General features: G+C 70.0%; 68 protein-coding genes and 1 pseudogene (1 of these 69 running past the window's edge). 33 read left to right on the forward strand and 36 right to left on the reverse strand.

The window, feature by feature from the left end; genetic code table 11:
• The 7 genes from AB0B91_RS56040 to AB0B91_RS56070 form a co-directional block, all read right to left on the reverse strand.
• A protein-coding gene (locus AB0B91_RS56040; protein WP_358339917.1) for an OmpA family protein crosses the window boundary here: on the reverse strand, nt 1–420 show its 5' portion. The gene continues 138 nt to the left of window position 1, outside the view; only the first 420 of its 558 coding nucleotides appear in the window; its start codon is at nt 418–420; the stop codon falls past the left edge of the window.
• Nucleotides 404–1000 (reverse strand): hypothetical protein, encoded by a 597-nt coding sequence (locus AB0B91_RS56045; RefSeq protein ID WP_358339918.1) that lies wholly within the window; start codon nt 998–1000, stop codon nt 404–406. The genes AB0B91_RS56040 and AB0B91_RS56045 overlap by 17 nt, the downstream gene beginning before the upstream one ends.
• Nucleotides 1001–1127: 127 nt before the next feature.
• Entirely contained in the window at nt 1128–4277 is a 3150-nt protein-coding gene (locus tag AB0B91_RS56050; protein ID WP_358339919.1) for a BTAD domain-containing putative transcriptional regulator, read from the reverse strand.
• A gap of 10 nt (nt 4278–4287) precedes the next feature.
• Nucleotides 4288–6042, reverse strand: a complete 1755-nt coding sequence (locus AB0B91_RS56055) for a serine/threonine-protein kinase (RefSeq protein WP_358339920.1) — start codon at nt 6040–6042, stop codon at nt 4288–4290.
• 10 nt (nt 6043–6052) lie between these two features.
• Nucleotides 6053–9313 (reverse strand): BTAD domain-containing putative transcriptional regulator, encoded by a 3261-nt coding sequence (locus tag AB0B91_RS56060; protein ID WP_358339921.1) that lies wholly within the window; start codon nt 9311–9313, stop codon nt 6053–6055.
• A 94-nt stretch (nt 9314–9407) separates the two neighbouring features.
• Nucleotides 9408–9638: a hypothetical protein gene (locus AB0B91_RS56065; RefSeq protein ID WP_358339922.1), complete on the reverse strand. Its 231-nt coding sequence runs from the start codon at nt 9636–9638 to the stop codon at nt 9408–9410.
• Nucleotides 9639–9747: 109 nt separating this feature from the next.
• Entirely contained in the window at nt 9748–10278 is a 531-nt protein-coding gene (locus AB0B91_RS56070) for a CAP family protein (RefSeq protein ID WP_358339923.1), read from the reverse strand.
• Between the two features lie 398 nt (nt 10279–10676).
• On the opposite strand from AB0B91_RS56070, the gene fusA reads away from it, so the two are divergent.
• On the forward strand, nt 10677–12716 hold the full coding sequence (gene fusA / locus AB0B91_RS56075; protein WP_358339924.1) for an elongation factor G: 2040 nt from the start codon (nt 10677–10679) through the stop codon (nt 12714–12716).
• Nucleotides 12717–12810: 94 nt separating this feature from the next.
• Here the strand turns inward: fusA and AB0B91_RS56080 are convergent, their stop codons facing one another.
• The 3 genes from AB0B91_RS56080 to AB0B91_RS56090 are packed head-to-tail and all read right to left on the reverse strand — an operon-like array spanning nt 12811 to nt 16782.
• Nucleotides 12811–13560 carry a DUF2071 domain-containing protein gene (locus AB0B91_RS56080; protein WP_358339925.1) on the reverse strand — a complete coding sequence of 250 codons (750 nt, stop codon included), beginning with the start codon at nt 13558–13560 and terminating at the stop codon, nt 12811–12813.
• Nucleotides 13561–13582: 22 nt separating this feature from the next.
• Entirely contained in the window at nt 13583–16051 is a 2469-nt protein-coding gene (locus AB0B91_RS56085; protein WP_358339997.1) for an ABC transporter permease, read from the reverse strand.
• On the reverse strand, nt 16048–16782 hold the full coding sequence (locus AB0B91_RS56090; protein ID WP_358339926.1) for an ABC transporter ATP-binding protein: 735 nt from the start codon (nt 16780–16782) through the stop codon (nt 16048–16050). The genes AB0B91_RS56085 and AB0B91_RS56090 overlap by 4 nt, the downstream gene beginning before the upstream one ends.
• Nucleotides 16783–16880: 98 nt before the next feature.
• On the opposite strand from AB0B91_RS56090, the gene AB0B91_RS56095 reads away from it, so the two are divergent.
• Nucleotides 16881–17489 carry a response regulator transcription factor gene (locus AB0B91_RS56095; RefSeq protein WP_358339927.1) on the forward strand — a complete coding sequence of 203 codons (609 nt, stop codon included), beginning with the start codon at nt 16881–16883 and terminating at the stop codon, nt 17487–17489.
• Here the strand turns inward: AB0B91_RS56095 and AB0B91_RS56100 are convergent.
• Nucleotides 17486–19549 (reverse strand): histidine kinase, encoded by a 2064-nt coding sequence (locus tag AB0B91_RS56100; RefSeq protein WP_358339928.1) that lies wholly within the window; start codon nt 19547–19549, stop codon nt 17486–17488. The two genes, AB0B91_RS56095 and AB0B91_RS56100, sit on opposite strands and share 4 nt — an antisense overlap.
• Before the next feature lie 146 nt (nt 19550–19695).
• Between AB0B91_RS56100 and AB0B91_RS56105 the strand changes: the two genes are divergently transcribed.
• On the forward strand, nt 19696–21159 hold the full coding sequence (locus AB0B91_RS56105) for an alpha/beta fold hydrolase (RefSeq protein WP_358339929.1): 1464 nt from the start codon (nt 19696–19698) through the stop codon (nt 21157–21159).
• Here the strand turns inward: AB0B91_RS56105 and AB0B91_RS56110 are convergent.
• Nucleotides 21156–21905: an aldolase/citrate lyase family protein gene (locus AB0B91_RS56110; RefSeq protein ID WP_358339930.1), complete on the reverse strand. Its 750-nt coding sequence runs from the start codon at nt 21903–21905 to the stop codon at nt 21156–21158. The two genes, AB0B91_RS56105 and AB0B91_RS56110, sit on opposite strands and share 4 nt — an antisense overlap.
• 107 nt (nt 21906–22012) lie before the next feature.
• Nucleotides 22013–22765: an SDR family oxidoreductase gene (locus AB0B91_RS56115; protein ID WP_358339931.1), complete on the reverse strand. Its 753-nt coding sequence runs from the start codon at nt 22763–22765 to the stop codon at nt 22013–22015.
• Nucleotides 22766–22845: 80 nt separating this feature from the next.
• On the opposite strand from AB0B91_RS56115, the gene AB0B91_RS56120 reads away from it, so the two are divergent.
• A complete protein-coding gene (locus tag AB0B91_RS56120; protein ID WP_358339932.1) occupies nt 22846–23454 on the forward strand; it encodes a TetR/AcrR family transcriptional regulator in 609 nt (202 codons plus the stop codon).
• An 85-nt stretch (nt 23455–23539) separates the two neighbouring features.
• On the opposite strand, the gene AB0B91_RS56125 is transcribed toward AB0B91_RS56120, so the two are convergent.
• Complete coding sequence (locus AB0B91_RS56125; RefSeq protein WP_358339933.1) at nt 23540–24403, reverse strand: helix-turn-helix transcriptional regulator; 864 nt, start codon at nt 24401–24403, stop codon at nt 23540–23542.
• A gap of 163 nt (nt 24404–24566) precedes the next feature.
• Between AB0B91_RS56125 and AB0B91_RS56130 the strand changes: the two genes are divergently transcribed.
• Complete coding sequence (locus tag AB0B91_RS56130) at nt 24567–25646, forward strand: aldo/keto reductase (RefSeq protein WP_358339934.1); 1080 nt, start codon at nt 24567–24569, stop codon at nt 25644–25646.
• Here AB0B91_RS56130 and AB0B91_RS56135 read toward each other — a convergent pair whose 3' ends face one another.
• Together AB0B91_RS56135 and AB0B91_RS56140 are read right to left on the reverse strand one after the other, a co-directional pair.
• Nucleotides 25647–26051, reverse strand: coding sequence for a 2Fe-2S iron-sulfur cluster-binding protein (locus AB0B91_RS56135; RefSeq protein ID WP_358339999.1), 405 nt, complete (start codon nt 26049–26051; stop codon nt 25647–25649). It abuts the gene before it with no gap.
• A gap of 136 nt (nt 26052–26187) precedes the next feature.
• Nucleotides 26188–27426, reverse strand: a pseudogene (locus AB0B91_RS56140) (MOSC domain-containing protein); the annotation flags it as partial.
• Nucleotides 27427–27512: 86 nt separating this feature from the next.
• Here AB0B91_RS56140 and AB0B91_RS56145 point away from each other — a divergent pair.
• The 3 genes from AB0B91_RS56145 to AB0B91_RS56155 all read left to right on the forward strand — a co-directional run bounded on the left by AB0B91_RS56145 (nt 27513) and on the right by AB0B91_RS56155 (nt 31474).
• A complete protein-coding gene (locus AB0B91_RS56145) occupies nt 27513–27890 on the forward strand; it encodes a VOC family protein (RefSeq protein WP_358339935.1) in 378 nt (125 codons plus the stop codon).
• Nucleotides 27891–27972: 82 nt separating this feature from the next.
• A complete protein-coding gene (locus tag AB0B91_RS56150; RefSeq protein ID WP_358339936.1) occupies nt 27973–28776 on the forward strand; it encodes an N-acetylmuramoyl-L-alanine amidase in 804 nt (267 codons plus the stop codon).
• Nucleotides 28777–28798: 22 nt separating this feature from the next.
• Nucleotides 28799–31474, forward strand: coding sequence for a LuxR family transcriptional regulator (locus AB0B91_RS56155; RefSeq protein ID WP_358339937.1), 2676 nt, complete (start codon nt 28799–28801; stop codon nt 31472–31474).
• Here the strand turns inward: AB0B91_RS56155 and AB0B91_RS56160 are convergent.
• The 3 genes from AB0B91_RS56160 to AB0B91_RS56170 all read right to left on the reverse strand — a co-directional run bounded on the left by AB0B91_RS56160 (nt 31460) and on the right by AB0B91_RS56170 (nt 35389).
• A complete protein-coding gene (locus AB0B91_RS56160; RefSeq protein ID WP_358339938.1) occupies nt 31460–33862 on the reverse strand; it encodes an FtsX-like permease family protein in 2403 nt (800 codons plus the stop codon). The genes AB0B91_RS56155 and AB0B91_RS56160 overlap by 15 nt on opposite strands.
• A complete protein-coding gene (locus tag AB0B91_RS56165) occupies nt 33856–34587 on the reverse strand; it encodes an ABC transporter ATP-binding protein (RefSeq protein WP_358340001.1) in 732 nt (243 codons plus the stop codon). The genes AB0B91_RS56160 and AB0B91_RS56165 overlap by 7 nt, the downstream gene beginning before the upstream one ends.
• Before the next feature lie 82 nt (nt 34588–34669).
• Entirely contained in the window at nt 34670–35389 is a 720-nt protein-coding gene (locus tag AB0B91_RS56170; protein WP_358339939.1) for a trypsin-like peptidase domain-containing protein, read from the reverse strand.
• A 78-nt stretch (nt 35390–35467) separates the two neighbouring features.
• Here AB0B91_RS56170 and AB0B91_RS56175 point away from each other — a divergent pair, with 78 nt between their 5' ends.
• The gene (locus AB0B91_RS56175) at nt 35468–36103 is read left to right on the forward strand and encodes a DUF6069 family protein (protein ID WP_358339940.1); all 636 of its coding nucleotides are present in this window, start codon (nt 35468–35470) and stop codon (nt 36101–36103) included.
• Between the two features lie 98 nt (nt 36104–36201).
• Here the strand turns inward: AB0B91_RS56175 and AB0B91_RS56180 are convergent, their stop codons facing one another.
• The gene (locus AB0B91_RS56180; RefSeq protein ID WP_358339941.1) at nt 36202–37752 is read right to left on the reverse strand and encodes an ABC transporter permease subunit; all 1551 of its coding nucleotides are present in this window, start codon (nt 37750–37752) and stop codon (nt 36202–36204) included.
• A 6-nt stretch (nt 37753–37758) separates the two neighbouring features.
• Nucleotides 37759–38598 (reverse strand): glutamate ABC transporter substrate-binding protein, encoded by an 840-nt coding sequence (locus tag AB0B91_RS56185; RefSeq protein WP_358339942.1) that lies wholly within the window; start codon nt 38596–38598, stop codon nt 37759–37761.
• A 387-nt stretch (nt 38599–38985) separates the two neighbouring features.
• On the opposite strand from AB0B91_RS56185, the gene AB0B91_RS56190 reads away from it, so the two are divergent.
• The 5 genes from AB0B91_RS56190 to AB0B91_RS56210 all read left to right on the forward strand — a co-directional run bounded on the left by AB0B91_RS56190 (nt 38986) and on the right by AB0B91_RS56210 (nt 44681).
• Nucleotides 38986–40314, forward strand: a complete 1329-nt coding sequence (locus AB0B91_RS56190; protein ID WP_358339943.1) for a hypothetical protein — start codon at nt 38986–38988, stop codon at nt 40312–40314.
• 1 nt (nt 40315) lies between these two features.
• On the forward strand, nt 40316–41140 hold the full coding sequence (locus AB0B91_RS56195) for a phytanoyl-CoA dioxygenase family protein (RefSeq protein ID WP_358339944.1): 825 nt from the start codon (nt 40316–40318) through the stop codon (nt 41138–41140).
• Nucleotides 41141–42118: 978 nt separating this feature from the next.
• Nucleotides 42119–43468, forward strand: a complete 1350-nt coding sequence (locus tag AB0B91_RS56200) for a hypothetical protein (RefSeq protein ID WP_358339945.1) — start codon at nt 42119–42121, stop codon at nt 43466–43468.
• 20 nt (nt 43469–43488) lie between these two features.
• Complete coding sequence (locus AB0B91_RS56205) at nt 43489–44379, forward strand: transporter substrate-binding domain-containing protein (RefSeq protein ID WP_358339946.1); 891 nt, start codon at nt 43489–43491, stop codon at nt 44377–44379.
• A gap of 53 nt (nt 44380–44432) precedes the next feature.
• Nucleotides 44433–44681, forward strand: coding sequence for a hypothetical protein (locus AB0B91_RS56210; protein ID WP_358339947.1), 249 nt, complete (start codon nt 44433–44435; stop codon nt 44679–44681).
• Nucleotides 44682–44683: 2 nt separating this feature from the next.
• On the opposite strand, the gene AB0B91_RS56215 is transcribed toward AB0B91_RS56210, so the two are convergent.
• Nucleotides 44684–46612, reverse strand: coding sequence for a WD40 repeat domain-containing serine/threonine protein kinase (locus AB0B91_RS56215; protein WP_358339948.1), 1929 nt, complete (start codon nt 46610–46612; stop codon nt 44684–44686).
• 146 nt (nt 46613–46758) lie between these two features.
• Between AB0B91_RS56215 and AB0B91_RS56220 the strand changes: the two genes are divergently transcribed.
• Together AB0B91_RS56220 and AB0B91_RS56225 are read left to right on the forward strand one after the other, a co-directional pair.
• The gene (locus AB0B91_RS56220; RefSeq protein WP_358339949.1) at nt 46759–47535 is read left to right on the forward strand and encodes a hypothetical protein; all 777 of its coding nucleotides are present in this window, start codon (nt 46759–46761) and stop codon (nt 47533–47535) included.
• Nucleotides 47536–47610: 75 nt separating this feature from the next.
• Complete coding sequence (locus tag AB0B91_RS56225; RefSeq protein WP_358339950.1) at nt 47611–47739, forward strand: hypothetical protein; 129 nt, start codon at nt 47611–47613, stop codon at nt 47737–47739.
• 438 nt (nt 47740–48177) lie between these two features.
• Here AB0B91_RS56225 and AB0B91_RS56230 read toward each other — a convergent pair whose 3' ends face one another.
• Nucleotides 48178–49416 (reverse strand): transposase, encoded by a 1239-nt coding sequence (locus AB0B91_RS56230; protein ID WP_358339951.1) that lies wholly within the window; start codon nt 49414–49416, stop codon nt 48178–48180.
• A gap of 124 nt (nt 49417–49540) precedes the next feature.
• Between AB0B91_RS56230 and AB0B91_RS56235 the strand changes: the two genes are divergently transcribed.
• From AB0B91_RS56235 to AB0B91_RS56260, 6 genes are all read left to right on the forward strand, one after another.
• Nucleotides 49541–50227: a hypothetical protein gene (locus AB0B91_RS56235; RefSeq protein ID WP_358339952.1), complete on the forward strand. Its 687-nt coding sequence runs from the start codon at nt 49541–49543 to the stop codon at nt 50225–50227.
• A 106-nt stretch (nt 50228–50333) separates the two neighbouring features.
• On the forward strand, nt 50334–51341 hold the full coding sequence (locus tag AB0B91_RS56240; protein ID WP_358339953.1) for a GDSL-type esterase/lipase family protein: 1008 nt from the start codon (nt 50334–50336) through the stop codon (nt 51339–51341).
• Between the two features lie 339 nt (nt 51342–51680).
• Nucleotides 51681–51806, forward strand: coding sequence for a hypothetical protein (locus AB0B91_RS56245; RefSeq protein WP_358339954.1), 126 nt, complete (start codon nt 51681–51683; stop codon nt 51804–51806).
• 336 nt (nt 51807–52142) lie between these two features.
• Nucleotides 52143–53333 carry a serine hydrolase domain-containing protein gene (locus AB0B91_RS56250; protein ID WP_358339955.1) on the forward strand — a complete coding sequence of 397 codons (1191 nt, stop codon included), beginning with the start codon at nt 52143–52145 and terminating at the stop codon, nt 53331–53333.
• Nucleotides 53334–53335: 2 nt separating this feature from the next.
• Nucleotides 53336–54490 (forward strand): serine hydrolase domain-containing protein, encoded by a 1155-nt coding sequence (locus AB0B91_RS56255; protein ID WP_358339956.1) that lies wholly within the window; start codon nt 53336–53338, stop codon nt 54488–54490.
• A gap of 117 nt (nt 54491–54607) precedes the next feature.
• The gene (locus tag AB0B91_RS56260) at nt 54608–55195 is read left to right on the forward strand and encodes a helix-turn-helix domain-containing protein (protein WP_358339957.1); all 588 of its coding nucleotides are present in this window, start codon (nt 54608–54610) and stop codon (nt 55193–55195) included.
• A 36-nt stretch (nt 55196–55231) separates the two neighbouring features.
• On the opposite strand, the gene AB0B91_RS56265 is transcribed toward AB0B91_RS56260, so the two are convergent.
• From AB0B91_RS56265 to AB0B91_RS56290, 6 genes are read right to left on the reverse strand one after another with little or no spacing between them, the layout of a single operon-like run.
• Nucleotides 55232–55987, reverse strand: a complete 756-nt coding sequence (locus tag AB0B91_RS56265) for a GntR family transcriptional regulator (RefSeq protein ID WP_358340003.1) — start codon at nt 55985–55987, stop codon at nt 55232–55234.
• A 16-nt stretch (nt 55988–56003) separates the two neighbouring features.
• Nucleotides 56004–57170, reverse strand: a complete 1167-nt coding sequence (gene solA / locus AB0B91_RS56270; protein ID WP_358339958.1) for an N-methyl-L-tryptophan oxidase — start codon at nt 57168–57170, stop codon at nt 56004–56006.
• Nucleotides 57167–58423: an aminotransferase class III-fold pyridoxal phosphate-dependent enzyme gene (locus AB0B91_RS56275; RefSeq protein WP_358339959.1), complete on the reverse strand. Its 1257-nt coding sequence runs from the start codon at nt 58421–58423 to the stop codon at nt 57167–57169. Before AB0B91_RS56275 ends, solA begins: the two co-directional genes overlap by 4 nt.
• A 10-nt stretch (nt 58424–58433) precedes the next feature.
• A complete protein-coding gene (locus AB0B91_RS56280) occupies nt 58434–58835 on the reverse strand; it encodes a hypothetical protein (protein ID WP_358339960.1) in 402 nt (133 codons plus the stop codon).
• On the reverse strand, nt 58832–59410 hold the full coding sequence (locus tag AB0B91_RS56285) for a GNAT family N-acetyltransferase (RefSeq protein ID WP_358339961.1): 579 nt from the start codon (nt 59408–59410) through the stop codon (nt 58832–58834). Before AB0B91_RS56285 ends, AB0B91_RS56280 begins: the two co-directional genes overlap by 4 nt.
• 45 nt (nt 59411–59455) lie before the next feature.
• Nucleotides 59456–60457 carry a cation diffusion facilitator family transporter gene (locus tag AB0B91_RS56290; RefSeq protein ID WP_358339962.1) on the reverse strand — a complete coding sequence of 334 codons (1002 nt, stop codon included), beginning with the start codon at nt 60455–60457 and terminating at the stop codon, nt 59456–59458.
• 534 nt (nt 60458–60991) lie between these two features.
• Here AB0B91_RS56290 and AB0B91_RS56295 point away from each other — a divergent pair.
• The 11 genes from AB0B91_RS56295 to AB0B91_RS56345 all read left to right on the forward strand — a co-directional run bounded on the left by AB0B91_RS56295 (nt 60992) and on the right by AB0B91_RS56345 (nt 72302).
• A complete protein-coding gene (locus AB0B91_RS56295) occupies nt 60992–62536 on the forward strand; it encodes an ABC transporter substrate-binding protein (RefSeq protein WP_358339963.1) in 1545 nt (514 codons plus the stop codon).
• 13 nt (nt 62537–62549) lie between these two features.
• Nucleotides 62550–63224, forward strand: coding sequence for a haloacid dehalogenase type II (locus AB0B91_RS56300; protein ID WP_358339965.1), 675 nt, complete (start codon nt 62550–62552; stop codon nt 63222–63224).
• A gap of 20 nt (nt 63225–63244) precedes the next feature.
• Nucleotides 63245–64522 (forward strand): FAD-binding oxidoreductase, encoded by a 1278-nt coding sequence (locus AB0B91_RS56305; RefSeq protein ID WP_358339967.1) that lies wholly within the window; start codon nt 63245–63247, stop codon nt 64520–64522.
• A 51-nt stretch (nt 64523–64573) separates the two neighbouring features.
• On the forward strand, nt 64574–65509 hold the full coding sequence (locus AB0B91_RS56310) for an ABC transporter permease (protein ID WP_358339969.1): 936 nt from the start codon (nt 64574–64576) through the stop codon (nt 65507–65509).
• The gene (locus tag AB0B91_RS56315; RefSeq protein ID WP_358339971.1) at nt 65496–66389 is read left to right on the forward strand and encodes an ABC transporter permease; all 894 of its coding nucleotides are present in this window, start codon (nt 65496–65498) and stop codon (nt 66387–66389) included. Before AB0B91_RS56310 ends, AB0B91_RS56315 begins: the two co-directional genes overlap by 14 nt.
• Nucleotides 66390–66487: 98 nt before the next feature.
• On the forward strand, nt 66488–67183 hold the full coding sequence (locus AB0B91_RS56320) for a GntR family transcriptional regulator (RefSeq protein ID WP_219538204.1): 696 nt from the start codon (nt 66488–66490) through the stop codon (nt 67181–67183).
• Nucleotides 67184–67207: 24 nt separating this feature from the next.
• Nucleotides 67208–68200 carry an ABC transporter ATP-binding protein gene (locus tag AB0B91_RS56325; RefSeq protein ID WP_358339973.1) on the forward strand — a complete coding sequence of 331 codons (993 nt, stop codon included), beginning with the start codon at nt 67208–67210 and terminating at the stop codon, nt 68198–68200.
• Nucleotides 68197–69189, forward strand: a complete 993-nt coding sequence (locus tag AB0B91_RS56330) for an ABC transporter ATP-binding protein (RefSeq protein WP_358339975.1) — start codon at nt 68197–68199, stop codon at nt 69187–69189. Before AB0B91_RS56325 ends, AB0B91_RS56330 begins: the two co-directional genes overlap by 4 nt.
• Nucleotides 69190–69290: 101 nt before the next feature.
• Nucleotides 69291–70763 (forward strand): aldehyde dehydrogenase family protein, encoded by a 1473-nt coding sequence (locus AB0B91_RS56335; RefSeq protein WP_358339977.1) that lies wholly within the window; start codon nt 69291–69293, stop codon nt 70761–70763.
• 456 nt (nt 70764–71219) lie between these two features.
• Entirely contained in the window at nt 71220–71765 is a 546-nt protein-coding gene (locus AB0B91_RS56340; protein WP_358339979.1) for a hypothetical protein, read from the forward strand.
• A 378-nt stretch (nt 71766–72143) separates the two neighbouring features.
• On the forward strand, nt 72144–72302 hold the full coding sequence (locus AB0B91_RS56345) for a hypothetical protein (protein WP_358339980.1): 159 nt from the start codon (nt 72144–72146) through the stop codon (nt 72300–72302).
• A 266-nt stretch (nt 72303–72568) separates the two neighbouring features.
• On the opposite strand, the gene AB0B91_RS56350 is transcribed toward AB0B91_RS56345, so the two are convergent.
• The 7 genes from AB0B91_RS56350 to AB0B91_RS56380 all read right to left on the reverse strand — a co-directional run bounded on the left by AB0B91_RS56350 (nt 72569) and on the right by AB0B91_RS56380 (nt 80527).
• Nucleotides 72569–72715, reverse strand: a complete 147-nt coding sequence (locus AB0B91_RS56350; RefSeq protein WP_358335969.1) for a hypothetical protein — start codon at nt 72713–72715, stop codon at nt 72569–72571.
• 227 nt (nt 72716–72942) lie between these two features.
• Entirely contained in the window at nt 72943–73158 is a 216-nt protein-coding gene (locus AB0B91_RS56355; RefSeq protein WP_358339982.1) for a hypothetical protein, read from the reverse strand.
• An 8-nt stretch (nt 73159–73166) separates the two neighbouring features.
• Nucleotides 73167–75098 carry a protein kinase gene (locus AB0B91_RS56360; RefSeq protein WP_358339984.1) on the reverse strand — a complete coding sequence of 644 codons (1932 nt, stop codon included), beginning with the start codon at nt 75096–75098 and terminating at the stop codon, nt 73167–73169.
• Between the two features lie 360 nt (nt 75099–75458).
• A complete protein-coding gene (locus AB0B91_RS56365; RefSeq protein WP_358339985.1) occupies nt 75459–78089 on the reverse strand; it encodes a BTAD domain-containing putative transcriptional regulator in 2631 nt (876 codons plus the stop codon).
• A 552-nt stretch (nt 78090–78641) separates the two neighbouring features.
• Nucleotides 78642–78767, reverse strand: coding sequence for a hypothetical protein (locus tag AB0B91_RS56370; RefSeq protein WP_358339987.1), 126 nt, complete (start codon nt 78765–78767; stop codon nt 78642–78644).
• A 410-nt stretch (nt 78768–79177) separates the two neighbouring features.
• Nucleotides 79178–79369: a hypothetical protein gene (locus tag AB0B91_RS56375; RefSeq protein ID WP_358339989.1), complete on the reverse strand. Its 192-nt coding sequence runs from the start codon at nt 79367–79369 to the stop codon at nt 79178–79180.
• A 45-nt stretch (nt 79370–79414) separates the two neighbouring features.
• Complete coding sequence (locus AB0B91_RS56380) at nt 79415–80527, reverse strand: hypothetical protein (RefSeq protein ID WP_358339991.1); 1113 nt, start codon at nt 80525–80527, stop codon at nt 79415–79417.
• Nucleotides 80528–81041 lie beyond the last annotated feature (514 nt).

An 81041-nucleotide genomic window follows, 5' to 3' on the forward strand; every position in this document is an offset into this window, starting at 1 on the left:
GGTCAGCAGGCCGCGCATGGCCTGCTGTACGGCCTGCGCCCGGCGCTGTGACAGCGTGACGTTGTAGGCGTCGGTGCCCTGGTCGTCGGTGTGCCCCTCGACCTTCACGACACCCCCGGCGCCCTCCGCGTCGATCTTTCGCGCCACCTCCTGGAGCCGCTTTCTCGCCTCGGCGGTCAGCACCCACTTGTCCACCGCGAACAGCACGTCACTGGTGAGCGCCACCGTGACCTGCTTGCCGAGCTTGGTCTCGCTCTCGGTGCCGTCGAGCGACTCGACCTCGCCGATGATGTCCTCGACGGGGAGCACGAGGTCTTCCACCGGGCCGGTGGCGTTGACGGGCGGAGCCGGGCTCGGGGTCGGGGACAGGACCGTTGGGGACAGGACGAGGGCCAGCGCGACGCTAAGAGATCGGAACATCGGTGAACACGCCCATCATCGGCATCTCGACATTGATCTTCGTGACGTCCGGCGGCGGGGCGGCGAAGACCGCGTAGAGCGTGGTGGCGTCGCCGGACTCCAGGAACTGCCCCTGAGTGCCCGAGCAGACGCACTTGGCGTCCTCGCCCGTGCCGTTGCGGGCGACGCGGTAGCGCTTGGCGTTGACCGGGTCGATCAGGGAGACGGCCGACACCGTGAAGTCGAGCGTGCCGCTGCCCATGCCGTTGTGCAGGTTGACCTTGCCGTCGGTGGCGGTGACGGTCCAGTTGAGGCTGATCGTCCTGCCCTGCCGCTTGAGCGCGGTGATGTCGACGCGGGCCTTGCCGTACTGACCGCCCGACCCGACTTTGGTCTCCCGGCTCGCGATCGCCTTGGTCTCCTGCGGGGGTGCGGTCTGCTGCTGTTCGGCGGAGGCTTTGAGCTCGGTGGGCCGCGCGGTTGGCGCGGCCTCGCTGGTCTGGCCCGTCTGCTCCTCGCCGCTGCCGCCCTGCTGGCCAGGGAGCATCCCGCAGCCGGTCAACGCGACCGCCGCGACGGCCAGCGCGATCGTCTTCCGCATGTTCTGATCACCTTTGCCGGTAGGGGTGGAACTTGTGGGCCGACGGTAGCCGGGCGACCTTCAGGATCCGCATAGTCCTGCGGACTCCGACTAAATCCGCAGGCCACGGACCCCGCAGACCGCGCGCCTAGATCCGCAGGCCGCGGCGTCTGCGCAGCTCTTGCGACAGAAGCTCGACCTCGGCGCTCCGGGGCTCACCGAAGCTGTCAGACTCTCCCATAACACGCGCAAGCCCATCAACCGCAGCATCAATCTCATCAAGGTCGAGGTGCGCTTTTATGCGGATAATCAGGGCTTTTGCGGCGTTTCTCCGGTCGCCGTGAGCCGTGAACGTCGCCTCAGCCTCGCCGGCCAGCCTGGCCGCCTGCTCCGGATCACCCTCGGCGGCTGCGACGTCGGCCAGCACGAGCAGACCGGCCGCCTCCGGCAGCCGGTCACCGAGGCGCCGGTTGATCCTGATCCGCCGCTCGGCGCAGTCGCGCGCCCGGGCGTAGTGGTGGGCGCCGAGGTGCAGCCTGGCCAGGTCGAGCAGGGCTTCCGCCTCTCCGCGCGGGTCGCCCAAGTCGCCGTACGCGTCCAGGCTCCGTTCGACCAACCCCACATCGCCGCGTACGACACCCAGAGCCCGCAGCGCGTCGGCCGTGCCGCGCCGATCACCGGCCTCCTCGAACACCTGAAGACATCTGGCCAGCGCGCGTTCCGCCTCGGCCGGACGCCGCTCGACCAGACCGAGCCGCAACATGATCCGGGCCAGCTCCAGCCCCTCGACCAGCGGCTGAGCGGCCCTCAGCGCGGCCGCGGCGGACTCGGGACGACCTTCCGCCCGATGGAGATCGGCCAGCCCCCGCAACAGCAGCGCCTCACCTTCCCGATGCCCCGCCGCCCGCGCCGAGTCGAGACCGGTGGCGGCGGTGACGTGCCAGTCGTCGTGATGCGCGCCCAGCTCGAACAGCGGAGTCAGATAGAAGGCCAACCGCCAGGCCGCCTCGTGCAGCCCGGCCCGATGAAAGTCCCCTACGGCCGCCACGAGGAACCGTCGCTCAGCACTCAACCACCGAGCGTCGGCCCGCAACCGCCCCGTCTCCAACGCCCACCCACCGGTCCACCCCACGCTCCGGTCCGCCACCCACCCGAAGCTCGGCTCCCCCACCCAGCCCGAACCGGGTTCCGGAGTCCCATCACCCGACCAACGCGCCTCGCGACCCCGCGCCTCTGACCACCGCGAACCGGGCCCCAGACCCCGTACTCCCGACGATCCCGAACCGGACTCCAGCACCTGTTCCGCGGTGCGGGCCAGGGTGCGGCCTGAGCCGGGTTCGGCGGGGAGCAGGGCTGTTCTGGCTTGCCGGGTTCGGTCGAGGATCTCGCCCGCGAGCTCGGCCAGCACCGCTGCCGGGCCTCCGTCCTCGGCGGCCAGGCGTTCGGCGGCGTACAGGCGGGTCAGGTCGTGCCAGCCGTACCGCTCGCCGCCTGCCTCGTCGAGGCCGCGTGACTGGAGCAGGCCAGCCTCAGCCAGGGGCTCCAGATCGGCGCCGAGCGCCCAGGACGCGAAGTCGGGCGCGGACAGGGCGCCCAGCCTGCGCAACAGCCGCCGCTCGGAGTCGGCCAGCCCCTGGTAACCGAGCGCCAAGCTGCCGCGGACGGCCAGGTCGCCCGCGCTCAGCTCGTCCAGTCGTCGCCGCTCGTCACCCAGCCGTCCGGCCAGGTGTTCGAGGGTCCAGCCCGGTTTCCGTGCCAGGCGGGATCCGGCGATGCGCAGGGCCAGGGGCAGACCATCACAGAGCCGTACGATGCGCTCGGCGGCCGCCGGCTCGGCGTCGACCCGTTCACGGCCCACCACCTCGGCGAGCATGGCCACGGCCTCGCCGGGTTCGAAGACGCCCAGCTCGTACGCCCTGGCCGCCTCCAACCCCGCGAGCGGAGAACGGCTGGTCACCAGCGTCAGGCTGCCCGGACCGGTGGGGAGCAGCGGGCGTACCTGGGCCTCGTCCGTGGCGTCGTCGAGCACTACGAGGAGGCTGCGTTGGGCCGTTATACCGCGATAAAGGCGTACACGCTCCTCCGACGCGGCGGGCACAGCGCCGTCGGGGCAACCCAGGGATCGGAGCAGGTCTTCCAGCACGGCGCTGGGCTGCCGGTCGCGCAGCGACGCGTAGAGGCGGCCGTCGGGGAGGTCGATCATGGTGGCGGCACGCACGGCCACGGCGGATTTGCCGCATCCTGGCGGCCCGTGCACGACCAGGTGCACGGGGGCGTTCCTCTGCCCGGGCACTCCGGCGGCGATCCAGTCGAGGACGGCCACCCGCCCCGTGAAATCCGAAATATCCGGCGGTGCATCATTTATCGGCGAATGTCGCAGTCCATCGCCTACCTGCTGCCCGTCGCTTGTCGGCGGGTTCTGCGGCTCCTCGCTCGACAGCGCCCGCCGGTGTGCCTCGGCCAGTTCGGCGCCCGGCTCCAGGCCGAGCTCATCCACCAGCACGCGGCGGGCCTCCTGGTACGCCGCCAGTGCCTCCGCTCGCCGCCCGGCCTGGCGCAGCGCGTCGAGCAGCAGCGCCCACGCCCGCTCTCGCAGCGGGTACGCCCCGACGAGCGCCCGCAGCTCGCCGACGACCTCACCGCCTCTGCCCAGCAGCAGGTCCAGCTCCACACGTTCTTCGAGCGCGGTCAGGCGGAGCTCTTCCAGGGGTACGGCCCGTGTCCTGCGCAGGTAGGAGGACTCGATATCGGCCAGGGCGTCCCCTCGCCACAGCGCCAGCGCCGCCCGGAACCCCTCGACGGCCACCTCCGCCCGGCCCGCCTCCCTGGCCCGCCGAGCCTCGCTGACGAGCCGCTCGAACCGGTGGCAGTCGACCTCGTCCGGCTCGACCTCGATCAGGTAGCCGCCGGGGACGGTGGCGATCCCGTCGATGATCTTGCGCAACCCGCTGATGTAGACCCTGAGCACCGACTCCGCGGAGGCCGGCGGCCGGTCGTCCCACACCACGGCCATCAACCGCTCAATCGGCACCACCCGCCCTGCGGAGACCAGCAACGCGGCCAACACCGCCCGATGCTTCGCCGGCCCCGGCTGCAACTGCTGCCTCGGCTCCGGGTCGGCCTCCGGCCCTGGCCCGGGCTGCCGGTGCGGCTCCGACCCCGGCCCGGGCTGCCGATCCTGCTGCGCGTGCGGCTGCGACCCCGGCTGCGGCCCGCTTTCGACCCGGAGCGGTCCCAGTACCCGGAACCGGACAGGACTGTGTCCCTCCTCGTCGGGCAGCGCCGGGAATTTCGGCATTTGGGGGGGCTTAGTCCTTCGTGCGGTCGGTGGCGAACGACTCGAAGCGTACGCGCAGCGCCTCCTTGGCGTCCGGCGCCGCATAAACCCCGGCCTCACCGGACCCGAGCGGATCGCTCGCATCGGACACCTCGGCGACGAGCCGCTCGTTCACCCACATCCGCAACCCCACCTTGCCGCCGCCGCTGCCGACATCGGCGCACTCGGCGACGATCCGGTTGGTCCCGGTCGAAACCTTGGCCGCTGCCGGACCGTACAGCGGCGTGCCCTTCTGCCCGGTACGGCGCTTGACGATCGTGACCTGCCCCGAGCCGCTCACCCCGAACTCGTAGCGGTCCCCCGAGCTCGCCGAGCCGTGGCACCACACGCCGTACTCGCCGGACCCCTGTTCGCGCCGCGCCTTCGCGCTCACCACCACGCCGCCGTCCGGCTCCCTTGCGGGCGCCGACTTCCACAGGCGCCACCCCGGCTTGGCGGTCAGCACGTAGTCACTCCCGGCAACCCGCGCGTCCCCGCCGTCGGACGCCCCGGTAGCCCAGGAGTCGCCGAACCCCGCCGTGTACGGCCGCCCCTCCCACATCCGAGGCGCCACCACGGCCCCCACCACCACAGCGGCCACGGCGACGACGATCGCCGCCACCCACGGCCACCGACGCCGCGCCACCCCACCACGAGCCTGCGGGGATCCTCCGTCCGACAGCGCATTCCGGCCAGAGGCACTCGGTACAGCCGCGTCCCAGACATCACCGCTCGCGCTTGGAGCAATCTGGCCGGACGCATGTGCAGCAGGAGTGACAAGGGCGGTTCCGCTCACATCTGGCGGCCCCTGGACAGACGCGCTAATACCGTGAGCACTCCGCACGGACGCGCCGTCAACCGGTCCCGCACCCCGCAAGAACGCCCCGTCAACCGGTCCTGCCAAGCCACGAGGCCCGGTCCAGGTGCGTTCCACCACCTGAGTGGCTGTGGCCGGGGTGAGATGCGTGCCTCCCATCAGGGACGCCAGCAGTTGCTGAGCCGTTGGACGAAGACGCGGCTCCTTGGCCATCGCCCGCTCCACCACGTCCCGCAGACCCTCATCAAGGCCGTCCAGCCGCGGCCCTTCGTTGACGATCCGGTACAGCACCTCAGCCGGAGCCCCGCCCCCGAACGGCAACCGCCCGGTCCCCGCGAAAGCGATCACCCCACCCCACGCGTACACATCGGCCGCCGGCCCGAGCGGCTCCCCGCGTACCTGCTCAGGCGCCATGAACGCGGGTGTCCCCAGGATCGCCTGGCTGGCCAGGCTGTCGGCGTCGACGAGCTGCGCTATGCCGAAGTCGATCACGCGCGGACCGAGCGGCGACAGCAGCACGTTCGACGGCTTGAGGTCCCGGTGAACAACCCCCGCCCCATGGATGGCGCCGAGCGCGGTCGCGATGCCCACCGCCAGCGCCTCCAGGTCGGAGCCGGACAGCGGCCCCTGCTCCCGTACGGCCTGCGCCAGATCTGGCCCTTTAACGTATTCGGTGACGAGATAAGCGACATCTCCGTCGAGCCCGGCGTCCAGCACCGGAGCCGTACAGAACCTGGCCACCCGGCGAGCCGCGGCCACCTCGCGTTCGAACCGCCGCCGGAACGCGGGATCGCGGGCCAGCTCGGGATGGATCACCTTGACGGCGGCCAGGCCACCGGTAGGCGTGGTGGCGAGGTGCACCTCACCCATGCCGCCCCGCCCGAGCACCCGCCGCAGCGCGTACCCGCCTATGACCCGCTCACCACTCATCGCAGACACCCTAGCCAGCGCCGGACTGCGGGCTCCGGGGTGGGCCATCCGGGCTGATGATCGCCAGCAGGCCGTCGCGGTCGTAGCTGTCGCCGCGGCCGTACGCCTTCTCATAGGCCGCGTCACCCAGCCGCTCACGGGCCAGGGCCGACACGCGGGCGACGTCACGATCACCCGTGAGCGCCGTGCCCCGCCAGGTACGGGCGGCGCCCAGCAGCACGGCGGCCCGCTCGTGATCCCCTGTCAGCCCCGCCACGCCCGCGAGCCCCTCAACCGCCGACGCCACGAGGGGCCGGCTGTGCAGACCGAGCGCCCGGTCCACCGCTTCCCGCTGCAGCGCCGCCGCCCGCACCGCCTCGCCCTCCTGCACGGCGATCCAGCCCAGCGCGATCAACACCCCCACATGGCCAAGATCGGCCCCGAACGACCCCCCGGACGGCTCGTCCGGGCGCCCCAGGGCAGCCTCCGGCCCCAGGTTCGCGGACTTGTTCGGACGTCCGGTGCCGGTCCGGTGTTCGTCCGGACGTCCGGTGCCGGTCCGGTGTTCGTCCGGACGTCCGGTGCCGGTCCGGTGTTCGGTCAGCAGTTGTTCGTACGCGCGCCGCGCCCCCGCCACGTCCCCGCTCAGCCGGGCGACCTCCGCCAGCCCGTGCCGGGCCTTCCCGGCGGCCTCCAGGGCGCCGGTTCGGCGGGCCAGCTCCAGTGCCTCCTCATACGAGGCGCGGGCCGTGTCCAGGTCGCCCAGCAGGATCGTGCCCTCCCCGCGCCGGCAGAGCAGGTCGGCCCGGTCCTCGACGGCGCCGAGCTCGTCAGCCAGCCGCAACGCCTCCGCCACCAGCGCCGCGAACCGCTCGCCGTCCCCCCGCCAGCACACCAGCTCCGCGAGCTCCGAGAGCGTGGTCAGCATGCCCCAGCGCTCCCCGAGCGACCGGAAGCTCGCCAGCGCCAGCTCGAACTCGCGCTCTCCCGTCGCCACGTCACCCGCCAGCAGCTGCGCGAGCACGCCGCGGCCGAGGTGGCCGAGCCCGTCCGTCCAGGGATCGGCACCGGTCTGGATGCGTTCGGCCATGGCGTCGCGGTAGTCCGCGTCCGACGGACCGGCGAACGTGGCCCAGAAGAAGATGAGCTGAGGGCGGTGCTCGACCAGGTTCATCGAGGCCATGAGCCGTTTGGCCGTCGCCAGGTGCCGGCGTGGCTCGGCGCCGCCGCCGGGGGTGGCCCCGAGGACGCAGAGGACGTACTCGCCCGCCAGCTCGGCGGGCGGCTCGGTGCCGACTGCGGCCAGCAGCGCGCGGGCGGGACCCGCGCCCTCCGCCCGGCGGCCACGCAGCCACCAGTACGTGACCAGGTCCGCGACCAGCCGCAACCCCAGCTCGGGATCGGCCGGTACGGCCCAGCGGACGGCGGCGAGCAGGTTGTCGTGTTCGGCGTCGATGCGGGCGAGCCATTCGAGTTGTTCGGCACGGAGCAGGTGCGGCGCGGCCGTGCTCATCAGGGCCTGGAAGTGCTCGGCGTGCGCCCGCCACAGCCGCTCGGCCTCTCCCGCCTCGGCGAGCCGCTCAGCGCAGAAGGCGTGAATGGTACGCAGCATCCGATACCGATCGCCAACCACCTCGACCAGCGACTTGTCGACGAGCCCCGCCACCACCTCCACGGCGTCGGCCTCCCCGCAGACGGCCTCGATCGACTCCAGCGTGGCTCCACCCGCGAACACGCTCAGCCTCCTGGCCAGCCGCTGTTCCGGTACGTCCAGGAGCTCCCAGCTCCACTCGACCAGCGCCCGCAACGTCCGGTGCCGCGGCTGGGCCGTACGACTCCCCCGGGACAGCAGGCCGAACGCGTCGTCCAGCCGCGCGGCGACCTCGGCCACCGGCAGCGCGCGGAGCCGGGCGGCGGCCAGCTCGATGGCCAGCGGCAGCCCGTCGAGCGCCCGGCAGATCCGCAGCACGTCACCCGCGTTACCCCCATCGACGGCGAACCCGGGGCACACGGCGGCGGCACGGTCGGCGAACAGACGGATGGCGGGCGCGGACAGCGGCGGGGCGCCCTCGGCCGGCAGCGCCAGCGGGGCGACGGGGAACAGCGTCTCGCCCGTGACGCCGAGCGCCTCCCGGCTCGTGGCGAGGACCCGCAGGCCTGGACAGGCGCTGAGCAGCCGATGGGCGAGGGCCGCAGCGGCCTCGACGAGGTGTTCGCAGTTGTCGAGCACGATCAGCATCGGACGGTCCGAGAGGGCCACGACGAGCCGCTCGACGGGAGAGCGCTGTTCCTGGGCGGAACCCTGGGCGGAGAGCAGGCCGTCGCGCAGGCCGAGCGCGGCCAGTACGGCCCGCGCCACATCACCGCCCTCGGCCCGCTCTGCCCGCTCGCCCAGCTCGCCCAGCTCGCCCAGCTCGCCCAGCTCGACGAAGGCGACCTCGCCCGGATGCCGTACGGATGCCTCGATCGCCAGCCGGGTCTTACCCGCGCCACCAGGGCCGATCAGCGTGACCAGCCGGGCGGCGGTGAGGTGCTCCGCGATGGCGCCGAGATCCTCGTTCCTGCCCACAAAGCTGGTCAACTGTGACGGAGCACCCCGAGCAGCGAAATTCACCGGTGAAACGGGCAGCTCGCCCCGGAGTACGGCCAGATGGACGGCGGCCAGCTCCGGCGACGGATCCACCCCGAGCTCCTCGGCCAGCACGCTCCGGGCCGCCTCGAACGCGGAGAGCGCCTCACTCTGGCGCCCGCTCCCGTACAGGGCCCGCATGAGCTGCCCGCGCAGCCGTTCCCGCACCGGATGGGCCACGACCAGGCCCTGCAGCTCGGGTACGAGCTCGCGGTGCCGCCCCAGCGCCAGCTCCGCCTCGATCCGCTCCTCCGTGACGTCGAGCCTGAGCTCCTCCAGTCGCGTGACCTGGGCCGTAGCGAACGGCGCGTCACGTACGTCCGCCAGCGCCGGCCCGCGCCACAGCCCGAGCGCCCGGCCGAGCACGGCGGCCCGCTCCTCGGCGGACCCCGCGGCGCGGCCTTCGGCGGCCAGCCGTTCGAAGACGAGCGCGTCGACCTCGGCCGGATCGACGGCCAGCCGGTATCCCGCCGGATGGAACTCCACAGGCGCGTCCGACCCGAGCCCCCTGCGTAACCGGGAGACCTGGGACTGCAGGGCGTTCACGGCGCCGGGCTGGTCACCGTACAGGCCGTCGATCAGGCGTTCGCCGGTGACGATCCGGCCCGCGTCCAGGAGCAGCAGGGCGAGCAGCGCCCGCAGCCGTGGCCCGCCGGTCGCCATCGGGCTCCCGTCGGTACGGCATGCCGCCAAAGGACCAAGTACCCGAAACCGCACAACCTCGATTGTCGCCCACCGGCTCACCTGCCTGGCTCGCCTAGTCCTGGGCGCTGCGGCCCTCTGTTCTGGTGATGCCGATCGTGCCGGTCGTGCCGCGCAGGCCGAAGCCGTACCGGTACTGCTGCCGTGCCCGCGCCGTCGTGAGCATGTCGCCGATGGTGGCGGTGCCCATCACCCTGCCCTGGCCGCCCTCCCCGAGCACGGCCGAGATCCGGTGGTCACCGATGCGCTCCGGTTCCCGGAACTCCAGCACCCGAGGAACCGTCACCGTCCACCCCGCTACGATCAGCTGATCCCCAAAGGCCGCGCCAAGGCTAGCGTCCGGCCGCACAGCGGCGCCGGAGATTTCCGATATTTCCCGTTATCGCCCCACAGACCTACTGGTACCGCCCGACGTTCTGGGCGAACTGGCCGGTGTAGTTTCCCGGCGGGTCGTAAACGGCTACGACGTACCAGCGATCGGAGACACTGCGGGCCAAGCCGACGCCGAGTTTCTTGCTGCTCTTCCAGACCACCTGCGTGAAATTGCCCGTGGCATTGCTGAATCCGGGATTGTCGTAGTCATATTCGGCAGCCCCGTCCATCCATGCCTTGACCACCTCGGCAGCCGTCGGCTGGTTCGGCCATGACATGAAGAGATTTTCCCCATAAGGGCCATGCGAGCGGCTCAGCGCGCCGTCGGCGGCGGCCATTTTCTGCGCCCGGCGAGTGGCGTAACGCGTCAGCTCCGGGTCGAGGTCCAGGGGCTCGGCGCCGTAATGAGCGCGGTAGGCCTTGTGCTGGGCCGCCATTCCGGTGGAGAAGGAATCATTCCGCTCCGCTACAGAGCTCGCGGCAGGCACCGAGGCGGACATCGTGAGGGCGGCGGCGCCCATCAAAGCGACGACGACTTTGCCCAGATTTCGCATCTACGCTTTCCTTCTTCGGCGGCAATAACAGCGATATCCATGATGCTGTCCCGTCCGCCGGTTCCAGGGAGCGACACGCCTTTCGAGGCACACCGAGCAGCTCGGGAAGAAAAACCGATTCCCCACGTACGCCGGTTTCAGTACACTCGCCACGAACAGCGCCCGCTGCGGGCGCATTGACGAGTGAGGGGAGCCGACCGTGCGCCACAGCACCGCTTCGGTCATCCCCCCGTCACGGTACGAGGTGATCCTGGTGTCTTCGTCCGCCCGGGGTCGGCTGCGCGGCCGGCACTGGACGTCCCTGACGAACACCTGATCATTCAGCCTGCCCAAACCCAAGCTGCGTTCGTCCGGGAATCGCGCTGTCCTCTTTGGAGCGTCCCGAAGGGCCACAGGCCATGCGTACCAACCTGCACCGACATCTCCCCGACTCCCTGACCAGGGTCCGCAACCTGGGCATCCTCGCCCACGTCGATGCCGGCAAGACCACCATCACCGAGCGGATCCTCTACATCACCGGCGCCACCTACAAACGTGGCGAGGTACACGACGGGACGACCACCACCGACTTCGATTCACAGGAGCGCGACCGCGGGATCACCATCTTCGCCGCTGCCGTGAGCTGCTCCTGGGACGGCCACCGGATCAACCTGATCGACACCCCGGGCCACGTCGACTTCTCCGACGAGGTGGAGCGCTCGCTGCGGGTGCTCGACGGCGCGATCGCGGTGTTCGACGGCGTCGCGGGGGTCGAACCGCAGAGCGAGTCGGTCTGGCGGCAGGCCGACCGGTACGGGGTGCCGCGGATCGCCTTCGTCAACAAGCTGGACCGCGCGGGCGCCGACCTCGACGCGGCGGTCGAGTCGATCCGCGCGCGGCTGCACGTGGTCCCGTTGGTGGTCCAACTGCCGATCGGGCAGGAGGACGGGTTCACCGGGGTGGTGGATCTGCTGCGCCTGCGGTCATGGGTCTGGTCCGGCGACACGGTCGAGGAAGGCCCGGTGCCGGACGCCCTGCGAGAAGAGGCGCAGCGGCGCCGCCGACTGCTTGAGGAGACGGTGGCCGAGTTGCACCCGATCGCGCTGGAGGAGTTCTGCGCGGAGTCGGCGATCTCCGCGCGGACCCTCGCCGCCGCGCTACGCGACCTGACCCGTACCGGTGAGGGCGTCGTGGTGCTGTGCGGATCGGCGTACCGCAACCGCGGGATCGAGCCGCTCCTGGACGCCGCCGTGTCCTATCTGCCCTCGCCGCTGGACGTGCCCGCGGTGAGCGGCACCCACGACGGCGAGGTGCGGGAACGCGCCGCCGACCCGGCGGGGCCGTTCGCCGCGCTGGTGTTCAAGGTGCAGTCGACCGCCACCGGGCGGCTGACGTACCTGCGGGTGTATTCGGGAACGATGCGGAAGGGAGACGCGGTGCTGGACACCGGCGCGCGGCGCACCGAGCGGATCGGCCGGATCCTGCGGGTGCAGGCCGACCGGCACACCGAGGTGGACCGGGCGGCGGCCGGGGACATCGTCGCGGTGGTCGGGCTGAAGGCGGCCCGCACCGGCGCCACCCTGTGCGCACCCGAGGCGCCGCTGCTCCTCGAACCGCCGACGGTGGCCGATCCGGTGGTCTCCGTGGCGGTCGAGGCTCGCAAGAGCACCGAAGTCGACCGGTTGGCGTCGGCGCTGGCCAGGCTGGTGGAGGAGGACCCTTCGCTCGTGGTCCGCACCGACGCCGAGACCGGTCAGACGGTGCTGTCCGGGCTGGGCGAGCTGCATCTGGAGGTCGCGGCGGAGAAGATCCGCCGCGCCCACGGGCTGGATGTCGGCATCGGCCGGCCGCAGGTGGCCCATCGGGAGACGGTCGTTCGCGGGGTCTCCGGGTTGCTGTACCGGCACGTCAAGCAGGACGGAGGGGCGGGCCAGTTCGCCCACGTCGTCCTCGACGTGGATCCGCTGGACGCCGCCGACGGCGCGGTGTTCCACTCGGCCGTCGTCGGCGGCCGGGTGCCACGGGAGTACGTCCGGGCGGTGGAGGCCGGTTGCCGTGACGCCCTGGCCGATGGACCCCTCGGGGGCCACCCGGTCACCGGCCTGCGGATCACCCTGACCGACGGAGCCACCCATCCCAAGGACTCCTCGGAGCTGGCGTTCCGTACGGCCGGCCGGCTCGCGCTGCGCGAGGCACTGCGCGCCAGCCTCATGGTGTTGCTGGAACCGGTGGTCGAGGTCACGGCCACCGTGCCCGACGACGCCGCCGGCGGGGTGCTCGGCGACCTGGCGGCCCGGCGCGGCCGGATCTCGGGCTCGACCGCGCGGGCCGGCACGGTGGTGATCACCGCGATCGTGCCGCTGGCCGAGGTGTTCGGGTACGCGACCCGGCTGCGTAGCCGGACCCAGGGCCGGGGCACCTTCACCACCCGGGCCGCCGGTTACGCCCCGGTCCGGTAGAACCTGACGATGGCTCCGTCCGAACACGGACGGGGCCATCCGCCGTCGGACCGTGCTCGAACGCGGACGGGCTATCCCACGGCCGCAGCGCCGCCTATGTTTCCGGGCGGAAGCGGCGCGGCGGGGTGTGGATGTCGAAGCTCAGCCGCGGCTGGGCCAGCACCGAGTGCGGCGACGCGTCCGGCGTGATCAGGCCGAGCCGTTCGAAGAGCGGAAATCTCGCGGAGTCGGCGACGAGATACCGGGGCCGCATCGGCGGGTGCCAGATGCTGTAGACCCCCACCTTCCCGTCCCGGCGCCGGTACCAGCCCTGGGTGGGATGGGTGAGCCGTTCCAGCCAGTCCGACTCGTCGGTGAAACCGGCCAGCCGGGTGAGCGGTTCCCGGGTGAGCTCGGCCGCTTCGCAGCGGGCGTCCCCGGCCACCAGTCGCCAGCGGGCCGGGTCGGCGTCCCAGTCCGCCTCGATCGCGATGCGCTCGCGGCTCCACGGCATCCCCCACAGATGCTGCGGGATCGCGACGACCGGGTGGTCCAGGCGGGTGCCGAAGAACCAGACGCCCGGCTTGCCGTACGCCGTGACGTAGGCCCGGTAGTTGATCTGCCCGCAGTCGATCCCCACCGGCGGGAAGAACCGGAAGTGGAAGTCCCGATCGCGGAAGGCGACGGCGGACACCAGGGCTCCGGGACCATCGTCGAAGGTCATCTTCATCGGGGCGAAACCCGGTGGCAGGTGCCGGGCCAGGGCGTCGGCGTCCACCCGGTAGCTGACGATCGCGAAGTCGTCCAGCTCTGTCCGGGCGTGGAACCAGCGCGGGCGCGGCCGGGAGGTGCCGGCGAAGCTCATGCCCAGAACAGTACGACCGCCGCTAGTCACGTGCGCCGATCAGCTCGACCGGACGCCGGCTGAGGACGAGCCGGGCGGGCAGCGCCGTTGCGAGGAGGGCGAGGGCCGCGGCGGCGGCGATCACCGCGAGGTAGGTGAGCGGCGGGATGTGCGGCACGACCGAACCGGTCATGCCCGTGCTGAACGCCGCCAGGGTGATCAGCGCGATCCCCGTCCCGAGTGCCACCGCGATGGCGACCGCGACCAGGGTCTCCAGGCTCAGCATCCGCAGCACCTGCCGGCGGGTGGTGCCGACCAGGCGCAGCAGGGCGAGCTCCCGCGACCTCGACGAGGTGGACATGGCGATGGTGTTGACCACGGCGATCGCGGTGAACGCGATGATCAGGCCCATCGCCACGTAGTTCACCTCGGCGTTGGCCGCGCCCGCCTCGACCGCCTGGGCCCGGTCCAGCACGCCGACTCCCGGCGCGGCCCGTTCCAGCTCCGCCCGGGTCACGGAGGGAGCCGCGACCAGCACGGTGCCGAGCGGGTCGTCCACGTGCCCGGCCACCAGCGCGCGGGAGAGCGTGAGGTCACCGAAGCCCAGCCCGCGTGAGTAGATCGCGACGACGCGCAGCTCGGCGGGGGTGCCGTCGCCCAGCGTCAGGCGGAGCTTCGCGCCCGCCGAGACGCCGAGCCGCTCGGCCGCCGTCCGGCTGACCGCGACGGAGCCGTCATCGAGGCCGTCGAGCGAGCCGGCGACCACGCCCAGGTCCATGGTCCTGCCGAGCCCGTCGGCGGTCACGGCCTGCGCGCCGTACTTGTCCAGGCCGACCCGCACGGAGGTACGCAGCACTTCGGTGACCGCCTCGACACCCGGGAGCCCGCGCACGGCCGCCGCCATGCCGGACGGGACGTGCGGGCCGAGGACGTGCTCCGCTCTGGTGCCTGTCGTCGCCTGTTCCTGGGCGGCGTGCCCCATCGTGGTCTGGACGAACAGGATCGTGCAGGTCATCGCCACCATCAGGCTGAGCGGCGTGACGACCGAGGCCAGCCGCTTGGACGTGGCCCGCAGGCCGGCGCCGGCCAGGTATCCGGCCGTCCTGGCCGCCCGGAGCGGCACCCCGAGCAGGGCGGTCGCCGTACGGGCGATCACCGGGCCGAGCAGCGACACGGCGACCGTCCACACCAGCGCGGTGAGCAGGGTGAGCGGGCTGGAGGCCGCCTCGGTCGACAGGACCGACAGCACCAGCGTCAGCACGACGCCGCCCGCGGCGCACAGCAGACCAGCGACCATCCGGCCCGCGGGAACGCGCGCCGTCGGCAACTCGGCCTCGCCGAGTGCCTCCACCGGACGGATCCGCACGGCGCGGCGAGCCGAGAGGTGAGCCGCCGCCCAGGCCGCCAGCACGGCCGCGCCCAGCGCGGCGAGCATGGGGAACGGGCTGACCACCAGCCGCAGGTTCTCCGGCATCGCGCCCAGCGCGACGAACCTGGACCGCAACCAGAATCCCAGGCCGACACCGGCCGCCGAGCCGAGGGCCCCGGCCACCACGCCGACCAGCAGCGCCTCGCCGCCGAGCATCCCGCGCACCTGTCGGGGAGTGGCCGCGACGGCCCTGAGCAGGGCGATCTCCCGCTGGCGCTGCTGGATGGAGAGCGCGAACGTGCCGACCACCACGAGGATCGCCACCAGCAGCGCGGTCCCGCCGAGCGCGCCACCCAGGCTGATCAGCTTCACCCGCGCCTTCTCGGCGCCCAAAAACTCCGCGGCGCCGCGCTCGTCCCCGGTGTAGGCGAGCGCCCGTCCATCCGAGGCCACATCTTTCAGCGCCTCGGACACGTCCGCGTCCTTCAGCGCCCCGGACACATCCACCCGGGGGAAGACGCCGATCGCGCCGACCTGCCCCGCCCGTCCCGCCAGGCGCCGGGCCTCGGCCGGGGCGAAGAACAGCGTGTCCTGGCTGGGCAGATCCTGGGCGGTGACACCGGTCACCAGGTAGGTCCTGCTCCCGGCCGCCGTCCGCACGGGCACGCGGGCGCCCACGGAGAACCCCGACGCGGCCTCCACGACCACCTCACCCTCCGCTTTCGGCGCCCGTCCCGTACCCAACGTGTACGGCGTGAGCGCCGCCGACTCCCAGCCATGCCCCTGGAACCGGCGGCCCGCCACGTAGGCGGGGAAGCTCACCTCGGTCACCACCCGCGAGACGCCGGGGACCCGGCGCAGCCGGTCGGCCAGCGACGCGGGCACCCAGGCCTGCTCGGACAGCTGCTTGGCCTTGGTCTTGGTCTTCTCCTCCGACTTGCGGACCGTCTGGTGGACGAACTGATCCCCGGTGACGATCACCGGGGCGCCCGCGTAGCGCTCGGGGGCGACGCTTCCGCGCAGTCCTGTGTCCAGCAGCATGCCGCAGGCGCAGACCAGGGCGGCGGCGCAGAACAGCGCGACGAACGCCCCCGCGAAGGCGGCCTTGCGGTGCCGAAGCGTCTTCAGTGCCACCGAGATCATCGCACCCACGCTCCCAGCCTGGTCATCCGCTCGGCGACCCGCTCCGCGGTGGGAGCCGCCAGGGAGTCGACGATCCTGCCGTCGGCCAGGAACAGCACCGCGTCGGCGTAGGAGGCGGCCACCGGGTCGTGGGTGACCATCACCACCGTCTGTCCCGTCCCGTCCACGATCTCCCGCAGCAACGTCAGCACGTCCCGGGCGGTCATCGTGTCCAGCGCACCGGTCGGCTCGTCACCGAACACGACCTCGGGCCTGGTGACCAGCGCCCTGGCGATGGCCACCCGCTGCTGCTGGCCGCCGGACAGCTGCGCGGGCCGGTGGCCCGTCCGCCCCTCCAGGCCCACCTTGGACACGACCTCGTCAAGCCACGCGCGGTCCGTCCGCACGCCCGCCAGCCGCAGCGGCAGCGTGATGTTCTCGATCACGGTGAGCGCCGAGACCAGGTTGAACGCCTGGAACACGAAGCCGATCCGCTGCCTGCGCAGCACGGTCAGCGCGGTCTCGTCCATCCCGGCCAGTTCGGTGCCGCCGAGCCGCACCGAACCCGAGGACGGCACGTCCAGCCCCGCCGCGCAGTGCAGGAACGTGCTCTTGCCCGACCCCGAAGGGCCCATGACCGCGGTGAAGCTCCCGCGGGGAATGCCTGCTGACACTTCGCGCAGGGCCGCGACCGCGCCCTGCCCCTTCCCGTACACCTTGCTCACCGCGTCCAAGCGCAGCACGTCTGTCATGGCTTCTACCCTGCTGACCAGGGACGGCGCGGAACAGAGAGCCGATCACGCATCCACCATGACGTCATCATGATCCGGACACTGATAGACATACCACTGTGATTCGTGTGCTTCTCGCCGAGGACCAGCACGTCATCAGGGGCGCCCTGGTCGCGCTGCTCGGCCTCGAACCGGACCTGGAGATCGTGGCCGCAGTCGAGTCGGGCGACGCCGCCATCCCCTCGGCCCTGGTTCACCGGCCGGATGTCGCGGTGCTCGACATCGACATGCCCGGCACGCTCGACGGCCTGGCCGCCGCGGCCGAACTCCGCGTGAAGCTGCCGTCGTGCCGCACGCTCATGCTGACCGGGCACGGCAAGCCGGGGCACCTGCGCCGCGCGCTCGGGGCGGGGGTGGACGGGTTCCTGCTGAAGACCGCGCCGCCCGAGGACCTGGTCTCGGCGATCCGCGAGGTCGCCGCCGGCAAGCGGGTGCTCGACCCCTCGCTGGCGGTCACCGCCTGGGACCTGGCCGACAACCCGCTGACGCCTCGGGAGGCCGACGTGCTGCGCATGGCGGCGGGCGGCGCCGACGCGGCCGAGATAGCGTCCCTGCTCTTCCTGGGCGCGGGGACGGTGCGCAACTACCTGACCGCCATCGTCGCCAAGCTCAACGCCCGCAACCGCACGGACGCCGTCCGCATCGCCACCGAGGCGGGCTGGATCTAACCGACCTGCGCGATCGGCCGGTTCGAGCTGGGCGCCTGGGCCGTCAGCTCGAACCAGCCGTCCTCGCGCGCCGTGCCGAGCCGTCCGTCCAGCGCCGCCAGGCGGGTGGTCAGGTTGCCGATCCCGGCCGAACCAGGCCGCCCCTCCGCCGGACGCACGCCGTCGTTGCGTACGCGGAGCCGTACCACTCCGTCCTCCACGACCGTCGTGATCGCGCAGTGCCGGGCCGAGCTGTGCCTGAGCACGTTGGTCACCGCTTCCCTGAGCACCGTGCCCAGGACGTTCTCCACCTCCGTGGACAGCTCCCCGTGCGCGAGGTCGAGCTCCACCTGGATGCCCGCGGCGGCCAGCAGCGACCGTGCCGATGCGGCCTCGGCGGCCAGCGACATCGCCGGTTGTTCGCCGGAGATCACCCGCAGGTCCGCCTCCGCCTTCTCGGCCATGGCCAGCACGTCCGCCAGCTCGTCCCGGGCCCGCGCGGGGTCCAGGCGTCTGGCCAGCTCGCACTTGAGCAGGATCGCGGCCAGGCTGTGCCCCAGCAGGTCATGCAGGTCGCGGGCGGCGCGCAGGCGCTCCTCGACCACGGCGGAGCGGGCCAGCGCCTGTCTGGCCTCCTGCAACTCCCGTACGAGCTGAGCCAGTTCGATCAGCCCGTACATGACCAGCCCGGTCACGACCGTGCTCGCGGCGAAGTTGACCGTGACCGGGACCGGCAGGCCGAGCAGCACCGCGCTCGCCGCCACGCTCGCCGTCACGCACCCGACCAGGGGCCAGGCCACCCGCCACCGGAACGCGAGCAGGATCGGGCCGGCGAGGAACCCGGCCACCCCCACCCAGGCCCGGCCGAACACCGGAATCGGCAGGTAGACCAGCAGCGCCAGCACCGTGAGCGCGGCCATGTGCCGTCCGTTGACGTACCGGAGCTGCATGACGACGATCACCGCGAGACAGGCCGCAGCCGGCACCAGCAGGCTCGCGGGGACGAGCAGCAGCGCCTTGATCGAGAACCCGACCAGCACGGCGGCGAGCAGCGCGACGGACAGCCGGTAGGCGCCCGGGTCCTCCTCGGCCCGCACCGGCCCCTCGGGCAGCACGGCGTCGACGGTCAGCCAACCCTCGGCGGACAGGCCCGTGGTCAGGCTGCCGCCCGCCTGGCTGAGCTGCGCGGCCAGGTCGGCCAGGCTCTCGTCCTCGGCCGTGCGGGCGCCGTCGTGGGTGACGCGCAGCCGGACCGTCCCGTCGGCGGCGGTGGTCTCGATCACGCACGTTCTGGCGGTGTTCTGCCGCACGGCCTCGGTCACCACCTCGCGCAGCACCGCCGCGAGCAGCGCGCCCGCGGGACCGAGCGGCTCGGAGTGCCCGACCCGCGTCTCGGTCTTGATCAGCGCGGCCGTCAGCATCGCGCGGGCGGTCGTCATCTCGGGCGCCAGTGACGTGGCGCGGTAGTCCGCGGCGGCGTTCCTGGCGGCGGCCAGGGAGCGGCGGGCGGTGCCGACGACCTCTCCGAGCACCTCCGCGGCGCGTTCCGGCTGATCCACAACCGACCGGACGCCGGCCGCGATGGCGGCGAGGCTCCTGCCGAGGCCGTCGCTCAGCCCGGTGGCGATGCGCAGCCGCTCCTCGGCCGCCGCCGCCAGCGCCAGCGCCAGCCTGGCGGCGTAGATCTCGTCCACCCGGTCGGTGAGCCGGGTGAGGCCGTAGACCACCAGGGCGATCAGCACCATGCTGATCGCGGGGTCCGCCGGTCCGGCGACGGCGGCGCTGACCGCCACCAGCGGGGCCAGCGGCCAGGCCGGGGTCAGCAGCAGCGACCCGCCCAGGAAGCCGAGCAGCCCGACCGAGGTGCCGAAGCCGAGCGTGGCCGCGTAACCGACCAGCGCCTGTACGACCAGCAGCCACGGCCCCCTGAACCGCCGCAGGGAGCGCAGCACGTAGACGAGCTGCAGCCCGAACGCCACGATCGCGAGCGGCGAGCCCGCCAGCAGATAGACGGACGTGAACCCGGCGAGCACCACGATGACGATCCCCCGCGCCAGGCGCGGCACCGGAACCTGCGACAACTCACTCCCCCGTGTCAGACCGGGGGCAAGCCTACGGGTTGTCCGTTTCGTGAGGAGGTCATGGGTCTTCGGTGACGCGGTCTCTGGTTCGAAGATCCACGGCCCGACAGAGTCGATCACACAAGCCGAACTGAAGAGGACCCCCGATGCGAAACCTAGCGAGACTGTCCGCCACCGGAGCAACCGCCGCCCTCCTTGCCGCGAGCATCGTCGCCCCCGCGCAGGCGGCGGCCACCTCATGGAGTGCCTGCCCCGGCGGGCCCGGTGTCGACGCGCGGCAGGAATGCGCCACCCTTCAGGTCCCCCTGGACTACCAGGCGGCCGGCGGGCCGACGATCTCGCTGGCCGTGTCCCGGATCAGGACCGCCAAGCCCGCCTCACGCCGTGGCGTGCTGCTGCTCATCCCCGGCGGGCCGGGCAGCCCTGGCCTGAACCGGCCCAGCGCCCTGGTCAAGAAGCTGCCGCAGGACGTGCTCGACCGCTACGACATCATCGGGTTCGACCCGCGCGGCGTGGGCCAGAGCTCGCCGGTCTCGTGCGGGCTCGAGACCCGTGACCTCTCGCTCACCAGGCTCAAGCCGTATCCCGACGCCGACGGCGGCATCGCGGAGAACGCCGCCTGGTCGCGCCGGATCGCCGAGGCCTGCGCCCGCAACGGGGGGCCGCTCATCCGGCACATCTCCACCCGCAACGAGGCCCGGGACATCGACGGCATCCGCCGGGCGCTGGGCGAGCGGAAGATCTCCTACTGGGGCGTCTCCTACGGCACCTACGCGGGCGCCGTCTACGCCACCATGTTCCCCGAGCGCACCGACCGGGTCGTCCTGGACAGCAACGACGATCCCGATCCGAACCGGGTGGCGCGGCAGTGGCTGGCCAACTACACCGTCGGCGTGGAGGAGCGCTTCCCCGACTTCGCCGCCTGGGCCGCGGCCCGTGACGGCGAGTACGGCCTCGGCACCGACGCGGCGGCGGTCCGCCAGACCTTCCTCAAGCTCGCCGCCGACCTGGACCGCGAGCCCCTGCCGTGGCCGGGGGCCAATCCCGCGGAGCTGAACGGCAACCTCCTCCGGGAGACCATGCTCAACGCGCTCTACTCCGACGCGAACTTCCCCATGCTGGCCGGGCTCATGCGAGCCGCCCTGACCACGGGCGAACTGCCCCCGTCGAACACACCGCCGGCGGCCGCCCTGCAGAACACCGCCGCCACCGCCGGCGCCACCATGTGCAACGACGTCGAGTGGCCGGACTCGGTCGCCGCGCACCAGCGGCAGGTGGCGCGTGACCGGATCGACCACCCGCTGACCGCGGGCATGCCGGTCAACATGGGGCCGTGCGCGTACTGGCCGGTCAAGCCCGCCGAGCGGCCCGTACGGGTCGGCTCGGACGGCCCGGCCAACGTGCTGCTCATCCAGAACCTGCGTGACCCGTCGACGCCGTACAGCGGCGCGCTGAAGATGCGTCAGGCGTTCGGGCAGCGGGCCCGCATGGTCAGCGTCGACTCCGGCGGCCACGGCGTCTACCTGGCCAACGGCAACGCCTGCGGCGACCGGTCCGTGACCGACTTCCTGACCACCGGGCGTCTGCCGCTCCACGACAAGAACTGTTAGCTCTCCGCTCTGCAGGCGTGGAGGGAAGCGCGGGCCGCCTCCTCCAGGAGGGTGAGGTCACTGGCGACGGAGGCGAAGGTGAAGCCGCTCGCCAGGCGCATGGCCGCCTCCGGCCCGGAATGGCATTGGATGCCGCAGGCCATCCCAGCGGCCTTCGCCGCCGCGGTGATCCGGTCCAGCGCCTCGGCGAAGCCCTCGACCTCGGCTCCCGGCCGGGGTGCGCCGAGAGCCGGCGCGAGATCGGCCGGCCCGACGTAGACGCCGTCGAGGCCGGGGGTACGGCAGATCTCCTCGATCGCCTCCAGGCCGCCGAGAGTCTCGATCATGACGATGCAGGCGATCGCCTCGTCGGCCTCCCTGGGATCGGGCCCGATGCGCAGACTCGACCTGAACGGCCCGAAGCTGCGCCCGCCGGTCGGCGCGTAGCGGCAGGCGTGTACGGCCGCGGCGGCCTCCTCCGCCGAGTCGACCAGTGGGACGATCACCCCCTGTGCCCCCGCGTCGAGCGCGCGACCGATATGGGTGAGGTCGTTCGTGGCGACCCTGGCCACCATCACGCCCCCGCCCGCGTCGGCGGCGACGGCGCAGGCCAGGTACCCGGCGTAGTCGATCAGCCCGTGCTGCAGGTCCAGGCACAGATAGTCGTAGCCGAGCCCGGCGAGGCGCTCGGTCGCGATGGGGTTAGCGGTCACCTGCCAGAATCCGGCCAGCCGCTCCCGTTCACGCAGGCGTTGGGCGAATCTCATGACGAGCTCCTATCGGTTGCGGGGCCGATGTTGCTCTTCAGATGATCGACGCTGGAGGAGCCGAGGAGAACCCCGTTCACGACCGGGCGGCTGACCTGCCTGCCCGCTCAGGCGCCGCCCGCGCACAGTCCGCCATCGATGGTGACGATGACGCCGCTGGTGTAGGCGGAGCGGTCGGAGGCGAGGAACGCCATCATGTCGGCGATCTCCCGCGGCTTGGCCGGCCGGCCGAGCGGGAACCGCGTCGCCGCCTCCCGGAAGCGGTCGCTGGTGGCGATGAGCTTGGCGATCCGCTCGGTCTCGACCGGCCCCGGGTTGATCCCCACCACGCGGATGTTGTCACGCAGGCTGCGCCCGCCGAGCGCCCGGGTGAACGCCATGAGCGCGGCGTTACCGGCACTTCCGGCGATGTACGCGGAGTCGACCCGCTCCCCCGCGGCGCCGATGTCATTGATGATCACCCCGTGCCCGCGGGCCTTCATCTGGGCGTAGACGAGCCGCGTGAGGTTGATGTAGCCGAACACCTTCAGCTCCCACCCCTCCCGCCAGGTCCGCTCGTCCACCTCGTCCAGCGAACCGGCCGGGATGTCACCCGCGTTGTTGATCAAGATGTCGATGTCCGGGACGGCCTCGGCCAGGGAGCTGACGCCCTCGGGCCGCCGCAGGTCGACCGGATGCACGGTGACCTCGACACCGTGCGCCGCCCGCAGCCGCTCGGCCACCTCGTCCAGAGCGGCCTTGTCCCGCGCGGCCAGGTGCAGGTGACAGCCCTCCTCGGCCAGCACCTCGGCGGCCGCCGCGCCGATCCCCTTCGAGCCGCCGGTGACGAGCGCGCTCCTGCCACGTAGCCGAAGATCCATGACCAGCCCCATTCCCTGTACCTAGTGGAAACTAGGTACAGCGTTACCTAGTCTCTACTAGGTTGTCAACGGGAGGCTCCTTGACCAGGAAGAGGCTGACACCCCAGGCCCGGCGCGAGGTGATCGAGCGCGCCGCCACAGAGGTGTTCGCCGAGCGCGGCTACCACGGCGCCTCGGTCGAGGAGATCGCCAGGCGCTCGGGCATCTCGGTGCCGGTCCTGTACGACCACTTCCCCGGCAAACTGGAGCTGCACCGGCACCTGCTGCAGCGGCATTTCGCCGACCTACGGGCGATCTGGCACCGCCACCTGCCCGGCGCGGGCCCGGCCGACCAGCGCATCTCACGCACCATCGACGACTGGCTCGGCTACATCGAGCAGCACCCGTACGCCTGGCGGATGCTCTTTCGCGACACCACCGGCCAAGACGAGATCGAAGCCCTCCGCCGCCAGGTCGAGGCCGAGAGCCGGGCGCTGATCCTGCCGATGTTCGCCCGCGAGTACGACGCGGACGGCGTCGAGCTGGAGCTCGCCTGGGAAGCCTGGCGCGCCGCCATCCAAGGGCTGGCCCTGTGGTGGTACGACCACCGCGACATCCCCCGCCACCAGGTCGTCACCGCCGCGATGAACGCCCTGTGGCTCGGCCTGGACCGCCTACGACAAGGCGAGAGCTGGCACGGCGGCGGCTGAGTAGCAGAAAAAATCATCATCCGTATACGCAGGTCGCGCAGGCAACCGATCGGCCCGGTTTCGGGACGATCCCGCCACAGAGGGCTCACAGTGCGCGCAGCGTGCGCAGCCCGTTCGTGCTCTCGCGGGCGATGGCGTCCAGGGCGGCCTGCGAGGCGGCGTCGGCGGCGCGGTAGATGACGAGCCGCTGATCCGGGTCCTGCAGCGGATTGAGCACTTCGAAGTCGATGGTGAGCGGCCCCACCCGGGGGTGGCGCAGACGTTTGTGGCCGCGCCCGTTCACTTTGACGTCGCGCATCCCCCACAAGCGAACGAAGTCCTCGCTTCGTGCCGTCAACTCGGTGACCAGGCCGTCGAGGGCGGCGTCGCTGGAGTGCGCGGCCCAGGCCGCGCGCAGGTCGGCGATGCCTTCGCGCAGCACTTGCTCGCGGTCGCGGAAGAGGTCGCGGAAGTCCGGGTGGAGGAAGCAGAGCCAGAGCGAGTTGCGCTGCTCGTCCGGCAGAGCGGCGAAGTCCAGCAGCAGCCCGGCCATCTCGGCGTTCCAGGCGAGGATGTCGAACCGGTGGTTGAGCAGCATGCACGGCAGCGGTGACAGGTCGTGAACCAGCCGGGCCAGCAGACCGGGGTCCTGATCGGCCGGGCGGGGCCGGGTCACGGGTCGTTGCTGGGCCAGGTCGAACAGGTAGGCCCGCTCGTCGTCGGTCAGCCGCAGGGCCCGGGCGAGCGCCTCGAGCACCTCTGGCGAGGGGTGCAGGCCGCGCCCCTGCTCCAGCCGGACCACGTAGTCGACGCTGACTCCGGCCAGCTCCGCGACCTCTTCCCGGCGAAGGCCCGGGGTGCGGCGCGTACGTCCGCTCGCCGGGAGTGCCAACTCGTCCGGAGTCAGCCGCTCGCGGCGGGTCCGCAAGAACGCCGCCAGCTCATGAGTCACGTCCACTTCGCTGCTCACCACCTCGATCTTACCGTCGGGCTGCCTGGGAACGGCAGTCCCAGGATGGGCCTTCACTGGTTCGCCGCCTGCGGCCGCGACAACCTGTGGTGAGCGGCTCGGAACGCGGCGGCGGCCGAGCCCGCCGATGACATACGCCGCCGCCACCTGTCTGGAGGCCATCGTGGCTGGATCTGTCGCTCTCGACGTCTACCGACTATTGGGCCGCTCCGGCCTGCGGGTCTCCCCGCTGGCGCTGGGGACCATGACGTTCGGGTCGGACTGGGGCTGGGGCGCCGACAAGGACGAAGCACGCCAGATCTTCGACACGTACGTCGATCGAGGCGGCAACTTCCTTGATACGGCCAACCAGTACACCAACGGCACGGCCGAACAGTTGCTCGGCGAGTTCGCGCACGGGCGCCGCGAGCGCTTGGTGCTCGCCACCAAATACACCCTGGCCACCCGCCCCGGCGACCCGAACTCGGGCGGCAACCACCGCAAGAGCATGGTCCAGTCGGTGGAGACGAGCCTGCGCCGGTTGAACACCGACTACATAGACCTGCTCTACCTGCACGCCTGGGACGGCACCACGCCGGTCGAGGAGGTGCTGCGCGCCCTGGACGACCTCGTCCGCGCGGGCAAGGTGCTCTATGTCGGCATCTCCGACACGCCGGCGTGGCAGATCTCGCGGATGCAGGCGATCGCCGAGCTACGCGGCTGGGCCCCGCTGATCGCGCTGCAGATCGAGTACAGCCTGGTCGAACGGACCGTGGAGCGCGATCTCATCCCGATGGCGCGTGAGATGGGGCTCGGCGTGATCCCCTGGTCACCGCTGGCCAGCGGCGTACTGACCGGCAAGTACACCACCGCGGACCTCGACCACGCGGGCGCCTCGGCCGCGCCCGAGGGGACGCGCAAGAATGTCGCGGCGGCCAACGGCGCCTTGACCGAACGCGCTCTCGCCATCGCCGACGTGGTGAAGGACATCGCCTCACAGAAGGGGACGACACCCGCGCAGGTCGCGCTCGCCTGGACGCTGCTCGATTCGGCGGTCACCGCGCCGATCATCGGGGCGAGAACCCTGGCGCAGCTGGAGGACAACCTGGGTGCCCTGGACGTGCGCTTCACCGAGGACGAACTGACCGCCCTCGACGAGGCCAGCGCCGTCGAACTCGGCTTCCCCCACGAGTTCCTGACCCGGCCGATGCCGCGCCACGTCATGTTCGGCGGGGCCAAGCTGGCGATCGACCATCACGGTTGATCACAGGTCCAGGACGAGCTCGTCGCGGGGCTGAGAGCAGCAGATCAGGACGTTGTCCCGGGCCGGCACGTCGACCGGTTCTGGTGAGTAGTCGACGCTTCCGGACAGCAGGCCGCTCTCGCAGCTGTGGCAGACGCCCGTACGGCAGGACCAGCGGGTGGGCACGTCGCAGGCCTCCGCGAGTTCGAGCAGGCTCGCGTAGGCGGGATCCCAGCCCACGGTCAGGCCGCTGCGCGCGAACGAGATCCGCGGGCCCGTGCCGGGCGGACCCGCCGGCGGGTGCACCGGCCGTGCGGGGACGCTGGTCAGGCCGGGGTTCAGGGCAGGTCCCGTACCGAAGATCTCGGTGTGTACGCCGGCGGGGGCGAGGTCGGACGAGGCCAGGGCGGCGGGGAGTTCGTTCATGAACGCGGCGGGGCCGCACAGGTAGACCTGGGCGGCTCGTGGAGCGCCGACGGCGCTGAGCAGGTCGAGGGACAGCCGGCCCACGGTCTGGTAGTCGACGCCCTGGCGGTCGCCGGGCGCCGGGCGCCGGACGGCTGTAGCAGATGTGCCGGTGCGCGTTGGGGAGCCGGGCCAGCAGGTCGCGGCTCTCCTGGGCGAAGGGGTGCTCGGTGCCGTCGCGCGTTCCGTACAACCACCAGACCTCACGGGGGGAACGCGCGGCGACCAGCGCGTACAGCATGGCCAGGACGGGGGTGACGCCGATGCCCGCGGAGACCAGCAGGACCGGCGCGTCGCCGGCGTCCAGGGTGAAGGCGCCACGCGGCGCCGCGAATTCGAAGACGTCGCCCACGCGCACGTGAGCGCGGAGATAGCCGCTGGCGACCCCGTGCGGATCCTGCTTGACGCTGATGCGGTACGCGGCGGCGTCCGGGGGACCGGACAGCGAATAGCTGCGGATGAGGGGAGGGCCGCCGCCGTCCGGGCGCAGCCGTACGGTGAGGAACTGGCCGGGCAGCGCCAACGGCAGTGGCGTGCCGTCGATGCCGGCCAGTGTCAGGGAGAACACGCTCCTGCTCTCCGCGTCGATACGGGTGACCCGCAGCGGCCGGAACCCCTCCCAGGCAGGCGGCGGCCCACCGGCGGAGACAGGCACCAGCCCCGCGTTGCCGGCCGGTTCGCCGTCGGGCTGGTCGAGCAGGGCCCGGAAGGAGGCCTGCCAGCCGGGGCTGAGAGCGGGGATGCGCAGCGCGCGGGCCACTCGCTCGCGGGAGTGGCCGGGCAGGTACAGCAGGGCGTCGATCTCGGCGACGGTCATGCCTTCCGGGCCGGAGGCGATCTTGACGATCTCCTGCCCCGCCGCCACCCGGCCCTCGGTGATGACCCGGAGGTAGAAGCCGGGACGCCGGTGGGAGACGAGCAGGGCGGGCAGTCGGGGCTCGCCCATCCGCAGGCCCACCCGGTAGCAGGTGACGCGCGGCTGGGTGACCTCGAACACCGCCTCGCCGATCCGGTAGCGGTCGCCGACGCACACCTCGTCGTCGGGCAGGCCGTCAACGGTGAAGTTCTCCCCGAACTGCCCGAAGGTGAAGTCGTCGCGCCCGAACTGTTCCTGCCAGTAGCGGTAGGAGTCGATCTGGTAGACGAGCACCGCGCGCTGCTCACCGCCGTGCCCGTCGAGGTCTCCCTGGCCGTCCCCGTCGATGTTGAGCCGGCGTACCATCCGGGGCCCGGTGACAGGCCGCTTCCACACGCCGGTGTGTACGGTCCTGCCATGCCAGGAGACGTCCTGTGGCAGGCCCACGTTGATCGCCAGCAGCTTGGCGCGGCCGTTCATCGCGAAAACGAACTCCGAGAACTATCGTGACAAACCACCACAAAGACTACCAAGCCCCAGTGCTGTGACTGGGTATAAAGGGCCTCATGGCATGCCGCATCAGTGAACTCGTCCTCAACTGCCGCGACCCTGAGCGCCTCGCCGCGTTCTGGTGCGAGGTGCTCGGCTACGTGGTGCTCGACCGTGAAGAGGGCAGCATCGAGATCGGCCCGAAGGAGGGGTTCGGCGGGCTACAGCCGACCATCATCCTCAGCCCGAGCGACAACCCGAAGACGGGCCGGCTTCCGCTGCATATCGACGTGAACCCCACTGACCGGGACCAGGCCGCCGAGCTCGACCGGCTGCTGGCCATCGGCGCCAGGTTCGCCGACGTCGGGCAGACGGGTGAGGAGTCCTGGCACGTGCTGGCCGACCCCGAGGACAACGAGTTCTGCCTGCTCCGCCGGCAACTGGACGTCACGTGACCGCGTTGATCTCCACAATCAAGGACGTCAGCAGGCCGATTCCCGGCCGGCCGCCGAGATGCCGGCCGGTACGGTACGAGTCATGCGTGCCGATGAAGCGGCATCGGTGATCCTCGCCGCACTGGTGACGCTGTCCACCGCGTGCGGCGGCGCGACTCCGTCCGCACCGCACCCCACCACCCCGAGGCTCGCCGTCCCGGCGACCGAACGGGTCACACCGACGCCCGCGCTGGCCGGGAAGACGGTGGTGATCGACCCCGGCCACAACGGTGGCAACGCGGCGCACCCAGAAGTGATCAACCGGCAGGTCGACATCATCACGCAGCGCAAGCCGTGCAACACGACGGGGACCGAGACCGACGCCGGATACCCCGAGCACGCGTTCACCTGGGACGTGGCGGGCAAGCTCAAGCCGCTGCTGGAGAAGATGGGGGCGAAGGTGGTGCTGACCCGGCCCAACGACACCGGCGTCGGGCCGTGCGTCACCGAGCGGGCCGCCATCGGCAACCACGCGAAAGCGGACGCGGTCCTGTCCATCCACGGCGACGGCGCGACCGCGAGCGGGCACGGGTTCCACGTGATCCTGCCCGGCCTGGTGAAAGGGCACAACGACGCGATCATCCAGCCGTCCCGGCGGCTCGGCGTCATCATCAGGAACGCCTATCGGAGCGGCACCGGCCTCCCCTACTCCACGTACCGAGGCAGGAACGCGCTGGAGACCCGCACCGACCTGGGCGGACTGAACCTGTCGACCCGCCCGGCGGTGTTCGTCGAGTGCGGCAACATGCGCAACCGCGGCGACGCCGCCAAGATGTCGGACCCCGCTTTCCGCGAACGCATCGCCACTTCCCTGGCCGCGGGCCTCACGAAGTACCTCACCGGCTGATCGGACCCCGTACTCTTTCCGGGTGATTAAGGGCAGACGCGGAGACCAGGAGGTCATTGACGGCCTGTTGGAGAGCGCGCGTGCGGGGCGCAGCGGTGCTCTTGTGATCTACGGCGATCCGGGCATCGGCAAGAGCGCCCTGCTGCGCAGCACCGCCGAGCGGGCCGCCGATCTGCGGGTGCTCCGCAGCGTCGGGGTGGAGACCGAGGCCGAGCTCCCGTTCGCGGCGCTGCACCAGTTGCTGCGGCCGGAGCTGGCTCGCGCGGAGGCGCTGCCCGAGCGGCAGGCACTCGCGCTGAAAAGCGCGCTCGGCCTGGGCGGGGCCGCGGGCGAGGACCGTTTCCTCATCGGGCTCGCGACGCTGTCCCTGCTGTCCGAGATCGCCGAGGACGGCCCGCTGCTCTGCCTGGTGGACGACGCGCACTGGCTGGACCGGGCCTCCGCGGACGCGCTGCTGTTCGCGGCCAGGCGGCTCGACGCCGAGGGCGTCGCACTGCTCTTCGCCGCACGTGACGGGTTCAGCGCGCCGAGCCTGCCGGAGCGCCGGCTGGGCCCGCTCGACGCCGAGTCGGCGGCCGAGCTGCTGACCGAACGTGACCCGCACCTGGCGGAAGGAGTGAGAAGCCGGATCCTGGCCGAGAGCCGCGGCAACCCGCTCGCGCTGATCGAGCTGCCGCGCACCGCCGACCCGTACACCCTGATGCCGCTGCCGCGCCGGATCCAGGAGGCGTACGCGACCCGCATCGCGGAGCTGCCGGCCGGAGCCCAGCTGATGATCCTGCTCGCCGCCGTCGAGGACACCGGCGACCTGGGCACGGTGCTGCGCGCGGCCCAGCGGCTCGGGCTCGGCGCCGAGTCACTCGGTACGGCCGAGCGGGCCGGCTTCCTCGCGCCCAGCGGTGGCGGCGTCACCTTCGTACACCCGCTCATGCGGGCCGCCGCCGTCCACTCGGCCGCCTTCGACCAGCGGCTGGTCGCGCACCGGGCGCTGGCCGACGTACTGGACGACCAGGACGACAGGCGGGCCTGGCACCTGGCCGCGGTCGCGCTGGGACCCGACGAGCAGGTCGCCGTCGCGCTGGAACGGGCCGCGGACCGGGCCCGGACACGGCACGGCCACGCGGCGGCGGCGGCCGCGCTCGAACGCGCCGCCGAACTCACCACCGACCAGGGGGCGCTGGCCAGACGGCTGACGGAGGCGGCCGTGGCCGCCGCGGACGCGGGGCTGCCCGACCGAGCCCAGGCGCTCGCGGAAAGGGCCGCCCGCCTCGTCGAAGACCCGCGCTCCATCGCCAGGCTCGCCGGGCTCCGCGCCAGGGTCGCCTTCGAACGCGGCTCCGTCCACACCGCCCACGACATCCTGCTCTCCGGTGCGGACCGGGTCGCCGAGCTGGACCCGGTCGCCGCCGGTCTCATGCTCGTCGACGCGGGGCGCAACGCCTGGCAGCTCAGCGACCCACAGCGGGTCGAGGAGGCAGCCGTACGGCTCCGCCGCCTGCCCCTGCGCGAGGAGGACGGTCTGGACACCGCCGTGGACGCGGTCGCGGCGGCCGCCGAATCGCTCAACCACGGCCCGGCCAGAGCGTTGCCCGGCATGCGCCCGCTGGTGCTCGACGCGCGCGGTATCGAGCGCGGCTCCTACGGTCTGCGGGTCAACGGCGCGTTCGTGGCCGGACTGGTGGGCGAGTTCGAGTGGCAGCGGGAGATCTCGGCGGCGCTGGTCGAGGAGTGCGGCGCGCTCGGCATGACCGGCTGGCTGCCGATCGCGCACGTGACACTGGCCGCGTCCGCGGTCTATCTCGGCCGGTTCGCCGACGCCGAAGCCGATGCCACCGAAGGGCTGCGGATCGCCAGGGATTTCGGCCAGCCGCACCGGACCGGCTACCTGGAGGGCATGCTGGCCTGGATCGCCGCCGTAGAGGGCGACGACGCCCGGTGCGCGGAGCTGGCCGGGCGCTGTGCCGAGCATTTCGCCGTGACCGGCATCGCCAACGGTGTGGCCTGGTCGGAGTGGGCCCAGGCGATGCTCGATCTGAGCCGCGGCCGCCACACGCAGGCGCTGGACCGGCTGGAGTCCGCTCTCGCGGGGCCGGTGCGCCACCAGATCCAGGCCGTCTACTTCGCTCCCGACCAGGTCGAGGCGGCCGTACGAGCGGGGCTGCCGGATCGGGCGAAGGAGCCGCTCGACCGGTTGGCGGAATGGGCGGGAGCCGCGCGGCTCGACTGGGCCGACGCGATGCTGGCCCGCTGCCGCGCGCTCGTCGATCCGGGCGACGAGCTCTTCGCCGCCGCATCGCGGCCACACGGCCGGCCGATGGAGCGCGCCAGGACCGACCTGGTGTACGGCGAGTGGCTCCGCCGCGAGCGACGCAAGCGTGAGGCGCGCACCCGGCTGCGTGCCGCGCTGGAGACGTTCCAACGGCTCGGCGCCGTCCCGTGGGCCGAGCGGGCCGCCGCTGAGCTCCGCGCCGCCGGAGAGATCGTCGCCGCTCCCGCCGTCTCCGGCAAGCTGACCGAGCTGTCGCCACAGGAGCTGCAGATCGTCCGGCTGGCCGTGACGGGCCTGACGAACCGGGAGATCGGCGCCAGGCTCTTCGTCAGCCCCAAGACGGTCAGTTACCACCTCTACCGGGCCTTTCCCAAGCTCGGCGTCTCCTCCCGGGTGGAGCTGGCCCGGCTGGACCTAGGCGCGGCGTAGCGCGGGCGCCACGGCGGCGACGAGCGCGAGCACCACGCACCCGGCCGTCACCGCGCCGATCGCCGGCCAGGGCACGCTGATCGCGATCGGCCCGGCGATCCGCACCAGCGAGCTCCAGAGCCCGGCCAGACTGATCGCCGCGACGGCGGCGGCCAGCACCACGCCGATGGCCACGACCAGGAGCGCCTCGCCCGCGACGTACCTCACCACCTGGCCGCGGGTCGCGCCGAGCAGCCGCAGCGACGCCCGTTCCGCCGTCCGATCCGAGGCTGCCATCAGCAGGATGTTGACCAGCGCGATCGCGGTGTAGGCGAGGATGATGCCGAGCACCACCAGGAGCCCGAGCCGGCTGGCGGAGCCGCGCCGGTCGCCCGTCTCGCTCACCCAGGCGTCCTTGGTGAGCGCCCGCGCGTTGTGGCCTTGCGTGGACCGCCGCAGCGCGGACTCCACGTCCGGTGCCGGGGTTCCCGGCCGCAGCTTCACGTAGGCCGTGGTCACCGGCGCGGAGAAGGCGTGTGCCGTGGTGACGTAGGAGTCGGACGGCGCGTTCGGGGCGAGCAGCGCGACCACCTTGAGCGAGACCTCGCTGCCGTCGGCCCGCCACAGCTTCGCGGTCTGGCCGAGTTCGAGTTCCCACGTCTGCGAGACCGCGATGGTGCCGTCGTTCAGCTGGGCCAGAGACCCCTTGATCACCCGGACATCGAGCACGCTCCGGAGCTTGGCCGGGTCCACGGCCTCGGTCGGCCGCTTGATCAGCGCGGTCTTGCCCTCAAGGGTGTACAGGCTGGTCGGGGCCGTGGTCGCGACCTCCACGCCGTGGATGGCCCGCAGGCGCTCGACGAGTTGCCGATCCAGTCCCCCTGATCCTTCGGGGAGCACCAGGTAGTCGGCCAGCACCGGCGCCGCCTGCGTCGCGGTCTTCGCCGCGTCGGTCATCGCGGCCGCGCCGAGCAGCGCGGCGGCGAGTCCCACCGCCACCAGGACCGGTGCCGCCGTCGCCGCGGTCTGCCTGACGGAGGTGGCCGCGGCGGCGGGCACCAAGGTGGCGCCCGCACCGCGAAGGCGGCTCAGCGGTACGGCGAACAGCCTGGCGACCGGTCGCACTACTGCCGGGGCGAGCAGACCGACGCCCGCCACGAGCAGCATCAGGACCGGCATGAACGACTTGTTGTTGGCGGCGCCCTGCGGATCGGTCACGGCGTTCACCGCCATGCTGACCAGCGCGGCGCCGAACAACCCGCCGCCGACGAGCAGCCGCCCCCAGGTCATCACCCGAGGCTCGATCGCGGCCTCGCGCATGGCCTCCGCCGGGTGCACCCGGCCGGCCCGCCTGGCCGCGACGCTCACGCCGGCCAGCGCGACCACCACACTCGTGGCGAAGGCCGTGACCGCCGGCCAGGTCTGCGTGCTCGGCACCAGCCAGGCGGGTGCCATCCCGAGGCCGACCAGCCAATCCAGAATCGGCCCCGCGGCGTAGGGCCCGGCCAGCGCACCCAGCGCGGAGGCGGCCAGGGCGACGAACCCCGCCTCGCCGTACACCATGCGCCGCACCTGCCGGCGGGTCGCGCCGACGGTCCGCAGCAGCGCGAACTCGCGTCGCCGCTGCGCCACCGCGAACGCGAACGTCGACGACACCACGAAGACGGCGATGAACACGGCGAACCCGGCGGCGATGCCGACGATCGTGTTGGCGTTGTTGCGGGCCCGCTCGTCGCCCTCGCGGTTGGGGTCGATCAGCGCCCGATCCTGCCCGGTGAGCACCGGTACGCCGCTCGGTTTCGTCCACAGGGCGAGCGCGTCGATGCGCGGGGACAGCCGGGCGGCCTGCTCGTCGGTGAAGAACACCGTGGGCGGCCCGTCCGTCACACCCACCACGGTGTACGGCTTCGCCCCCGACCGCGTGATCACGCTCACCTTGTCACCCACCTGGGCCCCCGCACGCACCTTCTCACCCGCCAGGGCCGCCGCGCTCACCGCGATCTCCCGCGAGGTCCGCGGCGCCCGGCCCTCGGCCAGCCGCTGTGGCGCGGTACGGGACGCCGACCAGGGCCGGCCCACCGCGTCCTGGCCGCCCGCGACCTGGGCGGGGAAGATCCGGTCGACGACCGCGCCGGGAAAGCGGGCGGCCAGCTCGGAGGTCAGGCCGTGCCGCTCCGCCAGCGGCTGGCTCTGCCCGCCCTGCCAGGTGTCCACGTGCAGTCGTTCGTCGGGCACGACCACGTACGGCGCGGCGGCGTAACGCTGCGGGGCGCGGTCGGGAGAGTTCACGGTGGTGGCCAGCACCTGGCCCATCGCGGCGATCAGCGCGGTGCCGAGCGCGAGCGCGAGGAAGGTGCCGAGGAAGGAGACCAGGCGGGTGCGCAGGGTGCTCCACGCGATGCTCAGCACGACTCCTCCAGCATCAGCATGCGGCCCGAGACGGCCTCGGCCGTGGGGTCGAGCAGCTGACCGCAGATCCGGCCGTCCGCCAGGAACAGCACCCGGTCGGCGTACGCCGCCGCGGCCGGGTCGTGGGTCACCATCACGATCGTCTGCGCGTGCCGGTCCACCAGCGAACGCAGCAGCCGCAGCACGTCCCGGCTGGTGTTGGTGTCCAGCGCGCCGGTCGGCTCGTCGGCGAAGAGCACGGCGGGCCTGGCGGCCAGCGCCCTGGCGATGGCCACGCGCTGCTGCTGGCCGCCGGAGAGTTCGGCGGGACGGTGGCCGGCCCGCTCCGCCAGGCCGACCGCGTCCAGGCTCTGCCGTACCAGCTCCCGGTCCACCCTGCGGCCCGCCAGCTTCAGTGGCAGCGCCACGTTCTGTGCCGCGGTCAGTGAGGGCAGCAGGTTGAACGACTGGAACACGAATCCGATGCGGTCGCGGCGCAGCAGGGTCAGCTTCCGCTCCGTCAACTGGGTCAGGTCCCTGCCGTCCACCGTGATCCGGCCCGACGTGGGCTTGTCCAGGCCGGCCGCACACTGCAACAACGTGGACTTGCCCGATCCGGACGGCCCCATCACGGCGGTGAACGTGCCCCTGCCGAACCCGATGGTCACGTCGTCGAGCGCGGTGACACCGTGCGCGTAGTGCTTCGTGACCGCCGTCAGCTCGACCGCGGAGTCCAGGGCTTCCATGAGTTTCACGAGCAGAACGCTAGGGACGCCAGGTCGCCGCCGGTACCGGACAAGTGACTAGGATCCGACGCGTCAGGCGGCCCTAATCGCACTGGCGGGTCGAGACCCGCTTCGTGGTTTCACTCGCGGCGTTGGTGATGGGCAGGAGTTCCTCGGCGGGCAGCGCGAACCCGCGGTTCGGGTCACTGATCGCCTCGGCGAAGACCATCCCGGCGACCGTACCCTCCGGAACGATCAGTGGCGCGCCGCTCAATCCGGGGCTCACGTCGGCGGAGATGCTGAGGACCGTCCGAGTCACATCGTGTTCGCGGTAGATGTCCGGGCCCTCTGCCTCGACGGTCTGTTCTATCGCGGCCGGCAGTCCCACCGCCTGCTTCGCGTCCTTCGGATAGCCGATCAGATGGGCCGCGCCGCGCGTCGCTCCGTCGATGAGCAGCGGATGCGCGGGCAGATCTGGTACGTACAGGACCGCGACATCGACCTCCGGATCGAAGGCGACGACACGGGCCTCATATGCCTTGCCGTCGTGGGCGGTCACGGTGAGGGACTCGGTGACGCCGGCCACCACGTGCGCAGGCGTCACCACCCGATGGAGGGTGAAGACGAAACCCGTACCCTCGATCTGCTTGTCGCACGACGTCGCGCGTCCCGAGAGGCGCACCACGCTCTGCTTCTCACTGGCGAACTTCGCCGGGCTCACGACCTCACCGGTGGGCGCCGGGTTGAGGAAGGGCAGCGCCCAGGGCACCGCACTCGAGCACCCGGCCAGGACGAGCAGGATCGGTAACCAGAGCAGGCGCATCAGGCCATGCCTCTCTCTTGACAGCGCGTGTAGGGTTCCGTAAGCGCTTGATCACGATTCGCGACAAAGGTGATTCGCATGTCATATCCCTCCCATGACCGCCATGATCGCCACTCCGGGTCGGCCCGCTTCAGGGTCAACCCGGCGCGAGTGTGGGGAGGTGGCGTGGCCGCCGCCGTGGTGGCCGCACTGATCGTGGTGGTCGGAGTCATGATCAGCGGCCGGCTCCTGGGCATCCGCGTGCTCACTCCCGCCGGGACCTCCGCGTACGGCAGCGCGGCGACCACGGGATACGCGATCACGGCCGCCGCTGCCGCGCTTGTCGCCACACTGCTGCTGTACCTTCTCATGCTGTCGACGCCGGAGCCGACCAAGTTCTTCGCCTGGATCGCCGGGCTTTTCGCGGTGATCATCACAATCCTGCCGTTCATGTACACCGCCGACATCATCAAGCAGGTCGCCACGGCCATCATCAACCTCGTCATCGGCATCGCCATCGCCTCGCTGCTGACCTCGATCGGTCGCACGGCCATCGAGGAGATGCCGGATCCTGAGCCGTACCCGTACGAGCAGCCCCGCGGGTACGAGCAGCCTCGCGGGTATGAGCAGCGGGAATACGAGCAGCGCAGGTACGAGCGCCCGCGTGAGTACGAGCAGCGTGGATACGAGCAGCGCGGCGGATACGAGCGCCGGGACCACGACCCGTACAGCTGAGCTGCAGGAGTCAGACACCGTTCGCTCCTGCCGGTAGCCGGGAATCGCGTCCAGAACGCCGACGACGCCACCCGAGAACGCCTGGGCCGAACACCGGCTCACGCGCTGGACGCGTCCCAACGCGGTTGATCGACAGGGATGGTCACCGTGTCGCGGACCGGGCCGGCGCGACGGGTGCGGCCACGGCGTTCCAGCCAGGTCACCACCCGGCCGAGGGTCAGGTTGACCGCGATGTAGATCAGCGCCACGACGATGGCCGCGGGGATGAAGTTCTGGTAGTTCGCCGCCACCACGTCCAAGCCCTGATAAAGCAGGTCGTTGTAGGAAATGATGAAGCCGAGCGCGGTGTCCTTGAGCAGCACCACCAGCTGACCGACGATGGCGGGCATCATCGCCGTGACGGCCTGCGGCAGCAGGATCAGCCGCATCACCCCGGACGTGGACAGCCCGAGAGCGTAGCCGGCCTCCGCCTGGCCGATCGGCACCGCCCTGATGCCGGCCCGGAAGATCTCGGCGAGCACGGAGCCGTTGTAGAGGACGAGCCCGGTGGTCAGCGCGACGAACGCGGACACCGTAAAGCCGAGCTGGTAGCCGGCGAACTGGCTGAAGAAGATCAGTATCAGCAGCGGCACCGCGCGGAAGAACTCGACGACCGCCGCCGCGGGCACCCGGACCAGCCGGTACGCCGACAGCCGCGCCGCCCCGAACAGCACCCCGAACGGCAACGCGAGCACGACGGCCGTCACCGTGGCCGCCAGCGTGTTGCCCAATCCAGGCAGGATGAGATTGCCCCATACCTGGCCCGCCCCGAACGGCGCCCACAGCCGGGCGTCGAACTGCCCCGTGTCCGCCAGCCTCCGCCACAGCAGCCAACCGGCGCCGACCAGGCCGACGGTGAAGGCCACGCTCAGCGCGTTGCCGCGCAGCCGCGCGCGCGGCCCGGGTACGTCGTACATGGCGATCGGCGCTCCGGCCGCGCCGAGTTGCCGCACGGTCAGCTGTCCGGCCAACCGGCTGAACAGCAGGCCGGTCGGCAGGGTCACGGCGAGGAACGCGGCGGCGAAGGCGAGGAAGATCGGGATCACCGCGTCGCCGTGGTCGTTGAACAACTCCTTCATGATCGTGGCGGATTCCAGCACGCCGATCGCGGCGGCCACGGTGGTGTTCTTGGTGAGCGCGATCAGCAGGCCGCCGAGCGGCCCCACGACGTTGCGGACCGCCTGCGGCAGCACCACCAGGCGCACGGTCTGCGGGAACGTCAGCCCGAGCGCGCGCGCCGCCTCGGCCTGCCCGACCGGCACCGTGGCCATCCCGGCGCGCAGCACCTCACACACGAAGGCCGCGGTGTAGCCGCCCAGCCCGATCACGGTGAGCCAGTAGCTCTGCACCGACTCGTCGGCCGAGAACCGCAGGTTCAGCACGCTGCCCAGGCCGAGTCCGCAGAACAGCACGACGAGCGTCAGCGGGACGTTGCGCACCGCCCCGACGTACACCGCCCCGGCCCGGCGCAGCACCGGCAGCGGGCTGATCCGCGCGGCGGCCAGCACGATGCCGACCATGAACGCGACGACCGCGGACGCCCCCGTCAGCTTCAGGGTGAGCAGGAACGCGGCGATGATCCTTCCGTGTTCGTCCAGCAGGACCCGCATGCGAGATCAGTAGCGCTCAAGAGCCGGCGGGGTGGTGAAGTACGTGCCGAACTCGCCTAGATCGGCGTCGATGAACCGCTTCCAACTGCCGTCCTTGAACATCTGGGCGAGCGCGTCGTTGACGGCCTCGCGCCCCCGCTTGTCGTCCCGCCGCAGCCCGATGCCGTACTTCTCGGTCGAGAACGGCTTGCCCACCAGCCGGAACCGGCCAGGCGTCTGGGCGGCGAAGCCCGCCAGCACGGTCGCGTCGGTGGAGATCGCGTCGACCGTGGAGTTCTGCAACAACGGCAGGCAGGCGCCGTAGCCGTTGAGGATCTTCAGATGACCGCGCCCCCAGGCGTTGGCGACGTCCGCGACGCCGCCGAACCGCTCGGCGAGGCGCTTGGGCGAGTTGGAGCCGGACGCGCCGCAGACCACCTTGTCCCGCAGGCTGTCCACGCCGGTGATGCCGTTGTTGCCGGCGAGCACCAGAATGTCCTGGCCGGTGACCAGGTAGGGGCCGGCGAAGGACACCTTCCGCTTCCGGTCGTCGCTGATGGAGTATGTCGCCACCACCAGGTCGACCTGCCCCTGCTCGATGAACTGCTCGCGTACGTCGGAGGTGGTCTTCTTCAGGGTGACGTCCCCGTCGGCGACGCCGAGGTGGCGGGCGACGTACCTGGCGATGTCGACGTCCAGCCCGGTGAATCCGTTCGCCGTTTGAAGCCCCAAGCCCGGCAAATCCGTCTTTATCCCGATAACGAGGGACTTTTTGCCGACGATGGAATCGTCATTGCCGCCACAGGCGGTGAGCGAGGCCGCGAGCAAGGTGATGGTGAACACGAGACAGGTGGGACTTGCGCGCATGACGTCTCCCTGAGTTTCCGCGCGAAGGGAAGGTGAGGTCGAAATCGGTTCGGCGGACACGTCCACGCGTGCCAAAGGCCGGTCATCCGGAAACGATACGTCAGCGTGCCGGCTAATCGGCTGAGTGTTTCTCGATTGGGAAAATGCCGGTATCTTCGGGGGGCCGAGCGGGCTTCGGGAAAAAGCGGGAGCCTTCATTCCGGCCAGCACGCGACCCAGCACGAAGATCACATAGCGGAGCTCAGGCGCGCGGTGTCCACGTCGCGACTTCACATAACCCCGCGTATGGACAGAGACCACCACAGAACGCACACTTAGGGTCGCAAGCTCCCCCATCCCCGATCAATTCGGAAATCCATCATCTTTGTGGTGGTCGGAGGGTCTTGAATGCCGCGATCGATTGCCAAGCGACCGCCGCTACAGGGAGTATTCCGCGCTCCCGGCTCCAAACCCGAAACCCAGCGCGCCCTCATCATGGGCACGCTGGCCGACGGCCGGACCTCCCTACATTCCCCGCTCGTGTCCCGGGAGACCGAGCTCATGGCCGACGCGTGCCGGGCCCTCGGCGCCGAGATCACCCGTACCGGCGACCGGATCGACATCGTGGGCGCGGACCCGTGGCGCACGGCGAACGGCACCGGCTACGTCTGGGCGGGCGGTTCGGCGCTCATCGCGCGGGTGTGCGCCGTGATCGGATCGGCCCTGCCCGGCCGGCTGATCGTCGACGGCACCTGCTCGCTGCGCGAGCGCCCGTTCGGGCCGCTCTTCGAGGTCCTGGCCGGCAAGGGCGTCGGCTTCCTGTTCCCGGGGGCACCTGGCCGGCCGCCGTTCGCGACGCTGTCGGACAGCCTGCCCGGCGGCCGGTACGACCTGGACACCACCGTCTCCTCGCAGTTCGCCACCGCCCTGCTGATCGCCGCCCCGCTGGCCGCGGACCCACTGCGGCTGCGGCTGCGCGGCCCGCTGTACTCGATGTCCTACATCAGGCAGACCGTCGAGATGATGAGCCGCTTCGGGGTGCCGGTCCAGGAGGCACCCGGCATGCGGGAACTCACCGTCCCCGGCGGGAAGCGATACCAGGCGCGGACCTTACGGCTGACCGGCGACTACACCTCGGCCTCCTACCTCATGGGCGCCGCCGCCGTGACGCGGGGCCGCGTCACCGTCACCAACCTGGACCCGCACAGCGCGCAGGGCGAACGCACGATCGTCGGCATCCTCACCGAACTCGGCGCCCGGGTCCACCGGCTCGACGGGGACGGGAGCGTCACGATCGACTGCGGCGATCTGACCGGGGCCGCCGACGCCGACTTCGACCTGCGCGACTGCCCCAACATCCTGCCCACCGTGGCGGCCGTCGCGGCGACCGTGCCGGGCCGGATCCGGATCACGGGAGGCAGGCTCACCCAGCACCACAAATCCCCCCGTATCGCTGCGATGGCCACCGAACTCCACAGGGTCGGCATCCCTGTGGCGCTGGTGACGGACCGGGAGGGAACGGTCGACGGGCTCGACATCCGGGGCCGCGTGTCCCACGAGGGCGACGCCGACTTCTCCGACCACGGCGACCACCGCATCCTGATGGCGACGGTCCTGCTCGGCCTGGCCGGCAGGCGGCCATGCCGGATCGGCGACGCGGCCGACACCGCCGACTCCTTCCCGGCGTTCATGAACCTGCTCGACCTCGACGCCGAGGTCTTCGCCGAGGAGCGCTGACATGGCCCTTTCACCGTCCGACCTCGCCCGGTACCGGAGTCTCGGCTACCTCACCGACCTGCCCGGCCTGACCGCAGGGGAATGCGCGGAGCTGGGCGCGCGGATCGCGGCGTTCGGCCGGCGGCACGGCGTCCAGGAGCAGTTGGTGCTGCGCAACAAGGCGCATCTGAAGCTGCCGGCGCTGGCGCCGGTCGTCGCGGATCCGCGCATCGTGGACGCCGTCGAGGCGGTGCTCGGGCCGGACGTCCTGTGCTGGGGGTCCTCGCTGTTCATCAAGGAGCCGGGCAGGCCTGAGCAGGTGGCCTGGCACCAGGATTCCTACTACTGGGACATCGAGGGCGACGCCGTCTGCACCGCCTGGGTGGCGCTGATCCCGAGTACGTCCCTCAACGGCGCCATGCGGGTGATCCCCGGCAGTCACCTGCTGCCCCCTCGCCGGCACGCCGCCTCGCCGTCGGGCAGCGCCAACATGCTCTTCTCGTACGAGGAGATCTCCGGGGAGGTGGACGAGGCCCAGGCGGTCGAGCTGACGCTGAGTGCCGGCCGGTTCTCCCTGCACCACATGGCGATCGTGCACGGGTCGGCGGCCAATCACTCGGCCGGGCGGCGGATGGGCTACTCCATCACCTATCTGAATCCGGCCAAGGTCCGTCATCATGCCCGTCGTACTCATGGGCTGCTGGTGCGGGGGCGCGAATGGGGGATGTTCTCCCCCGATCCGGTGCCCGACGGTGAGATGGACCCCGCCGTCCTGGCCTTCGTCGACGAACAGTTCGGCCGGCTCGCTCCCCGATCGGGAACGGCCGGCCGGACTTCGTCACGCTGATCTCATCACGCTGATTCGTCCCGTCGATCCCGGGCCCGCCGATCCCGGCGCCAGTCTCCGATCCCGCGAAGAAGGGGGAAAACGGTGCCGATGAGCGTGCCCCACATGACCGGTACCCCGCCGATCTGATAGCCGACGGCCATCAGGGCGACGACGGGCACGGCCGTCAGGAGAGCAGTGAGCGCACCCGGCAGGAGGAACACCACCGCACGCCGGGCGGACGCGAGAAGGGCGGACGCCCTCCAGAGGATCTTTCGGAATTTGAGCGAATGAGCGGGATGTGGATTGGCCGTGGTCTGTCCGCTGACATTGTGCTTCATTGGAATCGACCTCCAGAAGCTTTGATCTGACGGAGGTTGGCCACTGAGCGGAGGGGTGCCCGATTCGGCTGGCAGCCTGGGGACACAGGCGGCACGACATCAGCCATTGGGCGCTCCCCGCTCAGGGGTGTAACATGGATTTTCCTTTCTCATCGGGACCGATCTGCTGGTATGCACCTATTTCCACAGGTCGGCAGAGAGGGGCGGGGTTCCGGTCACCCGGTCACGAGCTCACGGGGTTGATTTCGCTCCTGACCACCAACATCATCATTGACGCTATGTGACCTTGCATCTCGAGTATGGTGCGAGGTCTCCTCTGCGTCACCCCTGCGCGGCGGCTGGATACTCACGGATTCCTCCGTTTCTGGACGCCTTCATCCACCTATTGGGGGACGTCCGTACGGAGCTTTCATCGACAATCCGGAAGTTTCGCCCATTCTCGGAGCCTGCCCGCGAAGTTCGGAGCAGCTTGCTCCGTGGCGATATTCTCGGGCTTCCCCGCGACTCCACTCTTCGCCCGTGCTACCCGACTAATTCCAGTTATCCTCCTTCTTATAGAGAGCTCTTCCCGATGTCTCCCCGATCCCGGGAGCCCGGGAGACGGTGGGAGGTGCAGCAGGCAGTGGCGAGGGCGCACCGGGAGCCACGACCTTCCACCGTGGAGTTCATCGTCCTGCTCCGGGCACTCGGGATGGCGGTCGAGTCTCACGGGGTGTCCCACGCGCAGGTGGAGCGGCTGCTCTGCCTGCGCATCACCGCAGGTCGCGACGCCGAGAGGGCACTTCACGAGCAGCCGCCCGCCGGGGTGGCCGAGGGCCTGCGGCAACAGGTGGCGCGCAAGCGGGCCGTGGAGGAGAGCCGGCTGGCCCGCCTCGACGCCCGCCGGGACAAAGCGGGAGGGCAGCGCATCGGTGAATTGCTCGCCGGGAAGTCCCCGCGAGGCGCGATGCCTCCCAAGCCGCGCGTCGAGGTATGCGTGGACGTGTTCCTGGAGGTCCTGGAGGACAAGGATCCCACCGGCTACGCCGCCGGCCGCTACGGCACGCTGGAGATGTGGCTGGAGCTCTGGCGCGACGCCGACCAGGGGAACATGCCGAACCTCGGCCGGCGGGCGAGGACCGTGAGCGGCTACGTGGACATGGCCCGGCAGCAGCTGACGGCCTCAGCCCCTGCGGCCTCGGCCACTGCGGCGACGGACCCCGCGCCGATGGACCAGGCGACCGCGCCCCACCCCCACCCCCTGCCCGTGTCCGTCGCCGGAGCGGGAACGGGGGCCGGAGCCACCGCGCCTCTCGCGAACGCCGACGTGCGGCTCGGGCCCGCGCAGGAATACGGAGACGAACTCGCCCGGACCAGGGCCGAACTCGCCCAGACCAAGTCTGACCTGGCCCGGACGCTGGCCGAGCGGGACCTCGCCACCAGACCCGCGGACGGCGCCGGGAACCCCGCCGAAGTGGAGCTGGAGCGGGAAGTCGAACGCCACCGTGCCGCCACCGCGCGGTTCAAGTCGATCACCCTGCCGCTCGCCACCATCACCACAGCGGCGATCACCTGTCTCGCCACAGCCATCGTCGTCCAGGCGACCCCCGCCGGCGGGACGCACACCCCGGACGTGGTCCTGCGGTTCAACGATCGGTACGAGCTCACCCCCGGCCGCGAAGGCGTGCGGATCCCCCTCGGCCTGGTCTCTCCCGCCAGGTCCCCGGACACCGCGGACGAGGGCGAATGGACGATCACCCTGCACCTCGGCCTGGCCTCGGAGTCCCTGGCGGACGCCTGCGTTCACGACTCCCGGCTCACGTACACGCTGATCGGCGACGGCAACCAGATCGCCCACGGCCCGCTGTCCACCGGGCAGGCGAAGATCGCCACTCCGCCCATCCCGGTCGGCAACCTCGGCACGATATCCGACCTGCAACTCCACGTCGTCGTGGTGGCAGGAGAGTTCGGCAAGAGCTGCAAGTTCACTCTCGACCCATCGGACACCACGGCGCACCGGGTGCGCTGAGCCCAGCAAGGAGACCCATCGTGCGCCCATGGTGGTCGATCGTCAGCTCCGCCACGTTAGCGATTGTCTTGATCTCCTGCGGGCAGGCACCCTCCGCCGGCTCCAAGCCGCCCGCGCACAGCCGCTTCTACCAGGACTCCAGCCTGCGCATCGGCTCACACGGCGACCAGCCCGGCATCGGTCTCTACGACTTCAAGACCAACGCCTGGTCGGGCCTCGACGTCGACGTCGCCTACTACGTGATGGGCAAGCTGGGCATCACGTTCACCCGCGACAACAACCACCTCCACCCCGTGCAGACGGCGGACCGGGACGACCACCTGCTCAAGAGCATCGACAATCTGATCATCGCCAGCTACTCCATCACCGACGGCCGGATCAACAAGGGGATCACCTTCTCGGTCCCCTACCTGCTCAGTTTCCAGGACATCCTGATCCGGGAGAGCGACAAGAACAAGATCAAGTCCGTCGATGATCTGCGCGCCCACGACGTCTGCACCACGTCCCCGGCCAGCACGCCGTACCAGCATCTCGATGCGCTCAACAAGAAGTTCAGCCCCAAGATGATCCTCGACCCCCAGGCCAGCATCGCCCTGTGCGTCGACAGGCTGCTCGCCGGCGCCACCGACGCCGTCGTCACCGACAACGCGATCCTCTACGGTCACGAGGCCGCCAATTCCGGCCTGTACCTGGTGAACACCAAGGTCTGGGACAGGCCCGAGCAATACGGCATCGGCATGATCGCCAAGTCCCCCACGGACGCCACCGAGATCAACAACGCGATCAGAGACATGATCAAGGACGGGACCTGGGCCAAGTCGATCGTCGCCAACTTCTGCCCCAAGAACACTCCACCCGACCGCCCCTGCGACCTGGCGCAGACCTTTCTCCGCAACCCGCCCACCGGCTGAAAGCCGTGGCGAACGCCGTTGCCTATTGCCAAATCCTTAGTTAACTTTCCTATATGAAGCGTATCCTCGCCGCGCTCACGATGGCTGCGGCCACCCTCGTCGCCACCATCAGTCTCAGCTCGCCCGCACAAGCCGAGATACCCGGCTACGTGAAGCAGGGCACCTACGGCTGGCCCGACCAGTGCAACGGGATCGGCTACTACGGCCAGACCAACGGCACCTGGCGTTTCTACTACTGCGAGACCGTCATCCCGACCAACTGGAACGCCCCCGGCCTTTACTACCTGTGGGTGGAGTACTGACGTCAAGAACTGCTGGGAGTCGCCGTGAAATAAGGGGAGACATCCAGCTTGTCCGGCACCTCCAGCAGCCTGCGCGTCAGCTTGCCGTCGAACCCCATGACGCGGACCTCGTCATTGGCCGCGTTGTCCTGCTCCCAGCAGTAGAGCCGCGACTCGTCGTACCAGCCGAGCACCTTGTCGCAGTCGGAGGAGAACCTGCGGACCTGCTTGCCGGTGCCGGCGTCCCAGAGACAGTGGTCGCCGTCGCCGCCGCCCGGGCAGTCAGTCACGAACGTCTTACCTGACGGCGAGAAGATGTCGCGGGTCCCGGACGCCAGCCGCCCGACACCCGGTATGTCCCGTGTGGGCTTGCCGGAAGCGTCGAAGAAGCGCAATCCCTCGTCCTTGCCGTAGACGATGACCACGCCTTCTTCATCGCCGTCCCAGCCGAAGTCGCTGCCTCCGATCGAGTCGTCGGCGACATTGATCACCTTGACCTTGCCCTCGGCCACGTCGATGATCGCGAAACCCACGGTGACCCAGTCCTTCTTGATCTTCTTGTTGACGTTGAGCAGGATCTTCGAGCCGTCCTTCGACCAGGAACGGAGCGCGGCGTCCAGCGGCTTCCGTACGGTCTTCACCCGGAAACTGGAGCCCGCCGGCCTGTCGGTGATCAGGATGGAGTCGTAACCGTCCGAGGTATATCCATATGGCCTTCCCGCAAGGTAACGGCCGTTGGGGGAGACCAGTGACTCCACATTGCCCGGATACTTGTCGAACGTGCCCCGCAGCGGTTGCCGGGCATAGTCGATGTCATCATCATTTTTCTGGTCATCGACCTCGTACGCCGTCAGCGTGACCGGGTCGGACGACTGCTCGTATAGCGTGATCGAGCCGCCGGGCAGCCTGGTCTTGACGGGGGTGGCCGGAGCCGAAGACGGCGGCCGAGACGATGTGGCCACGAGTTCCGGCGAGGCCGTGGGCTTCCGCAGCCACCCGGGCACGAGGACCACCCCGGCCACCACGACGACCGCCGCGATCAGCGCCCCCGCGCCGATGAGGATCGGCTTGCGCGACGGCCTGGTGCGGTTCGCATGCGGAGCGGCCTGTCTGGTCCCCTCCACGAGGGGGTCGGCGTCGGGCTCCGCGTTCCGTAGCAGGCCCAGGATCACCTGCTTGGCCGTCGGCCGCTGAGCCGGGTCCTTGTCGAGGCACTGCCGCACCAGGTCACGTAGCCGTCCATCGAGCGAGCCCAGATCGGGCGGGTTCCTGAGCACCCTGCTCATCACGGCGTGCGTCCCGTCGCTGCCGAACGGCGCCCGCCCGCACGACGCGAAGACCATCGTGGCCGCCCAGGAGAACAGGTCGGTCGCGGGTCCGAGCCCCTGCCCCATGATCTGCTCGGGCGACATGTAGGCAGGCGTCCCGATCTGCGTGCTGCTCGTCATCGTGGTCGGGCTCAGCGTGCGCGCGATCCCGAAGTCGATCACGCGCGGCCCGCCGGCGCCCATGATGACGTTGCCGGGCTTGAAATCCCGGTGCACCACGTTGGCCTCGTGGATCGCGGCAAGCGCGGTGGCGGTGCCGATGGCGAGCCGCTCCAGGTCGCCGCCGGTGAGCGGGCCGTCGTCCCTGACGATCCGCTCCAGGGAGCGGCCCTCGACGTACTCGCTCATGATGTACGGCCGGCCCTGCTCGACGCCCGTGCTGAGCACGGTGGCGGTGCAGAACGGCGCCACCCGCCGGGCGACCTCCGCCTCGCGCAGGAAACGCTCGACGCTGTCCTCGTCGCCGGACTGGTCATGGCGCAGCCACTTGATCGCCACGCGCGCACCCATGGGGGTCCCGGCTAGGTAGACGACGCCCTGCCCGCCTTCGCCCAGCTTGCCGAGGAGTTCCAGGCCGCCCAGCTTCTGTGGATCCCCGGGTATGAGCGGCGTGAAGTTTGGCATGCGGTAATTGTGATGCTACAGAATGGATCTACCACAAGCTTACTAAGAAGTAACTCTTCCGGAATATCCTTCTGTCAAGCCCCCCGGGACCCCTCCCGAGGGGAGGCGACTACCGTGACTCCGGAGGCGTGTGGAGAGGATCAGCGATGCGCAGACCCCTGAGCAAGGTGGACATCTTGCCGAAGGAGTCCGACACCCTCAGCCTTCCTCCTGCCGTGCCCGGCACCCTGTACGTCCAAGGAACCAACGGCGGGATACGCGTCGCGCCGGACGCCGGACTCGATGTGGTGTTCGGGCGTTGCGAGCCGGATGTCCATGTCTGCGTCGGCCCGAACGACCCGTACGTCAGCCGACAGCACGGATACATCGCCTACCAGCATGCGCGATGGGTCCTGTACAACCTCGGCAACCTACCCATCCGCCTGCCAGGAGCACGGCTGGTGCTCACCGGGCACCGGGCGACGTTGCCGGTGGCGCACACGCCGCTGTTCATCGTCGCCCCCGAGCAGGAACACCTGCTCGAAGTACGGATCGTCATGACCCCACCGAGCCCGGTCACGCGTCATGAGACCGACACCCGCAACCCACCCAAGTGGCGCCTGAGCGCCGTCGAACGCCTGGTCCTGACCTGCCTGGGCCAGCGGTACCTGCGGCCTGAGCCCTGGCCGCAGCCGCTGACCTGGGCACAGATCGCCGACGAGCTCAGCCGCCTCAGGCCCGGAGAGGGGTGGACCGGGAAACGAGCCGCCCACATCGTCTCCCAGACGCGCAAGCGACTCAGCTCCGAGGTGCCCGGGCTTCTGGAGGAGGAGATCCCGGCGCCGCTGGGCAACACGCTCAACCACAACCTGATCACAGCGCTGCTGACCACCGCCACGATCGGCCCGTCAGACCTCCGGCTCCTCGACGAACCACCCGCCTGACGACGACCCGCTGGCCACCCAGAGGGGGTGTAGGAGCTCCAGCCCACTGTATGGAGCCGGCATCTGGCTGCCGGCATGCTGTGCTTCGCCCAGGCCCTCATCGCCGGAGGCCGCCGGAGGATGGCGATCGATACCGTCGTCGCCGGCTTTGCGCTGGCCCGGGCTCACCACGCCGAACAAGTCGCCGCCAGCGACTTCTCGTGACGGCTTACCGTGACGCGCCGGAGAAGGTGGGCGAGTTGTGGGAGAGCATTGTCGGGAGGCCTGTTCCGTCGCACATCGTGCGGTGGGCCGGAACGGCGATTGAATTTCCGGCGGGCGCACCGTCCACGTTTCCGGGACATACCTCTTCAAGATCTGACGTGAACACCTGCCCGAGACCACTCCGGGCAGTCTGAAACTTTCACCGGGAACGCGCCGCCGACCTGCCCGGAGGCGAACCATCGGGGCGCCGCGCAGGCGGTCTCATTGACGTTCGTTCCTGACTTCGACTCCACTGACAGAAGCGCCCAAGGCCCGCTTCCTCCGCGATGACATGTCCGCCCCGCCCCAGCCCCGCCAGCTACGTCGACTGGACGTGCTCCGGCCCGGGTGCGCATGAGACAGCGCCCCTGCCATGCCCTTCCCTCAGGAGGCAAGGCATCAACTACCACCGGATGAAGCTGGTGGTTTGCTCTCACGGTCCCGTCTGGGTGAAGGGAGGCCGGTAGCGTGTGGCTGGTTGACAGCAGCCCAGCCCGTAACGCCGCGTGTGGCGATGTTGCGGGCTGCGATGTGGTCGGCGTGCCCAGCGAGGCCGCATCGGGTGCAGATGAACCGGCCCCGTGCCGGCCGGTTCGCCCTGGCCACGTTCCCGCAGTCCGGGCAGGTCTGCGAGGTGTATGCGGGGTCGACCAGCACGAAGGCGATCCCGGCTCGGGCGGCCTTGTAGCGGGTGAACGCGGTCTGCTGGGCGAACGCCCAGTGGTGCAGGGTGCGCCGCTGGAGCCGGTGAGCCCTGACCCGGCCGCGGATGCCCTGCAGCTCCTCCAGGGCGACACCACGGCCGGTGCGTTCGGCTTCACGCACCACGAACTTGCTGATTTGGTGGTTGAGGTCGGTCATCATCCGGCGTTCACGCCCGGACAGGCGGCGCAGCACCCGACGCGCCGCCGAGGTGCCCTTCTTCTGCAACCGTCGGCGTTGGCGGTGCCGCCGTTCCCGCAGCGTGCGGACGTGGCCGTTGCCACTGATCGGCCCAGGCAGCGCCGGGCCGGGCAGCACCGCGCCGTCGGAGGTGACCGCCAGGTTGGCCACTCCGTGATCCACGCCGACGAAGCCGCCGACCGGCTCGCGCACCGTCGGCTTGGGCAGGGTGACGGTGACCTGCAGCAGCCATACCCCGCGTCGGCAGATCAGATCGGCCTCGCCCATCGGCAGGGTGTCGATGGCTTTGAGGTCTTCTGGCCGGCGGGTGTAGGGGACGGTGACGCGGCCGGTGGGGGTCCACAGCGACACGGTGCGGGCGTCACGGTTGAAGCTGAGCAGCCGGGCGTCGTAGGGGACGGCGCCGTGCGGGCGGAAGATGTGGGCGCGTTTCTTGGTGGAGCGCCGGTTGGCATACGCGCCGGTGACCCGGGCGATAGCCCGCACGGCCGCTTGCGCACCGAGCCCGGCTACCTGCGCCCGCACCTGGTAGTAGGCCAGCCGGTGCAACTCCACCACGGTGAACGTGCGGTGCTGCCAGGCCAGCCGGGACACGACGGTGGCCGCCTGATTGCACAGCAGCACGGCTGCGGCCAGCGCGTCGGTCTGGGCCGGTGTGGGTGTGAGCCGGAGTTGCACGATCGTGGGCAGGCCGTGGCGTTTGGTGGCGGAGCGCCATCGCGCACCTCCTGTCACAGCGCCCTCACCCACCGCACACATTACCGAACGTGACCGAGTCTTTCCATACTGTTTTCGAAAGGAGGGGTGGCACGCTTCCTCCCGCCCCTGCAAAGGACCGGGTTTCCGCGCCACCATTCAGATGAAGAAGATCCTGGCAGTGATACTCGCCGCCGTCACACTCACCGCGGCCGCGCACCCGGCGACGGCGGCGAGCCCGGGCGATGGGAGCCCCGCGGACCCCAACATCACCTACGTGGGCCGCTGGGACGGCGCGCACGTCCCCCAGTGGACCGGCGGTTACCTGGTCACCAAGTTCACCGGGACCACGGTCAAGCTCAAGCAGCGTAACGCGGTGAACATGTACGTCAGCATCGACGGTCGCCCGGACGTCTTCTACGCGGGCGTCTCCGGCACGGTCGACCTGACGCCTGCCCCGCTGGCCGCCGGCACCCATACGCTGCGCGTGAACTACCGGTCGGGCGACTGCGTCTTCCAGGGCCTGCTCCTCGACCCCGGCGCGCGCACGGTGGATGCCGGGACGTCCACCAGGCTCGTCGAGTTCGTCGGCGACTCGATCACCGCGGGCTCCCTGTCCTCGAAGCTCGCCGTGACGGCGTACGGCTGGGTGCTGGGTGAGCGGCTCGGCGTACGGCACACGCAGATAGCCCGCGCGGGATACTGCCTGGTCGCACAGTCGGGATGCGTCGGCCAGAGCGGCCAGTTCTTCAACCTCGGCAGCACCGGCACGACGCCATGGGACTTCACCCGCTACCAGGCGAGCGCCGTAGTGATGGCTGGGCGACCCGTTCGCGTGGGCGCTGGCTGACCGACAACGTCGACTACGCCGACGGCAACGGCCATCCCAACGACGCCGGGCACGTCAAGGTCGCCAACCGGCTCGCCCCCATCGTCGCACCCAAGATCGGACTCTCATGAGGACGCGGCTGCTGCTGAGCGCGCTCATCGTCGCCCTGGTCATGGCGATCACGCCGCGGGCCGAAGCGGCGAGGGGCGACGGCTCCCCCACCGACGCCAACATCTCCTTCACCGGGCGGTGGGACGCCTCCGTCCCCACCGCGTACGTGCCGTTCTGGGCGGGCGCCTATCTCACCACCGGTTTCACCGGCAGGACGGTCAAGCTGAGCCAGCGCAACACCATCGACCTGTACTACAGCATCGACGGCGGCGCGTGGGTCTACATCCAGAACGTACGTGGCACGGTCAGCCTCACCCCGACACCGCTGGCCACGGGGAACCACACCTTACGCGTCTCCTATCGGGTCGTCGCCGGGTCCTATCACGGTGACGCCGTCTTCCAGGGTCTCCTACTCGACCCAGGCGCCACGACGTACGCGACCGCGGCCCCGCCCAAGCTGATCGAGTTCGTCGGGGATTCCATCACCGTCGGCACGACCACCTCCAAGAACGCCTTGACCGCCTATGGCTGGCTCATCGGCGAGCGGCTCGGGGTCAGGCACACGCAGATCGCCCAAGGCGGCGCCTGCCTGGTGGCGACCGCGGACGGCTGCGTCGGCCTGGAGGCGAGCTTTCCCAAGCTCAACCCCAACGCCGGCACCCCCAACTGGGACTTCTCCCGCTACCAGGCCAACGCGGTCGTGCTCAACCTGGGCACCAACGACGTGGGGCACGGCGTGAGCACCACCACCTTCCAGGCGTCCTACACCCACCTGCTGCAGGAGGTGCGGGCGGCGTACCCCGCGGCGGCGATCTTCGCGCTGGAGACCTTCACCAGGCGGTACGCCGCGCAGACGCGGACCGCGGTCGCCACTCGCAATTCCGCGGGCGACGCGAATGTCTACTACGTCCCCACCGAGGGCTGGTTGACCAGCGCGAATATGTCCGACAATGTCCACCCGAACGACAGCGGTCATACGGTTATCGCCGATCGCCTGGCGCCGATCATCACCGCCAGGCTCTGAAAATCGTATATAGCGGGCTTTCATCCATTTAAGCCTCAGGTAAAGTTATGGTCAAATTTTTTGAACGGAAAACAACGCTTGGACCTGCAGTTTTATTGCCCTGCTGCCCTCTGCGACGCCAGCTCTTGGTCAATTCTTTGCCATCCAGGGTGAGCGAACGGAACGAGCTACTAACGTTAAGAGTGGGCATGAAAAAAGGGCCCGGCCCCCTCTCGCGAAGGGGGCCGGGCCCTCGATGCCTAGCCGGGCCTGGGCCCATCACTAGATACCTGTTTCCTCAGGTTCCAGCGTACCCCCAGGCTCCGGCGTCATCCATTCGATCGAATTGTGGAGGCGCTGGTGAGCAACTTCTCCCTGTCTGTGCAGGTCCCTGGTGAATGGGGCAGACATGTCGTGATCATGATCGTGATCGTCATCGCGGTGACGCTCGGCGTAGACCTGGCCGACCTGCCGTTCCGGGTCTGACCCGCGGCTGAGAAGCCGCAAGTCCCCCCGCGCCCACCGTGGGCGCGGGGTTAGCGTGGGGCGTCTGTGGCCTGGCCCTGATGGCTGTCGCCGTACGGACCTGGCCGCGACCCGCCGTCATCGACGCCGAGGTGGCCCGTACCGCGGACCTCAGCCGCCAGACCTCTCCCGTCGCGACCGCGTAGCGAAGCCCCGCCGGTCGTCGCCGACGCGAAGGCCGCCCAACGCCTCGTCATGTGCGTTCGGCGTTCCGGTTGCCACCCGACCGACCGGTAGATAGGCTGCCGCCTCGTGAACCGACCTACCGGTCGGTCGAGTGGGATGAGGAGGAGCATCATGGACGTCACCGAGGTTCACGGGACAGTCGCCAACGGCTTCGAGCCGGTGAGAGCCGCCTTTCACCGCAATTTCGCCCAAGGCGCCGAGGTGGGTGCCGGGCTGACCGTCTACCACCACGGAGCGCGGGTCGTGGACCTGTGGGGCGGCTCAGCCGACCTCGACACCCGGCGGCCATGGGAGCGCGACACGATCGCGGCCCTGGCCTCGACCACCAAGACCTTCGCAGCGGGAGCCTTACTGCTCCTGGTCGAGCGCGGCCAGGTGGACCTGGACGCTCCAGTGGCAGCGTACTGGCCGGAGTTCGCCCAGAACGGCAAGGGCGAGATCACCGTTCGCGTGCTGCTCAGCCACCGCGCGGGACTGACCTCGATGGAGGCCAGACCGGTCAGCTGGGAAGACCTTCGGGACTGGACGCCGATCACGGACACCCTGGCCGCCGCCGCACCCGAATGGCCGCCCGGCACCGCGCACGGCTATCACGGTGTGACCTTCGGCCACCTGACCGGTGAGATCGTCCGGCGGGTGTCCGGGATGAGGTTGAGCGAGTTCTTCGCCCGCGAGATCGGCGCACCGCTCGGCGGCCTCGACTGCTACATCCGCGTGCCCGACAGTGAGCTACCCCGGATGGCCACCATGGTGGTCCCCGACACCGAACAGGTCATGCTGGGCATGGAGATGCCTGAGCTGGCCGACATGGTCCACGCTCTGAACGACCCCACCACGCTGACGTACCGCTCGATGTTCGGCAGCGTCGCCATCGGATGGGACGCCACGAACGACCCGAGCACCTACCAGGTGGAGAGCCCGTCCATGGACGGTGTCGCCTCCGCCCCATCGCTGGCGCGCTACTACGCCGCGTTGATCGGCGAGGTGGACGGTGTCCGGCTCCTCAGCCCCCAGCTTGTGGACCAGGTCCGGCACTCCTACGGCGACGGCATCGACGAGATCCTGCGGGTGCGGACGTCGTGGGGGCTCGGGTTCGCGCTGCCCGGCGGCCCGATGTGGCCCGTGCCGGAGAAGATCGCCGGGCTGTTCGGGCACAGCGGCGCCAGCGGCTCGTTCGCCTTCGCCGACCCCGAGCGTGGCCTGGCCTTCGCCTACGTCCCCAACCGCGGCTCCGAGCTGCTGGAAGGCGGCGATTTCCGGGTCCGCGGCCTGATCGAGGCGCTGTACGAAGGAAGGCCCTGACCATGCTGGAACCGCGTTTCGCCGCCGTCGCCAAGACGTTCGGGCAGATCATCGGCAAGGGCGCTGACCGTGGCGCGGCGCTGTGCGTCTACCACCGCGGCACCCCCGTCGTGGACATCTGGGCGGGCACCGCCGATGTCAGAACGCGCCGGCCGTGGGGCGCCGACACGATCACCCCGATCACCGGCGCCACCAAGGGGCTGCTGACGGTCGCGGTGCTGCTCCTGGTCCAGGACGGCACGCTCGAGCTGGACACCCCCGTGGCCGACTGCTGGCCCGAATTCGCCGTCGACGGCAAACAGGGCATCACCCTGCGATGGCTGCTGTCACACCGGGCCGGGGTTCCCGCTCTCGACCGGCCGATCTCCTCGCGCGCCATGATCGCGGGAGACGGGCCGGCCGCGGCGCTCGCCGCGCAGGCTCCGGCGTGGCCGCCAGGCACCGCGCACGGATACCACCCGAGCACCGGCGCCTGGATCCTCGACGAGGTGGTACGCCGCGTCAGCGGGCGCACCGTCGGCGACGTCCTGTCCAGCCGGGTCGCGACCGTGATGGGCAAGAACGTGTTCATCGGACTGCCCGAACGCGAGACCGGACGGCTGGCGCCGCTGATCTTCCCGATCATGGAGCTGATGCGGGCACGGCCCAAGGAACCGGAGTTCGCCGAGTTCGGCAAGGCGGTCTTCGCCTCCAGGACCTTGCTGGCCAGATCGCTCAGCACGCTGGCCATGTCGCGGCCCGACCAGTTCAACGACCCCGCCTTCCTGGCCCTCGGCGAACCGTCGATGAGCGGCGTGGCGAGCGCCTCCGCCCTGGCCTGGCTGTACGCGTCCCTGATCGGCGAGGTCGATGGACACCGGCTGATCGATCCCGGCCTGCTCAGGGCCGCCGTGCAGACCGAGTCCCAAGGCCACGACCGGGTCATGCTCATGGACACCCGGTTCGGGCTGGGGTTCATGTTGCCAGGTGGGCCGCTGTGGCCGGGCGAGACCGCCACCCAGTTCGGGCACGGTGGCACCAGCGGTGCCCTCGCCTTCGCCGATCCCGCCCACGACCTGGCTTTCGCGTACGTGCCCAACCGCATGTCCGGCTACATCGAAGGCGCCGACGCCAACGCCAGACGGCTGGCGGCGGCAGTGTACGACGCCCTTCCGTAGGCGTAGGCGGGAAATCGCCGCTGGTGACCGCCGTGGCCGAGCCCTGATTTGTCAACCGACCGATAGGTAGGCTGATAGGTTGTCACGGATCGAATCACCGAACCCGGAGGACCACAGTTGCCTCGTATCGAGTCGGGCGACACCCGAAGTCGCATCATCGAGACGGCTCGGGAGCTGTTCACCACGCAGACCTACCGCGCGGCCTCCATGCGCGACATCGCAGAACGGGTCGGCATCACCAAGCCCTCGCTTTATCACCATTTCCGGAGCAAGAGCGAGATCCTGGCGAGCCTGGTGAGCCCGCCGATCGACCAGCTCGAGGCGACGATCGCCGACGCGGCTTCCCGCTCGTCTCAGTCGGAGATCAGGCAGCACGTACTCGGCGGCTGCCTCGACGTCATACTCGCCCATCGCGAAACGATGACCCTGCTCCTGCGCGACGCCTCGGTCTACGGCGACGAGACGACCGAGGTCATGTCGAGGATGGTGACCGTGGTGAACCGGGCCATCGAGCTGCTCGCCGGCCCCGATCCCGACTGGCGCCGGCGCGTACGCGCGGCCCAGGCGTTCGCCGCGGCCACCGACCCCGTCAGCCACCTCGCGGACGTAGCGGTGGACGATCTGCGTGCCGAACTTCTTCGCGGCGCGAGCGCGATTCTCGACCTCGAACCGAACGCGGCATCCGTGAGACCGCAGGTGCCTTAGACGACCTCGCAGAAAGATTCGCCGGGCAGGAGGATGTCAGCGAGAGGTGCGTGAGGAGGCGTCGGCCAGGACAACGCCGCTCGCCGCCCGGGTCGACCGGCCGCCGGCGGCCATGAGGCCCTCCAGCACCCGCTTGCGGCTCGCCTCGATCTGATCGACCACGATCTGGCGGGCGCGCGACGCGTCACGCGCCAGGAGGGCGTCGTGGAGATCGTGGTGCTCGTGCATCATCTCCGAGGCGTGGTCGCGGTCGCCGAGGCTGATGAAGAACAGGCGCTGCATTTCCTCCAGCAACACCTGCAGGGTGTTGGCCAGCCGTTCATTACCGCTGGCGCGGGCGATGCGTACGTGAAATTCCCGGTTGTCCTGAAGAAACTGCTGGTAGCTGCGGGTGTCGTCGTGTGTGTAGGTCTCGTGCGCGAGTTCGTGCAGGGCTTCGAGTTCCGCCTGCGGGGCGCGCACGGCGGCCAGTTCGACCGCGGCCGGTTCCAGCAGCAGCCGCATTTCGAACAGATCCTGGACGCTGGCCAGCGTCACGACCGCGACGCGGTAGCCCTGTCGTGGAAGTACCTCGACGAATCCTTGCTGTACGAGCCGGCGCAGCGCCTCGCGCACCGGCGAGCGGCCGAAACCGGTGCTCTCGCTGAGGGCGGCCTCGTGCAGGTCGGCGCCCGGCGCGAGCCGGCCGGTGAGGATGAGGTCTTTGACATGCTCGTACGCATTGTCGGTCGCGCTGCGCGCCTTAGCCGTTGTCGTGCCTGCCACATGACGATGATACGTCCAGGGATACATCACCAACCGGCACCGATCATGCCGGGGTCAGAGCGTCCGGTGGCCATGCTGCCAGCGAGCGGCTCGGTGCGAGGAAGCCGACATCACGCTCGGTCCGCCCTTCCATCACCAGGTCCGCGATGATGTCTCCGAACACCGGGGCGAACTTGAAGCCGGAGCCGGAGAATCCGCAGGCCAGGATGATCCTGGACGAGTCGGGTGCGGGCCCGAGCAGGGGGTGGCCGTCCGTGGTGTAACCCTCCAGGCCGACCGTGGTGGTCACCGGGTCGGGATGCAGGCCGGGGAAGAACTCGGCGACGGTGTCTCGGAGGCGGCGGAGCAGCGCGGGGCCGACGGTCAGCGGTGTGTTCTCGGTGTCGTACACGATGGGGTGGCCGGCGGTGTAGACGCCGATCTTCACGGTCGCGCCGTCGACAGTCGGAAATCCGTAGGCGTTGACGTCTCCGACACGTTCGAAGACGCCGCAGACCTCCGGCCGATACTGGTCGATGTCCGCGGGCACGTACCAGGCCTGCACCACCCGCCGCGGAAGCACGGTCGCTCCTGCCAAGGGGACCAGGTCGCGGGCTCGTGCCCCCGGGGCGAGGACGACGTGCCCGTAGCGCCGCGTCCCGTGCTCCGTACGCACGGAAACACCATCGCCGTCCGGTTCGATGGCCAGGACACGCGTGTGGTCGAACAGGGTCGCGCCGAGTGTCCTGGCTTGTCGTGTCGCCGTGACCACCGACAGCTCCGGCCTGAGGAATCCCGCGTGCGGGTCGGTGATGCCGGCGTCGGCCGGGCACACGCGGTGCTGCGGATACCGGGTCTTGAGTTCCGCGCTGTCCAGCCATTCGTGGTCGAGTCCGGCCGACAGCGCCGACTTGTGTGCGGCCAGGAGTGCGGGTGTGTCCGACGGGCCGAGGATGACGCCGCCGACGCTGTGCAGGAGATGGCGGCCGGTCGCCCGCTCCAGAGCTCGCCAGAGGCCGAGTGCTTCCAGCGCGAGCGGGGTCATGCGCGGTTCGCGCTGGCTCTGCACCGAGAACCGCCGCGTCTGCCCTGAGGAGGCCCCGCGGTCGTGGCCGATGCCGAACCGTTCGTAACCGGTGACCGAATGTCCGCGCTCGGCCAGCCGCCAGGCGGCCATCGCCCCGATGGCGCCCAGGCCGACCACCGCCACGTCGGCGTCGTAGCCGCTCACGCGCTCACCGTCGCGGAGACTCGGAGTTGCCCGGCGAGCACGCCGGCCGCGTACTCGATCTCCTCGGCGGTGATCACGAACGGCGGGCAGATGTGCAGGGTGTTGCCGGAGATCAGGCGGGTCAGCACCCCGTTCTCCCGAGCGCCGAGCACGACCTTGGTGGCGTCCACCTCGGGCTTCAGCTGGACACCGGCCATCAGCCCGGCCGTGCGTACCTCTTGGACCGAGGGCGAGTCCATGAGCGGTGCCAGGGCTTGAACCAGCACGGGTTCCAGCTTGGCGGCCCTGGCCACGAGCTGCTCCTCGTCAAGGATGTCCAGGTTCTCGAGGGCAACGGCGCAGGCGGTGGCGTGGCCCGAGTAGGTGAGCCCGTGCCGGAAGATCGGGGCCTCGGCATCGGTGAAGAACGGTTCGGCCACGTGCGGCGCGATGCCGACGGCGCCGAGCGGGAGGTAGCCGGAGGTGATTCCCTTGGCCATGACGATCATGTCGGGTTCGATGTCCCAGCGCTGACACGCGAACCACTCGCCGGTACGGCCGAAACCGGTGATCACTTCGTCGGCGATGAAGAGGATGTCGTTCTGGCGGGCCAGTTCGCGCAGTCCGGACAGGTAACCTTCCGGCGGCGCGTACACCCCGCCGGTGCCGATGACCGGTTCGGCGATGATCGCGGCGATGGCGCCGGCGCCGATCCGCTCGATCACGGCGGCCGTCTCCGCCAGATCGCTCCGTGGTACGCGGGCCGTCTCCGGGATGAGCGACTCGGTGCCGTAGCCGTCGCGGTTGAAATCCAGTCCGGCGATCGAGGTCCCGAATCCGTGCAGTCCGTGATAGGCCCCGTCACGGCTGAGGATCACCTTCTTGTCCGGCCTCCCGGCCACCTGCCAGTAGCGCCGGGCCAGTTTGCAGGCGGTGTCGATGGAGTCCGAGCCCCCGGAGGTGAGAAAGATCCTGGGATCCTCGATGGGCAGCAGGCCCGCCAGCCGTTCCGCCAGGTCCAGGGCAGGGCGGTTGGCGTGCGCGCCGAACAGATGGTAGGTCTCCAGGGTACGGATCTGCGCCGCGGCCGCATCGGCGATCCGGGTGCGCCCGTGTCCGATGTTGGCGTGCCAGAGCCCGGCCGGCAGGTCTAGCAGCCGCTGTCCGTCCTCGGTGGTCACCCAGGCGCCGTCGCCGGAGGCGATCACCAGACGTTCGCGGCCGGCAGTGGGCATGTGGGTCTGCGGATGCCACAGCGGGCTACGTGTACTCATCCTCGGCTCCTCAGACGGTGGCGAACTCGTCCACAGCGGCCGCGTGGACGTGCAGCATCCGGGCGAGCATCCCGTTACCGCGAGAGAACGTCAACGGCGAAGCGCCGCCGGTGCCGTTGAAGAAGGCCGCCCCTTGATCCGGCGACTTGTCGGTCTTGTCATCGGGGTACAGCGGGTTGACAGTGTTCTCGATCTTGGGCCACAGGGCGCGGGCGGCCTCGGTGGATTCGAAGTCGAGCAGCAGCACCAACGTGCCCGGCAGCAGCTCACCGGCGCACTCCTTGAGCACCGACCCGCCCAGATAACCGGGGTGGCCGTCCAGGGAGCGCAGGAACTCGCCGAGGTAGTCCTGTGCCTGCTCGGTCTTTCCCGGCTCCGAAACGAAGATGAAGACGTCGCGTCGCTTGGTCATGATCGCGTGTTCCTCTCAGTACGCGTGGGTTCGATGTCGTAGGTGGTCAGGGGAATCTCCATGAACAGTGCTCGGGACACGCCGGCCGTGTCGTCCTCGACCACCACCGCGCCCATGGACAGCCAGAACGGCAGCGCGCCGGGCGAGTGCGGGAAGGTGTGCAGGGCGATGGTCTGGTAATGCCCTTCACATCGCGCCCGGTCGAGCACCTGATGGATCAGTACACGTGCGACACCGCGGCGGCGGTGCTCCCGTGGGACGTAGACGCGGACGAGTTGGCCGGTCCGGCCGTCTCGGTACCTTTCGACGAGGTGCGGCGGGCTGAGACCTTCCTTGAGCGCGCCCCCGCGGATGCCGGCGGTCCCTAGCAGGACACCGGTCTCCGCATCCCGCGCGACCAGCATGAACGGCCCGTCCGGTGCGAGATACCAGGCCGTCATGTCATCGATGTCGGCATGGACAGTGGGGTCGTAGGGATCGCCGAAGTCCTCGGCGACGATGCGCAGCATGAGGGTGCGCGCGCTGGGGATGTCCTCGGCGGTCAGCTCCCGGACGTGGAATCCGGCATCGGCCATGGCGGGGCTCCGGTTCTGGCGGTGGGAGAGTGAGCCGGCGAAGCACTACAGACTCGCGGCCTGCTTCGCCCGGTAGGCCGCGCGCGCTTCGGCGCTGGCGTGGTGGCCGGAGAGCTCGTGCAGGTCCTCCGGTCTCTTGCCGTCGACAACCGGGTGGAGGTGCACCACGACCGATTCCAGGTGTGGATGGGCGTGCAGCAGGGCGTGCTCGACCTGGTCGGCGACGCGGTGTCCTTCGACGACGGTGAGGGTGACCGCGACGGCGATGTCGGCGTCGGCTTCCATGCGGTGCCCGCTCCAGCGGGCCCGGATCCGGTCCACCGCCACGACGCCCTCGACCGAGGCGGCGGTCGTGGTCATCGCCTCGATGACGCCGGGTTCGATGCCGTCCATCAGCCGGCGGAACACCGTCCGCATGGAGCTGACCAGAATTCCCATGATCACCACTCCGATGATCAGTCCGACGATCGCGTCCGCCCGTTCGAGGCCGAGCCACACGCCGACCACGCCGACCACCACGGCGATCGAGGTGAGCCCGTCCGCCCGAGCATGCTGCCCCTCGGCGATCAAGGCGGCGGACCCGATCTTGCGACCGGTGCGGATTCGATAGACGGCCACGATCTCGTTGCCGGCCGCCCCGACGATTCCGGCGGCGAACACCCAGCCCAGGTTGGTCAAGGGATGCGGGTTGATCAGCGCGTCGATCGACTCCCAGATGATCAACGCCACCGAGGCGGCGATCACCAGGGAGATCAGCACCCCGGCCAGGTCCTCGGCGCGCCGGTAGCCGTAGCTGTAGCGGTTGGTCGCGACTCGGCGCCCGATCCGGAAGGCGATGACCAGCGGAATCGTGGTGACCGCATGCCCGAGGTTGTGCAGCGTGTCGGCCAGGAGGGCGATCGAGCCGGAGATCGCCACGATGGCCATCTGCAGGATCGCGGTGGCCATCATCCCGGCCAGGCCGATCCACGCGGTGCGAATGCCCTCACCGCTCGTCTCTTCGGCCGACTGGATGGCTTCGTTGGCGTCGTGAGAATGAGGCACCACGAAGTGCTTCAGCTTGGCCAGCAGGCCTCCGCCGCGGTGCCCGTCATCGTGTCCGTGTCCGTGTCCGTGTCCGTGTCCATGCCCATGTCCGTGTCCATGGCCATGCCCGTGATGCCGCTGTTCCTCGTGATCGTTTTCCGGGGCCGAATGTTCGTCGCTCATCGTGATCAAGCTTTCCCGTCGTCCTCGTGATATTTCACGTGAAACATTACGATGCGCCCCTCCTCTCGTCAACGGTCTGCTGAGGGCTGGGGATGGCACGTAAAAACATTGTTAACGATGGCTCGTGAATGTGTCGGGAGGTGTCTACCGCTGTCACGCATCGAGCTTCTCCCAGCAGGGACCTGGGGATTCATTGCTAGAACCAGATCACCTGCCGAGTGCGTTGTCAACAATCAATGCGAAAGGGAGGGTTGTTGACAACGCTGGAAGGGCAGGCACATGATGTGCGGCATCGTTCAGGCTCGTACAGCCCCACCGGAGCATTGCGGCTCCGAACTCGTTACCCGCCCTTACCTTCTCCAGGCGGATGCCATGAAAAGATCACTCCCCCTTCGCCCCCCCGCCCTGATCTGCTCGGCCCTGCTCACGCTGACCGCGTGCGGCACTTTCGCGAACAACGACTCCCCGGCCGGCGCGGACCAGAACGTGGTGATCAGCCTCCAATTCTCCCCACGCGCCAACTACGCCCTCGAAACCGACGACGCCCTGGTGCTCAGCCAGATCGGTTGCCTGGAAACCCTGCTCACCTATGACAACAAGGCCGGCGAGCTCAAGCCGCTGCTGGCCACCAAGTGGACGCAGAGCAACCCCACCACGTGGGATTTCACCCTGCGCGAGAACGTCAAGTTCCAGGACGGCACCGCTCTGACGGCCGATGCCGTCGTCAAAGGGCTGCAGCATGTGCTCACGGTCGAGGCGCCGCCGCGGGCGTTCAACAAGACGGTCGTCTCGTCGGTCACCGCGCTCAATGCCTCGACCGTCCGGATCACCACCCCCAAACCGAGCGCCCTGCTGCCGTTCCGGCTGGCCAGCGCCAACACCGGCATTCTGGCGCCGGCCGCCTACACCGCGTCGGGCATCAAGCCGATCGGGCACTGCACGGGGCCCTACAAGCCGATTTCCGAGGCCACCGGTCAGTCGATCTCGATGGAGCGCAACACGACCTACTGGGGTGGGCAGGTCCCGCTGGCCAAGGTCGAGGCCAGGTTCATCGCCGAAGGCGCGACCCGGGCGACCCAGGTCCAGACCGGAGAATCCCAGATCGCGCTGGGCATCCCGGCCACCAGCGTGGCCGCGCTGAAGAACGACAAGGATCTCGTGGTCAGCGAGACGTTCACGCCGCGCACGACCGGGCTGTACTTCAACAACTCACGTGCCCCGTTCAACAAGGCCGCGCTGCGCAAGGCCGTACAGGCCGCCCTCGATCTCAATGCCATCGCCAAGAGCGTCTACAACAACGGCGCGGAGCCCGCGATCGGCCCGTTCTCGCCCACCGAGCCGTGGGCGCCCAAGGGTATGCGGCCCGTGGCGCAGAACCTCGACCAGGCCAAGGCCCTGCTCGCCGAGGCCGGGTACGCCCCCGGCAAGCTCAAGCTGACGCTGCTGGCCTACACCGAACGGCCCGAGTTCGCCGACCTCGCCACCGTGATCCAGGCCAACCTCAAGGCGATCGGCATCGAGGTCAAGGTGAAGAGCAGCGACTACGCCGGGATCGAGCCCCAGCTCATGTCCGGCGACTACGACCTCACGTTGCTGTCGCGCAACCATCTGGTCGACATCGCCGACCCCAATGGCTTCCTGTCCTCGGACTACACCTGCGACGGCGGCTTCAACATCAGCCGCTTCTGCGACCCGGCCATCGACAAGAAGATCGCCTCGGCGAACGCCATGGCCGACGCCACCGAGCGCAACGCCGTCTACGCCGAGGTCGCGCGCTACCTCGAAGAGAACGCGGTCACCGTCTTCCAGGTGCACGAGCAGACACATGCCGCGTACCGCTCCGATGTGAAGGGTTTCACCGACGACCCACTCGCTCGATACGCGATCACCACCGCTGTGACCGTCGCCAAGCAGTAACGGAGGGAATTACATGGACTTGCTGGGCTTTACCCCGAAATACATCACTTTCGACTGCTACGGAACGCTGACCCACTTCCAGATGACGCCGACCGTGCTGCCGCTGATCGAGGACCGCGTCGCACCTGAGGATGTCCCGACCTTCCTGAAGGACTTCCGCGCCTACCGGATGGACGAGGTGCTCGGGCCGTTCAAGCTCTACCCCGAGGTCCTGCGGGACTCCTGGCAGCGGGCCTGCAACCGGTGGCGCATCCAGTTCCGTCAGTCGGACGCGGACACGATCATCGCCGCGGCCGGCTCGTGGGGGCCGCACCCCGATGTGCCGGAAGCACTGGCCAAGCTCGCGTCGGCCTACCCGCTGGTCATCCTGTCCAACGCCACCGACGGCATGCTGGAGAACAACGTCAGGCAGCTCGGCGCGCCGTTCCACCGGGTGTTCACCGCCGAGCAGGCGCGCGCGTACAAACCGCGGTTCGCGGCTTTCGACTACATGCTCGACCAACTGGACGTGGAGCCGCAGGAGATCCTGCACGTGTCCTCACACATCTGGTACGACCTCATCCCGGCGCACGAGCTGCGGATCAAGCACAAGGTCTACGTCAATCGCGGCTACGACCCGTCCGTCCCGTTCTACGAATACGCCGAGACCTCCGATCTCACCGGCGTCCCGCCGCTGCTCGGCCTGTAGTCCAACGACTGGGAGGACACGTGAAGCTCGTTTCCTACTGGCTGGACACCGCCAAGCCGGCCGGCGACTTCCGCCGCACCGAACTACCGGCACGCGCGGACGTCGTCATCGTGGGCGCAGGTCTCACCGGCCTGTCGACCGCCTTGCACCTGTCCCGCCAGGGCGCGCAGGTCGCGCTGCTGGAGGCGCACACCGTCGGCTGGGGCGCCTCCGGCCGCAACGGCGGAATGGCCACCCCGGGACTGGCGATCTCGTTCGGCGCCGGGGTGAAACGGTACGGAACGGCGCGCGCCACCGCGATGTTCCGCAGCTACAACGACGCGATCGACACCCTCGAAGACGTCGTGACAAGTGAGGGGATCGACTGCTCCTTCAGCCGGACCGGGCGGCTGACGCTGGCCAGCAAACCCGCGCACTACCAGAGCTTCCAGGCCTCGGCCGCGCTGATGCGTGAGCTGGCCGGGCAGGATGTGCGGCTCGTACCGCCCGCGCGCATCCGTGAGGAGATCGGCAGCGACCATTACCACGGCGCGATGGTCGATCCCCTCGGCGCGGGCGTCCACGTGGGACGGCTGACGGCCGGACTGGCGGCGGCCGTGTCGACGAACGGCGTGTCCATCCACGAGGAGTGCCAGGTCACCGGACTGACCCGGCGCTCCGGCCACCAGCACGACGTGCACACCGAACTCGGCACCGTACGCGGCGACCAGGTGGTGATCGCCACCAGCGGCTACACCAGCGGCCTGACCCCGTGGCTACGCCGGCGGATCGTGCCGATCGGCAGCTTCATCATCGTCACCGAACCGCTCGACCAGAGCGTCGTGGACGAACTGCTGCCGCACCGGCGCGTCGCCTCCGACAGCAAGAACCTGCTCTACTATTTCCGGATCACTCCCGACAACCGGCTGCTCTTCGGCGGTCGCGCCCGGTTCGCGCTGTCGGCTCCCGCTTCCGACATCAAGAGCGGGCGAATCCTGCGACGTGCGATGACGACCGTCTTCCCGCAACTGGCCGGCGCGCGGGTCGACTACTGCTGGGGCGGCCTCGTGGACATGTCGCTGGACCAGATGGTGCACGCCGGGGAACGTGACGGCCTGTTCTACTCCGTCGGCTACAGCGGCCACGGCGTGCAGATGGCCACGCACATGGGCAAAGTGCTGGCCCAGGTGCTGGGCGGGGAACCGGCCGCCAACCCGTGGCAGGACCTCCCGTTCCGCGCCGTTCCCGGGCACTTCGGCCCGCCGTGGTTCCTGCCGCCGGTCGGCGCCTACTACAAGTTCCTCGACCTCGTCCGCTGACCAACCTCCATCGGGGACGGCTATGGAAAGGGCAGGCATACGATGTTCTTCTTGATCAGACGGCTGGCCGTACTCGTCGGCACGCTGGTGATCGCGTCGTTCGTGGTCTTCCTGATCCCCTATCTCACGCCGGGCGATCCCGTACGGAAGATCCTGCGCGGCCGGGTGCGCGACCTCAACGTCGACCCGGTCACGCTGGCGAACCTGCGTCGCTCGTACGGCCTCGACCGGCCGCTGCTGACTCAGTTCTGGGACTGGCTCGTCAAGGCGCTGCGCGGAGATCTCGGCCTGTCCTACACCAGCCGTTCCCCGGTCACCGAGATGATCGGCAGCGCGCTGGCGGTGACGACCGCTCTCGCCATCACCTCACTCCTGATCGCGCTGGTGGCCGCGCTGTTGTTCGGCTCGCTGGCCGCGGTCAAGCGCGGCAGACCCACCGACACCGCCATCACTTCGATCACCCAGGGGTTCGTCGCGATCCCGGAGTACTGGCTGGCGCCGGTGCTGATCCTGATCTTCGCGCTCCAGCTCGGCGTGCTGCCGTCGGCGGGGTGGCGGGGTCCTGCGTCGATGGTCCTGCCCTGCCTCACTCTCGCGCTGCGCCCGATGAGCTACTTCACTCAGGTGACAAGGGCCTCGATGATCGACGTGTTGGAATCGCCCCACATCACCGCCGCGCGAGCGCGCGGACTGACGTTCGGCGCGACGATGATCCGGCATGGCGTACGCAACGCGCTGCTACCGGTGATCACCTTGTTCTCGGTGTGGCTGGCCGGCCTGCTCGGCGGCTCGGTGGTGGTCGAGGTGATCTTCTCGATCCCCGGCATGGGCCGCCTGCTCTATGAGTCGGTCATCAACAACGATGTCCCCACCATCCAGGCGGGAGTCATCAGCCTGGTCGGGTTGGCCGTCCTCATCACGACGCTGACCGATCTGGGGTACACACTCATCAATCCCACGGTGAGGGCCGCGCATGTCTCTGCTTGACGATCATCTCACCAGCGAGGCGCCGAACGACGCCCCGGCGACCGGTGCGGAGCGCGGGCGCGGCCGGACCGGCCTGCGGGCCTGGCCACCCAGTCTCCTCGTCGGAGCCGCGCTCTTCGGGCTCATCCTGATCACGCTCATCCTGACGCCGTGGATCATGCCGCACGACCCGGCGGCCCAGAACCTGGCCGACCGGCTGGCGCCGAGCGGCGCCACGCACCTGCTCGGCAGCGACCACCTCGGAAGGGACGTGCTGAGCCGGCTGATGGACGGTGGCCGGTTCTCGGTGTCGATCGCCGCCATCACTCTGCTGATCTGCGCGGTGAGCGGCACCCTGGTCGGCATCGTCTGCGCGCGGCGGGGCGGTAAGTTCGACGAGTTCGTCATGCGGCTCACCGATGTGCTGCTGGCCTTTCCCGAGATCATCGTCGCGCTGTTCCTCGTGGCCGTCCTGGGCACGAACTACGGCACCCTGATCCTGGCCCTGGTCATCGGCGGCTGGACCCCGTTCGCCCGGCTGGCCCGCAGCGTCGCCCTCGAGATCGGCTCCCACGACTACATCGAGGCCGCGCGGGCGCTGGGCTGCTCCTCGTCGTTCATCATGTTCCGGCACATCCTGCCGAACGCGCTGAGCCCGCTGCTGGCGCACGCCGCGGTCCGGTTCGGGCACAAACTGATCACCGTGGGCGCCCTGTCCTACCTCGGTCTCGGCATTCAGCCACCGGACGCGGACTGGGGATCCATGCTCGCGAACGCGCAGCCGTACCTCACGAAAACGCCTGGCTTGATCATTTACCCTGGCCTGGCCATCTTCGTGACGGCATTGAGCGTCACACTCATCGGCCAAGGCCTCAACGCCAGGAGGAACCAGCGTGGGTGAACAGGCCGGTACACCAAAGATCGCGAAGGAGCAATCGTGAGCCAGCCAACCGACAGGCACGACAGCGTTGCGCTCGCGGCGCCACGGAAGGGGGGATCGTGAGCGAACCCAGGCGCAGGGCCGAACCGCACGTTCCCAAGCGCACCCTCTCCGCCGTGGTGACGTCCCAGATCAGGGAACGGATCATCAGCGGCGGGTACCCTCCCGGCAGTCAGATGAACGAAGTGGAGATCGCCGCGGGGTTCGCCACCAGCCGTGGCCCGGTCCGCGAGGCCCTGCAACGACTGGCGCAGGAGGGGTTGCTGGTCGCCTCGCCGCACAAGGGCATCACGGTCCGAGTCCTGACCGACGACGACCTGGAGGACCTCTACTTCGCGCGGGCCGCCATCGAACGCGCGGCGATGGAGCGGCTGACCGCCCGGGGCACGCCGGCGGCGCTGATCGCCACCCTCGAACAGGCGGTGCGGCTGCTGGCGCTGGCCGTGGCGCGCCAGGACTGGCAGCGGGTCTCCGCGGCCGACCTCGGCTTCCACCAGGCCATCGTGGACGCCGCCCGGAGTGAGCGGCTGTCGGCGATGTACGCCTCACTGGCCGACCAGACCCGGCTCGGGCTCAACCTGCTCGTGGCCACCTACAAGGGCCGCACGGATCTCGTCGAGGAGCACGAGCAGTTGCTCAAGCTGCTCACCTCCGGCGACCACGCCGCCCTGTTCGACGCGCTCAACCGGCATTTCGGCGACGCGATGATCACGCTGCGGGACCATCGCGACAACAGCCCGGTTCCCCCGGTCTGACCCCACCACGCGAAGGAGAACCTCGTGGCGGAACTGCTCACCGTCGAGAACCTCGCCGTCCACGCCGGCTCCCGTCCGGCGGAGACGATCGTCGATGGCGTATCACTGTCCATGGGCGAAGGCGAGGTCCTCGCCCTCGTCGGCGAATCGGGCTCCGGCAAGAGCCTGACCGCGATGTCACTGGTACGCCTGCTGCCCCGGCCGCTCACCGCCGGCGCCGACCTGATGACCCTCGACGGCGTCGACCTCCTGGGCGCGACCGATCGGAGGATGGACCAGATCCGCGGCGGGCGCATCGGCATGCTGTTCCAGCAGCCCAAGCACATGCTCGACCCGACCTCCACGGTGGGCGCCCAGGTCGCCGAACCACTGCGCCGATTCCGTGGCATGAACCGGGCCGCGGCCCGCCAGGCGACCGTCGAACTGCTGCGGGACGTCGGTGTCCCCGAGCCGGAGCGGCGCGCCCGCTCCTACGCCCACCAGCTCTCCGGTGGCCTCGCACAGCGGGTGATGATCGCCGCCGCTCTGGCCGGGCAACCCCGCCTGCTCATCGCCGACGAGCCGACCACCGCGCTTGACGTCACCGTGGAGGCACAGATCCTGCGGCTGCTCGCCGCCAAGAAGGCCGAACTCGGCATGTCGATCCTGTTCATCTCGCACGACCTCGGGGTCGTCTCCTCGATCGCCGACCGGATCGCGGTCATGTACGCCGGCCGGATCGTCGAGCAGGGACCGGCCGGCGAGGTTCTCACCGCGCCGCGGCACCCCTACACCCGCGCGCTGATCGAGTGTTCCCTGCTGCGGCCCGGCCCCTCGGGTGAGCTGTGCTCCATCCCCGGTCATGCCGACTCGGCCCTGCGGATCACCTCCGGCTGCCGGTTCCGCCCCCGCTGCACCGCCACCCACGACGCCCACATCGAGCACCAGTGCGCCGCCGCCGAGCCTGCCCTGGCGACACAGAGTCATGCCACGAGGTGCTGGATCGGCATGCCCACCCAGGTCAAGGAGCCCGCATGAGCAGCCAGCTGCTGGTCGTCGACGACGCGGTCAAACACTTCCCCCTCCCCCGCCAGGGCCTGCGCCGCCGCGAGCACGTGCACTCCCTCGACGGGATCAACCTCCGCATCGACTCCGGCGAGGTGTTCGGGCTGGTGGGCGAGTCGGGCTCCGGCAAGAGCACCCTGGCCAGGGTCATCCTCGGTCTGACCCCCACGACCTCCGGGCAGGTGTCGATCGACGGCCTCGGCCCGCGACCACCACGCAAGCAGCTCGCCCGCACCGCCCAACTGATCTTCCAGGATCCGCATGCCGCGATGGACCCCCGCATGACCCTGGGTGTCAGCCTGACGGCCGTACTCGCGCAGCATCGCATCGGCGGCAAGAAAGAACGCGCGCAAGCGGTCTCCGACGCGCTTGCGGAGGTCGGGCTCGACGACAGCTACCTTCACCGCTATCCGGGCGAATGCTCCGGCGGACAGCTGCAACGGGTGGTCATCGCCCGCGCGCTGCTGCTCAGACCGAAACTGCTGATCTGCGACGAACCGACCTCCGCGCTCGACGCCTCCGTACAGGCGCGGATCCTCAACCTGCTGCGCAGGCTCCAGGGCGAACACGGGCTCGCCATGATCGTGATCTCGCACGACCTACGGGTGGTGCGTTACCTCGGCGACCGTGTCGCGGTGATGTACTTGGGGCAGATCGTGGAGATCGCCGATCGCGACGACATCTACGAGCGATCGTGCCACCCCTACACCCTCGCGCTGCTCGCCGCCGGAGCCGCGACGACCACCGGAAAGCAGCCCCCGGCCACCGTCACCGGCGAGCCGCCCTCACCCATCCACCCGCCCAGCGGATGCCGCTTCCACCCTCGATGCCCCCTGGCGACACCCGAATGCCGCTCGGCGGCACCAGAACTGCGGGAGATCGCCCCGGGACACCAGGTGCGGTGCCACCGCTGGGAAACAGCGCGAACGACACTGGCGAGCGAGGAGTCCCCCAACCGATGAGCCCGCAGGTTTCGCACAGCAGCGTTTCGCACGACAGCGTTTCGCACAGCACCCTTTCGCACGACAGCCTTTCGCACAGCAGCCTTTCGCACAGCAGACAGGTGTGGCAGCCACCGGCCGGCGGCTTCTGGGAAGGCGCCTGGCGCGACGGTGACCAGCGGATGTCCGTGCACGACCCGGAAGACGGGGCGTACGTGGGGACCGTGATGGACGCCACGGATGCCGAGGTCCGGCGCGCCGTCGCCTACGTGTCCCAGGGACAGCGCCGTCTGACCTGGCCGCTATGGGAACGACGTGCCGCCGTCGAAGGTACGGCGGCCGCCCTCGCCGCGTCGGCGGACCGGTTCGCCACGATCATCGCCACCGAGGGCTGCAAGACCATCACCGAAGCCCGCGCCGAAGTCGGGCGCGCGATCGAAACACTGCGGCTCACCGCCCAGGCCGCGGCTGCGCTCACCGGTCGCACCGTCCCGTTCGACAACACCCCACGCGGCCTGGGATGGACCGGCTGGTACACCCGTGAACCGGTCGGCGTCGTCGCCACGATCACCCCGTTCAACGACCCGCTCAACCTGGTCGCGCACAAGCTCGGACCGGCGCTTCTCGCCGGCAACGCCGTGGTGCTCAAGCCCGCCCCGGCGACACCGCTGACCGCGCTGGCACTCGTCGAACTGTTCCTGGACAACGGCGTACCCGGCGAATACCTGGCCGCCGTGCCCGGTGTCCACGCCGGGCAGGCGCTGGTGGCCGACCCGCGGGTGGACGTGGTCTCCTTCACAGGCGGCCCGCGCACCGCCGACCGCATCGCACAAGGGGGGCCGGCCCGCAAACTCATCATGGAACTCGGCGGCAACAACGCCCTGATCGCCTGCGCCGACGCCGACCCGGCCGCCGTCGCCGCCGCGGTCGTCGACGGCGCGTTCGGGGTCGCGGGCCAGAACTGCCTTTCGGTGCAGCGCGTCTTCGTCGAAGCGGAGCTCTACCCCGAAGTGCTGGAGAGGGTCGTACGCGCCACCGCCGCCCTCGTCGTCGGCACCAAGCATGACCCGGCCACCGACGTCGGCCCACTGGTCACCGAGGCCGAAGCCCAGCGCGTCGCCGCCTGGATCGACGAGGCCGTCGCCGCCGGTGCGACCCTCCACACCGGGGGCGCCCGCAAGGGGAGCTTCGTGACACCCGCGGTGCTCACCGACGTGCCGGACGACGCACGGATCCGCGTCGACGAGGTATTCGGCCCGGCGGTGCTGCTCGACCCGTTCTCCGATCTGCGAGAGGCCATCGCCTCGGCGAACGCCGTCGACACCGGTCTGCAAGCCGGGGTGTTCACCCACGACATGGACCGGGCCTTGGCCATCGCGGACGCGCTCACCGCCGGCGCCGTGCTGATCAACTCCAGCTCGGACTTCCGGATCGACGCCATGCCCTTCGGCGGCTTCAAGCGATCCGGCATCGGTCGCGAAGGCATCGAGTCCGTCATCGACCAGCTGACCGAACCGAAGATCGTCGCGATCAACAGAGGCCTCCGTGGTTCACCTGGTGCGATGGCGGGCTCGTCTCAGCGAACCGTGAGGTGAGGGGAGACCGCCTCGCTCATGCCCGATCCCAAGCCGATCCCGTCGAATGGATCGCGTAGCTCGTCATCGATCATCGCACCCAGACCAGCCCGTACCTCGCCCCAGCCGATGGCCGGGCCGGTAGCGAAGGCGGCCTGAGCCTCAGCCGTAGGAACGAACCGGCGCACGCTCACCTCGGTCGGACGGGGCCACAGAGCTTCCATGTCTCGATATGTCCGGCAAATGCCCGGCTGATGGCCTGGCCTGAACCTCCTGGGCTGTAGAAGCCTTGAAAGGCATGCGATCAGGGCGTCGGAGGCCGGCATGCGACCACGGCGATCCACCACTCAGATGGAGCCACCCGATCGCCCGCGAGGGCAGTCAGCTCTGACGATCAGCGGCTGTTCCGCCCTGGAACGGGTGTCGCGACCGACAAGCCGCGACTCCGCCATTCTCGGATCCCCGAACGGAGTCAGCATGACCAGAACTCGCCGCTTCCTCACCATGCTCGCCACCGCGGCCCTCTTACTGACCGCCCTCGCCACGCCGACCCAGGCGATCTCGTCGCTCAAGGCGGCGGCGGCACCCGCCAAGCACTGCGTGATCGTCGTCGGCAAGGCACCTCCAGGCCAGCCGTCCCCCATCCGCTCCTCCGCGTGCTCCGCCGACTACGCCACAGCCCAGCGCGAGGCCGGCGCGACTGCGACTGTGCTGCTCATGGAGTGGTTCTGGAACGCCAACAACTCGCCCCCGAACCTGACCCACATCCATGGCGACTACGGAGACTGCGACTCCGCCGGCTACCGCATCATCGTCAAGGACGACTGGGCGAACAACATCTCCGGCTTCAACTCCTACAGCCACTGCAACGTCGTCACCGGCTTCAACTGGCCATCGACCGTCGACTGGAGCGGCGATGAGCAGACCTGGTCGAATTACAGCGTTTGCAGCTGCCTCCTCCAAGGCTGGGTTGGCTCGTTCATGAACGACCGCATTGAGGCCTTCTGGATCCGCAGGGGCTGACCTGCTCCCTTTCGAGCCGTCATGGTGCACCGTGCCGTATCCGGAGGGGGTGGCCACGATGGCCGACCGCGGAGACTTCGAGGCGTTCGTCGGCAACAAAGCGGCTTACCGGCGGTGACACCCGCCCTGTACGGGCAGATCGGCTCGCCAGGCTGGCTCGGGTCGGTCATCGTTGAAGGACGCGGGTTCGATTCCCGCCACCTCCACTGTTCCACCAGACCGCCTCTGGCCTGCCGAAATATCGGCAGGCTGGGGCGGTTTTCGTGTGTGTGTGGACGCATCGCGCGAAGCCTCAGAGGTTGCTTCCAGTCGCGCCGGGGCCGCGACCCCTGATCGAAGCTCCGCTCTACGGATCCGTCCGCGAGCATAGGCCCGACGATGGCGATCGACATCGTGGTCATCCGGGACAAAAACACCATGGTTTTGCTGGAGCACGATAACTTCTATGGCCAGTTCAAATCCGGTCTCACGAGGGTCGCTGCCGCAAAGGCTGTGGCAAAGCTTCGAGAGACTCAGAACAGCTCAGGGGAGAGCTAGAGGATCTCTTCCGCCTGACGCAGACGGCGTTTACTCGCGGCGTCGTAGGGCGGCCCCGTACTGGCCCAGCCGACTGAAGTCCTCACCTTCGCCCAGGTTGCGAACAAGTATCTGACCACCCTCGTGGACATCGAGCGGCGGACCATCGGTCAGTACCGCAAGACGCGGCAGCCATACCGGCAGGTCAAATTGCCGCCGGACGAGTGACCATGAAGGCGGAGCATCCCCCCGTCCTGCCGGACGGGGGGCCAATGTACCGCCGCGCCTTACCGCGCCATGGACCCTTGCGGTGATGGTTGTTGCGGCTTGCGGATCACGGTATCCGCATGCACAGGAGTGATGCCCAGCGCCAGCACGGCGGCCAGGCTGGCGGCCAAAGCGGCGGCACGGCGAGTCCAGGTACGGGTCTTCATACGGCTCTCCCAGTCGGCCGATGATCATGACAGTACTGTCCAACAGCATCAGTGCTACATCCCCACCCGTCCAGGACGCAAAGCCATGACCCAGCCGCCAATCCTCAAGTGCTCGGATACGGAATGACCGGCACACCGGACAATGCGATCATTCTCGGCTACACCCATCGGCAGCCCGCCCACATCAAGGCTGTCGTACGACAGCTGGCCGCCGCGATCGAGGAACATCAGCTCTCGCGGTAGCAGCGGTGCACCGGCATCGGCCCGGCTTCGTCATCCGCCCTCAGCCCCAAACCGGTCACCTCGGAGTTCGACCTGCTCACCGCCCGCGAACGATAGGTGCTCCACCATCTGGCGCGGGGGCTCGGCATCGCCGGGATCGCCTGCTCTGGGCCGAACGGATTGTCGGCTTGCGGTGAGTCGGTCACGTTCCAGGAGGTCACCAGGCACTTCACCCCGGGGTTGCGGTCAGGGCGAGGTCGTCCACGGTCACCGTGACGGGGGTGTCGGTGGCCGTACGGGACAAGAAGGTCAGGACGCCGGCCCCACCCGGGACCTGGAGTCCGGAGGTCGCGTCCGTGACGGAGAGCAGCCAGTCCGGCTCGGGCGCGCCGATGGCCCAGACCTTGCCACGGATCGTGGTCGGCGACGTGCCGGTGACCTGGACGCGTACCCGCAGCGCGATGCCCGCGCCCGCGGTCAGCCCGGGGACCCGCAGTGGCTGCGCGAGGTCGATCTCGCTGCGGCCCGCCTCGGAGCGGATCAGCTGGAACAGGACCTTGCCGTTGGGCCGCAGGCTCACGTGCGCCCGGTAACCCCCCACCGTCGGGGCCCTGCGTCCGACGGCGGACACGTAGATGCCGCTGCCGGTGGGGGGCTTGTCGCTGACGAAGGTGAAGCCGAGGTCGGTTCTGGTCTCCTTCACCCCGTCCAGGTACGCGCTGGAGCCGGCTCCGGGGGGCATCGTGATCCGGCCCTTCTTGCCGTCCACCGAGTAGCCGCTCGCCGGAACGCCGACCGACCAGTGATGCTCCCCGTCGTCCGTCGTACCGAATCCGGTGCTGACCGTGCGCCCGAACGTGTCGGACACCCGCAGCCCCCCTCCCGGGACCGCCGACTCACCCGGACTCGCCGACCCGCTGGGCGAGACCTCCCGTGAGCCCGACGGTGAGCCCGATGGGGGCTCGGCGGAGGTGGGGGCGGAAGAGTCGGGACGTGAGGCGGCCGAGGAGTCCGGCTCACCGGTACCTGAAGACGCATGGGACCCCGTCCCGCCGAACGGCCGCAACCAGGCGAGCGCCCCCACCACGACCGCGACCAGCGCCGCCGCCACGGCGAGCGCGGCACGGCGGCTCCGCCCAGCGGTCCACCCCATGAGCGCCGGGGCCCGCGAGGAGGGCGGGGTCGTCGGCTCCCCGGCCGGTCCCGCTGTGCCCCCACGACCGATGGGTTCCGCGGTGTCCCCACGACCGGCCGCCCCGGCAAGATCCCGACCGCCGGCCGCGTCCGACGTTCCCCGATCGTCGGCCGGTTCGGCGGCGAGGCGGCTGCCCAGGCTGGTGAGCTCCACGATCGACCGGCCGTGGCCACCGGACACTGGGTCGATCAGGCGGGACAGCAGCTCGCCCGCCGCCGGCCGGTGCGAAGGGTCCTTCTCCAAGGCGGCGGCGATCGAGTCGCGCAGCGGTGGTGGGACCGCTGACAGATCCGGTTCGTGGGTGACGATGCGGGTCAGCACGTCCGCGATGCCCGCGGCGGCGAACGGGGAGGTGCCGGTGGCGGCGAAGACCATGGTGCCCGCCCAGGCGAAGACGTCCGAGGCGGGTGAGGCGGGGGCGCCGCTCAGCTGTTCGGGCGCCAGGTAGGCAGGGGTGCCGATGAGTCCGCTGGTCATGGTCGTGACACCGTCCGCGCGGGCGATGCCGAAGTCGACCACCCGGGGACCGTCCGGGCCGAGCAGCACGTTGCTCGGTTTGAAGTCGCGGTGCACGACGCCGGCCGCGTGGATGGCGGCCAGGGCCGTCGTGGTGCCGACGGCCAGCCGTTCCAGCTCGCCGCCGTGCAGGGGGCCGTGCTCGTGCACCCGTTCCGCCAGCGTCGGCCCGTCCACGAACTCGCTCACCACGTACGGACGCGGTCCGTCCGGCACGGCCGTGAGCACACGGGCGGTGCAGAAGGGCGCCACGCTCTCCACCGCGGCCAGCTCGCGGGCCAGACGGGCACGGGCCTCGGCGTCGGCCCTGATCAGCACCTTCACCGCCACCCGCTGCCCAACTGGATCGCGGGCCAGGTAGACGATCCCCTGGCCGCCTTCACCGAGCCGGCCCAGCAGCTCGAACTCACCCAGGCGCGGAGGATCCTCAGGGGCCAGAGGGGCAACCATGCCCCATACGGTACTGATCCGCTCAACCAAGTGTGAGACGTCCAGGCCGGGCTCCTGCGTCCAATGTGACGAGCTCGCCCTTCCCCGCGAACGCGGCGGCCACCGCCCCGCCGAGCCGTGACGCCAGGTTGGCACGTCGCCCGCGGGCGCGGACAGCACGGCGTCAGGGCAGCCCGCCGCGCAGACGGCGTCCGCGTCCTGGCGGTACGTTTCCCGGCCCGTCCAGCGCAGCTCCCCGCGCGAGAAGTAGCCTCGGTACGACCCGCTGCCGGGATTCGCCACCACCACGCCATCGGACGAGACCGCGACGATCATCGGGCCGGGCCCGTACGGGGCGGGCGACGGCGTCACACCAGGTCGTCACACCAGGGCGGCGAGTAGGTCCAGCGCGGTCGTCCTGCCGGGTTTGTCGGCGATGGCGTCGAAGATCTTGAAAGCGTCCTCGGCCAGCTTGCGCGCCGAGTCGCGGTCGCCCTCAGCCCGGTTGACCTGGGCCAGCGCCAGCAGCGCGTGCGCGTCCAGCAGCCGGTCGCCGAGCCGTACCGCGATGGACCTGGCCCGCTGCGCGCAGTCCCTGGCGTCGGGCACCCGCCGCTGCGCCAGCCGTGTCGCGGCCAGCTCCAGCAGGGTGTCGGCGTGCCGGTGCCGGTCGCCCAGAGCATCGAAGAAGCCTGCGGCGGCGGCGAGCCGGTCGGCCGCCTCGTCGGGACGGTCGGCCCGCCGCAACACCGCGCCAAGCGCCTGCTGCGCCTCGGCGTCAGCCCTCCCGCCGCTGAAGGCGTGCAGAGAGGAGGTCAGCTGGCGTTCTGCCTCGTCCAGACGGCCCTGTTCCAGATACACCTGGCCGATCCTGCGCCGGACCTGCGCGGCCTCCTTGCCGCTGGACGTACCGGGGCTGGTGAACGCCCCAAGCGCCCGGGTGAGCAGATCCAGCGCCTCCGCCCACCGGCCCTCGGCCCGGCACAGGTCGCCCTGGTCGCGCAGGAGCAGGGCCTCGGCACGAGCGTCACCCGTGCGTCGCGCCGCCGCGAGGCCGGTCTCGGCGACCGGCCGCCAGTCGTCCAGGAAGCGCCGCCGTTCCAGGAACGGGCCCAGCAGATGCGCGAGCCGCCACGCGCCCTCGTCGAGCCCGGCCCCGTACAGGTCGCCGACCAGGGCGGCGAGGAACGCGCGCTCGGCGACGAGCCACTCGACCGACTCCTTGATGTCCCTGGTCACGAAGCTGCGCATGGTCGGCTCACCAGAGACCAGCGGGAACCGGGATGCCTGCACCCGGGCGATCACGACGGCCTGGAGCCGCGCGAGCGCGCCCCGTACCGCATGTACGCCCTCCTCCTCCACCAGTCGCTCGCGGGCGTAGAGCCGGGTCAGGTCGTGCATGCGGTAGCGGACCTGGCCCGCCACGTCCACGGTGTGCGCTTCCAGCAGGCCGGCGTCCACGAGCGTGTCGGCCTGGTCGCCGAAGATCTGGGCGGCCCAGTCGGCGACGTCGGGGGCCGACAGCGCGCCCAGCAGGCGCACCATGCGGCGCGCCGGCGTGGGCAGGCCTTCGTAGCCGACCGCGTACACGCTGCGGACCGTCTGGTCGCCCGAGTGAAGGCGGTCCAGACGCCCGAACTCGTCCTCCAGCAGGCCCGCGAGATAGCCAGGGGTCCAGCCTGGTCTGGTGGCCAGGCGGGACCCGGCGATGCGCAGCGCGATGGGCAGCCCGCCGCAGAACCGCATCAGCTCCCGCACCCCGCCGTCGTCCGCCCGTTCCTCGCCGATGAGCTTGACGAGCAGGTCACGGGCCTCGTCGTCGTCCAGGACGCCCAGCGGCAGCCGTACGGCGCCGGTCAGCCCGCCGAGCGCCGACCGGCTGGTGATCACGGTGGGGCACGAGGTGAGCAGCGGCCGTACCTGGGACTCGTCGGCGACGTCGTCCAGCACGACGAGCATGCGGCGGTTGGCGGTGTAAGTGCGCAGCAGCCGCTGTCGCTGGCCCTCCGATGCCGGTACCGCTTGGGCCGGGCAGCCGAGCCAGCGCAGGAAATCCTCCAGGATCGCGCCGGGCCGGGTGGACTCGCGCAGGTCCGCGTACAGGATCCCGTCGGGGAAGCGCTCCCTGTGCCGCCAGGCGGCGCGTACGGCGAGCGCCGACTTGCCCACCCCGGCCGGGCCGTGCACGACGACCAAGCCGGAGAACACCTGGTCGAGCAGGTCGGCGCGGCCGGTGAAGTGGGTGACGTCCCGCGGCAACAGCACCGGCGGGCCCGCGGAGACGTGCAGCATGACGTCGTCGTGCAGCATGCGGTGATAGAGCAGCTGCAGCTCGGGGTCGGGCTCGATGGCGTGCCCGCCGTCGAGCTCGTCGCGCAGCGCCGTGTACGCGGCCAGCGCCTCCACGCGCCGCCCGCTGCGATAGAGCGCCAGCATGAACTGGCCGCGGAAACCCTGCCAGAGCGGGTGCTGCGCGACCAGCCTCCGCACCTCGGACAGCAGCTCGCGGTGCCGGCCCGCGTCCAAATCGAGCTCGATCCGGCGCTCCAGGGCGAGCAGGCGAAGCTCTTCGAGCTCCTCGCGCAGCCGCCCGGTCTCGGCCCAGCGCCTCGCGTCAGGGTCCACGTCCGCCAGAACCGGCCCGCGCCACAAGCCCAGCGCCTCCCGCAGCTTCCCGCCGTCGCGCCCGGACAGCCCCTCCTGAATGAGTCGGCGGAAGCGACCGACATCGAGCTGATCGTCGTTGATGGCCAGCGTGTACGTGCCGGACACGGTGGTGATGACGTCCTTGCCGATCTGCTGCCGGAGCCGCCCGATGTAGCCGCGGATCAGCGAGTCTGACCGGTCGCCCTCCTCCAGCGGCCACAGCAGCTGTCGCAGCCGCTCGACGGTGAGCGGGCGGCGGGCGTTGAGCACGAACATCGCCAGCAGATCACGGTGCTTCGGGGCGGTGGGGGTGCGATCCTCGGCGCCGTCGTGTACCGACAATGCCCCCATAATCCGAAATTCCATGACAAATCCCCCGGGTGCGGCGGGCAGGACGTGGCGTCAAAGCCTCCACGATCCCACAGCTCCACCGCACCTCGCGCCCGGGATTCCACACCGTTCCCGGCCAGTGAGCAGGTGTCAGTTTCCGAAGTCGAGTGCACGGATGTTGCGGAGTGGTCCGCACGCCCCTATCGGGCGTACAGACCATCCGGGACATCGCCGCGCCTGCATGACGTCTGAACCCCAGGTCTGTCAACACCCGTGCGTTCACTGGCGCGGGCGAGTCGCAAATCCCTACTCGAAGATCGTGACCTGGGCGTGGAAGGGGTGCGTCTGCGCGGTCGCGAGGTGCCGCCCGGCGCTGGGGCCGTACTTGCTGGGGGGTTCTTTCGGCCGCGAGCCCTCACGCGGGGCAGGGCGATGTCCTGACTCAGCGAAGCTGCGCCTGATCGGCGGATCCGATGCGTTGGCTCAGACAATCTGCTGCGACTCGGTGAAAGTGATGCGAGAAGGCGTTCGCCGTGCCGTGATCACCACTCCGGTTCGGTGGTCACGGGCTGATCCCCCGCCCAGCAGTCATGCGGCGAGCATGTCGAGCGGCCCGCTGACAAGTACCAGGGCGAACGCCGCCCAGCGGAACAGATGCAGTGGCCGAGTGCGATGCAGGAGCGCGCCGAGAACCATCTCGAAAGCGCCCCTCACAGCCCACCACGCTACTAGGTACAGCCAATACGTGGGCGGTAATGCCCCACTGATCAGAGACGCGTCCGTACATGAAATGGTCCCGGACATTCGTGTTGAGGCGGGCCACGCCGGCCTGAGACAGCCTGAGCCGGGCACGGGCCAGAGCGTCGGTAGCGCGAACCTTCAATTCGCCGCCCCGCACCCGCAGCTTGTGGGGGTCGAGAAGGTCCAACACGATAGACAGCGCGGCGAAGTACAACATGACCTTCCCGAAACGGCCCCACACCAGCATGGGCCACCCCCACACAACCATGCTCGTGGTTGAACGGCCGTCGAACCATGTGGCGATCACGTCAACAAGTTCGTTCACGGGCTGCTCCTTCGCGTGTGCAGCGGCCTTCACACAGGTTCCAGCCTTCCCGGTTCGCTCACAGATCACCTGCTCCGGGACGACCGGGGTCGAATTCCCAGCCGTCGAGGCGGAGCCGTCCGCCATCGGACCGGTCCGCGCCGATCACCACCGTCGCCGGCGTACAGGCTCGCGGGCCGATGCCCAGCATCAGGTGGCTCTGCGGGAAGCCGATCGTCAAGAAGCTCATCCCCGCGTGCACGAACGGCAAGTGGGAGCTCCACCACTGTGCGCGACCGGGCTCCTACGCGCGAGGTCACTTGGCGTGTGGATAGGCGACCATGGTGTTTGTGGAATCGTCCCAGAACAGACCGTATCCGGAGTAGTCGCCGAAGGGAGCCACGATGTAGTCGCCGGGCTGGACCTGGCCTGTGGCGAGGTCGATGATGACCCGCGGGTCGGCCTGGTCGGCAGTCGAGGCGCCGATACCGAAGGCGACGCCGTCATCGGTCACACCGGTGAGATGGACCGGCTTGTCCCGGTCGGTCTCCTCGAAGCAGTGGCCGGTGCCCTTCTCCAAGTCGAAGGCCGTGTGGCTGCGGACGAGATAACGGCCGTCGGCAGACAGGGAAGCCTCCTTGGAGTCGTCGGCCGTCACACGCTGATCCGGCGCACAGTCAACCTTGGCGCGGGCCTTTCCCGTGGCGGGGTCCAGGACGGCCCACGTGTCGTTGGGCGCGCCTTCGTCGCGCCACTGCGCGACGAGGGAGTCCTTGACCGGGGCGATGAAGATCTTGTGCTCGCCGTTGGTGGTGAGAACTCCGCCTGACCAGGCTCCCGGCACCCAGTAGTGGCGGCGGGGTTGGGTGTTGGTGGCCAGCAGCGGCCCGCGAGGGGTGACCGCTACTGCCTTGGTTGACGCGAAACACAGCTTGCACTCGCTGGCTGGAGGTTTCATCTTCCTCAGGTCGTACGTCTTCGTCGCGCCTGTGGCCGGATCCACGGTCACCACCACGTCGTTGTCCAGCTTCACCAGCAGTCCGCCACCGCCGTTGGTGACCGCACCCTCGCCGTCCAGTTCGAGATGGTAAGCCGGCTTGACGCCGTCTCCAGCGGCACGGGCGGGGAAGATGTCGATCGTCGTGACCTGCCGGCCCTTGCTGACCACGTCGGCGCCCTGAAAGCCGGACGCGGAGGCGACCAGGTAGTCCTTTCCCTGCGCAGTGACCGAGAACGCTGACATCAGGCCGGGGCCCTTCACCTCGGTCTTCCACAGGCTTCGGCCGCTGGTCACATCGAGCACGGTGAAAGTGCCGTCGTTCTTGCCGCCCTGCCGGAAGACGGCGACCGCCCCGGAGTGCGGCAGGGTGAGCTGGTCCCCTGGCAGATCTGACTCCCAGCCGCGGGAGGTGTCATAGAGGCTGGGCACCGACAGCTGCGTTTTCGGCCCGACACGTTCAGGGGAGGCGGCCGCGGACGGTGTCCGCGTGCTGGTCCGGGACCCGTGCGACCTTCCCGAGCCATCGCTTTCCGCACCTCCTCCGCAGGAGGTGAGAAGGCCGGCGGCTACCACTGCCACGAGCACACACCTGGGCCGATTCACACGAATCCTCCATAAAAGCAGAACGCAGCGGCTGGTTTGACTGCCGAGATCACTGCAAAGTTCGGGGGGCGTTTTGGACCTGTATAGGCCGTGGATCTGGCACGGTCGCTCTCACCAATTGCCCCCGTGCGAATGGGATCAATTCCTGATGACTGTGATGCACTCGCCACTGGCCGACCGATGGATGATCACCTTGATCCGGAGTCGCCGCCGGAGGCACGCCGTCAGGATGAAGGTGATGGACACTAGGAGTGTCCTGAAGATCTTGATGGTCTGGCCAGGCCGGGATCGGGGATTCAGACTTGGGTCATGATGGGCCGTCGGAGGGTTCCGGCTGGGC

It is taken from the genome of Nonomuraea sp. NPDC049141 (assembly GCF_040648415.1).
Taxonomy (GTDB): domain Bacteria; phylum Actinomycetota; class Actinomycetes; order Streptosporangiales; family Streptosporangiaceae; genus Nonomuraea.

Bases quoted from the DNA above. Each gene is read 5' to 3' on its own strand.
- AB0B91_RS56195 (WP_358339944.1), top strand. From the start codon at position 40,316: ATGGCCCTTTCACCGTCCGACCTCGCCCGGTACCGGAGTCTCGGCTAC.
- AB0B91_RS56055 (WP_358339920.1), bottom strand. From the start codon at position 6,042: ATGAGTGGTGAGCGGGTCATAGGCGGGTACGCGCTGCGGCGGGTGCTC.
- AB0B91_RS56180 (WP_358339941.1), bottom strand. From the start codon at position 37,752: ATGCGGGTCCTGCTGGACGAACACGGAAGGATCATCGCCGCGTTCCTG.
- AB0B91_RS56215 (WP_358339948.1), bottom strand. From the start codon at position 46,612: ATGCCAAACTTCACGCCGCTCATACCCGGGGATCCACAGAAGCTGGGC.
- AB0B91_RS56090 (WP_358339926.1), bottom strand. From the start codon at position 16,782: ATGACAGACGTGCTGCGCTTGGACGCGGTGAGCAAGGTGTACGGGAAG.
- AB0B91_RS56315 (WP_358339971.1), top strand. From the start codon at position 65,496: ATGTCTCTGCTTGACGATCATCTCACCAGCGAGGCGCCGAACGACGCC.
- AB0B91_RS56080 (WP_358339925.1), bottom strand. From the start codon at position 13,560: ATGAGCTTCGCCGGCACCTCCCGGCCGCGCCCGCGCTGGTTCCACGCC.
- AB0B91_RS56360 (WP_358339984.1), bottom strand. From the start codon at position 75,098: ATGGTTGCCCCTCTGGCCCCTGAGGATCCTCCGCGCCTGGGTGAGTTC.
- AB0B91_RS56105 (WP_358339929.1), top strand. From the start codon at position 19,696: ATGCGAAACCTAGCGAGACTGTCCGCCACCGGAGCAACCGCCGCCCTC.
- AB0B91_RS56150 (WP_358339936.1), top strand. From the start codon at position 27,973: ATGCGTGCCGATGAAGCGGCATCGGTGATCCTCGCCGCACTGGTGACG.
- AB0B91_RS56225 (WP_358339950.1), top strand. From the start codon at position 47,611: ATGCTGTGCTTCGCCCAGGCCCTCATCGCCGGAGGCCGCCGGAGGATG.
- AB0B91_RS56295 (WP_358339963.1), top strand. From the start codon at position 60,992: ATGAAAAGATCACTCCCCCTTCGCCCCCCCGCCCTGATCTGCTCGGCC.
- AB0B91_RS56070 (WP_358339923.1), bottom strand. From the start codon at position 10,278: ATGCGAAATCTGGGCAAAGTCGTCGTCGCTTTGATGGGCGCCGCCGCC.
- AB0B91_RS56300 (WP_358339965.1), top strand. From the start codon at position 62,550: ATGGACTTGCTGGGCTTTACCCCGAAATACATCACTTTCGACTGCTAC.
- AB0B91_RS56175 (WP_358339940.1), top strand. From the start codon at position 35,468: ATGTCATATCCCTCCCATGACCGCCATGATCGCCACTCCGGGTCGGCC.
- fusA (WP_358339924.1), top strand. From the start codon at position 10,677: ATGCGTACCAACCTGCACCGACATCTCCCCGACTCCCTGACCAGGGTC.
- AB0B91_RS56190 (WP_358339943.1), top strand. From the start codon at position 38,986: ATGCCGCGATCGATTGCCAAGCGACCGCCGCTACAGGGAGTATTCCGC.
- AB0B91_RS56060 (WP_358339921.1), bottom strand. From the start codon at position 9,313: ATGGCGACCGGCGGGCCACGGCTGCGGGCGCTGCTCGCCCTGCTGCTC.
- AB0B91_RS56280 (WP_358339960.1), bottom strand. From the start codon at position 58,835: ATGACCAAGCGACGCGACGTCTTCATCTTCGTTTCGGAGCCGGGAAAG.
- AB0B91_RS56240 (WP_358339953.1), top strand. From the start codon at position 50,334: ATGAGGACGCGGCTGCTGCTGAGCGCGCTCATCGTCGCCCTGGTCATG.
- AB0B91_RS56115 (WP_358339931.1), bottom strand. From the start codon at position 22,765: ATGGATCTTCGGCTACGTGGCAGGAGCGCGCTCGTCACCGGCGGCTCG.
- AB0B91_RS56085 (WP_358339997.1), bottom strand. From the start codon at position 16,051: ATGATCTCGGTGGCACTGAAGACGCTTCGGCACCGCAAGGCCGCCTTC.
- AB0B91_RS56210 (WP_358339947.1), top strand. From the start codon at position 44,433: ATGAAGCGTATCCTCGCCGCGCTCACGATGGCTGCGGCCACCCTCGTC.
- AB0B91_RS56185 (WP_358339942.1), bottom strand. From the start codon at position 38,598: ATGCGCGCAAGTCCCACCTGTCTCGTGTTCACCATCACCTTGCTCGCG.
- AB0B91_RS56285 (WP_358339961.1), bottom strand. From the start codon at position 59,410: ATGGCCGATGCCGGATTCCACGTCCGGGAGCTGACCGCCGAGGACATC.
- AB0B91_RS56340 (WP_358339979.1), top strand. From the start codon at position 71,220: ATGACCAGAACTCGCCGCTTCCTCACCATGCTCGCCACCGCGGCCCTC.
- AB0B91_RS56165 (WP_358340001.1), bottom strand. From the start codon at position 34,587: ATGGAAGCCCTGGACTCCGCGGTCGAGCTGACGGCGGTCACGAAGCAC.
- AB0B91_RS56045 (WP_358339918.1), bottom strand. From the start codon at position 1,000: ATGCGGAAGACGATCGCGCTGGCCGTCGCGGCGGTCGCGTTGACCGGC.
- AB0B91_RS56265 (WP_358340003.1), bottom strand. From the start codon at position 55,987: ATGTATCCCTGGACGTATCATCGTCATGTGGCAGGCACGACAACGGCT.
- AB0B91_RS56275 (WP_358339959.1), bottom strand. From the start codon at position 58,423: ATGAGTACACGTAGCCCGCTGTGGCATCCGCAGACCCACATGCCCACT.
- AB0B91_RS56345 (WP_358339980.1), top strand. From the start codon at position 72,144: ATGGCGATCGACATCGTGGTCATCCGGGACAAAAACACCATGGTTTTG.
- AB0B91_RS56235 (WP_358339952.1), top strand. From the start codon at position 49,541: ATGAAGAAGATCCTGGCAGTGATACTCGCCGCCGTCACACTCACCGCG.
- AB0B91_RS56170 (WP_358339939.1), bottom strand. From the start codon at position 35,389: ATGCGCCTGCTCTGGTTACCGATCCTGCTCGTCCTGGCCGGGTGCTCG.
- AB0B91_RS56220 (WP_358339949.1), top strand. From the start codon at position 46,759: ATGCGCAGACCCCTGAGCAAGGTGGACATCTTGCCGAAGGAGTCCGAC.
- AB0B91_RS56255 (WP_358339956.1), top strand. From the start codon at position 53,336: ATGCTGGAACCGCGTTTCGCCGCCGTCGCCAAGACGTTCGGGCAGATC.
- AB0B91_RS56135 (WP_358339999.1), bottom strand. From the start codon at position 26,051: ATGAACGAACTCCCCGCCGCCCTGGCCTCGTCCGACCTCGCCCCCGCC.
- AB0B91_RS56365 (WP_358339985.1), bottom strand. From the start codon at position 78,089: ATGGAATTTCGGATTATGGGGGCATTGTCGGTACACGACGGCGCCGAG.
- AB0B91_RS56330 (WP_358339975.1), top strand. From the start codon at position 68,197: ATGAGCAGCCAGCTGCTGGTCGTCGACGACGCGGTCAAACACTTCCCC.
- AB0B91_RS56350 (WP_358335969.1), bottom strand. From the start codon at position 72,715: ATGAAGACCCGTACCTGGACTCGCCGTGCCGCCGCTTTGGCCGCCAGC.
- AB0B91_RS56250 (WP_358339955.1), top strand. From the start codon at position 52,143: ATGGACGTCACCGAGGTTCACGGGACAGTCGCCAACGGCTTCGAGCCG.
- AB0B91_RS56050 (WP_358339919.1), bottom strand. From the start codon at position 4,277: ATGCCGAAATTCCCGGCGCTGCCCGACGAGGAGGGACACAGTCCTGTC.
- AB0B91_RS56110 (WP_358339930.1), bottom strand. From the start codon at position 21,905: ATGAGATTCGCCCAACGCCTGCGTGAACGGGAGCGGCTGGCCGGATTC.
- AB0B91_RS56145 (WP_358339935.1), top strand. From the start codon at position 27,513: ATGGCATGCCGCATCAGTGAACTCGTCCTCAACTGCCGCGACCCTGAG.